The organism is Algibacter sp. Ld11, assembly GCF_045066735.1.
Classification (GTDB): domain Bacteria; phylum Bacteroidota; class Bacteroidia; order Flavobacteriales; family Flavobacteriaceae; genus Algibacter.
In genome coordinates, this window is the sequence record NZ_JBISHH010000007.1 from 1 (window position 1) to 115,343 (window position 115,343).

Genomic DNA, 115,343 nt, shown 5'->3' on the forward strand with positions numbered 1-115,343 from the left:
AGCCGATATTTCATCAAACGATACGTTAAGTGATGGTAGCCCAGTAGATACGACACCAGGAACAGGTAATGCCGTAATCAGTCTAGATCCAACGGATTCAGATGGCGATGGCGATCCATTAACGTTAATTGTACCAGGAGAGGGAACTTGGACTTACGATCCAGCAACGGATGATTTAACATTCACACCAGAAGCAGGATTCACGAATGATCCAACAGCAATAGAATATACCTTAACCGAAACACAAACTGGTTTAAGTGATACCGCAACTGTAACAGTAGATTACGTTATCGAATCACCAACAGCCGAGAATGATGAGAGCTTAGCAAATGTAGCAGGCGCAGTAACTATCGATCCATTAGTAGCTAATGGCGGCGGCGTAGATGCCGATCCAGATGGAGAATTAGACCCAACAACGGTAAGTTTAGTAGCACCAACAAATGCCACAAGTATTGTAACCGATGCCAATGGCGATGTTACTAGTTTTGCAGTACCAAACGAAGGAACATGGAGTGTAGATGAAACTACAGGCGCAATCACATTCACACCGTTATCAACGTTTACAGACGATCCAACGGTTATCAGTTATAATGTAGAAGATAATGATGGTAATGTATCTAATGATGCCACGGTAACGATTACTTATATTGTTGTAACGACGGATGCAATCAATGACGTTAATAATACATTTAAAGACGTAGCAGTAAATGGAAATGTGATTACTAATGATATCGATGCTGAAGGCGATACGCAAACAGTATCAGATTATAGTCCGTTAAGTACGGAAGGTGGAACTGTAGTTATGAGTCCAAATGGTGATTATGTTTACACACCAGCTGAAGGGTTTACCGGAACAGATACCTTCACTTACACTGTATGTGATGATGGTTTCCCACAAGCTTGTGATACGGCTACGGTGACTATTAAAGTTTTGGCCGATCCAAATACAGCGGAGAACGAAATAATTGCTAATAGTGATACTGCTACAACGGAAGCAGGAAGTCCTGTAGATGTTGTTGTTTTAGCAAATGACGTTGATCCAGAAGGTGATCCATTAAGTATAACTCCAGGATCGATTACCGACCCAGTAAACGGAACGATAGTAGAAAATACAGATGGAACTATTACTTATATACCAGATGCCGGTTTTGTAGGTGAAGATACATTCACATACGAGGTTTGTGATACAGGTAGCCCACAAGCTTGTGATACAGCTACGGTAACTGTAACTGTGGATCCATCAAACGGAACAGATAATGATACCTATGCAAATGATGATGCTTATAATGGTAACCCAAATATGGACATCGCAGGTAGCGTATTAGATAATGATACCGATCCAGAAGGAGATACACCAACGGTGAACACAATACCAGTTACTGGTGTTGATAATGGTACATTAGTATTAAATTCTGATGGTACGTTTGTTTACACTCCAAATCCAGACTTTAGCGGAACAGATAGTTTTGTATATGAAGTTTGTGATAGTGGAGTACCGGAAGCTTGTGATCAATCAACTGTTTATATTACAGTAAACCCTATTGTTTATCCAATGATTGAGTTATTGAAAACTGCAATTGTAGATAGAGGAACAGATGGACTTATCAATGAAGGTGACATTATTACTTATACATTTACTGTTGAAAATGTAGGAGATGTTACTGTGAGTGATATTACAATTACTGATAATATGTTGGGTGTATCTAACTTAGCGGTAATTTCAGGAACGCTAGATCCTACAGAAACAGGAACAGTTGAGTTCGATTATTCTATAACTGCTGCAGATATTGTAGCAGGAAGAATTGAAAATACAGCAACTGCAAATGGAACAGATCCATATGGAGATTTAGTAAGCGATATATCAGATGATCCTAATGATACAGATACAACAGATATAGAAGGTGATGGTGAAGCAGATGCTCCAACAGTCACATTGTTAAAAAGTCCTTATTTAGAATTAACTAAGGATGGAGTATATGCCGATGCAGATGGAGATAATGTTGTAGAAGTAGGAGAAATTATTACCTATACATTTACTGTTAGAAACACAGGAAATATAGATGTAACAGGATTAACTGTTGATGATGCAAAATTAGGAGTTACAGGTTTACCTGTTTCACCAGCAGATTTAACACCTGGATCTATAGGAACTGTAACTTATGAATATGCCCTTACTCAAGCAGATTTAGATGCGGGAGTTGTATACAACGTAGCAGTAGCAAATGGAACAACAAGTGAAGGTCCTGTTAGCGATGAGTCGGAAGATCCAACACCAGTTGGTCCGTCGCATCCAGCATACGATCCTACATGTCCAGACTGTACAGTAACACCATTAACAAGTCCACAAATGGAATTGAGAAAAACCGCAACTATTGATATAGGTAGAGATGGGGTTGTAGAAGAAGGTGATACCATTACTTATACATTCACAGTAGTGAATACTGGAAATGCAATCATAGAAGGAATTACAGTTACAGATACTATGCTAGGAGTAATAGATCAACCAATAGTGTCACCATTATTAATTCCTGGTCAAGTAGGCGTTTATACATTTGATTACAAAATTACTGATGCAGATATTGCAGCAGGAAGTATTGTAAACACAGCAACAGCGAATGGATTGGATCCTTACGGAAACCCAGTAAGCGATATATCAGATGATCCTAACGATACAGATACAACAGATGTTGATGGCGATGGAGAACCAGATGGTCCAACAGTAACAGTATTACCAATTCCAATGGCAGATATTGTAACTGTAAAAGACGATGGTGAAGTTACTTATATAGCAGGTACAGACGTAGTTTATACAATTACTGTAACTAATAATGGCCCAAGTGATGCCGCTAATGTAATAGTTAGCGATCCATTACCAGTAGGTATCATTGATGCCGTATGGGTTGGCGATAACGGAACAAGTGGAACGGGTGCATTGACTGATACAATAGATTTATTTTTAGATGGAGATTCAGTGACTTATACAGTAACACTAAGTGTACCATTTGAGTTTACGGGAGATTTAATCAATGCAGTAACTGTAACAAGCGACACTATGGACCCTGATCCAACTTGTGCAGATTGTATAGATGTAAATACACTTGAGCCTGCATCCGATATTGGTGTAACAAAAGAGGCAAGTGTAGAATCTGCTCTTGTAAATGATGAAGTGACTTTCACAATCACTGCTCAAAACTTTGGTCCTCAAGATGGAACTAACATTGTAATTGAAGATATATTACCTAGTGGTTACGAATATATTTCTCACTTAACAACATCCGGAGTTTATGATGAAACCTCTGGTATATGGTCAATAGATGCTTTAGAGTATAATGGTGTAGAATTATTAGAAATCACGGTTAGAGTCTTAAACGCTACAGATTATACAAACGTAGCTTCAGTGTTAAGTGTCGATCAGGTAGATCTATATAATGATAATGATACAGATGAAGTTACTTTAGGAGTTGTGCTTTCAACAACATGTATAGAAGTATATAGTACATTCACTCCGCATAATGTTGATGGAATAAATGATTATTTCACTATTGATTGTATTGAGAACTATCCAAAAAACACCTTAAAAATTTATAACAGATGGGGGTATGAAGTGTATACTGCCAGCGGATATAATAACACTTGGGATGGTGTGTCAAACGGACCTAGAACAGTAAATGAAGAAGATAAAGTACCAGTAGGAACTTATTACTACGTTTTAGATTTAGGACAAGGAGATGAGCCAAGAATAGGATGGTTATATGTAAACTAATACGAGCTGAATACGTAAATTATAAAAAAATAAAAATGGAAATACAACGTAATATATTAAAACTCTTAGTTCTGTTTTGCTTCTTCTCCTTTATAGTAGAAGAAGTGGAAGCACAGCAAGACCCGCAGTATACGCAATACATGTACAATACCATGAGTGTAAATGCAGCTTATGCTGGTACGGGTGGAGATTTTACTGCCACAGGGTTATATCGGACACAATGGGTAGGTGTCGATGGAGCTCCCAAAACAATAACATTTGGGTTGGAAACTCAGGCAGGTGAACGTGTAGGTTTAGGTCTAAATATTATTCAAGATGAATTAGGCCCATCTAACGAAGTTTATTTAGATGGTAATTTTTCATACACCATACCAGTTGGTTTAGAAACTAATTTATCATTTGGTATTAAAGCTGGTGTTAGATTTTTAGATGTCGATTTTTCTAAAGGAACGGCTGAGCAAATGAATGATCCTAATTTGGAAAATATAGATTCGAAATTTTTACCCTCTATAGGTGGTGGTATTTTTTATCATCATGATACAAAATGGTATTTAGGTCTTTCCGTTCCTAATATTATTAGCTCACAGCATTATGATGAGTTTATCCAAAGTGTTGCAGAAGAGCGCTTGCATGTATTTTTAATTGGTGGATATATATTCGATTTAAGTGAAAATTTAAAATTCAAACCAGCCTTTTTAGGAAAAGGTGTTTCTGGTGCTCCAATATCTGTAGATCTTTCTGCTAACTTTTTGTTTAATGAAAAGTTGACTTTAGGTTTGGCATACCGATGGAATGGATCTGTTAGTGGTTTAGCTGGCTTTCAAATATCTCCCGAGTTATTTGTTGGATATGCTTATGATTATGCAACAACTCCAATAAATGAATATACAAGCGGATCGCACGAAATTATGTTAAGATTCAATATCTTAAGACAAGGAAAAATTAAATCTCCAAGATTCTTCTAAAAAATATATTATGAATAAAATTAAGATACTATTAATTATAGGTTTTTGCTTTACTTTTTCCGGCATGTCTGGTCAAAGTAAAATTGTAGCAGAGCGTTATTTTAATGAATATGCCTATGTTAAATCTGCCCAATTATATGGTGATATAGTAAAAAAAGGTGACTCTTCACAAGTTACGCTGCAGCGCTTAGCAGATTCTTATTACAACAACGCAGATGTAACGGAAGCCCAAGTTTGGTACGAGCTACTATTTGATAAGTATAAAGTACAGTTAGATAGCGAATACTATTATAAATATGGATTAACGCTTAATGCTTTAGGAGAAAAGGATTTAGCTAAAGAAATGTTTGCTCAATATGCCGTTTTGGAGAAAGATGATGTTAGAGCAAAACAGGTATTATTAGGATTAGTAGAAGATGAGAGTAATATTACCTATAACAACATCACGAACTTAGATATAAATACGAGCTATTCCGATTTTAATGGTTTTGTGAATGATAGTTTACTTTTCATTTTTTCAACTCAACCATTTTCAGGGAAAAGTCAAAAAATATATAAGTGGAACCGTCAGCCTTTTTTAAATGTTTATAAAGGTAGTGTTGGAGAAGATGCACAATTAGGTGAGTTGGATTATCTAAATGGTGATGTGAATACAAAATATCATGAGGCGACCTTAGTGATAAGTAAAGATGGAAATACCATGTATTTTACTAGAGATAATTATCATGGTAAAAAATTGAGAAAAGCAAAAGATAAAACTACAAACTTAAAATTATATAGAGCCGACTTAGAAAATGGCAAATGGGTTAATGAAAAAGAATTACCTTTTAACAGTGACGAGTATTCTGTTGGGCATCCTACATTAAGTTTAGATGAAAAGGAGCTGTATTTTGTATCTGATATGCCTGGAGCAATTGGTGGAACTGACCTTTTTAAAGTAGCTTTAGATATAGATAAAAACCTTTATGGAACACCAAAGAATTTGGGTCCTCAAATAAATACGGAAGGCATGGAAATGTTTCCGTTTATAAGCCAAGATAATACATTGTATTTTTCTTCGAACGGACGTTTTGGTTTTGGGCTTTTAGATATTTATAAAACCGATTTAAGTAATAAAGAAGAAACGAATGTATATAATTTAGGAGCATCTATTAATAGTAATATGGACGATTTTGCCTTTACTTTAAAAGATGAAAATTCTGGTTATTTCTCATCAAATAGAGTAACAGGTAAAGGTGATGATGATGTTTATAGTTTTAGTTCTTCGTCTCCATGTTTACAGACCATAGTAGGCGTTGTTACGGATAGTTTAAGTAAGTCAATTTTACCAGAAGCAACAGTTAAGTTAATCGATAAAAGCGGTAAGGTTTTAAAAGAAGTGTTAAGTGATGCTGAAGGAAATTACACTTTTACAAAAGTGGCTTGCGATAATGAGTATACCATAATCGGGTCTAAATTAGATTATGTTTCGGATCAAGAAAGTGTTATCACCAATTTAGAACGAGGTAAGGTAAATCAGGCCGATTTAGTACTGAAAGCATTAATTGTTGGAAATGAAATTATTATTAATCCAATTTTCTTTGATTTTGATAAATACATTGTTAGAGATGATGCCGAATATGAATTAGAGAAAATTGTTACGGTGATGAATAATCATCCTGATATGGTTATTAAAATAGAGTCGCATACAGATAGTCGCGGATCTAAAGGTTATAACAGGGAATTATCAGATAAAAGAGCTAAGTTCACACAATACTACTTATTTACTAGAGGTATTTCTAAATTTAGAATACAAAGCGCAATAGGTTATGGTGAAGATCAATTATTAAACAACTGTGATGATGCAAATACAAATAATTGTACAGAAGAAGAGCACCAACGTAATCGTCGATCAAAGTTTATTATTGTTAGTGGAGGAACCAATGTAAAAGCAACCGATCCAACCGTTGCACCATTACATAAAGTAGATAAAAAGCCAGGTAGAAATTAAGTTTAATTTATTATTTCGCCCAGCCAAACGAGCTATATTTCTTTTAGAAATGTAGCTCGTTTTTGTTTTTGACATTAATATATTTTCTGAAGTTTTACTGTGTTAAATATAGGTTAAATCGCATGGTGTAAGTAAATTACGATATTATTTAGTAAAATCTTTTTATAATTAAAAAAAAACGTTTAACTTTTCTCCTTGTATAAATTAGCGAGCATTGTATGGCGATCAGTTTTTCACGACATAAATTATTCGAGAATATTTTTAATTATGCCATGGGTGGTCTGGCCATTGTTGGTATGCGTGGCGAGTGGATAAAAGTTAATGATAGTATCGTTAAATATCTAGGCTATCCAAAGGAAGAGCTTTACGAAAAGACATTTCAGGATATTACACATAAAGACGATCTTAATAAAGATTTGGGAGCCATGCGGGCTTTACTGCGTGGCGATATTTCTAATTATACAATAGAGAAGCGTTACTTTCATAAAAACGGATCTATAGTTTGGGTAAGACTATCTGTATCTTTAGTTAGAGATGATGCTGGTAATCCAGAATATTTTATTTCTGAAATACACGATATATCTCAGCAAAAATTGGATCGTGAGGAGTTAAAAGTGTTATTAGATTTAAGTAAAGAACAGAACAATAGATTGTCTAATTTCGCCGATATAGTGACGCATAACTTAAGAACACATTCTTCGAATTTAGAAACGCTCGTTGGGTTTATTTCTGAGGAGGAAGCCACCTCTAAAGCTTATAAAAGCGAGAATTTTGAATTTTTAAAGAAATCTATTCAAAATTTAAATGATACTGTATCTCACTTAAGTGAAGTTGCTAAAATAAAGTCAATGAATAAGGAGGAAGTACAGTCTTTAAACCTCCACGAGTACTGCAATAGAGCTATTTATAATGTAAGTGGGTTGGCTAAAAATATAAAATGTAAAATAGAGAATAATGTAGATCCTAAACATTCGGTATTAGCTATTCCTGCTTTTTTAGATAGTATAATTTTGAATTTTTTAACCAACGCTTTAAAGTATAGTGCCAAAGATAGAATTGCTGAAGTATTTTTGCTAAGTGAAATAAATGATGATTTTGTTGTAATTACTTTTAGGGATAATGGTTTAGGAATTGACATGGACACCCACGGAGATCAAATTTTTAAAATGTATAAAACATTTCATAAGCATAAAGACGCGCGAGGTGTTGGCTTATTTATAACCAAAAACCACATAGAATCCCTGGGAGGAAAGATTGAAGTGAAAAGTGAATTAGGCAAAGGAACGGAGTTTACAGTATCTCTTAAGAAAGCTGTTTAATAAGGTTTTTTCTAGCTTAAAGTAATATTAAAAGCTAGAGTAGCATAAATAAAAAAGCGAGCCATATGGCTCGCTTTTTTATTTATGCTCTTAGTGGTTGATTGGTGATTAAATCTACATATAGATTAACCTTATCCTTTAAATCTTTTCTTAATGTTATAAAATCTAAGAAACCATGTTCTAGTAAAAATTCTGAAGTTTGAAAACCTTCTGGCAATTCTTTACCAGTAGTATCTCTAACAATTCTAGGTCCTGCAAAACCAATTAACGCACCAGGCTCGGCTATATTAATATCACCTAGCATAGCGAAAGATGCTGTTGTACCTCCCGTAGTTGGGTCTGTACATAGAGATATGTATGGCAAACCTGCATCAGCTAATTGCGCAAGCTTAACAGATGTTTTTGCTAATTGCATTAATGACAATGCAGCTTCCATCATTCTAGCTCCTCCAGATTTAGAAATAACCATTAATGGTAATTTGTTTTTTAAGGCGTAATCGGCTGCACGTGCAATTTTTTCACCTACAACACTACCCATAGAGCCTCCAATAAAAGCGAAATCCATACAAGCTACTACTAAATCTTTTCCTTTAGATTTACCTACAGCACAACGTACGGCATCTTTTAGTTTGGTTTTTTCTTGAGCGGCTTTTAAGCGGTCAGGATATTTTTTTGTATCCTCGAATTTTAATGGATCTTTAGAGTCTAGGTTTTTATCTAGTTCTTTAAAATTGTTATCATCAAAAAGGATTTCAAAATATTCTTTACTTCCTATTCTAACGTGATATCCATCTTCTGGACTTACGTAAAAGTTTTTTTCTAATTCTTCGGCATCTACAATTTTACCTGTTGGAGATTTATACCACAGTCCTTTTGGAGTGTCTTTTTTCTCTTCCGTAGTAGTTGTAATACCTTTTGTTTTTCTTTTAAACCAAGACATAGTTATGTGTGTTTTAAAGTTTAAAGCTTTAATATTAAGCCGTTAACTGCGTTAAGGATTGATGCGGCATCCTTTTTGTTTTTGGTTAAAATGCGTAGTGATTTTAACTAAAAGCACAAAGATACAGCGGAAAGCCTGACGGCAAAATTAAACCTTTTTTTAATTTTGCGGTAACGCCTAAGTGAATTTATTGGTTTTTATCCTTTAATTTTCTGATTTAGAGTATAATATACAAAAAAGGCTCCGCTTTATGCAGAGCCTAATTATATTATATAAAAACATCTATAGTTATAGCGTGTTCACGTTGTTTAAATCTTCAAAAGCTTTCTTTAAACGAGCTACAAAGGTTTTTTCACCTTCACGTAACCAAACTCTTGGATCGTAATATTTCTTGTTTGGCGAATCAGATCCATCAGGGTTTCCTATTTGCGCTTTTAAATATTCAGATTTTTCACCCATATAGTTACGAATACCTTCCATGAATGCATATTGTAAATCTGTATCAATGTTCATTTTAATTACACCGTAGCTAATACCTTCTCTAATTTCTTCTACTGTAGATCCAGATCCACCGTGGAATACAAAATCGATATGATTTTCTTCAACACCATATTTTTTTGTGATAAACTCTTGAGAATTTTTAAGGATTTTCGGAGTTAATTTAACGTTACCTGGCTTGTAAACACCGTGTACATTTCCAAAAGCTGCTGCAATTGTAAATTGTGGACTTACTTTACTTAATTCTTCGTAAGCGTAAGCTACTTCTTCTGGTTGTGTGTATAATTTAGAATCGTCTACATCAGAGTTGTCTACACCATCTTCTTCACCACCTGTAATACCTAATTCTATTTCTAAAGTCATGCCCATTTTAGACATTCTTTCTAAATACGTTTTACATATTTCAATGTTTTCTTCGATTGGTTCTTCAGAAAGGTCAATCATATGTGAACTGAATAATGATTTTCCAGTTTCTTTGAAGTGTACTTCACTAGCATCTAATAAACCGTCGATCCAAGGTAATAATTTCTTAGCACAGTGATCGGTATGTAAAATTACTGGAACACCGTAAGCTTCAGCTAAAGTGTGTACATGTTTTGCACCTGCAACAGCTCCTGCTATAGCAGCTTTTTGACCATCGTTGCTTAAACCTTTTCCAGCGTTAAATTGCGCACCACCATTAGAAAATTGAATAATCACTGGAGCATTTAATTCTGCTGCAGTTTCTAAAACACCATTAATAGTGTCCGATCCAATAACATTTACTGCAGGTAAAGCATAACCGTTTGCTTTTGCATGGTTAAAAATTGCTTGTACTTCTAGGCCTGTAGCTACACCTGGTTTTATATTGTGTCCCATTTTAATTTATTTATTATTAATTACTAAGTTACCAAAAGTAATCATTTTTTAAATAAAAAACTTGGGTTTTTAGAATTGAAAGTGCTAAAATAACACTAAAACGTTATAGTGAAATAGTAAACTAAAATTAGGTCTAAAAAGGATAGTTTATACCAATATTATATACGGCATTGGTGAAATTATATTCGTTAAACCAACGGTTTTGTGTTTCGTTAGCAGGGTTGTAGGTTTTGAAACCTACATCGAACCTAAAAACAAAAAAGCTAAAGTCGTAACGTAAACCTGCACCCGAACCTACTGCAATATTTTTTAAGGAACTAAAATTATCGAAGGTGGCTCCTTCGGTTTCAACATCGTCAAAAACATTCCAAATGTTACCTGCATCAACAAAAAAGGCACCATTTAAGTTTCCAAATAAATTAAAACGGTGTTCAAGGTTTACGGCCAATTTTAGGTTAGCTTCGTTAAATTCGTTTGTGGTTTGTGAACTTCCTGGGCCTAAACTATAAGCTGTCCAGGCTCTATTGTCGTTTGGTCCTCCTGCAAAGAAACTTTTAGAGAATGGTATACTAGAGGAATTTCCATATGGAACCGCAATACCCAAAAAGCTTCGCATTGCAAGTACGTTTTTGTCTCCTAAATCCCAGTGTTTTGTATAATCGAACTCTGTTTTTACGTATTGAGAAAAGGCAACGCCTAAAAGTTCATATCTGTCTTGAGAGTCTTTCTTAAGGCCAATAAAATCAGATGCACTTGCCAATAAGTTACCGGCTAGTTCAATTTTAAATTTAAAAATTGAAAAGTTTTCATCAAAAATATTAGTTCTACCATCTTTTGTGAAACTGAAACTTGACGATAGTATTAAGTTGTTTTCTGTTAAACGTGTTTTACGCTCGTCTATAGCTTGTATGGTTGATACTTGGTCGGTAGATAGTTCGGAAGGTGTAATGTCTCCCAAAGCATAAGCTATAAACTCATCGGCCTGATTATTTGGGTTATCGGAATTGGGAATATTTAATTCGTCATCTGGGCCAACATAACCAACATCCTGGGCAATATTATTTAGCGTGTTAAAAGATGTTGTATAAACTCTAAAATAATTTTTTATGTTTAGATTATTGATATATTGAATATTGAAAATGTCTAGCCTATTCGTTACATTATTATTAGGGTGCCAGTTGTAATTAAAAGCGCCGCTAAAGGTTTCTTTGTCTAACCCAATATTAGTTTGGCTAGTGGATGATAGGCTAATGTTGGTACTTGGAGACATGTATTTCGGAATAATACGCTCAGTATAAAATGGAGAAAACAACCTAGGAATGGTTAATTTTAAATCGATACCATATTCGTTAATATCAAAAAAAGGATCGTCTATATTATTTTTATCTTTAGAAGAACCAATAGAAGCTATTCCAGATATTTGAAAGGTTTCCGCACCTCTAAATATATTCCTTATCTGCAAACTAGGACTTAATGAAAAACCAAAGTTTTGAATATTACTTTGAGAAATATCTGCACTAAAACCAAAATTAAACTTTTTCAATGGTGTAAGCCTAATGGTGTCGGTTAAGGTATTGTCTTCATGTTCGTAATACTCAATGTTGGGGTATTTAAAGGTTTTTAACTCATTAAGATGTCTATAAGTTCTGGTTCTATCCAGATCTTTAAAAATAGTACCAGCATTCGTGAACATGGCATCGGTAAGTGCTCGTGGTCTATATTTTATTTTATCATAAGCGTAAATATTATAACCGTTATATTTTATCGAATCTAGAAATGGTTTACCTCTGTTCTCAAAAGAATAATCGGTAATTATATTTACATCTCTAATGGTATATATTTTGAAAGGAACACGAGCTACAGAATCTTGATTTCTAATGGCTCGGTTTAAGATGTTAATGCCAACATTCATTTTTTTATTTGTACCAATGGTGTCAATGTCCATGGTAATATAATCTTGCGAGAAGTGGTAAACACCCGAATTCCTAATTATGGTAGCGAGGCGCTCACGTTCTTTTTCAAAATTAACTGTTTTATACTGTTCGCTGCTTTTTATTAACGCATCCTTTTTTATTTTTTGATAGATAGTATCAATAATAGGCGATTTTATATTCTCGGTAATCGTATCGATTAAAAAAGGTTTACCTGTTTCAACTTTATACTCAACCTTAGCACGTTTATCGTCGGTTTTAGTAATCTTGTAATCGGTTTTCACATCGAGCCAACCATTATTGATATAGTAGCTGTTAAGTCGTGTAGTAGATTTTTGTGTTTTTAATTCGTTAACTAACACGGGTGCTTCACCTGTTTTCTTTAGCCACGCATTAAAATCTCTTTTAGACTCAAGATATTTATCCAATTGTTTTTTTGAAAGAAAATTTTCGAGATGCTTTTTTTTATTGGGTCTCTTATTGAGGTTAGCGTTTATAATAGAATCGATATTAGGTCGTGCTAAATTATAAATATGCAATCGCAAAGGTGTCCCTAAAAACGGAATTTTAGTATTCGGTTTTTGGTAAAGCAAATTGTTTAAGGTTTCGTTGCTTTCCTTTTTACCATTAATAAGAATGGTGTTTTCAGAAAGTACATGCTCATCATTAGAGACACGCTTTAAGCTATTGCATGCAGTAATACATACAAAGCCGCCTAGTAAAATTAATATGGTTTTGAATTGAAGTTTCAAATGTACTAGTCCTTAGTTTTGGTTAAATTTGTTTTTAATTTGTTTCAATTTAATAAAATGCTGAAAATATGCGTTACGCGTTCAAAAATACTGTTTTTTCAACTGAAAAATTAATGTCTAGGCTATTGTTACTAATATTTTCTTTTTCTTTATCAAAAAATTATAATAGGCATGCTTAGTAAAAGCCAGATAAAATTAATAACGAGTTTAAAGCAAAAAAAATATAGACAAGACCTTGGTTTTTTTGTTGTTGAAGGTGTTAAAACAATAAAAGAATTATTAGAGTCTAATTTAAAGCTTTACGCATTATATACGACAGAATCGTTCAATATTGATGCCAAAGATGAAGTTTTAATTTCTGAAACCGATTTAAAGCGTATTAGTTTCCTAAAAACGCCTAATACAGCTTTAGCAGTCTTTAAAATCCCTGAACAAACCCCTGTTGAAACCAAAGGACTTATTGTAGCTTTAGATGATGTTCGCGACCCGGGAAACTTAGGAACAATAATTAGACTTTGCGACTGGTTTGGTATAAAACAATTGGTTTGTAGTAAAGCTACCGTAGATTGTTTTAACCCAAAAGTGATACAAGCTACTATGGGCTCAATTACAAGAGTAAATATTAGTTATGTGGATTTAGAAACTTTTTTAAAAGACACTGATGTCCCTGTTTTTGGTGCTTTTATGGATGGCGAAAATGTTTATAAAAAGCAATTACCACAACATGGCGTTTTAGTAATGGGTAATGAGGCTAATGGTGTATCGAAAGCCGTAGAGGCTTTAATTACTGAAAAAATTAGTATCCCAAGATTTGGCGATTTACAAGCTACAGAGAGTTTGAATGTGGCTACAGCAACCGCAATTTTAATAAGTGAATTTAGACGTGGTTAGTTTTTAGCAAATCGTTAAAACATTTTGTTTGCTTTTTTTTTAACTCGTAACTTTCTAAATTCAGTCAGAATTTTTTCTTTTTCTATTTTGGTTAAACCAAAATCTGGTAATTTTTCAGGTATTGGAATTTCGTGGTCAATCAATAAAACGTTTTGCACAATATATTCGCCAATGTTTACATTCATTACACACCGGGATTGATTGTCTATAATGTAGGCTGTGTCATTAATTGCTCTTAATATTAATTCAGTTTTTTGTGCAAACTCTTTTTTTCTTAAAAGACCTTCGTAAGCGATTGCTTTTACTATTCCGTTTGGATATTTCGTCAGTTTAAGAAGTTCGGATTCCGTTGCGTTTTTCCTTACCCACCTACTTGTAGTACCATTTAATTCGGAAACTTTTATAGAATCTTTTATTTTATTTCTTATGCCATCTAAACTATAATTATTATTCGTTTCAGATGTTGTAAATATAGCGGCAGTAATTCCAAATCCGAATATTGTCAGAATTAGGAATATAATCAAAAACCGATTTCGTTTGCTGTTATCTTTGGGTTTTGTCATATTGTTGCCAGCAATAGAATATACTCAATCCGTCGTCCTATTGAAAAGTGAAATTAATAAAAACACCACGGCTTTTCATGCTGTTTATATTGCTAGTCCATGGACTTTCTGGATCCTCATCTCTTACCAACTCATCATTTAAACCAAATACACCACGTATAGATGGCGTAAATTTAAAGTTATAAAGGTAAAAATCGATACCGAAACCCAACTCGTAAAATACCGAGTTTTTAGTTGTACGGAACTGTCCGTTTTTATTATCGTTGGGGTTATCTTGGTTGCTTGAGAGGTTTAAAGCTGTCGAGAATCCGCCAACAACAAATGGTTTAAAATTGTTAATACGTTTGGTAGAAACCTTTAAAAGTAATGGGATGTGAATATAGGTCGATTTTACTTCGCGAATTAAATCGATAGCCCGAGGTTCTTCATCCAAAAAATAAGTTGAACTGTAATTTAATTCTCTAGTAGTAATTAATAAACCTGGTTCAATACGTAAATCTATAAACTTGTTAATTCTTAAGTTTCCTATTAAACCAACATTAAAACCGGTAGTGCTTTTTACATAAACATCTTGTAAATCTTGGTTGTAATCAAAGTTGAAATCGTAGTTATTAAAACCTAAAAAATAACCCCAACGTAATAGTTTGTATTCCGTAGAGCCGCGTCCTTGGTTGGCATCGTAGGTTATCTTTTCTTTTTTGAAAAGCTGTGCACTCGATGTTTGGATTACAAATAAAAATGCTAATAATGCAAAAACCTGCTTCATATTATTACTTACTCGATTTATAAATTGTGGCCACACCTAAAGTTTGTGGCAAATCTTCAACATCTATAAACCCAATTTTACGCAAAATATTGTTCAAAGCTTCTCCATAAGGAAAAACAGATGCCGATTCGCATAAATATTTATACGCACTTCTATCTTTAGAAAACATTTTTCCGATAAGCGGTAAAATGTTTTTAGTGTAAAAATTATAACCTTGTTTATAAGGTGTTTTGTCTGGCATAGAGGTTTCTAAAATAACAAAGGTACCTTTAGGTTTTAAAACTCTATAGATTTCTTTTAAACCATTTTCAAGCGATTCAAAATTACGAACTCCAAATGCTACAGTTATGGCATCAAAACTATTATCTTCAAAAGGCATATTTTCACTATCGCCCAAAATCATTTCAATTTTAGAATCTAAAGCCTTTTTAGTCACTTTGGTTTTTCCAATTTCAAGCATGCCGCTACTAATATCAAAACCAACAATTCTGCTAGCATTGGTTTCTGCTAAATTAATAGCTAAATCTCCCGTACCTGTAGCAACATCTAAAATACTGTCTGGGTTACTGTCTTTAACTATTTTAACAACTTTTTTACGCCATTTAATATCAATTCCAAAAGAAATTACACGGTTTAAGCCGTCGTAATCTCCAGAAATGGTATCAAACATTTGGGTAACTTGTTCTTTTTTACCTAAATCGCTGTCTTTGTATGGTTTAATTTTCGACAAATCTTTATTTTTTTGGCAAACCTACATAATTTATTTCTACTTTATAATGTGTACTCAAAAGTGAAAAGAAGGTTATACTGTTTTACAGTGTCAAATTTATTAAATTTATAGGTATAATTAAGCTACATTTAGGTTTATAATGCAGATTTTAAATAGGTTTGTATTCTGTTATAAAGTTTCATTTTAAATAACTAATATTAATTTTGCACTATCTTTGCACCACTTTATCATGAAGAATTACAAATGAAAATAATTATAGCAGGAGCTGGCGAAGTTGGATTTCATCTAGCAAAACTCCTATCATACGAGTCTCAAGAAATTACTTTAATCGATACCCAAAAGGATAGTTTGGCCTACGCAGACACACATTTGGATATTAGAGTTATTAAAGGAGACGCTACTTCTATTGCTATTCTAAAAGAAGCTAGAGTAGAGGCGAGCGATTTATTAATAGCGGTAACAGCAAGCGAGACTACTAATATTACTATTTGTGTTTTGGCTAAGCAGTTAGGTTCTAAACGTACTATTGCAAGAATTACAAATACGGAGTTTATACACCATAAGGACGAAGTTGGGTTTACCAAATTTGGTATCGATGAATTAATTTCTCCTGAAGCATTAGCGGCTTCAGAAATTGAATTATCTCTTAAACAATCGTCTTTTAATGATACTTACGAGTTTGAAAGTGGAGCATTAACCATGATTGGTTTAACCTTAAGAAGCTCTGCATCTTTTGTTGGTAAAACAGTAAAAGAAGCAGCTAGAATATTTCCAGAACTTCACTTTGTGCCTATTGCCATTCAGCGTTTTGGTACACAATTCACTATTATTCCACGCGGAGATACCAAATTTAAACGTGGCGATCATGTGGTTTTTATAACCTCTAAAGGAGGAAACGAAGAATTATGTAGACTTACGGGGAAACCGAATAGGGTTATTAAAAATGTAATGATTTTAGGCGGAAGTCAAATCGGTTTTAAAACGGCGAGATCACTTTCCGAAAAAGGCTTTAATGTGAAGCTTTTAGAAGAAAATAAGGAACGTGCATTTGATATTGCCGACGAGTTACCAAATGTTTTAGTATTGCATAGTGATGGTCGAAAAGTAGATTTGTTAGAAGAGGAAAATATTAGTGATATGGATGCTTTTATTGCTGTTGGGAAAAACTCTGAAACTAATATCATGACTTGTTTAGTAGCTAAATCTAAAGGTGTTAAAAAAACGGTTGCGTTAGTAGAGAATATGGATTATTTTGAGCTATCGCACTCCATTGGTATAGAAACCTTAATTAACAAAAAATTACTAGCGGCTAATAATATTTTTAGATACATTAGAAAAGGCGAAGTGGTTGCCATGACGAAGCTTAGTAACATGAACGCAGAGCTTCTTGAGTTTGAAGTAAAGCCTACATCGGCCATTTGTAATAAAGTCATTAAAAACGTAGATTTTCCTCGTTCTGCCATTATTGGAGGTGTTATACGCGACGGTTTGGGAGTAATAGCTTTAGGCGATTTTAAAATTCAAGCAGGCGATCGTGTAGTAGTTTGCAGTTTACTTCAATCAATAAAAGGCGTAGAAAAATTATTTCGTTAAAAAGTGTAATAGCTGCTAAGGTTTAGTATTACATAATCAACATAAATTTCCAAATGAAATTAAATTACAAAATCATTTTTCATTTCTTAGGTCTGTTACTTTTGTTTAACGGTGGCTTCATGCTACTGTCTGCATTAGTAAGTCTACTTTATAAAGACGGTGTAACTTTTGAACTGTTTTTAGCAGGTATAGCAACTTTAATTGTTGGCGTTGTTGCTATGGTTTTAACCAAAAACCATAACAAAGAAATGAACAAGCGGGAAGGTTATATAGTAGTAACTTTTGGCTGGGTAATTATGTCGCTTTGTGGTGCTTTACCTTATGTTTTTACAGGAGCAATACCAAGTTTTACCGATGCGTTTTTTGAAACTATGTCTGGTTATACAACCACGGGAGCATCTATTTTAAATGATATTGAAGCCGTACCAAAAGGTGTGCTGTTTTGGAGAAGTCTAACGCACTGGATTGGTGGTATGGGTATTATTGTACTCGCCATTGCTATTCTGCCATTACTAGGTATTGGTGGTATGCAACTTTTTGCAGCCGAAGCACCTGGCCCAAGTGCCGATAAGTTACACCCCAGAATTACAGATACAGCAAAGCGACTTTGGCTTATTTATTTTGGTTACACAGCAGCCGAAACATTACTGTTAAACTTAGCAGGAATGTCGTTTTTTGATGCTATAAATCACGCCATGTGTACCTTGTCTACAGGAGGGTTTTCAACTAAAAATGCAAGTGTGGCTTATTGGAATGATCAGCCTATAATACAATACATTATTATTCTATTCATGTTCTTGGCAGGTGTAAACTTTGTATTGAGTTACTTTGCATTTAAAGGAAAAGTACAGAAAATTATAGCCGATGAAGAGTTTAAACTCTACAGTAAATTTATTATCATATTTACTTTAATAGCGGCACTTATTATATATTTTCAAGCCGATCCTTCAATCTCTACTATAGAACATCCCATGGTGTGGGGAAAAGCAGAAAGTGCTTTTAGGCATGCGCTTTTTCAAGTACTGTCTGTAATAACAACTACAGGTTTTGTTTCGGCAGATTACACACTGTGGTCGCCATTTTTAGTGGTGTTTTTCTTCGGTCTCATGTTCCTTGGTGGATCTGCAGGAAGTACTTCTGGAGGTGTAAAAGTAGTACGCCATTTAATACTAATAAAAAACGGATTTTTAGAGTTTAAGCGCACCTTGCATCCAAATGCCATTCTACCGGTTCGTTATAATAAACGTGCCGTTTCTGGAGACATTGTGTTTAATGTTCTAGGCTTTTTTATTCTCTATATGTTGTCCTTTATTATTGGAGCGCTCGTGTTTTCTATGTTTGGTATTCAGTTCGACGCGGCAATCGGTCTGGCTGCATCTAGCCTCGGAAATGTTGGTCCTGCACTGGGCGATTTTGGACCGGTGAATAACTATTCGGCATTACCGCCATTAGCAAAATGGTGGTCGGCATTTTTAATGCTTATTGGGCGTTTAGAACTTTTTACGGTGCTTATTTTATTCACGCCATTTTTCTGGAGAAATAGATAAATAAAGTGTTTTTTTAAATAATTTTGGCGTTACCCGAAAAGGGTCGGGCTTTCACTACTCAATCTTTTTGCTATTAGTTTTCGTGAATTTCTAATAACCAAAATCAATTAAAGTAAGGTATGGTTTATTGCTGAGGTCTTTCTGCTACAAAAAGGATTTCAAACATGCCGTTCAATCCCTAACGCAATACTTGTTAATGTATTTTTTATCGCGTAATTTTTTAAAATCTTTTAATGAGAAACAAATTTTAAACCCACTATAGAAATAATTAACGTTGAAATAAAAAAGAGCCTCCAAAAAGTAGCGGGCTCTTTAAAAATAAAAATTCCAACCAAAACGGTTCCAACAGCTCCAATTCCAGTCCAAACAGCATAAGCCGTGCCTATTGGGAGCTCTTGAGTTGCTTTTACTAACAGAAGCATACTACACGTTAAGCACACAAGAAATGCCATATACCAATAAGTTGTCTCTATTCCAGATGCTTCTTTGGCCTTACCTAAACATGCCGCAAAGGCTACTTCAAAAAGTCCAGCAATAATTAATAAAATCCAATTCATTTTTGTGTGTATTGAAAAAAGTACTTTACGAAAGTATTGTTTTTTATTTAAAGTTTTGTGCCTGTCAAAGGTGTTATTTAAGTAAATACCTCAATAAAATAATCAAACAATTTTCCTTAACAACACTTCAACAATTCATCTCAAAAAAGTATCTTTGAAACATTCAAAATCAGCACATGAACGTACATTTTATAGCCATTGGCGGCTCGGCCATGCACAATTTAGCCTTAGCGCTTCATAACAAAGGATACAAAGTAACAGGTAGCGACGATACTATTTTTGAACCTTCTAAATCTAGATTGCAAGCAAAAGGTTTGTTGCCAGAAGCTTTTGGTTGGTTTCCAGAAAAAATATCATCACAATTAGATGCAATCGTTTTAGGAATGCACGCTAAAGCCGACAACCCTGAGTTGCTTAAAGCTCAAGAATTAGGCTTAAAAATTTATAGTTATCCAGAGTTTTTGTACGAGCAATCTAAACATAAAACTCGTGTAGTTATTGGTGGAAGCCATGGTAAAACAACTATTACTTCTATGATTTTGCATGTTATGCATTATCATGATCGGGACGTAGATTATATGGTTGGTGCCCAATTGGAAGGTTTTGATGTTATGGTAAAACTTACGGAAGATAATGACTTTATAGTTTTAGAAGGTGACGAGTATTTAAGTTCACCCATAGATAGACGACCAAAATTTCATTTGTATAAACCTAATATTGCTTTGTTAAGTGGTATTGCCTGGGATCATATTAATGTGTTTCCTACTTACGAAAATTATGTAGAACAATTCAGTATTTTTATAGATTCTATTGTTAGTGGTGGAAGCATAAATTATAATGAAGAAGATCCAGAAGTAAAACGTGTTGTAGAAGCTAGCGAAAATACAATTAGAAAAATAGCTTACCAAACACCAGAATACACAGTAGAAGATGGTGAAACGTTTTTAGAAACACCAGAAGGGGCTTTACCAATAGAGGTTTTTGGAAAACATAACCTGAATAACTTGGCAGGTGCCAAATGGATTTGCCAACACATGGGTATTGATGAAGATGATTTTTACGAAGCTATAGCAACTTTCAAAGGAGCCAGTAAGCGTTTAGAAAAAATAGCCGAAAGTAAAACTAGTGTTGCGTTTAAAGATTTTGCACATTCGCCTAGTAAAGTAGAAGCAACAACAAACGCAGTAAAAGAGCAATATGCTAATCGTACGGTAGTGGCTTGTTTAGAATTACATACCTATAGTAGTTTAAATGCTGAGTTTTTAAAAGAATATAAAGGGGCTCTAGATGCGGCCGATGTTGCCGTAGTGTTTTATTCACCGCATGCTGTAGAGATTAAAAAACTGGCAGCAGTAACCCATGAACAAATAGCAACAGCTTTTGAGCGAGACGATTTGATTATTTACACCAACCCAGATGATTTTAAAACCTTTTTATTCAAACAAAATTTTGATAATAAAGCGTTGCTTTTAATGAGTTCTGGTAATTATGGCGGTTTGGATTTTGAAGAATTAAAAAATTTAATAGAATAATTCTGTAGTTAGAATATCGTTTTTAATAAAAAAAGACACTGTCTGTTTATAGCTAAACGGGCAGTGTCTTTTTTTACACAGTGACTAACCTTGTAATTATAATTACGATTAAAATGCTTTGGGAGCTGCAATTTAAGATTAAGTGTTGTGTTTTGTTAGAGTGCATCTACGCTTTCTGTAAATCAAGGGATTATGCTTTTATGTTAGAAGAAAGTTTTTTTTAAGATGAAAACTTCGATGAAATATTAGTTTTTAGTGTTTTCAAGACTCAAGAGAAATAATTGTTAAAAAAAAGTTTTGTATTACAAAATTTAGGATTAATTTAAAGGCTATCTTTTTCTTTTATAAAAGAAATTTTGTTCGTTTGGTTTTATTTTTAATAACTATATATGAAGGTTAATCAGATTTCTTTGAGTGAAAATAATTGGAAACAAGGCTTAGATTCAATAGTTATAAATCCAAATTTGATTATGCTTTTTGTTTCACCAGACTTTGGAATAATCGATGAGGTTTTATCTAGAATAAATCGAGTTTTTCCTAAAGCAACAATATTTGGATGCTCTACAGCAGGAGAAATTTCAGATGTAGCGGTAAAAGACAAAACCATTTCCTTAACGGCTATTCAATTCGATAACACCTGCTTAAAACTAGTTGCGGTAGAATTAAACGAGACCGTAGATAGCGGTAAGGCTGGTGAACGTATTGGTAACATGCTATACATGGATAGTTTAAAGCATGTAATGATTTTAAGTGATGGATTAAATATTAATGGTGCCGATTTAGTTCTAGGATTAAAATATACGCTACCAAACATTAGTGTTACTGGTGGTTTGGCTGCAGATGGCGAAGATTTTCAGAAAACGTTTGTTATTAGAAATAATGAGAGGTTAGAAAATGTAGTTTTAGGTTTAGGTTTTTATGGAGATAATTTACGCGTAAGTTATAGTTCAAAAGGTGGATGGGATGGTTTTGGTATAGAGCGTTTGGTTACAAAATCAAACAAAAATATATTGTACGAACTAGACGGAAAGCCAGTGTTAAAACTTTATAAAGAGCTATTAGGGGAAGATGCTCAAAAATTACCGAGTTCAGGTCTTTTATTTCCTGTAAGTATTAGACCTGATAAATATGCTAGAGCTGTTGTTCGTGGTCTTTCAGGTATAAATGAAGCGGAGCAAAGTTTAATTTTTGGAGCCAATATTGAAGAAGGAAGTTATTTGCGCCTTATGAAAGGCAATATTGATAGATTGATTGTAGGAGCAGAGGAATCGGCTATTTCAGTTAGTCAAGATTTAAAAGAAACATTAGAATTGGTTATTTTAATTAGTTGCGTAGGGCGCCGTTTGGTTTTAAAGCAATTAGTTGAAGAAGAAATTGATGCAGTACGAGGTGTAATAGGTAGTGAACCGAAAATAACAGGTTTTTATTCCTATGGAGAAATAGCACCTTTGGATGAATCGTTGTGCGAACTCCATCATCAAACCATGACCATTACAACACTGTCTGAATGCTGAAAAACGATTACCATAGATTATTAAAGCGACAGCTTTTAAAAGCTGGTTTAAGCGAAACGGATAGCCCCGAGTTTGCTGGTTTTATAAAATCGGTTAACGACGCATACAATAGTTTTGATAAAGATGTTTATCACCTAGAAAATGTTCTTGAACTTAGCTCTAAAGAACTTTTTGCTTTAAATGAAGAATTAACTAAAAACTACGATAACACTAAGTCTAAACTAGAGCATATTGTAGGCCATATTGGAGGTGTCATTTTTGAAACCGATTTAGAAGGTAACTTTACTTATCTAAACCCTGCATGGGAAAAATATATTGGGGTTTCCGTAAAAGATACTTTAGGAAGAAATTATAAAGAGTTTATTCCAAAGAAAAATGTAGAGGAAAATAAGAAACAGTACAATTTCTTTAATAAAAAGAAAACAGTATTTGTGTTCAAGTTTAAAAAAGGTTCTCATGTTATGTGGTTTGAATTAAAAGCGCAGCTTTTTAAAAATACAGATAATGAAGCCTATGGTTTTATTGGTACCATAACCGATATTACTAATTTTAAAGAAATAGAACTAGCGTTGCATAAGGCTAGCATTTCTAAAGATGAATTTCTATCAACTATGTCGCACGAAATTAGAACGCCATTAAACGCTGTTACAGGGCTGTCTAATATTTTACTTATGGAAGATTATTTGCCAGAACAAGTAGATACGCTAAAAGCTTTAAAATATTCTAGTGAGCATTTACTTGGGTTAATAAATGATTTATTAGATTTTAATAAAATTAAATCGGGCAAGCTTGATGTTATCGAGAAAGAATTTTGCTTAACCTCATTTTTAGACCATATTAGAGATCAATTTACCTTACAAGCCGTTAAGAAAGATGTTCGATTTAAATTAGTTGAAGAAAATGATTTACCAGAAAGTATCATTGGTGATAAACTAGTACTTAGCCAAATAATACAAAACTTATTGAGCAATTCATTCAAATTTACAGAAAAAGGATGTATTACACTTAGTGTAAAAAATCGTGGTATTCTTGGTGATAGAGCAACATTGAGGTTTAAAGTTATAGATACCGGTATTGGAATATCAAAAAACAGGCAAGAAACTATTTTTGAAAGTTTTGTTCAAGCGAGCTCAGAAACAGCTATAAAATATGGAGGTACTGGCTTAGGGCTTTCAATTTGTAGGCGGTTGTTGAGGTTTAAAAATAGCGATTTACATGTGGTTAGTAAATTGGGTAAAGGGTCTACCTTTTTCTTTACGTTAGATTTTAAAATAAATAGTACAAGTGAGGTATTAACGAGTAAAAATGCATATTTAAAATCTTCTTATAAACCTTTGGATATTAATGTTTTGGTTGCCGAGGATAATAAAATGAATGTTCTTATTTTAAAGAAGTTTTTTTCGAAGTGGAGTGTAACTTTCACGGTGGTCGAAAATGGGGAAGAAGCACTTAAGCATTTTGAAAAAGAAGTATGTGAGTTCGATTTAGTTTTAATGGATTTGCAGATGCCAGTAGTTAATGGTTATCAAGCTACAAAAAGAATTCGAAAGTTGGCTGACCCCAAAAAGGCTAATATTCCTATCGTAGCTTTAACAGCATTGGCACAAATTGATGTTAAAGAAAAAACAGAATTGCATAAAATGAATGGTTTTATGGGAAAGCCATTTGAGCCAAATAAATTATATACGCTTTTAGAGGCTTATAGTCATTCTTCTTAAATTAAATTGAAGTCCAAAACTATTTAATAACATTAGATTTTTTGAAATTCCAAAAAGGAAGTATTAAAAAAATATGTAGATTTATCGAATGGAGAATAAACAAAAAGCATTTTCTATTAAAAACTGGAGTCAGGACGATCGGCCACGCGAAAAACTATTATACAAAGGTAAAGCAGCGCTAAGCGATGCAGAATTGGTGGCTATTTTAATTGGTTCTGGTAATCGTGAAGAAAGTGCTGTAGCTTTATGTAAACGAATTTTATCGAGTACAGATAATAATTTGAGTGCCTTAGGGAAAATGTCCATCAAGCAACTTACAGACTTTAAGGGTATAGGTGAAGCTAAAGCTATAACTATTATTGCTGCACTAGAATTAGGTAGAAGGCGCCGTGGAGAAGAAGCGCTCGAGAAAAAGAAAATTACATCGAGTAAATCGGTTTTCGAGCTTATGCAGCCTATAATTGGTGAGTTAGAGCATGAGGAGTTCTGGATTATTTATTTAAATAATTCTAATAAAGTTATTCATAAAAATCAATTAAGTAAAGGCGGCATTACAGGTACTTTGGTCGATGTGAGGTTAGTGCTTAAAAATGCATTAGAAGTTGGAGCATTAGGCTTAATTTTGGCGCATAATCATCCTTCAGGAACTTTAAGGCCTAGTGAAGCAGATAAAAATATTACCCAAAAATTAAAAACGGCAGCACAAAGTTTAGATATAAAAGTACTAGACCACCTTATTATTACCGAAAAGGCATACTTTAGTTTTGCAGACGAAAATGTGTTGTAAAGAGCCATGTTGAAAGCGTAATGCAAATCAAAAATTAGAACCGATTTTAAAAAGTTATGTTATTAGTATATACTCATAAAATTTCACCAAGATTAAACTATGTTTTTAAGCATATTTGTACACGTGTATTAGGCATAGACGTTACATTTACAACTAAGGTCGAAAATTTTATTGCTCACGATAGTATAAAAATGTCCTACACTAAACAAGCGCTAGGTAACGAGTTCTTTGTAAAAAGTAACGAGCTATTATTTGAGCAGGGCTTAAACGATATTGAAATAAATATTATGGATTGGGGCCATAGCAAAGGCTTTTTTTTTAATGGTGATAAAAGCGCTATTCCTTTTGATATTTTTGCTGCATCTTTTTATTTATTATCTAGATATGAGGAGTATTTGCCACATGTAAAAGATGAGTTTGGCAGGTTTACAGCATCAGAAAGTATTGCTTATAAGCATAAATTTTTGCACCAACCTGTTGTCGATATTTGGGCTTATAAATTTAAGGAAGCATTAGAGAAGCAGTTTCCCGATTTTGAATTTCCTGTAAAAACATATAGAATTAAACCAATAATAGATGTGCCTAATCCATACCGTTACAAATTAAGTGGTATTATGCGTACGGTTGGAGGAACTTTAAAAGATGTTTTTAGATTTAAATTTAAAAGTCTGTATACCCGATTTACGGTGCTCATGCATTTTAGTCATGATCCTTACGATACGTTTAAATATATTATTAACAAGCAAAAACAAACCAAGTTTAAATTTATTTTTTTCTTTTTATTGGCTGAATATTCTACTTACGACAAAGGGGCAAATGTGAATAATAAATCGTTTATATCCCTGATAAAACACGTTGGCGATTATAGTAATGTGGGATTGAAAATATCATATTTTGCTATTGATGAAGCTGAAATTTTAAAGAAAGAAAAAGCTAAAATTGAAGAAATAATCAATAAACCATTGAGAGCTTCTCGCCAATCATTTTCGAAATTAAATTTACCAGAAACATACAGAAATTTAATAGAGCTAAACATAAAGGAAGATTACACTATGGGATATGTAAACGAAATAGGTTTTAGAGCTGGCTCGTGTACACCATTTTTATTTTACGATTTAGATTACGAAATACAAACGCCTCTTAAAATTTGTCCCTATCATGTTATGGATTTTGCACTATTAAAAAATAAATCTTTACTAGATAAAAAGCGCGTGTTAAACAATATTATAAATGAAGTAAAACAAGTTAACGGCGAGTTTGTGCCCGTTTTTCATAACTATACTTTAAGTTACAGCGATAGATGGGAAGGCTTTAAAGAATTGTTTAATATTATTTTGGAATCAGGAAATAATGAAAATTAAAAATATAACCGATGTGTTTTTCGATTTAGATCATACGCTTTGGGATTTCGATAAAAACTCGGCGCTAACATTCGAAAGAATATTCGAAATTAACAACTTAGAAGTTGAAATAAATAAATTTCTAGATATATATCTTCCTATAAATTTGAAATATTGGAAACTATATAGAGAAGATAAAGTTTCTAAGGAAACCTTGCGTTTTGGTAGATTAAATGAAGCCTTTTTAGCTTTAGAAGTAGAGGTTGGTCGGGATGTCATTGATAAATTATCAGATGATTATATCGACCATTTATCAAGCTTTAATCATTTGTTTGATAACACTTTTGAAATTCTAGATTATTTAAATAAAAACTATAATTTACATATAATAACCAATGGTTTCGATGAGGTTCAGCATAAAAAAATGGCAAAATCAAATATTTTACACTATTTTAAGACCGTTACAAATTCTGAAATGGTTGGTGTTAAAAAGCCAAACCCTGAAATTTTTAATTATGCTCTAGAATTGGCTAATGCTAAAGCGGCAACTAGTATCATGATTGGTGATAGTTTTGAAGCCGATATTCTTGGTGCAAAAAATATAGGTATGGATGTTATTTTCTTCGATGTAAATAATTTAATTTTAGAAGATGATACAAAACAAATAGATAACCTATTAAGCTTAAAAGAGTATTTATAATAGCTCGATATACTAAGTCGTGTTTTAAAATCGTTGTGAATTGATATGATTAAAAGTATAACCAGTAAAATAATTTTATTACTCTGCATTGGTTTAATGGCTAGTTCTTGTACCGAAGCTATAGATTTCAATCAGGCCGATGATATTATATTGGCGCCAGCATTGGAAGCAAGCCTTGTTTATTTTGATGAACCTGCAAGTCGTTTTGTTGATAATGGAGCAACTACTTCAAGCATTCAAGATTTTATTTCTGTCGAGTTTTTTAACGATCAATTTATTGTTGATAATTTAGAAAAGGCTGAGTTTGTTTTCGAAACTCAAAATACAATAAATAGAACTTTTGAGTTGCAAGTAGACTTTTTAGATAGAGCTGGTAATTTACAACATAGCCTAACGGTAACAGAAGATGCAGCTCTAGATAATACAGATACTGCAACCGTCTATACCGAAGTTTTTGAAGGTAATACGCTAATAGCTTTAAAGCGTACAGTAGCTATAGTTTTTACATTGCGTCTTTTACCCGGTGAAGCTATTGATGAAAATACGGCAGGTAGAATTCAATACAAATCGTACGCTGCATTTTATATTAATTTAAACAATTAGAGAAATGCGGAAACTATTTTTAGTGTTTACATTACAATTATGTTTGTTTTCGTTTTCTCAAAACAAGCAATTACTCTATGGGTTTTCCGAAATTCCACAATCTTTATTACAGAATCCAGGAGGTCATGTAAAAAACGATTGGTATGTAGGTATTCCATTGTTATCTCATTTTCATTTTAATTTTGGTGTATCAGGAAGTACGGTTTATGATGTTTTTGCCGACAATGATGTTGATTTTAATGTGAAGTTAAGAAATGCTGTAGATAGCATGGATCCAACCGATTTTTATGGATTTAATCAGCAATTAGAAATTTTTTCGGGTGGTTTTGCTTTTGGTAGTAGTTTTAATAAAAATGAATACATCAGCTTCGGAATGTATCAAGAATTAGATTTTCTACTTTATTTTCCAAAAGATTTTGCTGTTTTAGCTTTAGAAGGAAACCAAAGCAATATTAATAGATTATTTGATGCTAGTGATTTAAGTGTTGCTGCAGATGTGGTTTCGGTACTTCATGTAGGATATAATAAAAAGGTTGATGATAAATTTACCTATGGTGTTAGAGGGAAAATTTACTCAAGTATAGCAAACGTTAGTTCCACTAAAAATAAAGGAAGCTTTGTTACTGTTCCCGGTGAAAATAATGTTTACAATCATATTTTTGATTTAGACTTAGCGCTTCAAACTTCGGGGATTTCCAGTTTAATTGATGATGAAAATTCAGATGTATCGAATGATGTAAATACATTAAAAAAACGTGTGCTATTTGGAGGAAATTTAGGTTTAGGTGTAGATGTAGGTTTTACATATCAATTAACCGACCAATGGAGTGTAGATGCTAGTTTACTCGATTTAGGGTTTATTAGTCATACAAAAGATGTTGAAAATTACGCTATAAACGGAACGTATACTTACAATGGTATTAACCCACTTTTTTCTGCTGCTGATGATGGACAGACGGCCGATGATTATTGGAGTGAAATTGAAGAAGATTTTGAAGACATTTTTACAGTAGATACTACTGCGACTAAATATACCAAATGGCGACCAGTAAAGTTTAATGCATCTATAAATTATGCTTTTGGAAAAAAGCAAAGTGAAGATTGTAACTGTGCTGTAGATGAAGGTGATTATCTCAATGCGGTTGGGCTACAACTCTATGGTATTAGTAGGCCAAAACGACCTCAAATGGCTTTAACTGCTTATTATTACAGACGCATCTTTAATGGTTTACGATTTAAAGCTGCATATACCCTAGATTCTTACTCGTTTAATAATTTAGGGCTTGGTATGTCGGCTCATATTTGGGGCGCCAACTTTTATGTTATGGCCGATAATTTATTGCAATATAAAAATGTATATGATGCGCAAAGTGTATCTTTACAATTAGGATTTAATTATATATTTAATAAAAAATGAAAACTAAATTTTTAACAACAATTTTTGCATGCATATTTATAGCAAGCGCATTCTCTCAAACTGAATTGAATAACTATAAATACGTTATCGTTTCTAAAAAGTTTGATTTTTTAAAATCGGCAAATCAATATCAATTGAATGAGTTGTCAAAGTTTTTATTAAATAAGTATGGTTTTGAGGCATTAATAGAAGGAGAGTCATATCCTGAAGATTTAGCTAGGAATAGATGTTTAGCTTTAGATGCTGATGTTTTAAAAGAACCTGGCATGTTTAAAACTAAGTTGAAAGTAGAACTTACAGATTGTAATGATAAACTTGTGTACACTTCGGGTATAGGCGAGAGTCGTGAAAAGGAATATCAAAAATCTTATACAGAGGCTGTTCGTGCAGCTTTTTCTTCATTCGAAAACTTAGGATATAAGTATGAGCCAAAGTCGGGAAGTATGGTTACTTCAACATCTCAGGTTGCTGCTGCTACACCAAGTACATCAAAAGAAATAGAAAAGTTAAAGGAAGAAATTAAATCTCTTAAAGAAGAAAAAGTTGTTGCTGTTGTAAAAGAGAAAGAAACTCCAGTAGAAGTACCAGTGGCTATAACAGAGCAGGTAACTATAAAAGAAGTAGGAGTGGCAGGTATTTTATATGCGCAACCCATTAAAAACGGTTTTCAACTAGTAGATAGCTCTCCAAAAGTGCTTTACCGTATGCACAGTACGCAAATGAGCAATGTGTTTTTAGTAGAAAACAAATCGGCTATTATCTTTAAAAAAGATAATAAATGGTATTTAGAACAATATGAGAATGGAACTTTAAAATTAGAAACTTTAAATATTAAGTTTTAAAAACTCTAGTATATTTATTTTCTATAATAGGTTAGCATTAACCCATGAAAATAAAAACAGGAATAATATTTTATAAAATATTATTCCTGTTTTTATTTAGTAATATTTTTTAATTTCAAAGTTCAATTTTATTTAAAAAATTAAACAAAAACAATGAAAACTTTATTTACCGCATTTCTTTTTCTCTGTTGTTTTAATGCTATTTCTCAAGAGGATAAACCAAGAGAGGTTAGCTTTGCTATAAAAGAAGAGAAGGCTATATTTCCTGGTTGTGAAAAAATGGGAACAAGTTATAAACGAGAGGAGTGTACAAATCGAAAAATTTATGAATTTATCGGTAAACACATTGATCCTGAGATTGCTGTAAAGTTAGGGTTGAAAGGAAAACACCGTGTTAAAGTCGCTATTACTATTGATAGAAAAGGAGAGATTTCTAAATTAGAATCAAATTCTGACAACAAGAAAATAACCAAAGCCATCAAAAAAACATTTAAAAAATTCCCTACCATGATCCCTTATAAAACTAGAGGTATGCCCTCATCGACGCGGTTAATTCTTCCAATAACCTTCATGGGGATATCGTAAGATTTCAGAACAACATCGAGATAAAAGTCTTGTTTTGGTGCTATTAAATTTAATGAGGCTTAGCCGAAAAAAAACAAGTAAACTTTACTAATAATATATAGTCCTGCTGGCTTTTATAATCTGGCAGGATTTTTTCTTTAGAACCGTTTTTAATAACCGTATTTATCCTTCCAGCGTTGCTTTAAAAAGTCGCGATGTGCGTTTTCTCTAGCATTATTTCCAGGTTCGTAAAGCTTTGTGTTTTCAATTTCCTTAGGTAGAAATTCTTGCTCAGCAAAGTTGTTTTTGTAGTTGTGTGCATATTTGTAATTATCACCATAACCAAGCTCTTTCATAAGTTTTGTAGGTGCATTTCTAAGTTCTATCGGTACACCTAAATCGCCGGTTTGTTTTACTAATTGTTGTGCATTTCCAATAGCCATATAAGCCGCATTACTCTTTGGAGAACACGCTAAATAAGTAGCGCACTGGCTAAGTATAATTCTAGATTCCGGATGCCCAATAGTACTCACAGCTTGGAAGGTATTGTTAGCAATAACCAATGCCGTAGGGTTTGCATTTCCAATATCTTCAGATGCCGAAATCAACAAACGTCTCGCAATAAATTTAACATCTTCACCACCTTCAATCATGCGCGCCAACCAGTATACAGCGCCATTTGGATCGCTGCCTCTAATGGATTTTATAAAAGCCGAAATAATATCGTAATGCTGTTCGCCTGTTTTGTCATAGCGCGCCGTATTGTTTTGTACACGTTCCAATACAGCCTCGTCGGTTATTACTATTTTATCTTCACCAAAGCTATTCACCAGCAATTCAAAAACGTTTAATAATTTACGACCATCACCCCCCGAAATTCTTAATAAGGCATTTGTTTCTTTTAAAGTGATCTTTTTTTGAGATAGAACTTCGTCATTTTCAATAGCACGCTTCAGCAACGTTTCTAAATCTATTTTATCAAAAGCATTCAGAATATAAACTTGGCAACGTGATAAAAGAGCAGGAATTACCTCAAAGCTTGGATTTTCTGTAGTAGCACCAATCAGCGTAATCCAACCCTTTTCAACAGCTTGTAAAAGCGAATCCTGTTGCGATTTGCTAAACCTATGTATTTCATCAATAAATAAAATAGGGTTTTTGGTGGTAAACAATCCACCGCTTTGTTTGGCTTTATCAATAACATCACGAATATCTTTAACGCCAGAATTTATTGCACTCAATGTGTAAAATGGTCGCCCAGATTCCGATGCAATAATGTTTGCCAACGTAGTTTTTCCAGTTCCCGGAGGTCCCCAAAATAACATAGACGGAATTAATCCTTGTTTTATATGCTGCGTAAGTGCTCCATTTTTGCCCACCAAATGTGTCTGACTAACGTAGTCTTCTAAAGTTCTTGGGCGTAATCGTTCTGCTAAAGGTGCGTTCATAAATGTAAAATTAAAGTAAATTCTTGTCAAATTAGAATACTTCAACATCCAATTTCTAGTTATTTTGGGCGTGCCCTCTAAAGGGTCGGGCTATCACTACTCGCTCCTCCTAAGGTCGGGAGCTCAAACAGGCCGTTCTATCCCTCAAGCGGGCTAATCTGCCAATTTAGCACATTTTATAAACTTGGATAACTATTTGTTATATTCATGCTAATGAAAGAGCACGAACATTTTAAATTCTCACCAGGAGTCATTGTATACCCCGTATTTTTTGTGCTTACTATTTGGTTGGTTTTTTGGTTCGAGGTTCGTTTCGGGTATAATTTAAGTAAGTATGGTATTTATCCACAAACTTTAAACGGACTTAGAGGTATTATTTTTAGTCCGTTTTTACATGGTAACATCGATCATATTTATCACAATACTATTCCTCTGTTTGTATTATCTACTGCGCTCTTTTATTTTTATAGACCAATAGCGTGGCGTGTTATTGTCTTTGGGATTTTAATCTCGGGGTTTTTAACATGGTGTATTGGGCGTCCATCTTACCATATTGGAGCTAGCGGGCTCATTTATGTTTTAGTAAGTTTTACTTTTTTTAAAGGCGTTTTTGCAAAACATTACCGGCTTATTGCCTTATCGCTTTTAGTTATTTTTCTGTACGGTAGCATGATTTGGTATACATTCCCGATAGAAGAAGGAATTTCTTGGGAAGGTCACCTTTCGGGGTTAATAACAGGGTTAGTTTTTGCACTTTTCTTTAGAAAAGAAATAGCAAAACCTAAAAAATATGCATGGGAACAAGACAATTTCAATGAAGAGAATGATCCGTTTTTACAACATTTTGATGAAAACGGAAATTTTATAGAAACTCAAGAAGACCCAGAAGTAGAAGAGGAGCTAGAGCCACTTTCCATTAAGTACATTTTTAAAGAAAATAAGGAGTAATGGACAGTCTTAATATTAATACTAAGCGTTTTTTTCAGCGGCACTAATAAGTTTTAGTGCAGTCTTGGCTAGTCCACTCTCTGGAAATTCTATTAGTGTTTTTTCGTAATAAAGTTTAGATTGTTTTCCATTTCCAATTTGTCCATAGCAAAAACCAATATTTGCTAGAGCCATTTCTCTGTAAGCTATTCTGGAAGGACTTAATAGAGTGATAATACGATATTTATCAAGCCACTCATGTTTTTTAAAGAAGGCATAACTTTTTTCAAAATAAGGTATAGCATCTTCAAATTTTTCTAATTTGGTTTTTTTAACACCTTTTCGATGATCTCTAGGAATAAGGTTTTTTAAAGAATATGAAATAAGAAAATAGGTTAGGGCACCATAGAAAATGGCGTTTTCAGAATGGAATACATACCAAATAAGCATAAATACGCCTATTATTAATAAATGAATTGCAGATGAAACCCAGTTCGTCTGTTTAATTATCGGTGTTTTAGAGCTCATTAAAATAAAATAGTTCTATTTTACCATTCTTTGCCTCACAGCTTCATATAAAAAAGCACCACACGCAACAGAAACGTTCAACGATTCAATTTCACCTAATAAGGGTAATTTAGCCTTTGCATCTACAACTTTTAAAGTCGATGGATTAATTCCTCTGCCTTCCGATCCCATGATAATAGCACAAGGTTCTACAAAAGACACATCGTAAAGCGTATCATTTGTTTTTTCGGTTGCAGCTATCACTTTTATGTCTGACGCTTGCATATAAAATACAGCATCTTTAATGTGATCTACTTTACAAATTGGAATTTTAAAAACAGCGCCAGCACTGGTTTTTATGGTATCGCCATTTACTGGAGCTCCACCTTTTTTCTGAATAATAATACCATTAACACCAGTACATTCTGCAGTACGGATAATAGCTCCAAAATTACGAACATCACTTATTTGATCTAGTAGCAGGAAAAGCGGGGTTTTCCCCGATTCTATAACCTCGGTAATTAAAGTTTCCATATCCTGAAACTCTATTGGAGATATTTGAGCAACAGCTCCTTGGTGATTACCTTTGGTTAATCTATTCAGTTTTTCTACAGGAACATAAGATTTGTTAACCGATTTTTTACTTAATAAAGATTCTAACTCATTAAATAAATCGCCATCCAACCCTTTTTGAAGAAATACTTTATCAATCGTTTCGCCAGCATTTATAGCTTCTATAATGGCTCTAATACCAAAAATTTGTGTTTGTTCTTGCATGCTGCAAAGGTATAAAAAAAGCAGTCTTAAATAGTACGAGTTTTATAAATCATTCTTTTAAAATAGAAAAGAGTGAAAGTAAATGTTAAAGAAAGTGAAAAAGGTAATTTCAACTTTAGTTTTTTGTAATTTTGTATCGTGATAATAACAGTTTTACATAAAGGCTTCGCTGTACTAATGACTTTTTTAGTATTGTTTTCAACAGTATCTTTTACTATTGAAAAGCATTTTTGTGGAGATGTTTTAATTGATGTTTCTGTGTTTTCTGAAGCTCAAAAATGCGGTATGGATACCGATAATGCAATGCTTAAAAGTAAAAGTTGCTGTAAAGATGAGGTTGATGTTGTAAAAGGACAGAGTGAACTTAAATTTTCATCTTTTGATGATTTGGATTTTATTCATCAGCAAATTATCACGGCTTTTACTTATACTTTTATTAATCTTTTTGAAGGCTTAGAACAGCGAGTTATTCCGCATAAAGATTATTCTCCACCTAATTTGGTTGCTGATATTTTGGTGCTAGACCAAGTTTTTATTATTTGATAAAGTAGTTTATTGTTTTTTCCGCGAAAGCGTAAATTTCAACATGTTCTAATTTTACTCAAATAAATTTCTAAAAATGATACATACATATAATGTTGCAGGTATGACTTGCAATGGCTGCCGTACCTCGGTAGAAGAGAAGCTTAATGCTATGCCTTTGGTTAAAAAGGCTGCGGTTACACTAGAAAATTCTGAAGCCGTAATTGAAATGCATAGCCATATTCCTTTAGAAAACTTCCAAAACGTATTATCTAATAAATATACCATTGTTAAAAGTGAGGCAAATAATGCTGGCATAGTGGCTACGGAACAATCTGAGCTAAAACAACTGTTTCCGTTGTTTTTAATTTTCGGATACATTTCTGTTGCAGCCTTATTATTGAATACTTCGCCATGGAATGTTACCGGTTTTATGCTCGATTTTATGGGCTTGTTTTATGTGGTATTTAGCTTTTTTAAATTACTGGATTTAAAAGGCTTTCCGGAGAGTTTTAAAATGTACGATCCGCTTGCAAAGGCGATACCTAGTTATGGTTGGATATATCCATTTATTGAAGTTGTTTTAGGTATTATGTTTTTAATGCGAATAGAGGTTATGTTGGCATTAGTTGCAACATTGGTAATTTTAGGCATCACTACAATTGGCGTTGTAAAAACGCTTTTAGATAAAAAATCTATTCAATGTGCGTGTTTGGGAACAGCTTTAAAATTGCCCATGACCAAAGCCACTTTTATTGAAAATAGTATCATGATTATTATGGCAATTACTATGCTAGTTATGTCTTGGTAAAGTTGCGCTATTTTCTAAATTCTTATAAAAATAATATGAAAAATATAATATATATATTGTTATGCTTTCCCGTATTTCTGTTTTCTCAAGAAAAATTAACAGGAACTATTTTGGAAGCTAATGATAATAACACACCAATGAGATTAGCGGGAGCTAATGTTTATTGGATTAATACATCTATTGGTGCAGTTACCGATATTGATGGTAAATTTAGTTTGCCTTATGAAACGAGTTATAAAAAACTGGTGATAAGTTATGTTGGTTTTAAAACCGATACGCTTACTGTTAATTCTTTAAAGCCCATTAAGCATTGGTTAAATCCAACTAGCGATTTGGATGAGGTGACATTAACCTCTAGAAAACAGGCTACATCAAAATCTTATATGCAGGCACAAAACGTGTTTACTGTAAGTAGCGATGAACTTTTAAAGGCGGCGTGCTGTAATTTATCTGAAAGTTTTGAAACCAACCCATCTATAGATGTTAATTTTGCTGATGCTGTTTCTGGAACTCGACAAATAAAAATGCTAGGACTTACAAGTCCATATATTTTAATTGCAACCGAAAATATTCCCTCTATTCGCGGTGCATCTCAAGCTTTCGGACTTAGTTTTATTCCTGGTACTTGGGTAGAGAGTATTCAAATTACTAAAGGTGCTGGTTCGGTGGTTAACGGTTATGAGAGCATTGCTGGGCAAATTAATGCGGAATTGGTTAAACCTAATAGTGATAACAAGTTATTTGTTAATTTGTTTGGAAACATTGCAGGGCGTTTTGAGTTAAATACGCATGTAAACACAAAAGTATCCGATAAATGGAGTACAGGTCTATATTTACATGGTAATGTGCATAATCAAAGACATGATGTAAACAACGACGGTTTTTTGGATATGCCGTTATATAGCCAGATAAATGTAATGAACCGCTGGCAGTATACCGACCTAGAAAAAGGCTTTGTTAGTTTTATTAATTTGAAGGTTTTAAATGATGAAAAGCAAATGGGTGAATTGGATTTTAATCCACAAACCGACAAATTAACAACCAATGCTTGGGGTAGTGAAATAAACACGAAACGTTATGAGGTTTCGAGTAAATTGGGCTATGTTAATCCTGAAATTCCATATCAAAGTATTGGTGTCCAAACAGCATTTAGCCATCACGTTCAAGAATCTTATTTTGGTTTAAATCAATATGATATTACTCATAATAGTTTATATGCTAATGCCATTTATAACACTATAATTAGTGATTCTAGGCATAAGGTAAAAACAGGAGTGAGTTATACTTATGATGATTATGATGAAGTTGTTAATTTGGAAGATTATGGACGTACGGAGCATTCGGTTGGTGCTTTTTTTGAATATAATTTTGATAATTTAGATAAGCTTAATATTACCGCTGGCTTGCGAGTTGATCATCATAATTTATTGGGGAATTTTGTAACACCCCGATTACATGCTCGTTATACACCATGGGAGAAATCTGCTATTCGAGCTTCTTTTGGTCGTGGTAAGCGAAGTGCTAATATTTTTACCGAAAATCAACAAATGTTTGCCACGTCTCGAAATATAAATATTTTGAGTTCTGGAGGTAATATTTATGGTTTGAATCCAGAAATTGCTTGGAATTACGGACTCTCTTATCTTCAGGGTTTTAATCTATTTGGACGAAAGGCTGATGTTACTCTAGATTATTATAAAACAGATTTTAAAAACCAAGTGGTTGTAGATTATGAAAATCCTCAGGAAATTAATTTTTATAATTTAGAAGGTAAAAGTTACGCTAATAGTTTTCAAGCGGAATTAAATTATAATATGTTTAAAAATTTTGATTTACGTTTGGCTTATAAATTTTATGATGTCAAAACCGATTATAAGTCTGGCGAATTAGAGAAAGCTTTGGTACCTAAAAACAGGTTTTTTGCAAATGCATCATACGAAACAGCTAAACAAGGTGTGAATAATTCTCATTGGAGATTCGATACGACGTTTAATTGGATAAGTCAGCAACGTTTTACTTCTACAGTTACAAACCCTTTACAGTATCAATTACCAGAATACTCACCAACGGTAGGAACTTTAAATGCGCAAATTACACATGTGTTTTCTCCTAAATTTGAGATATATTTAGGTGGCGAAAATATTACGAATATAAGGCAAGACAATCCTATACTTGGGGCAGACGATCCGTTTGGTTCTAATTTTGATTCTACTTTTGTTTATGGTCCAATTTTTGGTTCTAATTACTATATGGGATTACGATTTAAAATTATTTAATGCTAACAACTTAAAAAAAAATATTATGAAAAAACTATTAATTATTACCTTGTTACTTGCGGTAACAACATCATTTTCACAGAGTAAAAACGAAAGAGCATCTATAGAAGTAGATGGCGTTTGTATGATGTGTAAAGCTAGAATAGAAAAAGCGGCGATTAGAACAAAGGGAGTTAAATCAGCGGTATGGAGTGTGAAAACTCATGAATTGAAATTAATTTATGATGGAAGAAAAACAAATTTAGACTCTATTAAATCTAGTGTTTTAAAAGTTGGGCACGACACGATGGATCTTAAAGCAACAGAGGAAGCTTATAATACAGTACATCCATGTTGCCGATACAGAGATAATGAGGTTATAGATGATCATATTGACGAAAAAAAAGAGGGTAATCATGATGAACGTGCTCATTAAATATTAAATTTGTAATACTTATTTAAAAGTTCACCTGAAGTTTGGGTGAACTTTTTTAGTTTTATAATATATTATTATGCTTAAATCTTGATTGGATGCCTTATAGAATTTATGTTATTGAATTATCGAAACGGTGTTATACCGAAAATGTAAAGTTTAGAGCAGCGAATCCGCAATTTAATGGGGTGTTGCAATGTTTGTACGTTGGCATGACCAGTAAAACACCTAGAGAGCGTTTTGTGCAGCATAAAACAGGCTATAGAAATAAAAAGGGGTATAAGCTGTCTGCAAATATTGTAGAGAAATACGGCGCTTATTTAAGACCAAGTTTATACAACCATATTGATCCAATTACAACACGAAGCGATGCTTTAAAAATGGAGCGCATTTTAGCTTTAGAATTGCGTCGTCAAGGTTATGCCGTTTGGTTTAATTAGGAAGGTAAGACAAAAGTGTTAGAGTTAAAAGCATAAAAAAAACCTATGAATTTAATTCATAGGTTTTTTTTATGCTTTTAAAAAAAGAAATTAGATCCCTAAGTCTTTCTTTACATCGTTTAATAAATCTTTACCGTCAGCAAGAATAGTTACACCAACTCCTGAGTCTAAAACATAATCATACCCTTGTGCTCTTGATACTTTTAAGATAGCTGCTTTAGCTTTTTCTGTAATAGGTTGTAACAAAGCAATTTCTTTAGATTGTAAATCTTTTTGAGCATCTTGTTGAAATTGTTGTAAACGTTGTTGTTTTTCTTGTAACTCTAAAATACGTTTTTGATTCTCTTCGTCTGTTTTGTTTTTAGCTTCAGCTTCGTATTGTTTTTGAAGATTTTGAAATTCAGTAACAGAACCTTGCATATCTGTTTGGTATGTTTTGCTTAAAGCTTCTAATTCTGCTTGAGCCGTTTTCATTTCAGGCATCGCTTTAATTAATTCTTGTGTATTTATATGGGCAACTTTAGTTTGAGCTTGTGTGAAACTAATTGTTCCAATACATAATGCAGTTGCTAATAAAAGTGTTTTAAAGTGTTTCATTTGTAAATAGTATTTGTGTGTTATAAATTATTAATTTTTGTTTAAGCTGTCTTTTGCTTTTTGGCGATCTTCTAATATTTTTTGTCTTTTCGCTTCCAATGCTTTTTTACGTTCTTCTCGTTCTTTTAATTTTTTTAATCTGTTTTCTTCAATAAGTTCAGCTCTTGTTTTTGTTTCTCCTTCTGTTTTTGTAGCTGTACTTTTGGCTGCGGATTCTGTACTTTCTGGTTCCGCGCCCGATCGTTCTTGTTTTGCTTTTTCTCGATCGTCTAATATTTTTTGTCTTCTATCTGCTGCTGCTTTTACTTTAGCTTCACGAGCAGCTAATTTCTTTTGTCTCGCTGTTTCAATAGCACTTTCTCTTTCGGCCTTTTTTTCTTCTAAAACTTTTTGTCTAGCTTCTAATTCTAAATTTACCTCAGGAACGATATCTTCTTTTTCAGCAGCTTTACGTTCCGATTTAGATTGTGCTTGCGTTCTTTTAGATGTTCTGGTTATGCTTCTTAAAACTTGGTCGCTAATATCTAAAGAATTTGCGACATACAGCATGCCTCCATTAGCTTTATCTAATACTAACTGATATTTTCTTGCGGCAACAATAGTTTGTACGGCTGCAAATATTTGATCTTGAACGGGCTGCATTAATTGCCTTTTCTGAATAAACAAATCGCCATTTGGGCCGAATCTTTTTTGTTGATAGTCTAATATTTCATTTTCTTCAAACGTAATATCTTCTTCACGTTCTTTAATTAATTCTGCTGTTAAAAGCGCTTTCTCGTTACTTAAGTCTTTTCGCTTTTGTTCTACAGTTAATAATTGTGCTTGAATTTCGTTTTTCCACTTATCAGCTTTTTCATTTAATTGGGCTGTAGCTTCTTGATACTCTGGTACGTTTTCTAAAATATATTCGCTATCAATATAGGCTAGGCTTACGCCACGTTGTGCACTTACCGATAGGGTTAACATAAAAACTAGGGTCAATAAAAAAAGAACGTTGTTTTTCATCTGTTTAAATATTTTTATCATTTATGTTTTATAAATTCTAAAAACGACAGACGATTAATATTGTTGCTGTCACTTCTATGAATTGTTTTTATTCGATTGAATTTATTAATTTTTTTATGGTTCCTGTCGGAACTCGCAAAATAAACATTTTCGTTGGTATGGAAAATTTTTAATTGCTCATTTCAAAATTAACGAAATTTAATCTTAAAAATTTCAATTCATATTCAAATCATCATAGTGTTAATAGAAAATATCGTGCCAAAATAATTTACAGGTTAAAATTGTTGACCAATAATGAAGTGTGTTTCCCATCCGTTTTTAACTGTTTCTCCAGGTAAAGCGTCGAAACCATGACCAAAATCAATACCTAATAATCCAAATGCTGGCATGAAAATACGGATACCTAAACCTGCAGAACGTTTTAAATCGAATGGATTGTAATCTCTAAAGTTATCAAATGATGCTCCTCCTTCTACAAATCCTAAAGCATAAATTTTAGCAGATGCAGCCAAGGTAATTGGGTAACGTAATTCTAATGAGAATTTATTGTAGATAGATCCTCCATCTTCACTAGAAAGTGATTGGTTAGGGTAACCACGCAGTTGTACAACCTCACGACCATCTAAGCTATAGTTAGCTAAACCATCACCACCTAAAAAGTATCTTTCGAAAGGAATTACACCACGATCTTGGTTGTATGCTCCTAAGAATCCGAATTCAACATTAGGTCTTAATACTAAATTTTTAGAGACTTGTGTATACCAAGTTCCTTTAAAGTTTACCTTGTAAAATTCTAACCAGTTGTAACGTTCTTGATCTATTTCACCTGCTCTTTCATAATCATCAGCATCAGAAAGGTCTAAAGCATCATAGTCTTCTTTTAATTGTGCATAATCTGTACCGTTGAATAAAGAGTATGGTAAAGATGCTTTTGCTGTTACAGAGAAGCTAGAACCTTCTATTGGATAAACAGGGTCTACACTTGTATTGTTTCTACTTAAGCCAATAGTGTAAGATAAGTTGTTTGAAAAACCATCTCCAAAAGTAAATAAGCCTGTGTTGTAATTATTTAAATCGTAACGTTGGTATGATACTGATTGAGATAATACGAAGAAATCATCTGGAACAGTTAAGCGTTTTGCTAAACCAAAAGTAATACCTGTAATATTGAAACTTCTACTTTTATCTGCTTCGTAGTTTGTGTAATCGTATAAAAATTGCTTAGTATGCGATAAAGATGTCGAGAATTGTACCGGTCGTTTTCCTCCTAACCATGGCTCGGAGAATGAAAAACTATACGTTTGGTAAAATTGACTGGCTTGTAAACGTAAAGCTAATTTTTGACCATCACCCATTGGTATTGGCTTATAAGCATCTTTCTTGAAAATATCTTTAATAGAAAAGTTATTGAATGATAAACCTAAGGTACCAATAAAACCACCGCCACCGTAACCACCTTGCAATTCAATTTGGCTGGATCCAGTTTCCTTAACCACATATTCCATATCGATAGTTCCTTCGTTTGGATTTGGGTTATTAAAGTTAGGAGTTATTTCTTGAGCATCAAAGAAACCCAGTTGACCAAGTTCTCTAACTGTACGTACTACATTGGCTTTACTATATAGTTGGCCGGGACGCGTACGGATTTCACGATATACAACGTGATCGTTTGTTTTATCATTACCTACTACAGAAACACTATTGAAATATGCAGGTTTTCCTTCTGTTATTCTAATTTCCATGTCGATAATGTTGTTATCGGCACTTACCTCTACGGCATTGATGTTTGAGAATAAATAACCATTGTTTTGATATAAGTTGGTAATATCTGCTGCGTCTGGTTTTGTATCGTCTGCTATACGTTTTGCTAGTGTAACACCATCGTAAGTGTCCCCTTTGTCAATACGCAACAAACGGCTTAGTTGTTGGTTGGTGTAAACCGTATTTCCGATAAAAGTAATATCTCCAAATGTATATTTCTCACCTTCTTCTAAATTAATTTTAAGAGATATAGTTTTATCGTCGTTAACAATAATACTATCTGACAATACACGTGCATCTCTATAACCATTTTCTTTATAGGTGTCGATTAAGCTAACTAAATCTTCTTTGTAATCAGCTTCGATATATTTAGAACGTTTAAGCAGACGAATCGGGTTTTTCTTCTTCGTGTTCTTCATACTTTTTCTAAGCTGCTTTTCGCTCAAAACAGAATCTCCGCTAAAGATAATATCGTCTATTTTTACTTTTTCACCTTTATCGATATTTAATACCATATTTACTCTACTTGTTTGAATAGAATCTTTTACATCAATGGTATTAATATGTACTTTGGTGTTTAAAAAACCATCCTTTTTGTATTTACTAGTAAGGTAGTTTTTTGTTGTAGTTAAAAGGTTTTCGGTAACTTTTACACCTTTTTTTAATTTGTTATCTTCTATAATGCCTTCTTTTTTACCGTTTTTAACGCCATTAATCTTTAGGTCGTTAAGTTGTGGTAAATCGGATAAGTGGATTTCTAGAGTAGCAACATCCCCCTCAATGTTGGTTACAAATACTTCAATATCACTAAAAAGATTGGATTTCCAAAGCTTTTTAATGGCATCTCTAATGTCTTCACCAGGAATTTTTATTTCTTTTCCTTTGCTTAAACCGGAGTAAGCAACAATAGTTTGCTCACTAAAACTGGTGTTTCCGGAAACGGTAATTTGTCCTAATGTATACGTTTTACCGTTTTTGTAATCTAAATCTTGAGCCTGAATATTAAAACAACTTATAAAAAGTAAAAATGCTAAATAGCATTTTGAGTATGTTTTAAAAGCTAATAAATTAACTAAGTTGTTCACTTGTTTTCCCAAATCGTCGTTCTCTTTTTTGATATTCAATAATAGCTTCATACAAATGTTGCTTTGTAAAATCGGGCCAAAGTATATCTGTAAAATATAATTCGGCATAAGCAATTTGCCAAAGCAAGAAATTACTTATACGCTGCTCCCCACTGGTTCTTATTAGCAAATCTACGTCGGGTAAATTTTGCGTGTAAAGATGCTCATTAATAATTGATTCTTCAATATTTTCGGGCGAAATTATATTATTTTTAACTTTAATACTAATCTCCTTAACAGTATTTATGATTTCTTCGCGGGAACCGTAGCTAAGTGCCAAGGTTAACGTCATGCGTGAGTTACTCTTGGTTTTATCTATAACCTCATGTAGTTCCTTGTAAGCTTTTTTAGGTAATGTTGTTAAATTACCAATGGCCATGAGTTTAATATTATTGTCTTGTAATGTTTTTATTTCTTTTCTTAATGCTGAAACCAATAGTTTCATTAAGGTTTGTACTTCTAGTTTTGGGCGGTTCCAGTTCTCGGTTGAAAAGGCATATAATGTTAAGTTTTCTACACCAAGTTCTGCACAAGCCTCAACAGTTGTTCTTACAGATTTAGTGCCGTTTTCGTGTCCAAAAGCACGAAGCATACCTTGTTTTTTGGCCCAACGTCCATTACCATCCATAATTATGGCAATGTGTTTGGGTAATTTTTCGAGTTGTATGTTTTCTTTTAAGTCCATTTTAATCGTAACAATAACAGGGTTTAATTCCGAAGGTGTAAGTTAGTGTAATTCCTGTAAAGGTGTACCAATCGTTATTATTTATATTGCCGAATTGATATTGTTGGTTGGCACTACTTTCCGGAAAGTTACCATCTATATTATCTGTAAAGGTATAACGGGCTCCAACTTCAAAGCCAAGTATAAAATTACCTAGTATATTAGTTTTATAGCCAATTGCCATTGGTATGCCTATGGTCCAGTCTTTTCCATTGTCTGGAATTTGCAAGCCTCGTTCAAAATGATTGGTGCTATATTGCGTAGCAGTTATACCACTATACAAATATGGTGTTCCAATAGTTTCACCTGAATGAAGATTAAAATCAACAAAGGTTAGTTCCATTCCAAGAGCAATTTCTAGCAGATTAGAATCTAATGAATAATCACGTTCTATACGGCGCGGATCTTTAGATTTACTATCTTCTGCTTGAATGTCTGCATAAATTAAGGATATTCTATACGAATGTCTAGAACTTCGATTCCATTTATATAGTAGACCGATTGCTGGAGTATTAGGAGCAATAAAAGTGGTTTCCCCAACATCGCCAATTAAATTACTGCCACCTAGGTATACACCAATTTCATTTATTTGAGCATGGTTTATTTGGGTGCTTAATAGGCTTAATGCCAATATGATTAAATATCTCATAGATGTTTAAAAGTTTGCAAATATAATAAATAAGAATGGACTGTTGCAATTTGAGGTTAACAGTATGAGTTTAAAACTGTTTTTATTTAAAATTATTGTTTTGTAATTAGATGAAGAGTTTATTTCTTGAACAAATTTGTTTTATTTTTTGGGGAACTTTGGTTTGTCTAAAAACATAGCAAGTACCCGCGTTAGGGATTGATGCGGCATCCTTTTTTGTGCGCGCCTTATTTTTACAAATGAAGACGCGCCTTATGTTTTAAGACTGTTTTATCGTTTTGGACGAGGCGTATTGTGCACAATAAAAGATATAGCGGAAAGCCCGACCCTTGTGGTAACGCCCAAAAAGGGAATTATTGATTACGTTTATCTTCGCCCCAAAGTAGTTTTTTTCTAAGGGTTACTAGGAAGCTTTCGCTAGGTAAATCGATCATTTTTATTCTGAAATCCGCCTTTTTTATGGTGATTAATGTGCCATTATCTAAAGTTGCAATTCTTGAATCTAGAGAGACTAAATGTTGCTCTTCACGACCATTTACTTTAAGTTGTATTTCTGTAGAATCTGGTATTATCAATGGGCGTGCACTTAAATTGTGCGGTGCTATTGGTGTTAATGCAAAACTGTTAGCGCCGGGTGTTATTACTGGTCCGCCGCAACTTAATGAGTAACCTGTTGAGCCGGTTGGTGTTGATACAATGAGGCCGTCGCTCCAATAGGAGGTTAGTAGTTCGCCGTCTAAATAGGTTTCTACGGTTATCATTGAGGTGGTGTTTTTTCTGCTTACTGCAATTTCGTTTAAGGCGAAATTCATAGATAATATATCGTCGTTTTCTGGCGATGTTTCTACAGAAAGTAAAGTGCGTTCGGATATTTTATAATTGCCATCTATAATGTTTTGCATGGCATTTTCTATCTGGTTTACTTGTATGGTTGCTAAAAAACCAAGGCGACCTGTGTTGATACCAATTATTGGAATGTCTAGGTTTTTTACATAGGTTATGGCACGTAAAATTGTACCATCGCCACCAATACTTACTAGTAAATCGAAGGAGTTATCGAGTTTGTCGAAGGTTTTAAATGATGAATAGTCGCTTTCGTTTTGCGATTCACTTTTTATAAGATTCGAGAATTCGGTTTCAATATAGGCATCGAATTCTTTTTTGAGTAAATAGTTTAGAAGCGTTTCTACAGAGGTGGTAGTTGTTTTGTTGTAAAAACGTCCAAAAATTGCAACTTTCATAAAATTATATATCTAAGTACTTGTTTAAATAATCCGATCGTTCTTTTAGGCTTTCAATATAGCTGTCCTCTTCGTGACCAGAAATAATATTATAACTGTAACGCCTGAAGGTTTGTATAATTTCGTTTAGGCCTGTATTGCCTATTTTTAGGGTGATTTGTACTAAGTCGCTATTCATTTTAGATATAAATGCGCCAAGCAGTTTACCATCGTTAGATTCTACAATTTGGCTAATTTCACTAAAAGAATAATCGTTAACTCCCTTTTCTATAACCAATATACCTCCAGCTTCGGAGAAAAAAGGCGATTCGTTAAAAAGGCTAATAATGTCGTTTAGTTCGTAATATCCTAAATACTTGTTTTGTTCACTTAAAACAGGCATAATATTGGTTGAGTTTTTTGCGAATGCCTCTAAAACATCGAGCCAAACGGTATCGTTACGAACAAAAAAATCTTCGAATGCATATTGATATTCAGATAAAGGCTTACCACTATCAAAGCAATGCGCATCTGTTTCTGAAAAACTACCTAAATAAGTGCCAATATCATCAGAAACTGGAATATGTGAAAACGTTAACTGATTAAACAGTAGTTGTACTTCACTAATTTTACTGGTGTTTTTTAGTGGTTTTATATCGTTTATAATGTATTCAGAAAGTTTCATAACGCCTTTTAATAGGTATGCAAATTAATCAAAAAAATAGCAATTATGCTTGTTCTACTTTGTATTTTTGTGTTTTAAAATGTATTTATGACAAAGTTAAGTGTTAATATAAATAAAATTGCCACGTTGAGGAACTCTAGAGGTGGTGATGTGCCTAATGTTGTTGGGTTTGCGAAAGACGTACAACGTTTTGGTGCAGAGGGTGTTACTATACATCCAAGACCAGATGAACGTCACATTAGATATCAGGACGCACGTGATTTAAAACCAGAAGTTTATACTGAATATAATATAGAGGGTAATCCTGTAGAATCATTTTTAAAACTTGTTTTAGAAGTCAAGCCTACACAAGTTACCTTAGTTCCAGATGCGGTTGATGCTATTACAAGTAATGCCGGTTGGGATACTATAAAACACAAAGGTTTTTTAATTGATGTGATTAAGGAATTTCAAAATAACGGGATTCGAACTTCTATTTTTGTAGATCCTGTATTAGAGCAAATTGAAGGTGCTAAAGCTACCGGAACCGACCGCATTGAATTATACACCGAGGCCTTTGCACATCAATATAGTTTGGGTAACAAGTCTGCAATAAAGCCTTATATTGAAAGTGCCGAATTAGCAAACAGTTTAGGTTTGGGGATAAATGCAGGTCACGATTTATCGTTAGATAACACTGCGTTTTTTAAACAAAATATACCAGGGTTATTAGAGGTTTCTATTGGGCATGCCTTAATTGCCGAAAGTTTATATTTAGGCGTAGAGAATGTAATACAAATGTATTTACGTAAATTGAAATAAAAAGTAATTACAACCAAATAAAGCAGGGAAAAATAAGTTCTAAGAAGGGTTAATGGAGAATTATGGAAGAAAAGAAGTTGTTATATTCAAATATTTTAGGTGAAGGAAAACCGTTTGTAATTTTACATGGTTTTTTAGGAATGAGCGATAATTGGAAAACACATGGAAAACATCTTTCTGAGCAAGGTTTTGAGGTTCATTTGGTCGATCAAAGAAATCACGGTAGAAGTTTTTGGGATGCTAATTTTAGTTATGAAGTACTTGCGGAAGATTTAAAAGGCTATTGTGAAGCACATAACTTAAAAGAGATTACCTTACTTGGCCATTCAATGGGAGGTAAAACTGCAATGCTCTTTGCTTGCGAATATCCAGAGTTGGTTTCAAAATTAATAATTGCCGATATTTCTCCACGTTTTTACCCTGTACATCACGACGGAATTTTGACAGGGTTAAGTGCTTTAAATTTTGATGTTATAAAAACCAGAGATGAAGCAGATAGTGCATTAAGTGGGTATGTGGACGATGTTGGAACGCGCCAATTTTTATTAAAAAACCTGTATTGGATTGAAAAAGGAAAATTAGCATTGAGAATAAATCTTGATATCTTAAAAGAAGAAGTGTCAGAAGTTGGAGAGGCTTTGCCAAGTTATCTAAATTTTGACAAACCCACGCTGTTTATGCGTGGCGATCGTTCGGAATATATAGGTGTTGGTGATGAAGCTATAATTAAAAACCATTTTTCCGATTTTAAAATCGTTACTATTGCAAACGCGGGGCATTGGTTACATGCAGAAAACCCGAAGGACTTTTTTGCAGCCTTACTTAATTTTATTTAATTTTAAAATAAAAATATCATGAACACAATAATAAAAGTTTTAGTAAATGCTATAGCTGTATTTGTTTTGGCAAACGTGCTTTCGGGCGTTCAGGTAGACGGTTATTTGTCTGCCATAATAGTTGCGATCGTACTTTCAATTTTAAATCTTTTGGTAAAACCTATTTTGGTTATTTTTACATTACCGGTAACAGTAATAACTTTAGGATTATTTTTGCTAGTCATTAATGGTTTAATTATTCTTTTAGCCGATGAATTTATCAATGGTTTTTCTGTTGATAATATTTGGTGGGCTATACTCTTTAGTATACTGTTATCCATTCTGCAATCTATTTTACAGTCCTTTTTTACCACCGATAAAAAGAGTTAACTAGAAATCTAGAATAGTTTAATAAACTTTATACGAATATAAATGCTTGTGGTGCGGTAGTGCCTGTGGAGAAAACCCCGGAAACTCGGCAAATTAAAAACTTTGTTAGGATGTAAAAATATTGTACTTTTGCATCCCGATTTTAGTTGCTAAAAAATCTAATCTTAGATTCAGATTAATTTTTTACTAAAATTTAGTTTTCCTGCTAAGTAAGGTAAACTCAAAGAAATATAAGGTTTTAAACCTAATTGTTAAATGCCTTTTCAGGCTTATATCATTAAAAATGAATATTACAAGAGAAAACGTTGATGCATTAAATGCTGTGGTAAAAGTAGATATCGCTAAAGAAGATTATAGCGATAAAGTTGAGAAAATATTGTTAGATTACCGCAAAACAGCAAATATTCCTGGATTTAGAAAAGGGCATGTGCCAATGGGCATGGTGAAAAAACAATACGGAAAAGCAGTTTTGGTTGATGAAGTAAACAAACTTTTACAAGATGCTTTAAATAAGTATTTAACCGAAGAAAAACTAGATGTTCTTGGGCAACCGTTACCAAAAACGCAAGACGAAATTAATTGGGATGCCGATCAATTCTCATTTGAATTTGAATTAGGTTTAGCTCCTCAATTTGATGTTGAATTAAAAAGTAAAAAAGCCATCACTCAATATAATATTGTTGCTGATGATAAAATGATTGATGAACAAATTGAACGTATTCAAAAACAATACGGAAAATTAATTCCTCAAGATGTTGTAGAAGCAGATAGCGAAATTACTGGTGCTTATACAAACGAAGAAAAAGAAATTGATAACACGGTAACTTTAACTTTAGATAAGTTTAAAGGAAAAGCAACAGCAAAACAATTTATTGGAGCTAAAGCAGGAGATGTTATTGTTTTAAAAACTAAAGGGCTTTTCGAAGACGATCACGATTTAATGCATGCGTTAAAATTAGGTCACGATGAAGTTCATGGTTTAGATATTGAAGTATCTTTTACTATTACTGAGGTTAACAAAAGAGAGTTGGCCGATTTAGACCAAGAGTTGTTTGATAAGCTTTTTGGCGAAGGTACAGTGAAATCTGTTTCCGAAGTAAGAGAAAAAATTAAAGAAGATGCTGAAAAGCAATTCGTGCAACAAGCGGATCAAAAGTTATTAAACGATGTGACTGAGCATTTAGTTGAAAATACTAAATTCGATTTACCAGCCGAGTTTTTAACGAAGTGGATGCAAACTGCAGGTGAAAAAGAAATGGATGCTGACCAAGCTAAAGAAGAGTATGAGAAGTCTGAAAAAAGCTTACGTTACCAATTAATAGAAGGTAAGTTAATCGAGGCTAATAACGTGCAAGTAACTATGGACGATATTAAAAATCATGCTAGAGAAATGATTAAAGGGCAAATGGCTCAATTTGGTCAATTAAACCCTTCGGATAAAGAGTTAGATGATATTGCTGCACGTGTGTTATCAAACCAAGAAGAGGCGCGTCGTATTTCAGAACAATTAGTAAGTCAGAAATTATTATCTGTTTACAAAGAAAAAGCAAATCTTAAAGTTAAAGAATTAAGTTACGAAAACTTTGTTAAAGAAGTTTACGGCGATAAATAAAATAAATAATAAATGTTTATCTTTAGGCGCTTAAATCTATTAGATTTAAGCGCTTTTTTATTCAAAACAAATTATATAAATAGTTTTATTTAGCACAAATACTTTTAATTCAATGTGTTAAATAGAATTTAATATCAAAATAATATTATGGATTACGCAAAAGAATTTGAAAAATTCGCGATAAAAGATCAAGGTATTAGCAGTACATACTACAATAAAATTATTAGTAGCATGTATCCAACTAATTTAACGCCAAACATTATTGAAGAACGCCAAATGAATATTGCCGTTTTTGATGTGTTTTCGCGCTTAATGATGGATCGTATTATTTTTCTAGGAACCGGAATTAATGATCAAGTTGCAAACATTGTACAAGCACAACTTTTATTTTTAGAAAGTACAGATGCTAATAAAGATATCCAAATTTACATTAACTCTCCAGGAGGAAGTGTATATGCTGGACTAGGTATTTACGATACCATGCAGTTTATAAAGCCAGATGTAGCAACTATTTGTACGGGTATGGCTGCTTCTATGGGTGCTGTTTTGTTATGTGCAGGCGCAAAAGGAAAACGAAGTGGGTTAACACATTCTCGTGTTATGATTCACCAACCTTTAGGAGGAGCTCAAGGACAAGCAAGCGATATTGAAATTACAGCTAGAGAGATTTTAATTTTGAAAGAAGAACTTTACAATATTATTAGTAAGCATTCTGGGCAAGATTACGACAAAGTATATGAAGATAGTGATAGAGATTACTGGATGAAAGCTGATAAAGCTAAGGAATACGGTATGATCGATGAAATTTTAGCTCGTAATTAATAAAAATTCACTAACTTTAAAGTGTTGGTATAAAGGGGTTTGAAATTTATATGCCTCAAAACAAGTAAGATTAATGGCAAAAGAAGAATTAGAATGTTCGTTTTGTGGTCGTAAAAAGCCTGAAACAAATTTGTTAATAGCAGGATTAGATGCACACATCTGCGATAGATGTATTGAGCAGGCTCATGGTATTGTTATAGAGGAATCTAAGCAAAACGATAGTAGCGATCTATCAGCGGAATTAAAACTACGCAAGCCTTTACAAATTAAAGAATTTTTAGATGAATATATTATTGGTCAAGACATGACTAAAAAAGTAATGTCTGTGGCTGTATATAATCACTATAAGCGTTTATTACAACCACCAACTGGCGATGATATTGAAATTCAAAAATCAAATATCGTTATGGTTGGGCAAACCGGTACAGGTAAGACTTTAATGGCCAAAACTATTGCTAAAATGCTTAATGTACCTTTAGCTATTGTAGATGCAACGGTTTTAACCGAGGCTGGTTATGTTGGTGAAGATGTTGAAAGTATTTTAACGCGTTTATTGCAAGCTGCAGATTATAATTTAGAGAAAGCAGAAAAAGGTATTGTTTTTATTGATGAAATTGATAAAATAGCACGTAAAAGTGATAACCCTTCGATTACTAGAGATGTCTCTGGTGAAGGTGTGCAGCAAGCTTTATTAAAATTATTAGAAGGTACAGTTGTGAATGTGCCACCTAAAGGCGGACGTAAACATCCAGATCAAAAATTTATAGAGGTTAATACTGAAAATATTTTGTTTATTGCTGGTGGAGCTTTTGATGGTATTGAAAGACATATTTCAAAGCGACTAAATATGCAAGCAGTAGGGTATAGTGCTTCTATGTCTGACGAGAATGTAGATCAAAGTAATTTGTTACAATACATAATCCCAAAGGATTTAAAAGATTTCGGTTTAATTCCTGAAATTATTGGAAGACTTCCTGTGTTAACGTATATGGATCCTTTAGATGCTAAAACTTTAAGAGCAATTTTGACAGAACCTAAAAACGCTATAATTAAACAGTATAAAAAACTGTTTACTATGGATGAAGTAGATTTTTCTATTAGCGATGGTGCACTAGATTTTATCGTCGGTAAAGCTATTGAATATAAATTAGGAGCTAGGGGATTACGTTCTTTATGTGAAGAAATTTTAACTGATGCTATGTTTGAATTACCAAGTAGTGAGGATAAGGTCTTGAATGTGACTAAAACTTACGCCGAAAGAAAATTGACTAAAACAACTATTAAAAAGCTAAAAGCGGTTTCTTAAAGTTGAGCTGTATTATAATTTAAAAAGCCATTTGTAAAATTATTTACAAATGGCTTTTTGTTTTACTGTTATTTTGAAATTGCTTAAAAAAATAGTACTTAGTATATATGTTTTTTTTGAGTAATTGATTAATTCTTGTTTTTTTGTCTATCAAAAAAAAAGCCGACCTAACAAGGAGTTAGAGCCGGCTTTTAAATTAACTAGTTTTAGGGAATAAGTTAATATTAGTTATTAATCATTACTTTATTAATTGCGTGTATTACTCCGTTTTCAGCTTGTACATCTACAGCTACAATTCCTATATCGGTAGCTCCCGATCCGTCAGTTATGTTAGCGATATTGTTTCCTGTGCCCGGAAGTGAAATAGTAATATCGTCTCCTTCAATGGTTGCTGCTGTTGTATCGCCAGGGTTGGTTAGCATACTAGAAGTTATGTTAGCTTCTTTTATAACGTGATGTAACAATATCTGTGTTAAGGCAGCTTCTTCAGGTACAGCGGTTAAGGCTGCAAAGGCATCGTTTGTAGGAGCGAAAACAGTAAAGTTTGGATCCAACATATCAGAGTTACCTGTTTCAGTTCTAGATAATATAGTTGCAAAATCTGTTGCAGGTGTTAATGTTGTTAAAGCATCTACTAAGGTTGAAAAGTTTGGGTCTGCAACGGCAAATGTAACTACTGTTGGAATATCAATAACCGTATCTATCGCATGAATTATACCGTTAGTACCAACGATATCTGCTTTTGTTACAGTAGAGATTCCATTAAACATAACGCCATTTGTTGTATTGAAATATAAACTAAGAGCATTACTACTTGGTCCAGTGGCTCCTGTATTGGTGTATCCTGCACCTAAATCTAACAGAGCTGTAGAGGTTATTGTTGAACCTATTATTACATGATTAAGTAGTATTTGAGAAAGAGCGCCGGTATCAACATCTCCTAAGGCAGCACCGTCTAAAAAAGTACTAAAAGCCGCATCGCTAGGTGCTAATACTGTAAATGGACCATCTCCACTTAGAACGCTAACCAGATCTCCGTCTGCCGCTCCTAGTGCTGCTACCAGATTTGAAAAATCAGAATTTGATATTGCTAAATCTACAACACTTGGTAATCCTAAAACAGCATCTATTATGTGTACTGTTCCATTAGAAGCATTAACGTCCGCTGTTGTAACTGTTGCAATGTTATTGAAAGTAACTCCATTTGTAGCGTCAAAATAAATACTAATATTTTCGTCTCCAGCTCCAGTTGCGCTTCCTGAAGTATAGCCAGATCCCATAGATATTAAATCACTAGCTGATACATCTGCCATAATTACATGGTTTAATAAAACTTGTGATAGAACGTCTGTTGGTAGCTCTTCTAATGAATTGAATCCGTTATCGGATAAAAAAGTAGCAAAAGCATCGTTGGTAGGAGCTAAAACTGTAAATGGACCATTACCGGCTAGTACAGTGGCTAAGTCGCCGTCTGCTCGCAGTAATGCTGCTACTAAAGAGCTTAAACTCGGAGTTTGTTGTGCTAGTTCCACAATGTTTGGTGTTGGTTCTGGTGTTTTAGTGCCATCGTCATCATTGCTACATGATGTGGTTATTAATGATAGACTAAAAAGTGCGATAATAAAATGTTTCGTTTTCATACTGTCTAATTTATTTTGTTAATTGTTAGACAAATATATATAAAATTTTATTTATGTCCAACATTTAAAAATTAAACATAGACAAAATTGTTTTCAAAAATGATTTGGATTATTTTTTTTTGTTTAAGTTTGTTTAGTAAACAATTAGACATGAGTAAGTATACAATGGCACAGATTGTGGCTTTAACAGGAATTAAAGCGCATACTTTACGCAAGTGGGAAACACGATATAATTTTTTGGATCCTGAGCGTACGGACACTAATATCAGGTATTATTCAGGTGAACAATTAAAGAAATTATTGAATATTGCCGTTCTAACTAGAAATGGATATCGTATTTCTAAAATCGATAAAATGACAGATGATGAAATTCATGAAACCATTTCTGATGGTATTACAGAAGGACATTATGAAGGTGAAATTAGTGCACTAATTGTTAGTATGCTTAATATGGATGAGGTTGGTTTTAATGATGTTTTAAGAACGCAAATAGTAAAAAAAGGCTTATTAGCAACGGTAACAGAACTTATTTACCCTTTTCTTAATCAGGTAGGAGTGTTATGGGGAATTAATAAAGTTATGCCTGCTCAAGAACATTTTATTTCCAATTTAATTAAAAGGAAAATGTATGCTTCTATTGATTTGTTGGCCTATCCTCAAAAAAATGCACCAAGTATATTGATGTTTTTAACGGAAGACGAATATCATGAAATAGCGCTCTTACTGGCGTATTACATAGCACGAGAGATGGGGTGGTGCGTTTATTATTTAGGGCAAGATGTGCCGACAGAAAATATTAAACAAGTTATACAAGAAGTAAATCCAGATTTGATGCTTTCTATGTTTGTAACACCTACTGAGCATCCAGCGAAAGTTAAAGTTGAAGCGATACTCGAGCAAGGAAATGTGCCTTTACTTATTTCTGGTAACCCCATAAATTTAGAAGGTATCATGGATGATGAAAGAATTATATATTTATCTCATCCTGATGATTTAATTAAAAATTTAAGGACAATAAAACCGGCTTAGTTTACTATAAGTTTAATAGAAATCAATTTATTAGCTTTTCGATAAAAGATGTAAATCTTATTTTTATAATTACGTTATTTAAAACTACTTAAGCGTAACACACATTTAATTCAAGCAGTTCATCGATGTAATCTCTGGTGTTTGAAAGTCGAGGTACTTTGTGTTGTCCGCCTAGTTTGTTATTTTGTTTAAGCCAATCGTGAAAAAGGTTTTTTCGAGCTATTGTAATTTTAGGTTTGTTTAATGTAATGCTGTTATACCGTTTCGCTTCATAATCAGAATTTAAAGCTTTCAGGGCATTGTCAAAAAGTTCATTAAAATAATCTATGTCTTTTGGAGGGGTTTTAAATTCAATAAGCCATTGGTGAGCACCTTTTTCTTTCCCAACCATAAAAATAGGGGCAGCTGTATAATCTACTATTTCTGCTTCAGTTTTGGAGCAAACGTTTTTTAGAGCTTCTTCAGCATTTTCAATAATAAGTTCTTCACCAAAAACATTAATATGGTGTTTTGTACGTCCAGAAACTTTTATTCTATAGGGGCTTAACGAGGTGAACCTAATGGTGTCTCCAATTTTGTAACGCCATAATCCAGCGTTAGTGGTTATTATAACGGCGTAATTTGTGTGCAATTGAACATCACTTAAAGGGATAGCTTGTTCTTCAGATGTTGCATAAATATTCATAGGTATAAACTCATAGAAAATACCATAGTCTAGCATTAGTAATAATTCATTTGAGTCATTTTGGTCCTGAATGGCGAAAAAACCTTCCGAAGCATTATAAATTTCATAGTACTTAAAATCTTTTTGCGGTAGTATTTTTTGGTATTGATCTTTATAAGGCGTAAAACTAACACCACCATGAAAGTATACTTCTAGGTTTGGCCAAACTTCGTGTAAGCTTTGTTTTCCTGTGGTTTCAAGAACGTTGTTTAAAAGTACAAGCATCCAAGAAGGTACGCCGGCTAGACTGGTAACGTTTTCATTTATAGTTTCGTTTACTATGGCTTGCATTTTGTGTTCCCAATCACTCATTAAGGACACTTTGTTGCTTGGGGTGCTGCTGTATTCTGCCCAAAAGGGCATATTATCAATTAAAATAGCCGATAGATCACCAAATACAGTGCCTTTTTGTCTAGAGAGTTCTTTACTTCCGCCTAAGCGTAAACTCTTTCCTGTAAATAATTGCGAATCTTCGTTGTTGTTTAAGTACATGCATAGTAAATCTTTACTTGCTGCATAGTGGCAGTTCTCCAGAGATTCTTGGCTTACCGGGATAAATTTACTTTTAGCACGGGTCGTGCCACTAGATTTTGCAAACCATTTTATGGGTGTAGGCCAAAACAAGTTGTTTTCACCATTGCGAGAGCGATCTATAATATCTTGCCAGCCGTCATAATTTTTTATGGGGACACGCTCTGCAAATGTTTTGTAATTTTTTATAGACTTGAAATCGTATTGTTTACCTAATTCAGTGTCTTTAGCCATATGTATAAGGCTTTGTAGCAATTCATTTTGAACTTCATTTGGGTATTTTAGGAACAATTCTATTTGATGAAATCGTTTTTTTAAAAACCAAGAAGCAATTGAATTTACTATAGGGATTGGCATAATTATTTTTATCTTTAATTTTTTAAAAATAAGACTTTTTTTTATGACTTACCAAGGTGTTTTAACAAAAATGGAAACCGAATTTTCTAACCCAATTCAGTATTACTTGGTTTTTGATTCGGATTTTATAAGTATGAATCAGTTAATAGGGAAAGAGATTTCTATTGAATTTGTAAAATATCAATGTTTAAATTGCGGATTAGATAAACCAATTTACAGGCAAGGGTATGATAAGCAATGCTTTTTTGAAACGGCGCAGGCGGGAGATTGGATTATGCGCCCCGAATTAAGTACAGCACATTTAGGTAAAGAGGATCGTGATCTAGAGTATGAAAAACGTGTGCAATTACAACCGCACATTGTGTATTTGGCGAACTCTAGTAATGTAAAGGTTGGGGTCACTAGAAAAACACAAGTTCCAACGCGTTGGATAGATCAGGGAGCACACGAAGCTCTAGAAATTGTAGAGGTGCCTAATAGGTATTTAGCGGGCGTTACAGAGGTCGCTTTGAAGTCTTATGTAGCAGATAAGACTAACTGGCGTAAAATGCTTAAAAATGATAATGAAGATGAAAATTTAGTGGAATGGCGAGATCGTTTAAAGCAACATATACCAGATGAAGCTGCAGAGTATTTTATTGAGAATAATTCGGAAACACATTTGGAGTTTCCGGTTAATAAATACCCGCTTAAGCCAAAGAGTCTAAATATTAAAAAGGCATTAAAATACACAGGGAAAGTCGTTGGGATAAAAGGACAATATCTCATTTTTGAAGATGAGACGGTATTCAATATTCGGTCTAACGAAGGGCTTGTGGTAAAAATATCAGTATAATAAATTAAAAAATCCCATTACGATAGAATCGAATGGGATTTTTTATAAGCTTAAAACAAGTAAAGGCTATACTTCTTCTTGGTCTCTTAAGTTTTGAATGTAAGCTGCTTTTTTTACTTGACGACGTCTTTTTACAGATGGTTTAGTGAAAAACTGCCCTTCACGTAAATTTTGCATTACTTTGATGTTACGGTGTTTTCTTTTGTAGCGTTTTAAGGCACGCTCTATATTTTCACCATCTTTTACAATAATCTTTAACATAGATACTCTTTTAATTAATTGATTTTAAGTTTTAGGCTTATCCTAAATACGTTTTTAATACTTTACTTTTTGAGGTTTGTCGTAATCTACGAATACCTTTTTCTTTTATTTGTCTTACACGTTCCCGTGTTAAACCAAAAGAGTCACCAATTTCTTGGAGGCTCATAGGTTGTTTTTTACTAATACCATAATAATGACGAATAACCTCTGCTTCTTTGTCCGAAAGGGAATTTAAAGCACGGTTAACTTCTATATTCAAAGCGTCCTGCATTAAACCAGAATCTGGTCTAGGCGATTCGCTAGAATTCATTACATCATACAAGTTTGATGTCTCACCTTCTTGAAAAGGAGCATCCATAGAAACATGGCGCCCAGAAATTTTCATAGACTGTTTAACATCGGTTAATGAAAGATCTAATTTGCTCGCAATTTCTTGCGCACTTGGTGGTCTTTCATTCTCTTGTTCTAAAAATGAATAGGCTTTATTAATTTTATTAATCGAGCCAATTTTGTTCAAAGGTAATCTAACTATTCGAGATTGTTCAGCTAAAGCTTGAAGAATTGCTTGACGAATCCACCAAACGGCATAAGAAATAAATTTAAACCCTCTAGTTTCGTCAAAGCGTTTTGCCGCTTTCACTAGGCCAGCATTGCCCTCGTTGATTAAATCGGGTAGAGTTAGACCCTGATTTTGATATTGTTTTGAGACTGAAACTACGAACCTTAAATTAGCAGTTGTGAGCGTATCTAGAGCTTTTTGGTCGCCATTTTTAATTAATTGGGCTAGTTCGACCTCTTCTTCAGCTGTGATAAGGGGTATTCTACTAATGTCTTGAAGGTATTTGTCTAGGGATTTTGACTCGCGGTTGGTAACTTGTTTCGTAATTTTTAATTGCCTCATGTAGTGTTTTTAAAGTTATACTAAAGGATAATATAACTAATTCAACGAGAAAACCTAATTATTAAGGAGTTATCTTTAGTTATGACGAAAATTGTAACGTTTTCATTTATTTTAACTTCGGTACTGCTCAAAAAAATTAATAGCAGATTGGAAGTTGATTTTTTTATTAAAAGAAATCGTTACTCTAGAAACTGTTTTATAAATAGATGAATTTTAAGTTGAGATTATAGATTTACATTGAGCTTTAATGATTATTTTTAATTATAATTAGTAGACCAAACGTTGTATCATATTTACATAATGATATAAATAGAAAAATCCCCAAGAGCATGAAACTCTTGGAGATTTTTAAATTAAACCATTATCTGTTATTTATAGCAATGTGGTATAAATAATTAGTTGATAAATGGATTGTTTTGTACTTCTAATAAAGGAATTTCCAAAGTAAGACGATCGTCATTATAGGGAATTACTTCGCCTGCTAAGTATAAATGGTTAGTTCCTCTTACAACATTCGCTTTGTTTCTTTTAAGAGCGAATAAACTTTTTCCTTCAGCAAAAAACTCAATACGTGTTTGTAAATATATTTCATCTATTAATGCTTGTCCGGTTAAGGTGTCAACATAAGCATAGTCAGCTGCAGAGTCAAAACGTTCTGCTAAAATTTGCTTTAAACGAGTTTTAGCATCTTCTTCAGCTCCTATTTTTGCATTCATTTCAGCAGATAACATGTATAATTCATCAATACGCATGTAAATATAATCATCTTCAATAACTCTTTGACCACCTCTAACTCTTCCAGCGTTGTAAAACTTCTTGAAAGGGATTAATAGATCTGAATCTTGTAATTGGTTTACTTCATCGTCAATATCTGCTTGAGTAGCAAATTGAATTTTACGTTGATCTGTATCTTTAATTTGGTCGTATAATCCTTGATCAATTGCTTTTTTATCACCAGCCCATTGGTAGCTATATGTATAGATATCCATTTGGCCCCACCATGATATCAAATCTAAGCCAGTATCTGTTGTAATATCTGCACCCCATAACCAACTTGGAGTTTCTACAGAGTTGAATCCTCCAATAGTTTCTGCCTTTGTTGTAATAGGAAGACCTGAATTTGCTATAACTTTTTCAGCTAAATCTCTAGCTAAAATATCTGTAGCGTTAGTATCCATAGATCCATAAACATAAGCTAATAATGTGTTTGCAACATCTTCATTAACTTCAAATAATTCAGCTCTGCTGTAACCTTCTAAAAGTGTTGCTGCTTGCTCTAAATCATCAATCATTTGTGCGTAAACCACTTGAGTTTCACTTTGTTCTAAAGCATCTCCATTTGTGTTTATGTATAATGGCAATACTTTAGAAGTCGGAGTGTATTCTGGAATATAAAGTTGAGTTAAGTAAAAGTACGCATATGCACGCATAGCTTTAGCTTGTCCCATTGTTGTTTTATTAGAGTCTGTAATAGTAGCATCGTTACCTCCTAATGCATCAATAATTTTGTTTGCAGATCCAATAATTCTGTAGTAATATCTCCAAGCTGAATAATTTGCTCTTGTAAACGTGTTATCTACAGTAACTAATAATGCCGCAAAATTGCTATATCTGTTATAGTTATTTGCTGTTAGAGCTAAATCTCCTGAAAGGAAATCTGAATAAATGTCATTACCTTTTTGTCCAAAATCGGCATGGTCAGTTGTTCCTCCAGTTCCAGTTGTGTACATAGAATTAAAAAGACCACTAAGTGTACCAGCTAGTATGCCTGGGTATATTTCTCCAGTTTCACCAACATCCGAAATGGAAACGTATTGTGTAGGAGTTTCTTCAAGAAAATCTTCTCCACAACTAAAGGTAAGCGTAGCAACCGCTACTACCAAAAGTGATTTTATATATTGTGTTTTCATATTATTTTTTTTAAAATTAGAATTTAATTCTCGCTCCTACTGTAATTGTAGATAATGGTGCGTAAGTATATGATGTTGTTGCTCCAGTCTCAGAAGTATTAGGATTAAAACCTGCTCTTGCACTGTTAATAAATAAGTTATCACCAGAAACCCATAAATTGATAGATTTGATTGTGTTATTTACTAGGAAACGAGATGGTAAGTTATACCCAATTCTAGCATTGTTTAAAGATATGTAATCTGTTGAAGTAATGAAACGAGAAGATGTTGAGTTTACTTGAGTATTTACATCACTTATTAATTTAGGAACGTCAGTAACATCACCAGGAGCTTTCCAACTGTTTCTAATATCTGTAGACCAGTTGTTAGAACCTGCTTGATCATTACTTACTAATCTAGCATAAGCAGCATCATAACCATAGCCACCTAAGCTATATGCAAATTGCGTGCTAATTGTGAAATCTTTGATTCTTGCATTAAGTCTAAAAGCACCTCGGATATCTGGAATTGCAGAGTGTCCTGTGTATTTTTGAGTAGCATCAGCATAAACATTTGTTGTTGTTTTCTTGATGTCCGTGTTGTTCGGGTTATCATTTTGGTATTGAGATAAACTTGCGATAGATTCACCTGAATCTACAGCGTCATTACCATTAGCATCAAAATAATATTGATTCCAAAGTGGGTCACCATTAGCAGTATCTACACCTGCCCATTCTCTAATGTAAAAATCATATAAGCTATGTCCTTTTGAACGACCATAATTTCCACTTTGATCTAGAGTTTTTTCAAGTCCAGTTGCTGTTTCAATTGGCATTTGTGTTAATTCATTATTTAATATCTCACCGTTAAAAGCAAAGTCTAAACTGTAGTCAGTTTTGTTAATAATATGCGTAGTGATATCAAATTCTAATCCTCTATTTACTAAAGAACCGTCATTAACTGTAATTAAAGATTCCGAAGAAGAAGGTGCTAATCGCTTATCAAATACTAAATCGTCAGTATTCTTAACATAGTAATCAATGTTAACATCAACGACATTGTTGAAAGCTGTAAATTCAATACCTGTTTGGAACATTTTTGATGTTTCCCAGGTTAAATTAGGATCTTGAATAGAGTTAGGCACTAAAGAAATACCACCTAATAAGTTGTTTATTTCATAAGTGTTTTGTCCACTGTAGTAATCAGCTCCAGCTTCATCACCAACTAAACCATAACTCGCTTTTACTTTTAAAAAGTTTATTGCGTTAGAACCTTTTAAGAATTGCTCATTACTCATAACCCATGAAGCTCCTACTGAACCAAATGTGCCCCATTTATCTTGAAAGAATCTTGAAGAACCATCTCTTCTAATAGACCCCGTTAAGTAGTAAGTGTTGGCGAAGTTGTAGTTTGCTTGCGCGAAGTAACTTTCAATAGATCTTTGTAATCTGTATCCTGTAGGAGGAGAAGAACTTACAACATAGTTGTTTGCTTGATCAAGTCCGTTTTGAAGGTTTACAACATTAGATTTACTTACTGTAGCATATTCGTATTTGTTTTTGTTTGTTTCGTGTGCAGCTAAAATGCTTATGCTGTGAGATCCAAAAGTATTAGAATATCTAAGTAAGTTCAATAAGTTTTGTGTAATATCTGTTGTGTTAACTTTAAATAAACTACCGCTTTGTCCGGCTGCAGATCCATAAAAAGGATTGTTAATTACATTTCTAACTCTATTGTAATATTGAACACCATAACGTGTTTCATAAGTAAGGTTCTTAGTAATATCAAATTTCATTGAGAAACTACCATTTACCGAATGACGATTGTTACCATCTTGGTCATATTGAGAATCTGCAATAGCATTGGTTAATCCACCAAAACCTCTATTTACACCGTAATCATACTGGTTTCCACCATATTTTGTATCTGGTATTGTATTACCATTAGCATCTCTTGTGAATAATGGGTAGATTGAAGGAATATTATCTGAAAACCAAAACACACTACCTGAATCTTCAGATTGTCCGTTTGCTAAAGTTTCGCCATAAGTATAACCTAAGTTAGCTGTAGCTGTTAACCATTCTTTAGGTTTATGTGTTACGTTTAATCTAGAAGAGTAACGTTTGTAAGATGAGTTTTTTAAGAAACCTTTTTGGTCTAAGTAACCAAAAGATGAAAAGTACTTAGTTTTCTCAGTACCACCACTCATTTTTAAGTTAGCTTCAGTTAAGAAAGATGCTTGGAAACCATAATCAGCCCAGTCTTCTGGAGTGTATTTTGTTGTTACACCAGCACGAACTTTTCCCGTTGCAGGATCAATTAATTCTGAAACGTTATTTACATTATAGTTGTTATATTCTGAGTTAATACCTCTAGAAGAGTATAAAAATTCATTAGCATAAGCAACAGCATCACTAGTTGGGTCTAAGCTTAACGATCTGTTTCCCATAGCCATCCATGATAATTCTACATATTCGTTAGCGCTATCGATAACGTCGTATCTAGGAATTAATTGGATGTTTACACCAGTTTTTACATCAACTTCTACTGAAGAAGTTCCTTTTTTTCCTGATTTTGTAGTTATCAAAATAACTCCATTTGCACCTCTAGCTCCGTAAATAGCTGTAGCTGTAGCATCTTTTAAAACTGTTGTAGTTTCAATATCCGATGGGTTTATTGAATTTAAACTCCCGTTATCAAAACGATCTCCATCAGAATCAAAAGATGATGTTGTCATTGGAACACCATCAACTACATATAAAGGATCTCTGTTTCCGTTAACAGAACCAAAACCTCTAATACGTATTGTTGCAACAGTACCTGGTTGGCCTGAAGTGTTAATTACATTTACACCAGCAACCTCACCTGCAAGGGCTTGCGATACATTTGAGAAGGTTTTAGCTTCTAAAACACCTGCTTTGATTTCTTTAATAGAACCAGAAAATGCTTGTTTTGTACTTGTACCGTAACCAACAATGACAACTTCGTCTAAAGCTGCTGCATCTGGTTGCATTGTTACATTAACTGTGTTGGATTGTCCAACCTTTACTTCTGTGCTAGCATATCCAACAAAACTAATTACAAGAACAGCTCCTTGATTGGCCTTAATAGCATATGCTCCATCGAAATCTGTTGAAGTACCTGTTGAAGTACCTTTTACTAAGACTGTAGCTCCTGGTAACGGTAAACCAGAATCATCTGATACTGTTCCTGAAATTGTCTTTTCTTGTGCAAACGTAAGTTGCACAACAAACGCTAATAATAGCGTTAGTATTCCACTAAACTTTTTTTTCATTTTATAATTATTTGAATTAGTCGGCGCCAAAAATCACTATAAAAAGTTAATAAAACAATAAATAATTGTTAAAAATCCTTTTTTTGTGTTACAAATTTTGAGTAATACAATGTAAATGGTTTAAATATGTAGTTTGAATGAAGTTGATGTTTAAGAGATTTCTGTGGTAATTCGTTAGTAACTAATTATTTGAGTAATTTTTTTTCAAATTCAAATTTGAATATGGAAGGTTTCAGTATTTTACTGTTTGTTATTGAATAAATAGTGAATGGTTGTAAAATATCAGTAAATATTAGTTGTAGTTGTTTTTAATAACGAATAATAATGTTCAATTTTCTTTAATGATTCTAATAAATCTCCTTTTTTAGATGGATTAAGTTTACTTAATTGAAAGCTTGAAATGAAGTTGAATCTGAATTTACAAGATTATCTCATCTTGAAGTTTAGTCTGTGTTTTTGAGAGTTAGATTAAATACTCATGTACTGGCTAAACCATCTCTGTATGTAACTATAATTAAGTTTTAGTATCTACCGCCGCATAGAGTTATAGTGATACTAGTTGAGGTAGTTCAATTTAGAGAACCTGTACTTGGATCGAGAACAACTATAAACTTCAAGATGAATAATCTCATAAGATATTTTACTTGCATAGCTATCAAAAGTAAAGTCTAGAGTACCATTTACTTCTAAATCGTAAGTGTTGCTTGGGTTTCGATAATAAGTTAAAACGGATGTGTTAGTTGGATTTGCGCTACGAGTCGGGATTAATTTGGAATCCATACCATTAAAGCTGTTTAGGGTAATATCTGCTATGGGTATAGTAAATATTTATTACTGTTTGTAGTTATAGTAGCCGATGTAGGGGTGTTGTAAATAAATTATTGTTGAGGGGTTATTTTTATAAAATATAGGGAATAAAATGAAACGGTCGGTAAACATTATGTTTACCGACCGTTTATTTACTAAGTATAACTTTATAAAAATAATTAGTTTTGTCTAATTAGTTTTTCTAAAAATTCTCTTGTTGCACCTGTTCCTCTATCATATCCTGTAGTTAATTCTACAATATGACTTCCATCAGACATAAGTGTTTGCTTATTTGTAGTATCATCACAAGTAATCATTTCAAATACACTTTTCTTGCAAGTCATTATTGGAGATCCGTTTAATAATGTTGGTTCTCCAGCAAGATCAACATCTAAAACAGTAATAACATTAGTGTCAGGATCTACTGTAAAGTAGAAATCGTTGTCATCTGGCCAAAATGCAATACCAACGTGCTTATAAAGATCTGGTGAAACAGCTGCAATAGATACAGTACCTGAGTAGTTCGCAATGAAAGAACCAGAGTTATAATACTCACCAACTTCTACATCATAAGTTCCAGCTAATGTAGTCTCAGGAAGCGCTTTTAATGTTAAAGCTATTGAGTTAACATCTGATACAGCTTCAGAAGATTCCACAATTTCTAGAACAATGTCCTTAAAATCAAAAGGAACTAAGTTACCTGTTAATACAATAATTGCTGCATTAGCAGTTTTTTCACCTGCAGGAATTGTAAAAGTAGTTTCACCTAATTCAAACTCAACACCTTCTTTTGCTGGAGAATCTGGACTTGCTGCAATGGTTACAGTTACATCTCTATCTAAAGGAACATTTTTTCCTCCAAAGAACGTAATTGGAATTTCATAATCTATTGATGTCACAGCTGGGTCTAAAATAATATTTAGTTCGTCAGTTGTATTTTCAAATTGAGCTAATATTGGACCTTGTCCAAAATCAGTTTTTGTGTCGTCTAATAACGCATCACAAGAACTTAGGGTGATAAGACTCCCTAAAGCTAGAACAAAAAATGTCCTGATAAATTTAATTTTTTTCATTTTCATATTTTTTTATTTCCAAAATGGAGCGTTAGTAAATACATCTCCTGCAGCTTGTGTAGGTACGTTGTTCACGTTTCTAGAATATTCTGAAGATGGGTATAATAATCTTACTGGTCTAACACCATCAGATTCAGCAGGAATAGGTAAGCCAGCTGGGTAACCTGTTCTTGTTAAATCAATCCAAGATTCTATAGAAGATGTTCCGTTTAATGCTATCCATTTTTGAGTCATGATAGCTTGGATTTTATTAGTAGAATTGTCCCAACCAACATTTATAATGTCTTGGTTGTAGTAAGTAGCAGCTTCTGTAGCAGCATCTTCTACGCCTAATTGTACAAATGATGCTTCAATTGCAGCTTCATATAAAGCTTGAGCAGCAGCATCTCCACCTGGTAAGTATCCTCTAACAGTAGCTTCTGCTTGAACGAATAAAGCTTCAGCTTCAGACATTACGATTTGATCTTGATCTGCACTTACTAAAAGTCCAGGTCCTACTTTAGATAAATCATCAGATGTAAATCCTGTTCCTGGCAGAATAGTAGACTGTTCTGCACCTTTGTAACCGCCATTAGCAGCTTCTTCGTAAAGTCTTTCTAACCTTGGGTCGTTTGCATTCGTTAAAAATGAAATAGTATATTCTGAAGCAACAGTAAAATCTTTTCTGTTTTGTTGTGCTCCGTTTGGTTGTACAAAATAATCGTAGAAAGGACTTTGTTGATTTTCATTTGCTGTGTAGCCAGGATTAACACCCGCAGTAGCATGTATAAAACCACCACCATTAGCAGTAATATCTGCTATTTGAGAAGCGATGTATGCATCTTGACCGGTATTGCTCATTCTTACAAGCATCCTTAATCTAATGCTATTAGCAAATTCAACCCAGTAATCCATGTGACCTTCAAATAAAACATCTTGTGTTCCAGGATCTTCTGCTGTGTCAGTGCTGTTAATTAAAGTTACAGCTGCTCCTAAATCTTCAATAACACTTTTGTAAATAGTTTCAGCATCATCATACGCAGGAGTTGCATTGTCTCCTCTTAAGTTAGCTTCTGTATAAGGAATATCTCCATATAAGTCAACTAATAATTGATACTGAAAACCTTTTACAATTTTAGAAATTGCTTTATAGTTAGAATAATCAACTGCACCGGTAGGATCTTCGTAATTTTCAATATATGTAAGGTTTTTGAAAATTGTTGCGTAAGACGTTTCAAAGATATTTGAAAAATCATCAGCACTGAAGTTGTATCTGCTATATATAGCGTTTGCAGACCAGTTAGATGGTGTTGCCCAGTTAACTACTAATTCGTTACCTAAGTAAGTCATAGTACGACCGTTTAATTCGCCAAAGTCTTCAAGAGCGACAGGTAAAGTTAAACTCGGTGTCGATATTGCCGGGTCATTAGGGTTTTCGTTGACATCTAAAAAGTCATCGCAACTTACACTAACTATGGCTAGTGCAAAAAGGGATAAAATTGCTTTTTTCATTTTTATATTTTTCATTTTTATTTTTTTAGAATGTTAAGTTTACACTCATACCAAACTGTCTTGTAGGAGCTGTTTGATTTTGGTCACCTACACCAACTGCGTTTCCAGTAGTAAAGTTGAATTCAGGATCGGTTGTAACATTCTCTGCTGGTCTCCAAGTCACTAAGTTTCTTCCGAAAAGTCCAATAGATAAATCGTCAACACCAATAGTTTTTAAAACATCACCATCAAACGTGTAAGATAATAAAACCTCTCTAAGTTTTAACGTAGTTGCATCAGAAACGTAGTTTTCTTTAATTTCTCCGTACTCATCCCAGAAAGCGTTACCACCACCACTTGTTAATCTATTGTCGTTAGCTACATAACCTCCATTACCATCAGAGTAAGAAGAGTTAGGGAAAACGAAAGCTTGTCTTCCAGCAGTTGCACTGTGTTGAGATAAACCTGTAAATTCAATAGCATCTACAATAGCGTTATAAAATACGTGACCAGTTCTATAATCCATAACTGCATATAAATTCCAGTTTTTGTAGCTAATGTTAGTGTTCATCCCTAAGATATAATCAGGAGTTGTTTTACCTTGAATTTGGTTAGTTGGATCTTGAATTGGATCTCCGTCGTCACCAACAATAACTCTTCCTTCATCATCTCTTAAGTAAGCAGTTGTTCTTAATTGTGGGTAAGGTTCTCCTACCTTAGCGATAACTTGAGCAGAATCAAAACCACCAAGCCCTAACTCATCAACACCATCAGCTAAAGAAAGCACTTCCGATTTAATTGCTGTCCAACTTAAACCAACATCCCATTTAAAGTTATCAGATTTTAAAATGGTTCCGTTTAAATCAACTTCAATACCTAAGTTTTCAATTTCACCAACGTTTACAACAGCTGATGAAGCACCAGATGCATAAGATACATCAGCAGCTACAATTTGATCTGTTGAGTTTGTTTTATACCCTGTAAAGTTAGCAGTAAGTCTGTTTTTGAAAAAACCAGTTTCTAAACCAACTTCTAAAGATGTAGTAAACTCTGGATTTAAACTAGGACTTGGAACTTGGGAACTTTGAGATAAACCAACTGTTGTTCCGTAAGGAAAACCTGTTGGAGCAAAGAATGTACCTTGCGTTCTATAAATGGTTGGGTCATTACCAGTTTTTGTTAAGTTAACTGCAGCTTTTAAATAGCTTAATCCTTTATCAGATGTAATATCAAATGCATCGGTAGCAGCAAAAGATAAACCTACACCATAGTAAAAGAATGAGTTACCATCTTTTGGTAAAGCTGAAGACCAATCATTTCTACCAGTACCAGTTAAAAATAAATAGTCTTTATAGCCTAAAGTTAAATCACCATAAACACTCATTCTTCTGTATTTTTGAGTTCTTTGATTGCCTTCTGCAAAACTTCTACCTACTCCTATAGTTGGAAAGTCTGCTGATAAAATATTACCTGTAATGGTTGAGATATTGTAGAAATCAGGAATAATTAAATCGTTTCCAGCAACAGCTATTGCACTGTTATCTTGAATTCTTGTGTTTTGACCTGTTGTTAATTGAACATTAAAGTCTTCTGAAAGATCTTTATTAAATTTTAATAAGAAATCTGTGTTTAATCTAGAAGAGTTTTCCATAGCATCTGCAGTACGAGCACCGTATTCATCCATTCTAGCATACGTGTTTTCTAATTCGAAAGCGTATGTAAATGCTCCGTATTCTCTTTTAGTAGTGGTAGTAGATCCTGTGTAACCAACATTTAAAGATGCTGTTAACCAATCTGTAATTTCGTAATCAGCAAAGGCAATAACATTAAATTCATTGATATCTCTTTTCAGTCTTTGTGTATCTACAATAAAGTAAGGATTTTCATAAAAAGCGAAGTAAGAGGTTTCGTTTCTAGTAAATTCACCAGTTCTCCAATTTTTTAATTGCTCCATTGGTAAGTGTAATGGTGTGTTTATGATATTCCAGTATAATGGTCTATCTTGACGTCCACCTGCACCAACAACATTTGAATGAGATCTAAAGAATGATAAGTTACCACCAACACTAAGTTTGTTGTATGTTTTACTTCCTTTTAATCTAAAGTTTGTTCTGTTGTAAGCGTCGTTTGGCACAATACCAGTTGTGTTTGTTTGATCAATAGACATTAAAAAAGTTCCGGCGTCATCTCCACCACTTACTGTTACACCATGTCTAGTAGTGCTACCTTGTCTAAAAAAATCTTTATGGTTGTCTTCAATAGGAGTAAAAGGTACTTGCCATACATCACCATTGTCTAAAGTTTCACTAGCATCAACTAAACGACCATCAAAACGAGGTCCCCAAGCAACATTTTCTAACGGGTATAGTGTTCCATCAGGGAAACCACCAACACCAAATTCATTTTGAAATTCTGGTAAGTAAGCCGCGTTCTCTACTTGGAAAGATCCATTATAACTCACTTTTAGTTTTCCTTTACCTTGCTTAGTTGTAACTAAAACAACACCATTTGTTGCTTCAGAACCATAAAGTGCAGCAGAGTTAGCACCTTTTAAAACACTAATGTTTTCAATGTCATTCGGGTTAATGCGGTCTAAGGTTCCTCTGTCTGATGGAAAACCATCAATAACCACAAGCGCTTCGTTGTCATTTAATAGAGATCTGTTACCCCTTAGTACAACTCTCGTACTTGGGTTAACACCATTATTGGTAGTGTTAATTTGCAAACCTGCAACTTTACCAACCATAGCGGTAGCAACGTTGACAGCTTTTGTTTTTGTAATGTCTTCATTTTTTAAAGTTGATACAGAATAGGAAAGTTCTTTTGCATTTCTTTTAATTCCTAATGCTGTAATAACAACTTCATCTAAAGCAGCGGCATCTTCTGCCATTGTTACATTAATTGTATTGGACGATCCAAGAGCAATTTCTTTCGTTGCATACCCAACAAAGCTAAATACCAAAGTAGAACCTTGGGTTGCTTTAATTGCATATTTTCCATCGAAATCTGTTGAAGTACCTGTTGAAGTACCTTTAACTAAGACTGTAGCTCCGGGTAACGGTAAACCAGAGTCATCTGATACTGTTCCTGAAATTGTCTTTTCTTGTGCAAACGTTAGTTGCACAACAAACGCTAATAGTAGCGTTAGCATTCCACTAAACTTTGTTTTCATTTTATAATTATTTGAATTAGTCAATGTCAAAAATCATAATAAAAAGTTAATAAAACAATAAATAATGGTTAAAATTTGCTTTTTAGGTGTCAGTTTTACTGAAAATTGTGGTCTTTGTTAGGAAATTGTAGTTAGATTTAATGAAATGATAAAAATATACATGCTAAATTTAGTATTCTGTAATTTGTTTAATGTGGAGATTAAAAGATATTAATAAGAGTTTCTTCAAAACGCAGTCTTTGCGTAAGATTTTAACTATGTAACAGTTGGTGTTATGGTGGTTAGCTATCAGTTTTTATTGAAAAGTTTTGATTATTGAAATTTTAATCATGTTTAATTTGATAAGAATGACCTATTTATAAAATAGTTTGGTAACTTTTAAAAGGTATTAATTTTGATAAGTCCTGAACAAAAAAAAGAGACTATCTTCTCAGATAATCTCTTTTTAACATTTTGCAATTAAATTGTACTATTTTATTTCGGCTTCACCAAATTCAATATTAATTTCAGTTAGGCTTGTTCCTCCGTTCGTTGAAACAACATCTCCTATTTTTATCATACCGTACTCTGTAACATCACGTGTAATTTTGTAGATGTACAAATCGCCATTTGTAGCAGCGGTAACTTCTGTTTCTTTCGTTCCGGCGTCATAAAGTCTTTGGGCTATTAGTAAATCTTTTTCTGCAAAAAGTTTGTCTATAGTATTATAGTATTCACTTTCACCAGATAAATCTCCAACTTTTACAAAATTTATATCAGTTGTTCCTTCTTTTTCAAAACCAGTTGGGCTTTTAAATTTAATTTCCGCATCTTCATTATTAGTGTCTGTGTAAAAAGTAGCAGTGTCCAAGTTTAATTTGTTTTTGGTAAGATCTGAACTTAATATAACTTTTGAACTTGTATCAAAAGTTTGACTTATTATGGGTATATAGGTTTCTAGTGAATCTGTAAGTGTTCCACTGGTAGCTATAAATCTATAATACAATGTGTCTTTTACAGCAAGATTGTATCCGTATGATGCATCTGTGAAATTGGTGAAAATAATAGTATCACCATCTACATTTAAAGGAGAGCCAAGTGGAGTAGTAGCAGCATAAGTTCCTTCTTTTCCTTTTTTCCACTCTAAAGATATGTTATCAATTACTGCAGATTTTGTAGATGCTTCAAATATTAAAGTATCTTCCACTGCCGTGTCATAAATAATGGCGTCTAAACCTTTTTCTAAAGAAAGCGCTTTAGTGATTGCTATATTAAAGTCTTTTGAATAAGGCTTTCCATTAGAAAGTGTAGAAACAGCGCTAATATCAATTCCGTCTTCTTCATTACCACTTAATGTACCAAGAAGAGACGAGTTGAAGGTAGCTGTTTCTGCAGAAACATTTGCATTAACAGTATTTATTCCTTTTGTCACCGCTATATCTGTAACAATAACGTCATCTGCTGTGATAATCGAAAATTCCATAGTGTGATTTTCGTCTAGATTACTTATGCTAGACGTGTTTAATACTATGTTAGCGCCTAAATCTGCGTAGTCAATTTCTCCTTCGTCTTCGTTACAAGAAATTAGTACACATATAGGTAAAATAAAAAATATTTTAAGTTTTTTCATAATTTATATTTTTATGACTGTTTTAATTAAAGTTTATCAAAAAATAGTTTCGTTTCTAATTCATCTCCACCAATACTTGTACTAGCGGCGTTTAAATTAGCTCCGTTTAAAGAAAGTTCAACCGTTGGATATGTAAATCTATAAGGGGGTTGATCGTTATTTGTTTCTGCATCTGCAGGTGCTGTTAATACAGGGAAATCTAGACGTCTCCATTCAGTCCAAGATTCAAAACCTCTATTATAGAGTGCTAACCATTTTTGAGTTCCAATTTTCTGTTTATAATTACCTGCAGCGCTACTGTATGCTACGCTTCCTTGACCTAAGTAAGTGTCAACTTCTGCATCAGTTCCTCCCCAATATTTAATAGAGGCAGCGATTGCGTTATTGTAATTTGTTTCTGCAGTTCCTGTAATAAAGCCTCTTTCAATTGCTTCTGCTAATAAAAATTCAACTTCAAAATAAGTCATTAGTGGTGCTTCTAATGTTGGATCTTTTCCAATTTTGTCTGACACATGAGAGTATTGGCTGAATGAGTTTAATTCTCCAGAAACACCACCTTTATAAATGCCATTGTATAGTGTGAAATAGTCATCTCTACGAGGGTCGTTTAATGTTGTCATCATATCCACAATAGTATTTGTAGGAACATAATCATCACGACCAGATAGTACTAATGCTGCATAAACAGGGTTTGTATATGGTGCGGCAGTTTCAAAAGCTATTTTCATGTTATCATCAGCAGAAGTGAAAACACCCGCAGTAACTGCAGCGCTAACAACTGTTTCTGCTTTTGCAGGATCTGAATCGGCTATTAACATACCCATTTGAAGTTTCAATGAGTTCGCGAATTTTAGCCATTTTTCAATATCTCCGTTGTAGACAATATCTTCTGATGCTGAAAAACCAACTTCATCAGTTATAAATTTAGAGATTACGTTTGTATCTAGTCTATCTAATAAATCATTGAAAACAGTTTCTTGATTATCAAAAACAGGATTTAAAATATCGATGTCTAATGCCTCTGTGTATGGAATGTCCCCAAAAGAAGTGACTAAAACGTAGTAAGTATAAATCTCATAAAGTTCTATAGTTGCTATTTTATTTGTTTGCACATCTGGAAGACCTGAAACTAAACTTTTAGATTCTTTAAAGTTTTTTAAAACATCACGATATAAAGTTTCCCAATGAAACTCATCAATATTCCTTGTTTTTAAATCATAATTAGCTTCATCAGTATATGTAGTTTCTGTCCAATTTTGAACAATGAGACGAAAAATGTTCTCATTAACACTTGTTTCCGTCATTTGATTAAATAACTTGTACTGTGCGCTTGTAAAAAGAGATGCATCAGTGGTTACTGCAAAATCTTTTTTGTTTACGTTAAGCTCTTCTAAATCTTTAGTACAAGAAAGTGCGACTAAAGCCAAAAGTGCTATTATTATATTTTTTTTCATTTTTCTATGTATTAAAATTGAAGTTTAACATTAAGTGCGTAGTTCTTCGTTGTAGGCAAAGAACCAGATGAAAGACCTTGAATATTACCAGCCCCAAAACCTGTCTCAGGGTCTGCATCAGGAATGTTTTTGTGGATAATCCATAAGTTAGAACCTACAAGAGTTATAGATAGATTATCTAATGATAACTTAGATGTAATATCTTTTGGGAAGTTATAAGATAAACTAGCCTCACGTAATTTTACAAAAGAGGCATCGTAAACAAACTCACTTAAAGGAAGTGTTTGGTAACCTGTACTACCAAAACCACTAGCATCTAATCTTGTAGTATTTGGTGTTCCATCTTCTAAAACACCTTGGTAGATAAACCCACCACCATTAGCTAATGTGTTTCTTACTGGGTTACCTAAATCGTTAATAAAATCTGAACTAGCTAAAACTCCTGTAGCTTGCCCGTAACGTTGATCTAAAGAGAACATATCTCCGCCGCTTCTAATATCTATAAAGAAGCTAAATGTTAAGTTTTTATAAGAAAGCGTGTTTCTTATACCTCCTAACCAATCAGGATTACCATTACCGATAATTTGATCTGAAGCGGTAGCTAATGGCACACCATCTGCATCTATTACTTTTTGACCATTTTCATTATATGTATAATCACTTCCTTTTAAAGCTCCGTAAGATTCACCTATTCTTGCTACAACCTGAGCGTTAAAAGAACCTAATAATAATTCGTCTAATCCTTCAGCTAAAGACACAACAGTGTTTTCGTTCTTAGACCAGTTTACGTTAACTTTCCATTTAAAATTGTCTGTTATATCAAATTCGGTAAAAGCAGATAGTTCAATACCTTTGTTTTCTAATTCTCCGGCGTTTATAATTTTACTTAAGTAACCCGTAGTTTCACTTACTGAAACAGGTACAATTTGATCTGTTGTATTTGTTTTATAATAAGCAATATCAAAACCAAGATTTGCTTTTTCTAAAAACTTCATTTCTAGACCTATTTCATAAGATCTTGAAATTTCTGGTTTTAAATCTGGGTTTTTCTTTGAATTACTTACGGCAGCAGCAGCATTTCCTTGGAAAGATGTTAAACTTGTGTAAGTATCATTAATTTGATCAAAACCTGTAGCGTTTCCAATTTGTGCCCAGTTAGCTCTTAGTTTACCGAACTTGATTGCTGGTACATCGATGTTTTGAGAAAATATATACGATCCAGAAACTGCAGGGTAGTAGTATGAGTTGTTAGCAGCAGGTAGTGTGGATGTTTTGTCTCTACGCAATGTACCTTCTATAAATAAGAAATTTTTATAACCAAGGGTTGCTCCAGCATAAAAACTTTGAACTTCTATTGTTTCATCTCTTTCTTTAGGGTTAGGTAATGCATCAGTTGAGTTTTGAAGTGAATATACGCCAGGTACTTTAAGTCCACCGTTTGTAGCGGCAGTAACCATATTTAAAGTGTTATTTCTAATATTTCCACCTAAAAATGCGCTAAAATCTAAATCATCAGTAATGTCTTTAGAGTAGTTTAAAATCACATCTAAATTTGTTTCTCTCGAATTAATGTTTCTTCTTAAATATCCTGAAGTTTGGTCATTTCTGTTGTAACTACCATCACTTCCTTCATTAATACCAAAAGCAGTAGGTACAGATCCAACAGCTCTTCGTTCTTCTTGTATTTCACTATATTGATCTACAGACGCTTTTCCTGTTATACTAAGGTCTTCTATAATGTCATATTTTAATTGAGCGTATCCTGTAAATCTATTTCTACCATCACTTTGGTAGTTTTCGTAACGTGTCCAATATGGATTATCCCAATATATAGGTGTTAAGTCTGTTGGAGATTTTGGGTTCCATGTAATGTTTTCACCTGTTTGAAAATACGCTTCTCTTTGTCTTTGGTAATCAACATTATTTTGTCCCCATTGGCGCATAAAACCAACAATATTATCATTGTATCCTGTTGAGTTTCTACCTACAGTTTCAGTGTTAATGTATGTAGCATATCCCGTTGCTTCAAGTTTATCTGTTAATTGGGCAGTTGTAGCTAAAGAGAATGTGTTTTTGTTTTGAGAACTATTAGGAAGTAATCCGCTAGCGTCATAATTAGAGTATGATAGTCTAAATGACCCGGCATCGAATCTTTTAGATACAGAAACAGAATTTGTAAAAGACGTAGGAGTTTGAAAGAAGGTTAATGGTCCGTTCTTAGCAGCTTCCCATGGTCTTGCAACTCCGTAGGTGTCTGTTAATTGAGGGTATAATGCATCCCATTGAGTTAAGTATAAACTAGAGTCAAATTTAGGTCCAAAAGAAGCATCATCGTTTACGTTAGCGTAATTATCAATAATTCCATCTCCATTAAAGTCTGATGATTCGAAATTATAATCGTTTCCGCCATAACCAGCTCCATAACCGGTTTGGAATTCAGGAAAAGTACTTCTGTCTATACTTCCAGTACTAACATTAGAAGATATTGTCACAGAGTAATCTTTAGTATTAGATCCTTTACCTTTTTTAGTATTAATAACTATAACACCATTTGATGCTCTAGAACCGTATAATGCCGTTGCAGCAGAACCTTTTAAAACATTCATAGATTCGATGTCGTCAGGGTTTAAATCCGAAACAGGGTTACCATAATCGTAACCAGTAGCTCCCTGAGATTGAGTTCCTGTGTTTGTGTTTCTATTAGAAATAGGTACACCATCAATAACGAATAAAGCTTGGTTTGATCCTGTTAATGAAGTTTGACCTCTAATAACAACATTGGTAGAACCACCAAGGTTATTAGTTCTTTGTATAGAAAGACCAGCAACCTTACCAGAAAGTTGATTAAGAACATTGGCTTCTTTTACAGTAGAGATTTCTTCGTTTCCAATTTCCTGAGTTGCATACCCTAAAGATTTTTTACTTCTTTTAATACCTAATGCGGTTACAACAACTTCATCTAAAGTTGCCGCATCTTCGTCCATTGTTACATTAATAATTTTGGATGCTCCAACCGTTATTTCTGTTGTAGTATATCCAACAAAACTAAAAACAAGGGTTGTTCCTTGGTTAGCTGTTATTGAATAATTACCATCGAAATCACTTGAAGTTCCTGAAGAAGTTCCTTTTACTAAGACAGTAGCTCCGGGTAAGGGTAAACCTGCGTTGTCTGAGATTACTCCCGAAATTGTCTTTTCTTGTGCAAATGTTAGATGCACAACAAACGCTAGTAATAGCGTTAGCATTCCACTAAGCTTTGTTTTCATTTTATGATTATTTGAATTAATTAATGTCAAAAATGACTACAATATGTAGGAAAAACAATAAAAAATAGTTAAAATCTAGTATTTAGGTAACAGTTTTATGTATAAATCAAAATAAGACTAAAAAACTGTAGTTAAACTTATGTGAATCTTAGAATTTGATAGTTTAAATTTCTGATTCTGCAATTTGCCGTTGGCATAATTTAATTTAAAAACCCCAGCTTTAGTTAAAATTCCAAATCCGAAGCCGTATCCAAAGAGTTTTTCTTGGGTATTTAAAATGTTGTTTTCGAAATATGCTGCATCTATTATAGAGTGAACATAAATAGAGTTACTAATTTGGTATCTATATTCTGTGTTTAGTAGTCCATAGATTGAAGCATAAAGGCTATTTTCTTCAAATCCTCTTATTGAGTTTATGCCTCCAAATCTTGCAAGTTCATTTTCAAGATAGTTGTCTGAAGATAGTAGGGAGCCATTTATTCGTGTGTAAAAACTGTTGGAAGAATTTAAATTGAAAATTTTAGAAGCATCAAAATAAAGTTGAGTTTGTTTTTGCGTTGAATTACTTTGTTTTCGATTACCAAAATTGGTTTCAAAATAAAAATTACTATTAATAGGAAAAAGCAAATTATAAGATTGTAGTTTTATATACTCGTAAGCTAGCGTGTAGTAAGATGTGTTATAGTCAATAATATTATATGTTGTGTTCGGAGATAATAAATTGTTAGATTCTAAATTTGTTAGCCCTGTGTATATTTTATGTTTAGAGTTTATTTGATAATGCAGCTTTAGGGATTGGTTTACAGTTGTGAACGAGGAGTCGCGTTTAAAAATTTGTAATTCAAAATCAATTCCAATTGGGGTTTTAAATATATAGGGAAGGGTAGTGGTGATATTAAATGTTTTTTGATCGTTTTCATCACTTTTGTAAAGTAAGCGAAATGACTCTCCAAAATTTAAGTTGTTATTCAGGTTTAAGTTTAAGTAGCCATCGAATTCAATGTTGTTGGTGTTCTCGTTAGTTCCAAACCCTAAGAAGCCGTCAAAATTATTGCTTTGTGATTTTTCTAGATAAAGGTATAAAGACGTTGAGTCTTTTGAAAATAATACTTCTGGTGATTTTATTTGACTAGCAAAGCGTAAATCATTTAATTGCTCTGTTTTTGTTTTTATGGTTGCTAAATCAAAGATTTGGTTTTTCTTAATTTTTAAATAATGCTTTAAGTAGGAGCGGGGGAATTTTTCGTAACCTTTTATTATAATTTCATCTACTATGCGTTTTTCTTCAGGGTAGTCAATATTTAAATTTGCTTTTAAATGTGTTTTATTTTCAATCGAAATATGGCTAAGTTTCAATTTTGAAAAAGGAAAGCCATCTTGTGTTATTTTAGAATTAAGAAATATTAGAGCGGTTTCTGTTTCCTTTAAAGGTAATTCAAAATAAGTATCAAATACAAGAGATGAAATTTGATATAAGATGTTTTTGCTAATTAAATTATTATCGTAATAAATACGAATTGTTGAATATTTATTATTTAAATTAATGAAAGTTGAAAAAATAGAATCGTTTACTTTATGAATAGCGGAAGCGTTATTTTCAATATATCCATTTTTTGAAAGCTCTTTTTGGATATTTAGAACTTCCGATTTAATCGAAAAATAATCTTTATGGGTTTTTGTGTAGTTGAGAGCGTCTATAATTTTAGTCTCAGTGTCATTCGATCCGTTAATTTTTAAAAGTAAAGTTTGACAAAACACCTCAGTTGAAAAGAATAAAATTATTAATATAAAGGTAAAGAGTGTTTTTTGCAAAATGTAGTTTCTATTTGAAATCTTGTTTTTAGTCAGATTTTGTATTGGTTTAACTTTTTAATTCAGAGTGTTTTTAGAATTTTCAACTGGTTTTTCTTTTTTATGGAAGTACCTATTCTTAATGTAAATCTAACGGAAAAAGTGTAAAATTAATATCTGGAAGCATTCTTTTTTCTAAAACTCTTAAAAATTAACGAATTACGATTTGAATAATTAATTTTAATTACTACATTTGCACCCCTCTAAGAAGAGGATTAACAAAAATTATATAGAAATATATGCCAACAATTTCACAATTAGTACGAAAAGGAAGAGCCAAAATAACCAAGAAGAGTAAATCGGCTGCTTTAAATTCGTGTCCACAAAGACGTGGTGTGTGTACTCGTGTTTACACAACGACACCTAAAAAACCTAACTCAGCAATGCGTAAGGTAGCAAGGGTTCGTTTAACAAACGGTAACGAGGTTAATGCATACATCGGTGGTGAAGGACACAATTTACAAGAGCACTCGATAGTATTGGTTAGAGGTGGAAGGGTAAAAGATTTGCCAGGAGTTAGATATCACATCGTTCGTGGTGCCTTAGACACAGCAGGTGTTGCAGGTAGAACACAACGTAGATCTAAGTATGGTGCAAAACGCCCTAAGAAGTAATTAAAACTTTAAGAAGAAGACATGAGAAAAAGAGCAGCGAAAAAAAGACCGCTTTTACCAGACCCTAAGTTTAACGACCAGTTAGTAACTCGTTTCGTTAATATGATGATGTGGGATGGAAAAAAGTCGGTAGCTTTTAAAGTATTTTACGATGCAATTGCAATTGTAGAAGAAAAGAAAACAGACGAAGAAAAAACAGCTTTAGAAATCTGGAAAGATGCCTTATCTAACGTTATGCCTCACGTAGAAGTACGTAGTCGTCGTGTTGGTGGAGCAACATTCCAAATTCCAATGCAAATTCGTCCAGACCGTAAAGTATCTACGGCTATGAAATGGCTAATTAGCTATTCAAGAAAAAGAAATGAAAAATCTATGGCTTTACGTTTGGCTTCAGAGGTTTTAGCAGCAGCTAAAGAAGAAGGGTCAGCAGTTAAGAAAAGAGTAGATACTCACAAAATGGCAGAGGCAAACAAAGCATTCTCTCACTTTAGATTCTAAGACATGGCAAGAGATTTAAAATTAACAAGAAATATAGGTATTGCTGCACATATTGATGCAGGAAAAACTACAACTACAGAACGTATACTTTATTATACAGGAGTTTCTCATAAAATTGGTGAAGTACACGATGGTGCTGCAACAATGGACTGGATGGAGCAAGAGCAAGAACGTGGTATTACAATTACGTCTGCTGCTACAACTTGTGAGTGGAAATTCCCAATAGAAAATGGTGAGCCAACTGCTGATGCTAAAGATTACCATTTTAATATTATTGATACTCCTGGTCACGTAGATTTTACTGTAGAGGTAAATAGATCTTTACGTGTATTAGATGGTTTAGTGTTTCTATTTAGTGCGGTTGATGGTGTTGAGCCACAATCTGAAACTAACTGGAGACTTGCAGATAACTATAAAGTGCCAAGAATAGGTTTCGTTAATAAAATGGACCGTCAAGGATCTGACTTTTTAGGTGTTTGTCAACAAGTAAAAGATATGTTAAAATCTAACGCGGTGCCAATCGTTTTAAACATTGGTGACGAAGATGATTTTAAAGGTATTATAGATTTAGTAAAAAATCGTGCTATTGTATGGCATGATGAAACTCAAGGAGCAACTTTTGATGTTATTGAGATTCCTGAAGATTTAAAAGAAGAAGCTCGTAAATACCGTGCCTTACTTATTGAAGAAGTAGCTGGTTATGACGAGAACTTATTAGAAAAATTCATGGAAGATGAAGATTCTATTACTGAAGATGAAGTGCATGCTGCACTTAGAGCTGCTGTAATGGATATGGCTATCATTCCAATGATTTGTGGATCTGCTTTCAAAAATAAAGGTGTACAGTTCTTATTAGATGCAGTTTGTCGTTACTTACCTTCTCCAATGGATAAGGAAGGTATCAAAGGAATGAATCCTGATACTGAAAAAGAAGAATTACGTAAGCCAAGTGTAGAGGAACCTTTCGCTGCATTAGCATTTAAAATTGCTACTGATCCTTTCGTAGGTCGTTTAGCATTCTTTAGAGCATATTCTGGTCGTTTAGATGCAGGTTCATATGTGTTAAATAACCGTTCTGGTAAAAAAGAACGTATTTCACGTATCTACCAAATGCATGCTAACAAGCAAAATGCAATTGATTTTATTGAAGCTGGTGATATTGGAGCTGCTGTTGGATTTAAATCTATCAAAACAGGAGATACACTTTCAGATCAAGCACATCCTATTGTTTTAGAGTCTATGGATTTCCCTGATCCTGTAATCGGTATCGCAGTGGAGCCTAAAACTAAAGCAGATGTTGATAAATTAGGTATGGGTCTTGCTAAATTAGCAGAAGAAGATCCTACTTTTACTGTACGTTCAGATGAAGCTTCAGGACAGACTATTATTTCTGGAATGGGTGAGTTACACTTAGATGTAATTGTAGATCGTTTACGTCGTGAGTTTAAAGTTGAAGTAAATCAAGGTCAACCACAAGTTGAATATAAAGAAGCTATTACACAATCTGCTGATCATAGAGAAGTTTATAAGAAACAATCTGGTGGTCGTGGTAAATTTGCTGATATCGTGTTTACGGTTGAACCAGCTGATGAAGGTGTAGTAGGTCTTCAATTTGAATCTGTAATTAAAGGTGGTAACGTTCCAAAGGAATTTATCCCTTCAATTGAAAAAGGATTTAAAATGGCAATGGTTAACGGACCTTTAGCAGGTTACGAAATAGACGCTATGAAAGTAACGTTAAGAGATGGGTCTTACCACGATGTGGATTCTGATCAACTTTCTTTCGAATTAGCTGCTAAATTAGGATTTAAAAACTGTGCTAAGGCTGCAAAAGCTGTAATCATGGAGCCAATAATGAAACTTGAGGTTATTACTCCTGAAGAAAACATGGGTGACATTGTTGGAGATTTAAATAGAAGACGTGGTATGATGGAAGGTATGGGTGACCGTGCAGGTGCAAAGACAATAAAAGCTACTGTGCCTCTTTCTGAAATGTTTGGTTATGTAACTACTCTAAGAACATTGTCTTCAGGTAGAGCAACATCAACTATGGAATTTTCACATTATGCAGAGACACCTTCTAATGTATCAGAAGAAGTTATCAAAGCAGCTAAAGGAGAACAATCTTAAAAAGTTAAGAAAATGAGTCAAAAAATTAGAATAAAATTAAAGTCTTACGATCATAACTTAGTAGACAAGTCTGCTGATAAGATTGTAAAAACCGTAAAAAGTACAGGTGCTGTGGTAACTGGTCCAATTCCATTACCAACACACAAGAAAATTTTCACTGTTTTACGTTCACCTCACGTTAACAAGAAGTCTAGAGAACAATTTCAATTAAGCTCTTACAAGAGATTATTAGATATTTACTCTTCATCTTCTAAAACCATTGATGCTTTAATGAAATTAGAGCTACCAAGTGGTGTTGAAGTAGAGATTAAAGTATAATTATATTACAAGTTTTAACTTGTAATACATGATAAATTAAGCATCAAAATAAGAAATTATTTTGATGCTTTTTTGTTTTTGATACTGCTAGCGATTACATTGTATGAATTGATAAATTAAAAAAAGCAGATGTAGCGGCGGGTATTATGGCGTGCAGCATAAGAATTAGTTGTCTTCTCCAGTATTAAAAACTTTAAAGCCAAGGGGATATACCAGAACTTCAATAGTAAACCAACAAAGCGCCGAGGTAACAATTCATTTAATTCCTTTTTTTAGGACTATTTTTTATTTGCTTTATAAAAAAGTAAGTGCGAACATTCCTAATATTTGTATTAATTTTTATGTAATAGTATCATTTTTTTGTGCTTATTTATGCAATTTGTTTTTTGCTCTCATTGATTTATCAAAAGATAATATGTCTTTTTGATTTAAAATCAATTAATTAAACTTAAATAGTTTTGTTAAACAGAAATTAAACACTACATTTGCACTCCTAAAATGTGGAGTGTTGCTTCATATTTACATGTCCCACCAATGCGGTTGCGGGAAAAACGGCAAAAATACACTTCAAGGCTGAAACGTATTTTTCAGCCTTAAATGTTTTTAATAAATAGTAAATAATTAATAAATAATTAAATATGTCTGGGTTAATTGGAAAAAAAATCGGTATGACCAGCATCTTCGATGAAAACGGGAAAAATATTCCTTGTACAGTAATCGAAGCTGGACCATGTATCGTTACCCAAGTCAGAACTGAAGAGGTTGACGGCTATGAAGCTATTCAACTTGGTTTCGATGACGCGACAGAAAAAAGCGCTACTAAAGCAGACTTAGGTCATGCTAAAAAAGCGGGTACTTCTGTGAAACGCAAAATCGTTGAATTCAAAAGTTTTGACTCGGAGTACAAATTAGGTGATGCAATCACTGTTGATCATTTCGCCGAAGGTGAATTTGTTGACGTAGCTGGTACATCAAAAGGTAAAGGATTTCAGGGTGTTGTAAAACGTCATGGTTTCGGTGGTGTAGGTCAAGCTACTCACGGTCAACATAACCGTTTACGTGCGCCAGGATCTATTGGAGCTGCATCTTATCCTGCTCGTGTTTTTAAAGGCATGAAAATGGCAGGTAGAATGGGTGGCGACACAGTTAAAGTTCAAAATTTAAAAGTTTTAAAAGTAGTTGCTGAAAAGAATCTACTTGTGGTAAAAGGATGTGTTCCTGGCCATAAAAACTCTTATGTAATTATTAGAAAATAATGAAAGTAGCAGTTTTAGATATAAACGGAAAAGACACAGGTAGAAAGGCAGACCTTTCTAGCGATGTGTTTGCTATTGAGCCTAATAATCACGCGGTATACTTGGATGTTAAACAATATTTAGCAAACCAACGTCAAGGAACTCACAAAGCTAAAGAAAGAGCTGAGATTTCTGGATCTACTCGTAAGATTAAAAAGCAAAAAGGTACTGGTACAGCTCGTGCGGGTTCTATTAAGTCTGGTGTATTCAAAGGTGGTGGTCGTATGTTCGGTCCAAGACCAAGAAACTATAGCTTTAAACTTAATAAAAGTCTTAAAAGACTAGCTCGTAAATCAGCATTTAGTATCAAAGCAGGAGAGAAGTCTATCGTAGTTTTGGAAGATTTTAGTTTTGAATCTCCAAAAACAAAAAACTTTACAGCGGTTTTAAAAGCTCTAGGTTTAGAGAACAAAAAGTCACTGTTTGTGTTGGGTGAGGCTAATAAAAACGTATATTTGTCGTCACGTAATTTAAAAGGCTCTGAGGTTGTAACTTCTTCAGAAATAAGCACTTATAAAATACTAAACGCAAATCAAGTGATTCTTTTAGAAGGCGCTTTAGCAGGAATTGAAACAAACTTAAGTAAATAGAAACAATGAGTATCTTAATTAAACCTATAATCACAGAAAAGGCGACAGCTAATAGCGAGTTGAGAAACTGCTATACGTTCTCAGTGAAGACTAAGGCGAACAAGGTAGAAATCAAAAAAGCGGTGGAAGCTGCTTATGGTGTTTCTGTTGAAAAAGTTCGTACTATAAATGTCCGTCCAGATCGTAGTACCAAGTTTACTAAAACTGGTATTCAACATGGTAAAACAAATGCAGTTAAAAAAGCAATTGTACAACTGGCGGAAGGTGAAATGATTGATTTATACAGTAACATGTAATTAAAGACAAATGTCAGTAAGAAAATTAAAACCAATCACCCCAGGACAGCGATTTAGAGTAGTAAATGGATATGATGCCATTACTACTGATAAGCCGGAAAAGAGTTTACTCGTTCCGAACAAAAGATCTGGTGGTAGAAACAGTGAAGGAAAAATGACTATGCGCTACATTGGTGGTGGTCATAAAAGAAAGTATCGTATTATCGATTTTAAAAGAGACAAAGCTGGGATTCCTGGTGAAGTTGCTTCAATTCAATACGATCCAAACAGAACAGCTTTTATTGCATTATTGAACTATCAAGATGGCGAGAAGAGATATATTATTGCACAAAATGGACTTCAAGTTGGGCAAAATGTAGTATCTGGTAAAGAAGGTATCGCTCCAGAAATTGGAAACGCAATGCCATTAAGTGAAATTCCATTAGGAACTATAATTTCGTGTTTAGAGTTACGTCCTGGTCAAGGTGCTGTTATGGCGCGTAGTGCAGGAGCTTTTGCTCAATTAATGGCAAGAGATGGTAAATTTGCTACGGTAAAATTACCTTCTGGTGAGACAAGATTAATTCTTGTTAACTGTATGGCAACTATCGGTGTTGTATCTAACTCTGATCACCAATTATTAGTAGGTGGTAAAGCAGGTAGAACAAGATGGTTAGGTAGAAGACCACGTACTAGACCAGTAGTAATGAATCCAGTTGATCACCCAATGGGTGGTGGTGAAGGTAAATCTTCAGGTGGACATCCTCGTTCTAGAAATGGTATACCAGCTAAAGGTTACAGAACTCGTTCTAAGACTAAAGCAAGTAATAAATATATTGTAGAACGTAGAAAGAAATAAGACATGGCAAGATCACTAAAAAAAGGACCTTACGTTCATTATAAGTTAGAAAAGAAAGTAGCTGTTAATGTTGAGTCTAACAAGAAAACTGTTATCAAAACTTGGTCTAGAGCAAGTATGATAACTCCAGATTTCGTTGGACAAACTATCGCAGTACACAATGGCCGTCAATTTGTTCCAGTATACGTTACTGAAAACATGGTAGGTCATAAATTAGGAGAATTTTCACCAACGCGTTCATTCCGTGGACATGCAGGTGCTAAAAATAAAGGTAAAAAGTAGTAAGCTATGGGAAGTCGTAAAAAACAAATGGCAGACGCTATTAAGGAAGCAAAAAAACACGTTGCTTTTGCTAAACTTAATAACTGTCCTACATCACCGAGAAAAATGCGCTTAGTAGCCGATTTAGTAAGAGGCGAAAAGGTAGAACATGCACTTAATATTTTAAAATTCAACCAAAAGGAAGCTTCTGGACGTTTAGAGAAATTGTTACTGTCTGCAATTGCAAACTGGCAAGCTAAAAACGAAGAAGCTAATTTAGAAGAGGCTGAATTGATTGTAAAGGAAATAACTGTTGACAGCGGATCTATGTTAAAAAGATTACGTCCAGCACCTCAAGGTCGTGCACACAGAATTAGAAAACGTTCAAACCACGTAACAATCGTTGTTGGAGCAAAAAATAACACACAAAGCTAAGATAGAAGTATGGGACAAAAAACAAATCCAATCGGAAATCGCTTAGGTATTATCAGAGGATGGGAATCTAACTGGTACGGAGGTAATGACTATGGAGATAAGCTTGCCGAAGACGATAAAATTAGAAAATACGTTCACGCGCGTTTATCTAAAGCTAGTGTTAGTAGAGTAATTATCGAAAGAACTCTTAAACTTGTAACCGTTACTATCACAACGGCTCGCCCAGGTATCATTATTGGTAAAGGTGGTCAAGAGGTAGACAAGTTAAAAGAAGAACTTAAGAAGATTACTGAAAAAGAAGTTCAGATCAATATTTTTGAGATTAAAAGACCTGAACTTGATGCATTTTTAGTGGGATCAAGTATCGCTCGTCAAATTGAAAATAGAATTTCATATAGACGTGCAATTAAGATGGCTATTGCTGCTACAATGCGTATGAATGCTGAAGGGATTAAAATCCAGATTAGTGGTCGTTTAAACGGGGCAGAGATGGCACGTTCAGAACACTACAAAGAAGGACGTATTCCTTTATCAACCTTTAGAGCCGATATTGATTATGCTTTAGTTGAGGCACACACTACTTATGGTAGATTGGGTGTAAAAGTATGGATCATGAAAGGTGAAGTATATGGTAAAAGAGAACTTTCTCCGCTTGTTGGATTATCTAAGAAGCAAGGAAAAGGTGGAGCCGGAGGACGTGGCGGAAACAGAGATAACAAACCTCGTCGTAGAAAGTAATTTTTTATAAATAAAGAAAAATGTTACAGCCTAAAAGAACAAAATTTCGTAAGCAACAAAAGGGACGTATGAAAGGAAATGCCGGAAGAGGGCACCAACTTTCAAGTGGAACTTTTGGAATAAAATCGTTAGACTCGAATTTTTTAACATCACGTCAAATTGAAGCAGCACGTATCGCAGCTACACGTTACATGAAAAGAGAAGGGCAACTTTGGATTAAGATATTTCCAGATAAGCCTATTACAAAGAAACCTCTTGAAGTACGTATGGGTAAAGGTAAAGGTGCCGTTGAATATTGGGTAGCTGTTGTTAAGCCAGGAAGAGTATTATTTGAAATAGGTGGTGTGCCTTTAGACGTTGCAAAAGAAGCATTACGTTTAGCAGCACAGAAACTACCTGTAAAAACTAAGTTTTTAATCGCTAGAGATTACGAAGCATAATTTATTTGATATTATGAAACAATCAGAAATTAAAGAATTATCTGTAGCTGAGTTACAAGAGAAACTTGGTGAAACAAAAAAGAGTTATTCAGACCTAAAATTGGCTCATGCAATATCTCCTTTAGAAAATCCAATTCAATTACGTTCGGTAAGAAGAACTGTAGCTAGAATTGCGACCGAATTAACTAAAAGAGAATTACAATAATTCTGCTGAAAGATGGAAACAAGAAATTTAAGAAAAGAACGTATAGGAGTTGTTACTAGTAACAAAATGCAAAAATCAATAGTTGTTGCAGAGGTTAAAAAAGTAAAACATCCTATGTATGGAAAATTCGTATTAAAAACGAAAAAGTACGTAGCACACGACGAAACAAACGACTGTAATATTGGTGATAAAGTAAAGATCATGGAAACAAGACCTTTATCTAAATCTAAATGTTGGAGATTAGTAGAAATCCTAGAAAGAGCTAAATAATTATGTTACAACAAGAATCAAGATTAAAAGTAGCAGATAACACCGGAGCAAAAGAAGTTTTAGTTATCCGTGTTTTAGGAGGAACTAAAAGAAGATATGCTTCTGTAGGAGATAAAATAGTTGTTTCTGTAAAAGATGCAACTCCTAATGGAAACATTAAGAAGAAAGCTGTTTCTACAGCGGTTGTTGTGCGTACTAAGAAGGAAGTAAGAAGACCAGACGGATCTTATATAAGATTTGATGATAATGCTTGTGTTTTATTGAACCCAACGGGTGAAATGAGAGGAACTCGTGTTTTTGGTCCTGTTGCTAGAGAGCTTCGTGATAAATCATTCATGAAGATTGTATCATTAGCACCAGAGGTGCTTTAATACAGAAAATATTAAGATGGGAAAGCTTAAAATAAAAACTGGAGATACTGTAAGAGTAATTGCTGGAGATCACAAAGGATCTGAAGGTACTGTTCAAAAAGTATTAATAGAAAAGAATAAAGCGATTGTTGAGGGTGTAAACATGGTGAAGAAACACACTAAACCAAGTGCACAAAATCCTCAAGGAGGAATCGTAGAAAAAGAAGCCGCTATTCATATTTCTAACTTATCTTTGCTTACTTCAAAAGGAGAAGCAACTAGAGTTGGATTCAGAGTAGAAGGCGATAAAAAAGTAAGATTTTCATTAAAATCTAATGAAGTAATATAGTTATGGCATATTCACCAAGACTTAAAGAAGAGTATAAAAGCAAAGTAATTGCAGCTCTTACAGACGAATTTGGATATAAAAATGTAATGCAAGTTCCTAAACTTACTAAGATAGTAATATCTAAAGGTGTGGGTGCTGCTGTTGCAGATAAAAAACTTATCGACTACGCTGTAGAAGAATTAAGTACTATATCCGGACAAAAAGCTATTTCAACATTATCTAAAAAGGATGTTGCAACGTTTAAATTACGTAAAGGTATGCCAATTGGGGCAAAAGTTACCTTACGTGGAGAACGTATGTACGAGTTTTTAGATCGTTTAGTTACTTCTGCACTTCCACGTGTTAGAGATTTCAATGGAATTAGAGCTACAGGATTTGATGGACGTGGTAATTACAATTTAGGAATTACTGAACAAATTATATTTCCAGAGATAAATATTGATAAAGTTAATAAAATCTCGGGTATGGATATTACATTTGTAACGACTGCAGAAACTGACAAAGAAGCAAAATCATTATTAACCGAATTAGGATTACCTTTTCAAAAGAACTAAGATATGGCTAAAGAATCAATGAAAGCCCGTGAGGTAAAAAGATCAAAAACAGTAGCTAAGTATGCTGAAAAACGTAAAGCTTTAAAGGAAGCTGGAGATTACGAAGCACTACAAAAGTTACCTAAAAATGCATCTCCTATTCGTCAACATAATAGATGTAAATTAACAGGAAGACCAAAAGGATACATGAGAACTTTTGGAATTTCACGTGTAACATTCAGAGAGATGGCCAATCAAGGTCTTATCCCTGGTGTAAGAAAAGCTAGTTGGTAATATTATTTAAATAATCAGATTTAAGGTTCAACACCAACGTTGAAAACCAAAATCACAAAATCAATTCATTATGTACTCAGATCCAATTGCGGATTATTTGACAAGAATTAGAAATGCGGTGCGTGCTAACCACAGAGTGGTAGAGATTCCAGCATCTAATTTAAAGAAAGACATTACTAAAATATTATTCGAACAAGGATATATTTTAAGTTACAAGTTTGATGACTCTTCAGTACAAGGTTCTATTAAAATAGCACTTAAGTATAATAAAGAGACAAAAGAGCCAGTAATCAAAAAACTTCAACGTATTAGTACTCCAGGTTTACGTAAGTATGCTAGTTCTAATGATATGCCTAGAATCTTAAATGGACTTGGTGTTGCTATTGTTTCTACTTCTCACGGAGTAATGACAGGTAAACAAGCTAAAAGAGATAACGTAGGTGGCGAAGTATTATGTTACGTTCACTAATTTTTAAACCAGAAAGAAATGTCAAGAATAGGAAATAATCCAGTAGCCATTCCAGAAGGTGTAACAGTAGACGTTAAAGATAACGTAGTTACTGTAAAAGGAAAATTAGGTGAATTAACGCAAAATTACGATTCTATTGAAATTAAAGTAGAAGATGGTAATGTGATGGTAGCACGTTCTTCAGATTCTAAAGATCAAAAAGCTAAACATGGTTTATATAGATCTTTAATGAATAACATGGTAGAAGGTGTATCTAAAGGATGGTCTAAAGAATTAGAATTGGTTGGTGTAGGTTATAGAGCCTCAAACCAAGGACAAAAATTAGATTTAGCTTTAGGATTTTCTCATAATATTGTTTTAGATATTGCTCCAGAAGTAAAGGTAGAAACAGTTTCAGAAAAAGGGAAAAACCCAATTATAAAATTAACATCATTCGATAAACAATTAGTTGGTCAAGTAGCTGCAAAAATCCGCGGATTTAGACCACCAGAGCCTTATAAAGGAAAAGGTGTGAAGTTTGTTGGTGAAGTATTAAGAAGAAAAGCTGGTAAATCAGCATAATAATTTAGTTATGGCATTGACAAAGAACGAAAGACGACTAAGAATAAAAAACAGAATTCGCAAGGTAGTTTCTGGAACAGAAGCTAGACCTAGATTGGCTGTTTATAGAAGTAATAAAGAAATTTATGCTCAGGTAGTTGATGATGTAAACGGTAAAACGATAGCATCTTCTTCTTCTAGGGATAAAGACATAAGTGCTGCAAAAGGTAATAAATCTGAAATCGCTGAACTAGTTGGTAAGGCATTAGGAGCAAAAGCTTTAAAAGCGGGTGTTGAAACTATTGCTTTTGATAGAGGTGGATATTTATACCACGGAAGAATTAAATCATTAGCTGATGGCGCTAGAGCCGCAGGACTTAAATTTTAAGAAATTATGTTCAAAAAATATAAAAGCGCAGAATTAGTAAAACCAGGTGGATTAGATCTTAAGGATCGTTTAGTTGGTGTGCAAAGAGTTACTAAAGTAACTAAAGGTGGTAGAGCATTTGGTTTCTCGGCAATCGTTGTGGTTGGTGATGAAGCAGGTGTTGTAGGACAAGGTTTAGGTAAATCTAAAGATGTTGCTAGTGCAATTGCAAAGGCTGTCGAAGATGCTAAGAAAAACCTAGTTAGAATTCCTATCATTAAAGGAACTTTACCTCACGAACAAAAAGGTAAATTTGGTGGAGCAAGAGTAAATATTATTCCTGCTGCTCCTGGTACAGGTGTAATTGCTGGTGGTGCTGTACGTACAGTATTAGAGGCCGTTGGTATTCACGATGTATTATCTAAATCTCAAGGATCTTCAAACCCTCACAACGTAGTAAAAGCAACTTTTGATGCTTTATTACAGTTAAGAGATGCGAATGCCATTGCAAGAGATAGAGGTATTTCACTTCAACAAGTTTTTAACGCTTAATAACGACAGAGATGGCAAAAATTAAAGTAACAAAGGTTAAAAGCGCAATCAATCGTACGCTAAGACAAAAAAGAACTTTAGAAGCTCTTGGTCTTAAAAAGATTGGTCAGGTAAAAGAGCATGAGGCTACACCAAATATTCTTGGTATGGTTGCTAAAGTTTCACATTTAGTTTCTGTTGAAGAAACAAAATAATATAACTGAAAATGGATTTAAGTAATTTAAAACCTGCAGAAGGTTCAGTAAAAAATCAAGGAAAAAGAATAGGTCGTGGACAAGGTTCTGGTAAAGGTGGGACTGCTACACGTGGTCACAAAGGTGCTAAATCTCGTTCTGGATATTCTAAGAAATTAGGTTTTGAAGGTGGTCAAATGCCTCTTCAAAGACGTGTTCCTAAGTTTGGTTTTACAAATATTAACCGTATTGAGCACCAAGGTATCAATTTAGATACTTTGCAACAATTGGTTGATGACAAGAAAATTGAAGGTACAGTTGATTTTGAAACATTATTCACAAACCGTTTAGTAGATAAGAACGATTTAGTTAAGATCTTAGGACGTGGAGAATTGAAAGCAAAATTAAAAGTAACTGCTCATAAGTTTACTGCTTCAGCAAAAGCTGCTATTGAAGCTGCTGGAGGAGAAGCTGTAACTTTATAAGACTTATTTTAAGTATGAAATTTATAGAATCGTTAAAAAATGTTTGGAAAATAGAGGAACTAAGAAACAGAATTCTTATTACATTAAGTCTGTTATTAGTTTATCGTTTTGGAGCTCAAATAGTTTTACCTGGAATTGATGCTACACTATTAGGTAGTTTAGCTGATAAAACAGATAGTGGAATATTAGGGATTCTTAATGCCTTTACTGGTGGTGCTTTTGCTAATGCTTCGGTATTTGCTTTAGGTATCATGCCTTACATTTCGGCTTCTATTGTTGTTCAGTTAATGGGGATTGCAATTCCTTATTTGCAAAAGCTTCAAAAGGAAGGCGCAAGTGGTCAAAAGAAAATAACTCAAATTACGCGTTGGTTAACAATAGCAATTTGTTTGTTACAAGCCCCTGGATATTTAGCTAGTTTACCAGCTTTAGGTATTCCTGAAAGTGCATTCTTATTAGGGCAAGGTCCATTATTTTATTTTTCATCTGTATCAATTTTAGTTACTGGTTGTATATTCGCTATGTGGCTAGGAGAGAAAATTACAGATAAAGGTATTGGTAATGGTATATCTCTTTTAATTATGGTTGGTATTATCGCAAGATTACCACAAGTGTTTTTACAAAATGCTGCTACTAGATTAGAAGGTAATAATGTAATGCTTATTCTTTTTGAATTAGTAATCTGGTTTGTTATTATCCTTGGTTCTATTATGTTGGTTATGGGAGTTAGAAAAATTGCCGTACAATATGCTAGAAGAACAGCAACAGGAGGTTATGAAAAAGCTGCAATGGCTGGATCAAGACAATACATTCCGTTAAAGCTGAATGCATCTGGTGTAATGCCAATTATATTTGCTCAAGCGATAATGTTTGTTCCTAGTTTAATTGGTGGTTCTTCATTCTTAAAAGAAACTGCAACGGGAATATGGATGCAAACTAATTATTCTGATATATTTGGTTTTTGGTACAATGTTACATTTGCTTTATTAATTATTGTGTTTACATATTTTTATACTGCAATTACGGTTCCAACAAACAAGATGGCAGACGATTTAAAACGTAGTGGAGGATTTATCCCAGGTATACGTCCAGGATCTGAAACATCAGAATACTTAGATAAAATAATGTCTCAAATTACCTTACCAGGTTCTATATTTTTAGCACTATTAGCTGTATTTCCAGCATTTATTGTTAAATTGATGGGAGTACAACAAGGTTGGGCTTTATTTTTTGGAGGAACATCATTATTAATTATGGTTGGTGTTGCTATTGATACTATGCAACAAATAAATTCTTATTTGTTAAATAGACATTATGATGGTTTGATGAAGACAGGTAAAAATAGAAAAGCAGTAGCTTTAATATATACTATGGCAAAACAAGCAGCAATAGAGCAAGACGGAACAATTATAGAAGCATTATCAAATGCGATGTTCCGAGTGGAATTAGAAAACGGTCACATTGTGACAGCACACATCTCTGGTAAAATGCGTATGCATTACATTAAGTTATTACCAGGTGATAAAGTGAAATTAGAAATGAGTCCTTACGATTTAACTAAGGCTCGAATAACTTATAGATACTAATACGAATACGATGAAAGTAAGAGCATCAGTTAAAAAGAGAAGTGCAGATTGCAAAATCGTGCGCAGAAAAGGCAGACTTTACGTGATAAACAAAAAGAATCCTAGATTTAAACAAAGACAAGGGTAATTATGGCAAGAATTGCAGGTGTAGACATACCGAAAAACAAAAGAGGAGTAATTTCCTTAACTTATATCTACGGAGTAGGTAGAAGTAGATCAAAAGAGATTTTAGCTGTCGCTAAAGTTGATGAAAGTATTAAAGTTCAAGATTGGAATGATGATCAAATAGCAGCCATTCGTGATGCTGTGGGAACATTTACAATTGAAGGTGAATTACGTTCTGAAACTCAATTAAACATTAAGCGATTAATGGATATTGGATGTTACAGAGGTATTCGTCATAGATCTGGTCTTCCTTTAAGAGGACAACGTACTAAGAACAACTCTAGAACCAGAAAAGGTAGAAGAAAAACTGTTGCTAACAAGAAAAAGGCAACTAAATAATAATTAGTCTTTGGTATTTAGACGTTGGAAGGAATCTGTTTGAAATTATAATAGTTTAGGATTCTAGCGACTATCACTAAAACTAAAAGCTAAAAGAAAATGGCAAAAACAAGCACAAAAAAACGTAAAGTTATTGTTGATGCAGTTGGAGAAGCACACGTTACAGCTTCTTTCAATAACATCATTATTTCACTTACCAACAAAAAAGGAGACGTAATTTCTTGGTCTTCTGCTGGTAAAATGGGATTTAGAGGGTCGAAAAAAAACACTCCTTATGCAGCTCAATTAGCTGCTGAAGATGCTGCGGGAGTAGCAACTGAAGCTGGCTTAAAGAAAGTAAAGGTTTATGTTAAAGGACCAGGAAATGGTAGAGAATCTGCTATTCGTTCTATTCACAATGCAGGTATTGAAGTAACAGAAATTATTGATGTTACACCATTACCACATAATGGATGTCGTCCTCCAAAAAGAAGAAGAGTTTAATCACGTTTTAAATAGCGTGCTTTAGATGAAGCAAGTATAGAAAAATTAATATCACCTCGTATGTAGGTGGTATTAATTTTTTGTGTAAATTTGCAAACTGAAATTATTAACAAGTATCAATACGAGAGATCAACGATTATCGAAGGATAAGATTAAGACCTTAATTCATAATCACTCTCAAAATCAATTTATTATGGCAAGATATACTGGTCCTAAAACTAAAATAGCTCGTAAATTTGGCGAGGCAATTTTTGGAGAAGATAAATCTTTTGAAAAAAGAAATTATCCTCCAGGACAACACGGAAACGCTAGACGTCGTGGAAAAAAATCTGAATACGCAATCCAATTAATGGAAAAACAAAAAGCTAAATATACTTATGGTATTTTAGAGCGTCAATTTAGAGGTTTATTTAAGAAAGCAAGAGCTGCTCAAGGTATTACGGGTGAGGTTTTATTACAACTTTGCGAGTCTAGATTAGACAATGTAGTATTTAGAATGGGAATTGCTCCAACAAGAAGTGGTGCTAGACAATTAGTATCTCACAGACACATTACAGTTAATGGTGAATTGGTAAACATTCCATCTTACTCATTAAAAGCTGGTGATGTAGTTGCTGTTAGAGAAAAGTCTAAATCTTTAGAAGCTATCGATAGATCACTTTCAAATTCAAGTCAAGTATTCGAATGGATTACTTGGAATACTGCTACGATGCAAGGGACTTATGTTTCTGTTCCTGCTAGAATTCAGATTCCAGAAAATATCAACGAGCAATTCATCGTCGAATTATACTCTAAATAATAATTAATTATATTGGTATTTAGCCAAAGGATTTATTAGTCTTCTTCATACTTTTAAATCGCGCAACTAAATAACAATTAAAACGAAGAACAATATGGCAGTATTTAATTTTCAGAAACCTGATAAAGTAATCATGATTGATTCTACTGATTTCGAAGGTAAATTCGAATTCAGACCATTAGAGCCAGGTTACGGTCTAACAGTAGGTAATGCGCTAAGAAGAGTTTTATTATCTTCTTTAGAAGGTTTTGCTATCACATCTGTTAGAATAGAAGGTGTAGATCATGAGTTTTCAGCAATTGCTGGAGTAGTGGAAGATGTAACAGAAATCATCTTAAACTTAAAACAAGCTCGTTTTAAGAGACAAATTGAAGATATTGATAACGAGTCTATCTCTATTTCAATTTCTGGTCAAGATAAAATTACAGCTGGTGATTTTCAGAAGTTTATTTCTGGTTTCCAAGTATTGAATACAGAATTAGTAATCTGTAACTTAGATCCAAAAGTTAATTTCAATATGGAGATTACAATTGAAAAAGGTAGAGGATATGTTCCTGCTGAAGAAAATAAGAAAGCTTCTGCACCAATTGGAACTATTTTTACTGATTCAATTTACACGCCAATAAAGAATGTTAAGTATAGTATTGAGAACTATCGTGTTGAACAAAAAACTGATTATGAAAAATTAGTTTTTGAAATCATTACCGATGGATCAATTACTCCACAAGACGCTTTAACGGAAGGCGCTAAAACATTAATTCACCACTTCATGTTATTCTCTGATGAGCGTATTACGTTAGAAGCTGATGAAATTGCACAAACTGAAACTTATGATGAGGAATCTCTTCACATGCGTCAGTTACTTAAAACTAAGTTAATCGATATGGATTTATCGGTTCGTGCTCTTAACTGTTTAAAAGCTGCTGAAGTAGATACTTTAGGTGATTTAGTATCTTTCAATAAAAATGACTTAATGAAATTTAGAAACTTCGGTAAGAAGTCTTTAACTGAGCTTGAAGAGCTTGTAAATGTTAAAGGTTTAAACTTCGGAATGGACTTAAGTAAATATAAATTAGATAAAGATTAATTAATCATATTTTGCTCCTCGATGTCGAGTTTAGTAGCAAGATGATAACACAAATGTCATGAGACACGGAAAAAAAATAAACCACTTAGGTAGAAAAACTGCCCACAGAAAATCAATGTTAGCTAATATGGCTTGTTCTTTAATAGAGCACAAACGTATTAACACAACAGTTGCAAAAGCAAAAGCTTTAAAACAATTTGTTGAGCCAATGATTACTAAGTCTAAAGAAGATACAACACATAACAGACGTATTGTGATGTCTCGATTAAGACAAAAAGATGCTGTAGCAGAATTATTTAGAGACGTTGCTGCAAAGGTAGCTGATAGACCAGGTGGATATACAAGAATTATTAAACTTGGAAATCGTTTAGGTGATAACGCTGATATGGCAATGATAGAACTTGTTGATTACAACGAGATTTATAACGCTGATAAAGCTAAGAAGAAAACAACAAGAAGAAGTAGAAGAGGTGGTTCTAAACCAGCAGCTGCTCCAGTTGAAAATCAAGCATCAAACGAAGAAGAATAAATGTTAATAAGCATTTAATATATTAAGGATAAACTATTTTAGTTTATCCTTTTTTTTGCGCAAATTTGTAAAACTTTTGTTCCTTATGCAAGGAATTTTATCTCAACTATATGAAATATCAAAAAAGACAAAAAGCCATCATCTTATTAGCCGATGGTACCATTTTTTACGGAAAAGCAGTAGCTAACAAGCAAGGTACTGCGTTTGGAGAAGTATGTTTTAATACTGGAATGACTGGTTATCAAGAAATTTTTACTGATCCATCATATTATGGTCAATTAATGGTTGCCACCAATGCACATATTGGAAATTATGGAACTAATGAAAATGAGGTGGAGTCAGATTCTATTAAAATAGCAGGGCTTATCGTTAAAAACTTTAGCTACGAGTATTCCAGAGATGATTCTGATGGCTCATTGGAAGAGTTTTTAGAAAAGAATAATCTTTTAGCTATTTCTGATGTAGATACACGTGCTTTAGTAAGCTATATTCGTGATAACGGAGCTATGAATGCGGTTATTTCTACAGAAGTTGATAATGTAGAAGGGTTAAAGAAACAATTAGCACAGCAGCCTAATATGGAAGGTCTGGAGCTAGCCTCTAAAGTTTCTACAAAAGAACCTTATTTTTTCGGAGATGAAAATGCTACATACAAGGTAGCAGCTTTAGATATTGGAATAAAAAAGAACATTCTTAGAAACATTGCTAAAAGAGATGCTTATATTAAAGTGTTTCCTTATAATGCTAAATTCGAAGACTTAGAAGGTTTTAACCCAGATGGGTATTTCTTATCTAACGGACCTGGAGATCCAGAACCCTTATTAGAAGCGCAAGAAGTGGCTAAAGAAATAATAAAAAGAGACTTACCTTTATTTGGTATTTGTCTTGGGCACCAAGTTATTGCTTTAGCAAACGGTGTGTCTACCTATAAAATGCATAACGGACATAGAGGTATTAACCATCCTGTAAAGAATTTAAAAACAGGAAAAGGTGAAGTTACATCTCAAAATCATGGTTTTGCTGTAAATAGAAAAGAAGCTGAAGCCAATGCTGATTTAGAAATTACTCATGTGCATTTAAATGATGACACTGTGGCTGGTTTGGCAATGAAAAGTAAAAACTGTTTTTCTGTACAATACCACCCTGAAGCGAGTCCTGGACCACACGATTCAGATTATCTTTTTGATCAATTCATCGAGAACATTAAGAATAAATAATTAAAGAAAACCTCAAATAGTCAACCGATTATTTGGGGTTTTCTTTTACTAAAACGTTGTAGATATGTTTTTAGAAATTTCTTCTAAAACATATAAAAAATAACAAGATTTAACCGTAAATTTGAAATAATAAAAGTTAAAAAACACAAAATTATGAGCATAATAATTAATATCCATGCTAGACAAATTTTTGATTCTAGAGGAAATCCTACTGTTGAAGTAGACGTTGTAACAGAAAATGATGTTTTAGGAAGAGCTGCTGTACCATCTGGTGCATCAACAGGAGAGCATGAAGCCGTTGAGTTAAGAGATGGCGGAGATGCATACATGGGAAAAGGTGTTTTAAAGGCCGTTGATAATGTAAATTCAATTATAGCTCAAGAATTATTAGGTGTTTCTGTATTTGAACAAAATCTAATCGACAAGATGATGATTGAGTTAGACGGAACTCCAAATAAATCTAAATTAGGAGCAAACGCTATTTTAGGAGTGTCTTTAGCTGTTGCTAAAGCTGCTGCAGGTGAGTTAGGCTTACCTTTATACCGTTACGTAGGAGGTGTTTCTGCAAACACGTTACCATTACCAATGATGAACATTATCAATGGTGGTTCTCATAGTGATGCGCCAATCGCATTTCAAGAATTTATGATCATGCCTGTAAAAGCTAAAAGCTTTACTCATGCTATGCAAATGGGATCTGAAATTTTCCATAATCTTAAGAAAGTATTACACGATAGAGATTTAAGTACAGCTGTTGGTGATGAAGGTGGTTTTGCACCAAACTTAGCAGGTGGAACAGAAGATGCTTTAGAGACTATAGCAAAAGCCGTTGAAAATGCAGGTTATAAATTTGGTGACGAAGTTAAAATTGCTTTAGATTGTGCTTCTGCTGAATTTTTTGTAGATGGAAAATACGATTATACTAAATTCGAAGGAGATAAGGGTATGATTAGAACGTCAAAAGAGCAAGCTGAATATTTAGCTGAATTGGCAACTAAATATCCTATCATCTCTATTGAAGATGGAATGGATGAAAACGACTGGGAAGGAACTAAATATCTTACCGAATTAATTGGCGATAGAGTACAATTAGTGGGTGACGATTTATTTGTAACTAACGTAGAACGTTTAGCACGTGGTATCAAAGAAGGCATTGCAAATTCAATTTTGATTAAAGTAAACCAAATTGGTTCTTTAACTGAAACTATTGCTGCTGTAAATATGGCTAAAAATGCTGGTTATACAACTGTAATGTCTCACCGATCTGGGGAAACAGAAGATAATACTATTGCAGATTTAGCAGTAGCATTAAATTGCGGTCAAATAAAAACTGGTTCTGCATCACGTAGTGACCGTATGGCAAAATACAACCAATTGCTTCGTATTGAAGAAGAGTTAGGGGAAGTAGCTTATTTTCCGCAGGGAAATGCGTTCAATGTAAAGTAAACTAGATTTTTAAGTTTATATCAAAAAAGCGATTATTTTTTAATAATCGCTTTTTTATTTCCTATACATGTTAATAATTCTTAAATCGACTAAATCGTTTGCGTAATTCTGAAATAAATAAATAGATATTTCGTAAATTAGCAGAACTTAAATTAAAACTTTTTATAAAAATTATGTCAGACAAAGCTATACTAGAAATAAACGGCAAAAAACACGAGTTTCCATTAGTTACGGGAACAGAAAATGAAGTAGCCATGGATATTAAAACGCTTAGAAGCGTTACTGGTGGTGTAACAACAATAGATCCAGGTTACAAAAATACAGGGTCGTGTGAAAGTGCTATTACTTTTTTAGATGGTGAAAAGGGTATTCTTAGATATAGAGGGTATTCTATTGAGGAGCTAGCTGAAAAGGCAGACTTTTTAGAGGTTGCTTTTCTTTTAATTTTTGGTGATCTTCCAAACAAAGAGCAACTTGACAAGTTTCATAATGATATTAAGAAAAACTCTATAGTTGATGAAGACGTTCATAAAATTTTAGACGCTTTTCCAAAGGCAGCTCATCCAATGGGAGTTTTATCTTCTTTAACAAGTGCTCTAACAGCATTTAACCCAGGATCTGTTAATGTAGATTCGGAAGAAGATATGTATCATTCAGTAGTAAAAATATTAGGCAAGTTTCCGGTATTAGTAGCTTGGACTATGCGTAAAAAGAGCGGTTTACCACTTGACTATGGTGATAAAAATTTAGGTTATGTAGAAAACATCTTAAAAATGATGTTTAAAGAGCCTAATGAAGAGTATAAGCAAAACCCAATATTAGTAAATGCTTTAGATAAATTATTAATTCTTCATGCAGATCATGAGCAAAATTGTTCAACATCTACTGTAAGAATTGTTGGTTCATCTCATGCTGGATTATTTGCTTCAATTTCTGCTGGTATTTCTGCACTTTGGGGACCACTTCATGGTGGAGCAAACCAAGCCGTTTTAGAAATGCTTGAAGCTATTAAAGACGATGGTGGAGATACTAAAAAATACATGGGTAAAGCTAAAGATAAAGAAGATCCTTTCCGTTTAATGGGATTTGGACACCGTGTTTATAAAAATTTCGATCCACGCGCAAAAATAATTAAAGTTGCTGCCGATGAAGTTTTAGGAGATTTAGGTGTGGAAGATCCTATTTTGGATATTGCAAAAGGTCTTGAAAAAGAAGCTTTAGAAGATCCGTATTTCGTGGATAGAAAATTATATCCAAACGTAGATTTCTATTCAGGAATTATATACAGAGGTATGGGAATTCCAACAGATATGTTTACTGTAATGTTCGCTCTAGGCCGTTTACCAGGTTGGATTGCTCAATGGCGTGAAATGCGTTTAAAGAAAGAACCAATTGGTCGTCCGAGACAATTATATGTGGGTGAAACTTTAAGAAGTTTTGTTCCTGTAGAAAAAAGATAAAATTACATCTATCAAAAAATAAAGAAAGCTTCATAACTTAATTGTTATGAAGCTTTTTTATATTTACACCATGATTAAACTTAATATTAAAAACGAGACATCAAGGCTTCGTGCTGTTGTTTTAGGAACTGCTCAAAGCAATGGCCCTGTTCCGTCGGTGAAAGATTGTTATGATCCAAAAAGCGTAGAGCATGTGTTATCTGGCACGTACCCAACTGAAGATGATATGATTTCTGAAATGAATGCTGTTTTGGATATTTTTAAAAAGTACGATGTTAAGGTTTATAGACCTGAGGTTATAGAAAATTGCAATCAAATATTTTCAAGAGATATTGCATTTGTAATTGAAGATAAAATAATACGAGCTAATATTTTACCTAATAGAGAAGAAGAGGTAGAAGCCATACAATACATTTGTGATCAAATAGATGATAGTAAAAGAATTGTACTTCCAGAAGATTGCCACGTGGAAGGAGGTGATGTAATGCCATGGAACGATTATATTTTTATTGGCACCTATTCTGGTGAAGACTATGCAGATCTAATTACAGCGCGTACCAATATGGATGCCGTTATTGCTATACAAGAATTATTTCCTGAAAAAACAGTCAAATCTTTCGAACTTAGAAAATCTAATACAAATGCTAAAGAAAATGCACTGCATTTAGATTGTTGTTTTCAACCTATTGGTAAAGGAAAAGCTATTATTCATAAAAATGGTTTTTTAGTTGAAAAAGAGTATCAATGGTTAGTAGATTTCTTTGGAAGTGATAATGTTTTTGAAATTACAAAAGAAGAAATGTATCAAATGAATAGTAATGTGTTTTCACTTTCCGAAGATGTTATTATTTCAGAAAAAAACTTTACACGTCTAAACACATGGTTAAGGGCTGAAGGTTTCACAGTTGAAGAAGTACCATATGCGGAAATAAGCAAACAAGAAGGTTTATTGCGCTGTACAACAATGCCTTTAATTCGAGATTAAAGTATATCGATCAATTAATTCACTTTTGTAATATAATTATATTAAGTTATGCAACAAACTACAAATACTATTTTAATGATTCGTCCTGTTAGTTTCAGAATGAATGAGCAAACTGCTGTAAACAATTATTATCAAAAAGATTTAGATAATGTATTACCAGATACTATAAATGCAAAAGCTCAACAAGAATTTGATGTTTATGTAGAAAAGCTTAAAGCTGTAGGCGTAAATGTAATTGTTGTTAATGACACTAAAGATACCGATACGCCAGATTCTATTTTTCCTAATAATTGGGTGTCGTTTCATGAAAACGGGAATGTTGGTTTATACCCTATGTTTGCTATAAACCGCAGAGTTGAACGCCGTGAAGATATTTTGGAAACTCTTGAAGAAAATGGTTTTGTTATAAATAATGTTATCGACTATACAAGTGCAGAAGAGGAAGGTGTGTTTTTAGAAGGCACTGGGAGTGTTATTTTAGATCGAGAAAATCGCAAGGCATATTGTGCTTTATCTCCTCGAGCCGACGAAGATTTGTTTATAGAATTTTGTGAAGATTTTGAGTTCTTTCCTGTTGTTTTCACAGCTAACCAAACTGTCGAAGATAAACGAAAAGCTATTTACCATACCAACGTAATGATGTGTGTAGGTGAAACCTTTGCTGTAATTTGTTTGAGTAGTATTGATGATAAAAAGGAACGAAAAAATGTAATTAAGCATTTAAAAGAGGATGGGAAAACCATTATAGATATTACCGAAGATCAGGTTAATAATTTTGCTGGCAATATGCTTCAGGTAAAAGGAAGTAATGATACATCGTATTTAATAATGAGTCAGTCGGCTTTCGATAGCTTAACAAAGCAACAAATACAAACTATAGAGCAGCACACTAAAATATTATCGAGTTCTTTGAGTACTATTGAGTTTTGCGGTGGTGGAAGTGCACGCTGTATGATGGCCGAAGTATTTTTACCAAAAGATTAAAAACTTATTCTTCGGGCTTCGATTTAGGTAATTGAATATAAAAGGTACTACCAACGTTTACCATACTTTCTACCCATATTCTACCATTGTTTAACTCAACAAGTTCTTTACAAATGGGTAAACCTAAGCCTGTGCCTTTTTCGTTATTAGTACCCGATGTAGTAAATGGGGTGCTTTTAAAGAGTTTGTTAATGTTTTCTTCGGCAATACCAATACCTGTATCAGCGATACTTACTATACAGCTACCATTATTTATATGATTTGTAATGCTTATTACATCGCCTTTTTTACAGAATTTAAGCGCATTGGCTAAAAGATTTTGTATTACTATTTCAAACATACTTCTATCCGCGTAAGCAAAGTCGCGAAGCGAATTGTTCATTAAAGTTATACCTTTCTTTTCCATTCTTTGCTCAATAAGCTGCACTTTGTCCTTAAAGACTTCCTGCACATCAAACAGTGTTGGTTTAGGCTCTAAGGATTGCATTTGTGATTTAGACCAATTTAATAGGTTGAAAAGGAGTAATGATGCGTTGTTAGCGTTTTCACTTAACTCAGGGATTAAGGCATCGAACTCGTCTTTAGTTAAAGAACCGTCTTTAAGTAAATTAATAAAACCGGTTATTGATGACAGTGAATCTTTTAAATCATGAGAGATAATTGAGAATAGTTTATCCTTTACATTTATTACATTTTCAAGATTTTGTGTTTCCTCTAAAAATGCAGCGTTTTCTAACTGAATTAAAGTATTCTTTTCTTTTAATTCTGTTACTTTTTGAGTCTTTTTTCTGTTCTTAATGTATAGAATTGTTAGAATTAGAACGGCTACACATAATGAGAATATTAAAAAGTAAACATAGAAATTATAATGGTTAAATTTTAAACGGCTACCGGATAAAGCTTCGTTAGTGTCTGATTTTTGGTCTATTAAACTTGAGATTGCTAATGTGTTATCTTCAATATTTAATGTTAAATCTTCAGTCGAATTAGCAATTGGGGCTTGTACAACTTCAAGAGGTGCTTTTAAATCAGCTTTTAATTCGTAATATTTACTTTGCCAAATATAGGCATTGTAGAAATTCCGTTGTGTGGAATCTACCGCTTTCATTAATTTATATTGCTTAAGCAGCTCAGGCTTGTTATTTAAGTCTTTAGCAATTTCCCCAGCTTCAAGAAGCTGGTTTTTTGCAGTCTTTAATCGGTTTTTCTGTAAATTTAAGTCACCAAGATTATTTAGTACCGTAAGTAAATTACGCTTGTTATTACTTGCTCTATTTAGATTATATCCTTTTATAAGGTAACTTGTTGCTCTATCGTAATTTCTAATTGCTAAATACTCGCCTCCCAATTTAGGGTAAATAGAGGCTCTTAGCGTGTCAGAATTTTCATTTGAATTTAATAGTTTCTCAAAGTAATAAATGGCCTTTTTATGGTTCTCTTTCTTATAGTAAAGATCAGAAAGTCGTTGGTAAGTGCTATTAATACCAATAGAATCTTTTAGCTGTTCTTGCAAAGCCAGGGCCTTTATGTTGTAGGTTGTTGCGAGTTCTTGGGTGTTAGTATGGTAATAGCTTTTAGCCAATGTATTATATGCTAAGCTAAGCTCCTCTTTTAAATCGCTATGTTCTAGTGATTTGGTTGCTTCCAAAGCATACTCTATACCTTTTGTATAGTTTCCGCGATTACTTTCTAATGTTCCAATACTATTATTTACTTTGGCAACAGCAATAGTATCTCGTTGTTCTCTAAATAAGTTTTTTGCTTTGGCAAAGCCACTTATGGCATTTATGTAATCATTTTTTTCTGCATAATACAACGCTTTGTAAAATGTAGTTTCTGCAATACCTTTTTGGTAATTGAAAGAATAAGATAGCTTTTCGCTGGCCTGAACATATTTCATTCCTCTATCGTATTCCTTTAAAGCATATAGAGATTTTATTAAATGTAAATAGGGCACTACCTTAGTTGAGTCTTGTTTTTGAAAGGCGAGTTCAATAAACAGACTATCTATTTCTTTAGTTTGAGAGAAACCAAGAAACATAGTAAAAAATAGAAAAGACGTGATTATTTTCCTCATAAAACGTCACAATCGCATCGAGCTAAACTAAAAAATAACCATGTAGTATTGAGAGTGGTTACAGTTGTTTTGACTGTTAGAGAACTGTTAGTTAGGTATTATAAAATATTAATTTTGGTTTTGTTGCAAATAGCATTACGTTGCTAATTTTATAAAAAGCGTGTTTATAATCTAATTTTTAAGGCTTATTACCGATATATTAGATGAAATACGGCTTTAGTTTTATCGAATATTCGACGAATAGTTTAAAAGCTATAAATTCTGATGAAATGCAATTTAATTAAGTAATTGACTCATTGAATTACTTTTGCTAATCCCGTTAATAACATAGGGTTATGGCTACAAATAGAGCTTTTTTTTATGTAAATCAATACAAGTTTACTTTTCTATATTAAGATAAGTTTTTATAATTAAGCATGAATAAAAATTTTATCTTTGCGCACTTAAAGTTATAATACATGAATCTTCAAGAAACCTTATCAAATCAAGTAAAGCAGGCTGTTTTATCTTCATATAAAGTAGAATTAGCAACTGTAGAATTTCAAGCAACAAGAAAAGAATTTGCTGGAGATATTACGGTAGTTGTTTTTCCTATGTTACGCGTGGTAAAAGGAAATCCAGTTCAAATTGGTGAAACTATCGGAAATTATTTGGTGGATAACGTGAGTAATGTTACAGGGTTTAATGTTGTTAAAGGTTTTTTAAATATAGAAATAAGCGATTCATATTTTATCGACTTCTTTAGAGGAATAAAAGATGAAAGCGCATATGGTTTGGTTAATCCAAAAGCAGGCGAGAAAGCTGTGATGGTAGAATACTCTTCACCTAATACTAATAAACCTTTACACCTAGGCCACGTTAGAAATAATCTTTTAGGTTACAGTGTTGCTGAAATTTTAAAAGGTTCTGGTAAAAAAGTATATAAAACCCAAATTATTAATGATCGTGGAATTCATATTTGTAAAAGTATGTTGGCTTGGCAGAAATTTGGAGAAGGCGAAACACCAAAAAGTACAGGCTTAAAAGGTGATAAATTGGTTGGGAATTATTACGTGAAGTTCGACCAAGAGTATAAAAAAGAAATCCAAGATTTAATTTCTAAAGGCAGTACAGAAGAGGAAGCTAAGAAAAATGCACCTATTTTATTGGAAGCACAAAGTATGCTTTTAAAATGGGAAGCTGGAGATGCCGATGTTGTTGCGCTTTGGAAGGAGATGAATAGTTGGGTTTACGATGGTTTTAACGTGACTTATAAAAATTTAGGAGTAGATTTTGATACTTTATACTATGAAAGTAACACCTATTTATTAGGAAAAGAATTTGTTGAGCAAGGTTTAAAATCGGGTGTTTTTGTAAAGGAAAGCGATGGGTCGGTTTGGTGTGATTTGACAGAAGATGGACTTGATAAGAAAATTGTGCAAAGATCTGACGGGACGGCAGTTTACATGACTCAAGATATCGGTACAGCTATACAACGTATTAAGGATTTTCCAGATGTAGGTGGTATGGTTTACACCGTAGGTAACGAGCAAGATTATCACTTTAAAGTGTTGTTTTTAATTCTGAAAAAACTAGGATTCGAATGGGCTAAAAACCTGTATCATTTAAGTTATGGTATGGTAGATTTACCTAGTGGAAAAATGAAAAGTAGAGAAGGAACGGTTGTTGATGCTGATGATTTAGTTGAAGAAATGGCAAAAACGGCTGGAGAGATTTCTGAAGAATTAGGAAAGCTTGATGGGTATTCTAAAGAAGAAAAGGAAGAACTATATAAAACCATTGGTTTAGGCGCATTAAAATATCATATTTTAAAGGTAGACCCAAAAAAACGTATTCTTTTTGATCCCAAAGAATCTATCGATTTTCAAGGGAATACAGGGCCGTTTATTCAATATACTTATGCTCGAATTCAGTCTATTTTAAGAAAGGCAGATATGGGTAATGCTGAAATAAAAAGTACTGAATTACATTCAAAAGAAAAAGAGTTAATAAAGCAATTGCAGTTATTTCCAGAAGTTATTCAAAATGCGGCAGACCAGCATAGTCCTGCTTTAATTGCAAATTACACTTACGATTTGGTTAAAGAGTTTAATTCTTTTTATCAAAATGTATCTATTTTAGGTGCTAATAACGATGTTGAAAAACAATTAAGAGTACAATTATCAAACACGGTTGCAAACACTATAAAAAATGCCTTTTCATTGTTAGGAATTCAAGTTCCTGAACGTATGTAGGACCATGGTTTTAATAATATAGATTAAAAAAAATCGGCTTTTCTTTAAAGGAAAGCCGATTTTTTTTTTTTTTTTGATAATTGCTTACTTGCTAAGCTTCTTCATTAAAAAACACTTTATAGTAGTGCATTTTCTTTTCCTCATCATAACCACGTTCTAAATATTCCTCCGAGGCATCGGGCGCATCTATATCTAACTTAATTTGGATGTTGGTGTCTAGTTTTATATCAGTTTTAATTTTCCTTTTTTCTTTGGTAACAACAGCTTCAGCAACATCAAATTGGTTTCTAATAATATAGCTTTGTTCGCCTTCAAATTCTTTTTTATAAGAGTCGAATTCCTTTTTATGCTTATCCTCTTCGAATAATTCGTCCTTAAAACGTTCAATATTTACGATTTCATTTTCTTTAAAAAAGTCTATCGATTTGGCTAAAAATGTATTCTGTTCTTTAGCACCATAATTGGGTTTTAAAACATCGGTAGAGAAATCTTTTAGAAGCTCAATATATTGCTGTGTGTGGTTGTTAGCATCATCGGCATATTTTATATTTAGAAAGTGATTTAACCAATAAGCCGCATCATAACTATTATTGTCTACACTTAGTATAATATTGCCTTCACCATCCGATTGATTTAAAATTAAACAACCCTTATCAACCTTTTTTGAGCTTATTCCATTTTGTACTAAAACATCGTAACTATTATTTTCTAAATAGGTTTGAAAGAAGTTAACCTTGCTTTCAATTTTAAAAATACCAATAGCATTTGTAGTAATATCTCTAAACTCAATACCTTCAAACATCACAATTAAAACATCACCTGTTTTTATTTGTGCAGAACTCGATTGCTCGTATAGGTGCGTAACAATGTGCTTAGAAACTTCGACAAAAGCTTCTTCATCATTAAACATTTGTGCTGAGTAGCTGTTAATTTCGTTTAGTGTAATATTGGCGTGGTGGTTAAAGCGATAACTCTGTACAACACTCCCAAAAGGACGAAGTAAAAAGGGGAGCATAAGCTCGTAACTAGCTTCATCGAATTCAACGGTTTTATCAGAAAACGCATTTTTTGTATCGTTAAATTTATTACCAACCTTATGGATGATGAACTTTGATATTTCGGCATTTTTTCTTGTAATCATTTGTGTTTTTTTAAGTGGAGCAGTTTTAGTTTTTAACCAAAGAATAAATTAATTAATTTGATAAAGTAAAACAGAATTCGTGTCTCCTTTTACGATAAATTCTAGATTTTGGTCTTTGTCGCTGTTTGATAAATCTATTTTAGAATTGGCGTACACCGGGAAATTTGGTAGTAAATTGGCTTGGCTATCAAATAAATAGGTTTTTTGAGACTGCAAGTCTGTTATGGATACATAGATTTTATTATTCAAATAAAATATTTCTGCATCATCATAATTTCCGTAATCTAAATTTATGGTTTTATTTCTAATGGTTAGTTTGTTTTCTGATTGATAAACTAGGGTTTTACTTGTTGTAGCGATGTTATTTTTACTCGATAAATTCAAGTTTTGGGTAGTAACATTACCTTTTGTATCAATACTTATTAAATCACCTTTATTGGTTGTAGTTGTAAATTTACTAAGGTAGATGTAAATGGGTTTGCTTGAATAGGAAAGGGATGTTTTTGGGGTGATACGTGTTTTTCCAATTCTATCTAATATTAAAAGTTGGTCTTCCGTTTTTATGGTAATGTAATCTTTATTACCAATTCTAAAATGTTGTGGTTGGGCAATAATTTTATTTTTAGCGGCTTTAAATGTAAATCCTTTTACAATTTTTCCTTGAACATTGTACATTAAAATGTTTTTACCCTGAGTAACTAGAAGACGATAATTTTTGTTTTTATCATAATCGAAAACAGAAAGTGGTTGTGTGATAGCATCATTAAACTTTAAAGGAAATGAAGATACATTTTTTCCTTTTCTATCTAATATATAAATAAGGTTTGGCGTTGCGAAAGCTAATTGTAGACGGCCATTTTTATAGATGTCAATTTGTTTAATTTCACCTAAAACAGGGCCTTGTAATTGTTTTTTCCATTGTATTTTTCCCGTATTCGAAATTAGATACAAGTTGTTCTCTATATCCTGAACTACAATGTCTTTTTGTTTTGTAATGTGGTTGGTCACAAATTGAGGTTTGTTCAGTAAATCGGCATCGAGTTTAATGTTAAACTCTTCGGAAATGGATTGTTCTATAGCCTTAGTTTTGTTCTTTTTAATAATGGCATTTACATGGGCAAAATTGGTGTCGTATATAAATTGAAGAGCAGATGTTTTATAAGGTTCTAGGTTTAGGTTAAAATCATCACTCATGTTATTTTTTATAATGCTCTCTAAACTATTTAAGTTAGTTACCATTAAAATCGAAGCGGCATCGCTTAATTCTTCTTGAACATCTTGAAAATAATTTCGAGAGCCTAAAGTTGTTTTGTTTTGGTAGCTCGAGATAATGTTTTGGAGCATTTCTATATCTTCAGCAAAAACAAAAAACTCATCCAAATTACAATATAATTTAACTTGATTATTAGAAATTAATGGAGAAAATGTTTTAGAAAATATCTCGGAATCACCAAAATTATAAATTGAAATATCTCTATAAGTTTCGGCTAGATTTTGCTCTGCAACCAAAGCATCTTTAGTAGCTATAATATCTCTGGAGTTTAAAACAATAGCTCGGTTTTGTGCTTCATAAATTATGCCAATTTCATTAACATCATCAAACAGGTTAGTTGCAATAGGGATGCTGCCTTTTTCTTTAAAAAAAGCCAAGTTGTTTTTTAAAATTTTGAAATTATTAAAGGTGAAACTCATAAATGCATCGCTATTGGCTGGTGTAATATTTTGAATAGTATTAACTTGTGCAATGGTATTTTTAAACGCGTTTATTAAGCTTTTGGTAGAATCCGTAGCTTTTGTAATTCCATTGAGAAGTATGGCGTTGTGGCTTGCGTCTATATCTAAAGCTAATTGCTTGGTAAATATACTTAGTGGAATAGAATCTTCAATAAATATAGATTTTAAAATATTGGTTTCACTATTAATTATTATTGAAAGGTTCTCCTTATCTGTACTTTTGTAAATCTTATGTTGTTCTTGATTTATTTTAACATCATTAAAAGCTAGTTCTATAATTTTTTTTGACGATGAGGCGATAAATACGCTATCTATAATTATACTAAAAAACACATTTTTATTAATTGTACTCTTTCTAATTGCATTGTTTTTTAAAAGAAGAGTTTCTTCTTTGTAGTTTTTTAAAGAGTCTGTAACAAATAAACTATCGTGATACTTAGTAATCAAGGTGTAATTTAAACTATCATTTTTATCTTTAGCAAAACAGAGCAGTATAGGGGTGTTTGATTTTATAATGTCTATATTTTCAAATTTACGTTCTAAGTTCTTGTAAATATTAGATTTTGAAAACTCTTGAATAAGCTCGTTGTTATTTATACTATTTTGTAAGCTTTCAATGTTTCTTGCTTTCAATATTACGGCACTATTTTCTGGAACAAAATCGATTAAGCTAGTCCGTTTCTTTTTAGTATTAGCACAGCTTAAGGTGATAAAAAGTAAAGTTAGTAATGAAAAAAATCGCATGAAAAAGTTAGTTTTTACAAACCTACGGTTTTTTCGGTTTTATAATATTAAAAAAGTCTTAATTAGTAACGGAAGATGCGTAGTTTTTATATTTCTTCAGGCAAAAGTCTAAATGATTTTCTATGGTATTTTGTAATTCCAAACTCTTTAATTGCTCGTCTGTGTTCTTTAGTCGGATAGCCTTTATTTTGTTTCCAGTTATACATAGGGAATTCTTCATGTATTTGGTTCATGTATAGATCACGATATGTTTTTGCTAAAATAGAGGCCGCAGCAATACTCAAGTATTTGCCATCACCTTTAATAATGGTTTCAAAAGGGATGTCTTTAAAAGGTTTGAATCTGTTACCATCCACAATAATAAATTCTGGCTGTGGTTCTAGTTGTTCAATAGATTTATGCATCGCTAAAATTGATGCGTTTAATATATTTATATCGTCAATTTCTTCTTGAAAAACATGAGCAACTCCAAAGGTTAATGCTTGTGCCTCGATAATCGGTTTTAAAATATCACGCTTTTTCTCACTAAGCTGTTTAGAATCGTTTAAGATGATGTTTTTAAAATTTTTAGGTAAGATAACTGCGGCAGCGGTAACTGGTCCGGCCAAACAGCCTCGTCCAGCTTCATCTGTGCCACATTCTAGAATTAGTTTTGAGTGTGTGTTTAAAAGCATGCCGAATTTTTTTTTCAAAAGTATAAAATTCAACTAATTTTATTGGAGTATACCCTTGTTTTGTGAAACTATCAAAATTAAGTGTTTATTGTTATCTATATTTCAATATTCAATAAATAATAGATATGTTATTTGTAAATCACATTAAATTCATTGTTTTTGTTAAATTTTTAACATATTTCTTTGTTTTTGTGAGATTATAATGTGATGTTTGTTGTTGACTAATTCAAATAATTATTTTATGAAATTAAAATTGACATGTTTGTTGATGCTGCTTGTGGTGTTTTCAAATCAGTTCTCTTATGCTCAACAAAAAACAATTTCGGGTAAAATTACTGATGCAAATAGTGTTCCCGTAGCGGGAGTAACTATTATTGTGGAAGGTAGTAGCCGCGGGGTTGTTTCAGATTTTGATGGGAACTATGCTATAATGGCTAAAACAGGAGAGGTATTAAAAATGAGTTTCGTGGGTTTAACAACACAACTTATTACAGTAGGTGCCTCAAGTACTATTGATGTTGTAATGAAAGAAGATGTTGAAAGTTTGGATGCTGTTGTTATTACAGGTTATCAAAATGTACAAAGAGAGCTTTTTACTGGAGCATCTCAAACTATAAAAGCAGCAGAAATTAAGCTTGATGGTGTTGCAGACATTTCTAGAGCGCTTGAAGGAAGAGCGGCAGGGGTAAGTGTGCAAAATGTAACAGGTACTTTTGGAGCTGCACCTCGAATTACTATTCGTGGATCGTCTTCTATTTTAGGAGACACCAAGCCTATTTGGATTATAGATGGAGTAATTCAAGAAGAGATTGTAAATTTATCTGTTTCCGATTTGGTTTCTGGGGATGCAAGTACCTTATTAAGTTCTGCAGTGGCGGGGCTAAACGCTTCAGATATTGAAAGTTTTGAAATTTTAAAAGATGCATCAGCGTCAGCCCAATATGGTGCTAGAGCTCTAAATGGGGTAGTTGTAATTACTACTAAATCTGGTAAAAAAAATCAAAAACCTACATTTAATTATAATTCAGAATATGCCGTTAGAGATATACCAAGATATACCAATTACGATTTATTAAACTCTCAAGAAACAGTTTCTGTTTACAGAGAAATGGAAACTAAAGGCTTTTTAGATTTACCATCATCTTTTCAGGGAAGATATGGAGGTATCTATAATATAATGTATAGAGCTATCGATAATTATGACTCCAATACCGGACAATATCAATTAGAAAACACTCCAGAGGCCAGAGCTAATTTTTTACGTAAATATGAATTAGCAAATACCAATTGGTTTAAAACCTTGTTTAATGCTGCTCCAACTCAAACACACGGTTTAAGTTTTTCTAGTGGTAGTGAGAACTCTACAACTTATGCATCTTTAGGGTATTACACAGATGGTGGTTGGACAATTGCCGATAGAGTAAGAAGAATTACAGGGAATTTGAGAAATTCCTTTTACTCAAACGATAATAAATTAAAAATAACTACACAATTACAAGGATCCATTAGGAATCAATTAGCTCCGGGAACATTTGCTAGAGAAGAAGATTTAGTTAGTGGTTCATACACGAGAGATTTCGATATCAATCCGTTCAGTTATGCACTTAACACTAGTAGAGCTTTGCGTCCAAGAGACGAAAATGGAGATTTGGAATATTCTAGATATAATTGGGCTCCTTTTAATATTATTGATGAATTGGAGAATAACGGAATTGAAATAAATGTTTCTGATATTAAGTTTCAGGGGCAAGCAGAGTATAAGATAAACGATAATTTAACCTATAACTTTTTAGGTTCTGCACGATACGCAATTTCTAATAACGAGCATTCTATTACCGAAAACTCAAATGTTTCTGCAGCTTATAGATCCAATGAAACAACTATTGTAAGAGATGCAAATAACTTTTTGTTTTCTGATCCAGATGATCCTAATGCTCCGCCAAGAGTTGTTTTGCCTGTTGGAGGTATATTAATAACGTCTAAAAATACTCTTACAACTTATACGTTCAGAAACTCTTTAGATTGGACAAAACGTTTCAAGGATGACGCTCATGGTCTTAGAATTTATGGTGGTCAAGAATACAGGTATTCTGACAGAAGCGAAAGTAGTAATACGGGATACGGTTACCAATTTGATAGAGGAGGTACAGTGTTTACGGACCCTGATATTTTAAAGAAAGCCATTTTGGATGGTAATCCATATTTTTCTTCATCTGAAACAAGACAAAGAGAAGTGTCGTTTTTTTCAAATATAACTTATGATTTTGAGAAGAAGTACGTTTTAAATATTACTGGAAATTACGAAGGATCTAACAGAGCTGGTAAATCTAGCGATACAAGATGGTTGCCAACATATTCTATTGGTGGTAAATGGAATGTAGATAAGGAGTCTTTTATTCAAAAATCTGATGTTATCTCTAGTTTAGCATTTAGACCGAGTTATGGTTTAGTTGCTTTATTGGCAGACAATGCTACTAATAACCTTGCTGTATTTAGAAATCAAATTACTGATAGATTGTATAATGATGATAGGGAGAACTTTATTGATATCGAAGATTTGCAAAATAGCGAATTAACCTGGGAGAAAACTCTAGAACTGAATTTAGGTTTAGATATTGGTTTTTTTAATAATAGAATCCGTATGAATTTTGATGCCTACTTTAGAAAAGGTAAAGATTTAATTGATTTAATTAGAACAACTGGTATTGGAGGCGAATCTATTAAGTTAGGTAATAACTCTGCAATGACTACTAATGGAGTAGAATTTCAATTAAATACAGTAAATATCGATTCGGATAATTTTAGATGGAGAACAGGTTTAAATTTATCTAAATTTAGTCAAGAAATTACGTCGTTAAAACAAGAATCAAATGTATTTGATTTGGTTACAGGAGTTGGAAGAGGTAATGCTATTGGGTACCCAAAAGGTGCTTTGTTTTCTTTTCAATTTGAAGGACTCAATGAGTTTGGTTTACCCGTTTTCTTAACTGAAGATCCAGATTATGATCCTACAAAACCTTACGATTTAATAGATTTTCAAGATACAGATAATGTAATTGATTATTTAAAGTATGAAGGGGCTACCGAGCCAAATGTTTCGGGAGGTTTATCTAATAATTTTAATTATAAAAATTGGGACTTTAGCTTCTTTATATCCTTTTCTGCAGGTAATAAAGTGAGGTTAGCACCTGTTTATGATTCTCAATATGATGATTTAGATGTATTTCCAAGAGAGTTTGTTAACAGGTGGATTTCACCAGGTGATGAAAACATAACTAATGTTCCTACAATTGCCTCTCAAAGTTTAATTCAATCTTACGGAAGTAACGAGTTAGAAAGAGCTTACAATGCCTATAATTATTCTAGCGAACGTGTTGCAGATGGTGGGTTTGTAAGAATGAAAAATATATCTTTAGGTTATAATTTAGATAAAGATGTTATAAAAAAACTTGGTTTGTCCAATGTTAGAATGAGTTTACAAAGTACTAATCCATTTTTGATTTATTCAGATTCAAAATTAGGTGGTCAAGATCCTGAATTTTTTAGATCTGGAGGTGTTGCTTACCCAATATCAAAAATGTACACTTTTTCACTTAATGTTGGATTTTAAAAACAGATACTATGAAAAACATAAAATATAATTTAATAAAAACAGTTGCTGTATTTTTAATGGTATCCTCATGTAGTGATATATTAGATGAAGCACCAGATAATAGAACAACCATCGATTCTGCTGAGAAAATAGGAGAATTATTGGTAGGTGCATACCCAGATGCGGCTTATGTTACCTTTCTAGAACCCATGTCCGATAATGCCGGAGATAAAGGGCCGAGTGCAGAAACAGGAATAGATATTGCAACAACCATTAATGAACGCATGTTCTTTTGGGATGATTTAAATGATACCGATTCAGACACGCCAACAAATTACTGGAATAGAGCATATAAAGCTATAGCGCAAGCAAATCAAGCTTTAGTATCTATTGAAGAATTAGGTGGAGGCTCAGAGCTAGACTACTTAAAGGGTGAGGCTCTTATCAGTCGTGCATATGCTCATTTCATGTTAGTAAGCATTTTTTCAAAAGCTTATAATTCGTCAACTGCGAGTTCAGATGTTGGGATACCTTATATTTCCGAACCAGAAA

The 115,343-nt window shown here is 33.3% G+C and carries 105 protein-coding genes and 1 pseudogene (1 of these 106 running past the window's edge); 71 read left to right on the forward strand and 35 right to left on the reverse strand.

The genetic code is table 11. From position 1 onward, the window contains the following. The 4 genes from ACJJV4_RS03015 to ACJJV4_RS03030 form a co-directional block, all read left to right on the forward strand. The coding region (locus tag ACJJV4_RS03015) for a tandem-95 repeat protein (RefSeq protein ID WP_405291991.1) at positions 1-3,763 on the forward strand (3,763 nt) is incomplete at its 5' end. Between the two features lie 35 nt (positions 3,764-3,798). After that, a complete protein-coding gene (locus ACJJV4_RS03020; protein WP_405291993.1) occupies positions 3,799-4,728 on the forward strand; it encodes a type IX secretion system membrane protein PorP/SprF in 930 nt (309 codons plus the stop codon). Between the two features lie 10 nt (positions 4,729-4,738). Further along, positions 4,739-6,718, forward strand: coding sequence for an OmpA family protein (locus ACJJV4_RS03025; RefSeq protein ID WP_405291995.1), 1,980 nt, complete (start codon positions 4,739-4,741; stop codon positions 6,716-6,718). Between the two features lie 218 nt (positions 6,719-6,936). Next, the gene (locus ACJJV4_RS03030) at positions 6,937-8,037 is read left to right on the forward strand and encodes a PAS domain S-box protein (protein WP_405291997.1); all 1,101 of its coding nucleotides are present in this window, start codon (positions 6,937-6,939) and stop codon (positions 8,035-8,037) included. Between the two features lie 82 nt (positions 8,038-8,119). Here ACJJV4_RS03030 and accD read toward each other — a convergent pair whose 3' ends face one another. The 3 genes from accD to ACJJV4_RS03045 form a co-directional block, all read right to left on the reverse strand. Next, entirely contained in the window at positions 8,120-8,977 is an 858-nt protein-coding gene (gene accD / locus ACJJV4_RS03035; protein WP_405291999.1) for an acetyl-CoA carboxylase, carboxyltransferase subunit beta, read from the reverse strand. 288 nt (positions 8,978-9,265) lie between these two features. Beyond that, positions 9,266-10,333, reverse strand: a complete 1,068-nt coding sequence (gene fbaA / locus ACJJV4_RS03040; RefSeq protein ID WP_405292001.1) for a class II fructose-bisphosphate aldolase — start codon at positions 10,331-10,333, stop codon at positions 9,266-9,268. Positions 10,334-10,466: 133 nt separating this feature from the next. Beyond that, on the reverse strand, positions 10,467-13,016 hold the full coding sequence (locus ACJJV4_RS03045) for a BamA/TamA family outer membrane protein (protein ID WP_405292003.1): 2,550 nt from the start codon (positions 13,014-13,016) through the stop codon (positions 10,467-10,469). Positions 13,017-13,187: 171 nt separating this feature from the next. On the opposite strand from ACJJV4_RS03045, the gene ACJJV4_RS03050 reads away from it, so the two are divergent. Further along, entirely contained in the window at positions 13,188-13,907 is a 720-nt protein-coding gene (locus ACJJV4_RS03050) for a TrmH family RNA methyltransferase (protein WP_405292005.1), read from the forward strand. Between the two features lie 14 nt (positions 13,908-13,921). Here the strand turns inward: ACJJV4_RS03050 and ACJJV4_RS03055 are convergent, their stop codons facing one another. Genes ACJJV4_RS03055 through ubiE form a run of 3 tightly spaced genes read right to left on the reverse strand, consistent with a single transcriptional unit; the run spans position 13,922 to position 15,966 of the window. After that, on the reverse strand, positions 13,922-14,470 hold the full coding sequence (locus tag ACJJV4_RS03055) for a hypothetical protein (RefSeq protein WP_405292007.1): 549 nt from the start codon (positions 14,468-14,470) through the stop codon (positions 13,922-13,924). Between the two features lie 37 nt (positions 14,471-14,507). Beyond that, on the reverse strand, positions 14,508-15,236 hold the full coding sequence (locus tag ACJJV4_RS03060) for a porin family protein (RefSeq protein ID WP_405292009.1): 729 nt from the start codon (positions 15,234-15,236) through the stop codon (positions 14,508-14,510). A 4-nt stretch (positions 15,237-15,240) separates the two neighbouring features. Further along, positions 15,241-15,966 (reverse strand): bifunctional demethylmenaquinone methyltransferase/2-methoxy-6-polyprenyl-1,4-benzoquinol methylase UbiE, encoded by a 726-nt coding sequence (gene ubiE / locus ACJJV4_RS03065; RefSeq protein WP_405292011.1) that lies wholly within the window; start codon positions 15,964-15,966, stop codon positions 15,241-15,243. A 243-nt stretch (positions 15,967-16,209) separates the two neighbouring features. On the opposite strand from ubiE, the gene trkA reads away from it, so the two are divergent. Together trkA and ACJJV4_RS03075 are read left to right on the forward strand one after the other, a co-directional pair. Beyond that, positions 16,210-17,559, forward strand: a complete 1,350-nt coding sequence (gene trkA / locus ACJJV4_RS03070) for a Trk system potassium transporter TrkA (RefSeq protein WP_405292013.1) — start codon at positions 16,210-16,212, stop codon at positions 17,557-17,559. Positions 17,560-17,612: 53 nt separating this feature from the next. Continuing rightward, positions 17,613-19,106 carry a TrkH family potassium uptake protein gene (locus ACJJV4_RS03075; protein WP_405292015.1) on the forward strand — a complete coding sequence of 498 codons (1,494 nt, stop codon included), beginning with the start codon at positions 17,613-17,615 and terminating at the stop codon, positions 19,104-19,106. Positions 19,107-19,336: 230 nt separating this feature from the next. Here ACJJV4_RS03075 and ACJJV4_RS03080 read toward each other — a convergent pair whose 3' ends face one another. Continuing rightward, entirely contained in the window at positions 19,337-19,663 is a 327-nt protein-coding gene (locus ACJJV4_RS03080; protein ID WP_405292017.1) for a DMT family transporter, read from the reverse strand. A gap of 176 nt (positions 19,664-19,839) precedes the next feature. On the opposite strand from ACJJV4_RS03080, the gene murC reads away from it, so the two are divergent. The 10 genes from murC to ACJJV4_RS03130 all read left to right on the forward strand — a co-directional run bounded on the left by murC (position 19,840) and on the right by ACJJV4_RS03130 (position 30,701). Next, positions 19,840-21,195 carry a UDP-N-acetylmuramate--L-alanine ligase gene (gene murC / locus ACJJV4_RS03085; protein WP_405292019.1) on the forward strand — a complete coding sequence of 452 codons (1,356 nt, stop codon included), beginning with the start codon at positions 19,840-19,842 and terminating at the stop codon, positions 21,193-21,195. Positions 21,196-21,584: 389 nt separating this feature from the next. Continuing rightward, positions 21,585-22,709: an FIST signal transduction protein gene (locus ACJJV4_RS03090; protein WP_405292021.1), complete on the forward strand. Its 1,125-nt coding sequence runs from the start codon at positions 21,585-21,587 to the stop codon at positions 22,707-22,709. Further along, a complete protein-coding gene (locus tag ACJJV4_RS03095; RefSeq protein ID WP_405292023.1) occupies positions 22,703-24,427 on the forward strand; it encodes an ATP-binding protein in 1,725 nt (574 codons plus the stop codon). Before ACJJV4_RS03090 ends, ACJJV4_RS03095 begins: the two co-directional genes overlap by 7 nt. A gap of 88 nt (positions 24,428-24,515) precedes the next feature. Next, positions 24,516-25,214, forward strand: a complete 699-nt coding sequence (radC, locus tag ACJJV4_RS03100; RefSeq protein WP_405292025.1) for a DNA repair protein RadC — start codon at positions 24,516-24,518, stop codon at positions 25,212-25,214. Between the two features lie 56 nt (positions 25,215-25,270). Further along, entirely contained in the window at positions 25,271-26,575 is a 1,305-nt protein-coding gene (locus ACJJV4_RS03105) for a polysaccharide deacetylase family protein (protein ID WP_405292027.1), read from the forward strand. Continuing rightward, on the forward strand, positions 26,565-27,254 hold the full coding sequence (locus ACJJV4_RS03110; protein WP_405292029.1) for a YjjG family noncanonical pyrimidine nucleotidase: 690 nt from the start codon (positions 26,565-26,567) through the stop codon (positions 27,252-27,254). Before ACJJV4_RS03105 ends, ACJJV4_RS03110 begins: the two co-directional genes overlap by 11 nt. Positions 27,255-27,299: 45 nt before the next feature. Further along, complete coding sequence (locus ACJJV4_RS03115) at positions 27,300-27,857, forward strand: hypothetical protein (RefSeq protein WP_405292031.1); 558 nt, start codon at positions 27,300-27,302, stop codon at positions 27,855-27,857. Positions 27,858-27,861: 4 nt separating this feature from the next. Then, a complete protein-coding gene (locus tag ACJJV4_RS03120) occupies positions 27,862-29,274 on the forward strand; it encodes a DUF5723 family protein (protein WP_405292033.1) in 1,413 nt (470 codons plus the stop codon). Further along, positions 29,271-30,116 (forward strand): hypothetical protein, encoded by an 846-nt coding sequence (locus ACJJV4_RS03125; RefSeq protein WP_405292035.1) that lies wholly within the window; start codon positions 29,271-29,273, stop codon positions 30,114-30,116. Before ACJJV4_RS03120 ends, ACJJV4_RS03125 begins: the two co-directional genes overlap by 4 nt. Positions 30,117-30,269: 153 nt before the next feature. Continuing rightward, complete coding sequence (locus ACJJV4_RS03130; RefSeq protein ID WP_405292037.1) at positions 30,270-30,701, forward strand: TonB C-terminal domain-containing protein; 432 nt, start codon at positions 30,270-30,272, stop codon at positions 30,699-30,701. A 149-nt stretch (positions 30,702-30,850) separates the two neighbouring features. On the opposite strand, the gene ACJJV4_RS03135 is transcribed toward ACJJV4_RS03130, so the two are convergent. Beyond that, positions 30,851-32,128: a replication-associated recombination protein A gene (locus tag ACJJV4_RS03135; RefSeq protein ID WP_405292039.1), complete on the reverse strand. Its 1,278-nt coding sequence runs from the start codon at positions 32,126-32,128 to the stop codon at positions 30,851-30,853. A gap of 213 nt (positions 32,129-32,341) precedes the next feature. Between ACJJV4_RS03135 and ACJJV4_RS03140 the strand changes: the two genes are divergently transcribed. Then, positions 32,342-33,076: a rhomboid family intramembrane serine protease gene (locus ACJJV4_RS03140; RefSeq protein ID WP_405292041.1), complete on the forward strand. Its 735-nt coding sequence runs from the start codon at positions 32,342-32,344 to the stop codon at positions 33,074-33,076. 21 nt (positions 33,077-33,097) lie between these two features. Here the strand turns inward: ACJJV4_RS03140 and ACJJV4_RS03145 are convergent, their stop codons facing one another. Both ACJJV4_RS03145 and rlmB read right to left on the reverse strand, forming a co-directional pair. Then, positions 33,098-33,583, reverse strand: a complete 486-nt coding sequence (locus tag ACJJV4_RS03145) for a tetratricopeptide repeat protein (protein ID WP_405292043.1) — start codon at positions 33,581-33,583, stop codon at positions 33,098-33,100. Between the two features lie 15 nt (positions 33,584-33,598). After that, a complete protein-coding gene (gene rlmB, locus ACJJV4_RS03150) occupies positions 33,599-34,339 on the reverse strand; it encodes a 23S rRNA (guanosine(2251)-2'-O)-methyltransferase RlmB (RefSeq protein ID WP_405292044.1) in 741 nt (246 codons plus the stop codon). A gap of 138 nt (positions 34,340-34,477) precedes the next feature. Here rlmB and ACJJV4_RS03155 point away from each other — a divergent pair, with 138 nt between their 5' ends. The 5 genes from ACJJV4_RS03155 (at position 34,478) to ACJJV4_RS03175 (ending at position 38,800) form a co-directional block, all read left to right on the forward strand. After that, complete coding sequence (locus ACJJV4_RS03155; RefSeq protein WP_405292045.1) at positions 34,478-34,882, forward strand: HYC_CC_PP family protein; 405 nt, start codon at positions 34,478-34,480, stop codon at positions 34,880-34,882. A 76-nt stretch (positions 34,883-34,958) separates the two neighbouring features. Continuing rightward, positions 34,959-35,672 carry a heavy-metal-associated domain-containing protein gene (locus ACJJV4_RS03160; RefSeq protein WP_405292046.1) on the forward strand — a complete coding sequence of 238 codons (714 nt, stop codon included), beginning with the start codon at positions 34,959-34,961 and terminating at the stop codon, positions 35,670-35,672. A 35-nt stretch (positions 35,673-35,707) separates the two neighbouring features. After that, positions 35,708-37,948 (forward strand): TonB-dependent receptor, encoded by a 2,241-nt coding sequence (locus ACJJV4_RS03165; protein ID WP_405292047.1) that lies wholly within the window; start codon positions 35,708-35,710, stop codon positions 37,946-37,948. Between the two features lie 25 nt (positions 37,949-37,973). Continuing rightward, positions 37,974-38,363, forward strand: coding sequence for a heavy-metal-associated domain-containing protein (locus tag ACJJV4_RS03170; protein WP_405292048.1), 390 nt, complete (start codon positions 37,974-37,976; stop codon positions 38,361-38,363). Positions 38,364-38,458: 95 nt separating this feature from the next. After that, complete coding sequence (locus ACJJV4_RS03175) at positions 38,459-38,800, forward strand: ribose-5-phosphate isomerase (protein WP_405292049.1); 342 nt, start codon at positions 38,459-38,461, stop codon at positions 38,798-38,800. 90 nt (positions 38,801-38,890) lie between these two features. Here ACJJV4_RS03175 and ACJJV4_RS03180 read toward each other — a convergent pair whose 3' ends face one another. The 7 genes from ACJJV4_RS03180 to ACJJV4_RS03210 all read right to left on the reverse strand — a co-directional run bounded on the left by ACJJV4_RS03180 (position 38,891) and on the right by ACJJV4_RS03210 (position 46,565). Continuing rightward, positions 38,891-39,397, reverse strand: coding sequence for an OmpH family outer membrane protein (locus ACJJV4_RS03180; RefSeq protein WP_405292050.1), 507 nt, complete (start codon positions 39,395-39,397; stop codon positions 38,891-38,893). Between the two features lie 30 nt (positions 39,398-39,427). Continuing rightward, complete coding sequence (locus ACJJV4_RS03185; RefSeq protein ID WP_405292051.1) at positions 39,428-40,363, reverse strand: OmpH family outer membrane protein; 936 nt, start codon at positions 40,361-40,363, stop codon at positions 39,428-39,430. Positions 40,364-40,677: 314 nt separating this feature from the next. Beyond that, positions 40,678-43,299 carry an outer membrane protein assembly factor gene (locus ACJJV4_RS03190; protein WP_405292052.1) on the reverse strand — a complete coding sequence of 874 codons (2,622 nt, stop codon included), beginning with the start codon at positions 43,297-43,299 and terminating at the stop codon, positions 40,678-40,680. Continuing rightward, positions 43,232-43,972 carry an isoprenyl transferase gene (locus ACJJV4_RS03195; RefSeq protein ID WP_405292053.1) on the reverse strand — a complete coding sequence of 247 codons (741 nt, stop codon included), beginning with the start codon at positions 43,970-43,972 and terminating at the stop codon, positions 43,232-43,234. The genes ACJJV4_RS03190 and ACJJV4_RS03195 overlap by 68 nt, the downstream gene beginning before the upstream one ends. Before the next feature lies 1 nt (position 43,973). After that, positions 43,974-44,660, reverse strand: coding sequence for a DUF6089 family protein (locus tag ACJJV4_RS03200; RefSeq protein ID WP_405292054.1), 687 nt, complete (start codon positions 44,658-44,660; stop codon positions 43,974-43,976). Between the two features lie 353 nt (positions 44,661-45,013). Then, on the reverse strand, positions 45,014-45,901 hold the full coding sequence (locus tag ACJJV4_RS03205) for an NAD kinase (protein WP_074938972.1): 888 nt from the start codon (positions 45,899-45,901) through the stop codon (positions 45,014-45,016). Between the two features lie 4 nt (positions 45,902-45,905). Further along, on the reverse strand, positions 45,906-46,565 hold the full coding sequence (locus tag ACJJV4_RS03210) for an acetoin utilization protein acuB (protein WP_405292055.1): 660 nt from the start codon (positions 46,563-46,565) through the stop codon (positions 45,906-45,908). 87 nt (positions 46,566-46,652) lie between these two features. Between ACJJV4_RS03210 and ACJJV4_RS03215 the strand changes: the two genes are divergently transcribed. The 6 genes from ACJJV4_RS03215 to clpX all read left to right on the forward strand — a co-directional run bounded on the left by ACJJV4_RS03215 (position 46,653) and on the right by clpX (position 52,311). Beyond that, the gene (locus ACJJV4_RS03215) at positions 46,653-47,366 is read left to right on the forward strand and encodes a pyridoxine 5'-phosphate synthase (RefSeq protein ID WP_405292056.1); all 714 of its coding nucleotides are present in this window, start codon (positions 46,653-46,655) and stop codon (positions 47,364-47,366) included. A 62-nt stretch (positions 47,367-47,428) separates the two neighbouring features. After that, positions 47,429-48,202: an alpha/beta fold hydrolase gene (locus ACJJV4_RS03220; protein WP_405292057.1), complete on the forward strand. Its 774-nt coding sequence runs from the start codon at positions 47,429-47,431 to the stop codon at positions 48,200-48,202. A gap of 18 nt (positions 48,203-48,220) precedes the next feature. After that, positions 48,221-48,571, forward strand: a complete 351-nt coding sequence (locus tag ACJJV4_RS03225) for a phage holin family protein (protein WP_405292058.1) — start codon at positions 48,221-48,223, stop codon at positions 48,569-48,571. A 283-nt stretch (positions 48,572-48,854) separates the two neighbouring features. Further along, complete coding sequence (tig, locus tag ACJJV4_RS03230; RefSeq protein WP_405292059.1) at positions 48,855-50,183, forward strand: trigger factor; 1,329 nt, start codon at positions 48,855-48,857, stop codon at positions 50,181-50,183. A gap of 147 nt (positions 50,184-50,330) precedes the next feature. Further along, positions 50,331-51,005 carry an ATP-dependent Clp endopeptidase proteolytic subunit ClpP gene (clpP, locus tag ACJJV4_RS03235; RefSeq protein ID WP_042499093.1) on the forward strand — a complete coding sequence of 225 codons (675 nt, stop codon included), beginning with the start codon at positions 50,331-50,333 and terminating at the stop codon, positions 51,003-51,005. 73 nt (positions 51,006-51,078) lie between these two features. After that, on the forward strand, positions 51,079-52,311 hold the full coding sequence (clpX, locus tag ACJJV4_RS03240; protein WP_405292060.1) for an ATP-dependent Clp protease ATP-binding subunit ClpX: 1,233 nt from the start codon (positions 51,079-51,081) through the stop codon (positions 52,309-52,311). Between the two features lie 224 nt (positions 52,312-52,535). Here the strand turns inward: clpX and ACJJV4_RS03245 are convergent, their stop codons facing one another. Further along, positions 52,536-53,951 carry a fasciclin domain-containing protein gene (locus ACJJV4_RS03245; protein WP_405292061.1) on the reverse strand — a complete coding sequence of 472 codons (1,416 nt, stop codon included), beginning with the start codon at positions 53,949-53,951 and terminating at the stop codon, positions 52,536-52,538. Positions 53,952-54,101: 150 nt separating this feature from the next. Between ACJJV4_RS03245 and ACJJV4_RS03250 the strand changes: the two genes are divergently transcribed. Then, positions 54,102-54,980, forward strand: coding sequence for a MerR family transcriptional regulator (locus ACJJV4_RS03250; protein ID WP_405292062.1), 879 nt, complete (start codon positions 54,102-54,104; stop codon positions 54,978-54,980). Positions 54,981-55,068: 88 nt separating this feature from the next. Here the strand turns inward: ACJJV4_RS03250 and ACJJV4_RS03255 are convergent, their stop codons facing one another. Beyond that, entirely contained in the window at positions 55,069-56,592 is a 1,524-nt protein-coding gene (locus ACJJV4_RS03255) for a GH3 auxin-responsive promoter family protein (RefSeq protein WP_405292063.1), read from the reverse strand. A 43-nt stretch (positions 56,593-56,635) separates the two neighbouring features. Between ACJJV4_RS03255 and ACJJV4_RS03260 the strand changes: the two genes are divergently transcribed. Next, on the forward strand, positions 56,636-57,427 hold the full coding sequence (locus ACJJV4_RS03260) for a DUF2797 domain-containing protein (RefSeq protein WP_405292064.1): 792 nt from the start codon (positions 56,636-56,638) through the stop codon (positions 57,425-57,427). Positions 57,428-57,493: 66 nt separating this feature from the next. On the opposite strand, the gene rpsU is transcribed toward ACJJV4_RS03260, so the two are convergent. The 12 genes from rpsU to ACJJV4_RS03320 all read right to left on the reverse strand — a co-directional run bounded on the left by rpsU (position 57,494) and on the right by ACJJV4_RS03320 (position 78,436). Beyond that, positions 57,494-57,688: a 30S ribosomal protein S21 gene (gene rpsU / locus ACJJV4_RS03265; RefSeq protein WP_158844967.1), complete on the reverse strand. Its 195-nt coding sequence runs from the start codon at positions 57,686-57,688 to the stop codon at positions 57,494-57,496. Positions 57,689-57,725: 37 nt separating this feature from the next. Beyond that, a complete protein-coding gene (locus ACJJV4_RS03270) occupies positions 57,726-58,589 on the reverse strand; it encodes an RNA polymerase sigma factor RpoD/SigA (protein WP_405292065.1) in 864 nt (287 codons plus the stop codon). A gap of 395 nt (positions 58,590-58,984) precedes the next feature. After that, a complete protein-coding gene (locus tag ACJJV4_RS03275; protein WP_405292066.1) occupies positions 58,985-60,499 on the reverse strand; it encodes a RagB/SusD family nutrient uptake outer membrane protein in 1,515 nt (504 codons plus the stop codon). Between the two features lie 16 nt (positions 60,500-60,515). Then, positions 60,516-63,773: a SusC/RagA family TonB-linked outer membrane protein gene (locus ACJJV4_RS03280; RefSeq protein ID WP_405292067.1), complete on the reverse strand. Its 3,258-nt coding sequence runs from the start codon at positions 63,771-63,773 to the stop codon at positions 60,516-60,518. A 555-nt stretch (positions 63,774-64,328) separates the two neighbouring features. After that, a complete protein-coding gene (locus ACJJV4_RS03285; RefSeq protein ID WP_405292068.1) occupies positions 64,329-64,553 on the reverse strand; it encodes a hypothetical protein in 225 nt (74 codons plus the stop codon). A 206-nt stretch (positions 64,554-64,759) separates the two neighbouring features. Further along, entirely contained in the window at positions 64,760-65,653 is an 894-nt protein-coding gene (locus ACJJV4_RS03290; protein ID WP_405292069.1) for a hypothetical protein, read from the reverse strand. 12 nt (positions 65,654-65,665) lie between these two features. Further along, positions 65,666-67,159: a SusD/RagB family nutrient-binding outer membrane lipoprotein gene (locus ACJJV4_RS03295; RefSeq protein WP_405292070.1), complete on the reverse strand. Its 1,494-nt coding sequence runs from the start codon at positions 67,157-67,159 to the stop codon at positions 65,666-65,668. A 10-nt stretch (positions 67,160-67,169) separates the two neighbouring features. Beyond that, positions 67,170-70,295 carry a SusC/RagA family TonB-linked outer membrane protein gene (locus ACJJV4_RS03300; RefSeq protein ID WP_405292071.1) on the reverse strand — a complete coding sequence of 1,042 codons (3,126 nt, stop codon included), beginning with the start codon at positions 70,293-70,295 and terminating at the stop codon, positions 67,170-67,172. 469 nt (positions 70,296-70,764) lie between these two features. Further along, positions 70,765-71,904: a hypothetical protein gene (locus tag ACJJV4_RS03305; RefSeq protein ID WP_405292072.1), complete on the reverse strand. Its 1,140-nt coding sequence runs from the start codon at positions 71,902-71,904 to the stop codon at positions 70,765-70,767. Between the two features lie 26 nt (positions 71,905-71,930). Beyond that, positions 71,931-73,358, reverse strand: a complete 1,428-nt coding sequence (locus ACJJV4_RS03310) for a SusD/RagB family nutrient-binding outer membrane lipoprotein (protein WP_405292073.1) — start codon at positions 73,356-73,358, stop codon at positions 71,931-71,933. 11 nt (positions 73,359-73,369) lie between these two features. Further along, positions 73,370-76,624 carry a SusC/RagA family TonB-linked outer membrane protein gene (locus tag ACJJV4_RS03315; protein WP_405292074.1) on the reverse strand — a complete coding sequence of 1,085 codons (3,255 nt, stop codon included), beginning with the start codon at positions 76,622-76,624 and terminating at the stop codon, positions 73,370-73,372. 117 nt (positions 76,625-76,741) lie between these two features. Then, the gene (locus ACJJV4_RS03320) at positions 76,742-78,436 is read right to left on the reverse strand and encodes a POTRA domain-containing protein (RefSeq protein WP_405292075.1); all 1,695 of its coding nucleotides are present in this window, start codon (positions 78,434-78,436) and stop codon (positions 76,742-76,744) included. Positions 78,437-78,714: 278 nt separating this feature from the next. Here ACJJV4_RS03320 and rpsL point away from each other — a divergent pair, with 278 nt between their 5' ends. The 37 genes and pseudogenes from rpsL (at position 78,715) to ctlX (ending at position 102,595) form a co-directional block, all read left to right on the forward strand. Continuing rightward, positions 78,715-79,089: a 30S ribosomal protein S12 gene (gene rpsL / locus ACJJV4_RS03325; protein ID WP_042499114.1), complete on the forward strand. Its 375-nt coding sequence runs from the start codon at positions 78,715-78,717 to the stop codon at positions 79,087-79,089. 21 nt (positions 79,090-79,110) lie between these two features. After that, a complete protein-coding gene (rpsG, locus tag ACJJV4_RS03330) occupies positions 79,111-79,587 on the forward strand; it encodes a 30S ribosomal protein S7 (protein WP_042499115.1) in 477 nt (158 codons plus the stop codon). 3 nt (positions 79,588-79,590) lie between these two features. After that, a complete protein-coding gene (gene fusA / locus ACJJV4_RS03335) occupies positions 79,591-81,717 on the forward strand; it encodes an elongation factor G (protein ID WP_405292076.1) in 2,127 nt (708 codons plus the stop codon). Positions 81,718-81,729: 12 nt separating this feature from the next. Further along, positions 81,730-82,035 carry a 30S ribosomal protein S10 gene (gene rpsJ / locus ACJJV4_RS03340; RefSeq protein ID WP_007650482.1) on the forward strand — a complete coding sequence of 102 codons (306 nt, stop codon included), beginning with the start codon at positions 81,730-81,732 and terminating at the stop codon, positions 82,033-82,035. 638 nt (positions 82,036-82,673) lie between these two features. Then, complete coding sequence (rplC, locus tag ACJJV4_RS03345; RefSeq protein WP_042499120.1) at positions 82,674-83,291, forward strand: 50S ribosomal protein L3; 618 nt, start codon at positions 82,674-82,676, stop codon at positions 83,289-83,291. Continuing rightward, positions 83,291-83,920, forward strand: a complete 630-nt coding sequence (gene rplD, locus ACJJV4_RS03350; RefSeq protein WP_405292077.1) for a 50S ribosomal protein L4 — start codon at positions 83,291-83,293, stop codon at positions 83,918-83,920. The genes rplC and rplD overlap by 1 nt, the downstream gene beginning before the upstream one ends. A gap of 5 nt (positions 83,921-83,925) precedes the next feature. After that, complete coding sequence (gene rplW, locus ACJJV4_RS03355) at positions 83,926-84,216, forward strand: 50S ribosomal protein L23 (protein ID WP_042499124.1); 291 nt, start codon at positions 83,926-83,928, stop codon at positions 84,214-84,216. Positions 84,217-84,226: 10 nt separating this feature from the next. Beyond that, a complete protein-coding gene (gene rplB / locus ACJJV4_RS03360; protein ID WP_042505216.1) occupies positions 84,227-85,054 on the forward strand; it encodes a 50S ribosomal protein L2 in 828 nt (275 codons plus the stop codon). A 3-nt stretch (positions 85,055-85,057) separates the two neighbouring features. Beyond that, on the forward strand, positions 85,058-85,336 hold the full coding sequence (gene rpsS, locus ACJJV4_RS03365; RefSeq protein WP_042499126.1) for a 30S ribosomal protein S19: 279 nt from the start codon (positions 85,058-85,060) through the stop codon (positions 85,334-85,336). Positions 85,337-85,342: 6 nt separating this feature from the next. After that, positions 85,343-85,750, forward strand: a complete 408-nt coding sequence (rplV, locus tag ACJJV4_RS03370; protein WP_042499128.1) for a 50S ribosomal protein L22 — start codon at positions 85,343-85,345, stop codon at positions 85,748-85,750. A gap of 9 nt (positions 85,751-85,759) precedes the next feature. Continuing rightward, on the forward strand, positions 85,760-86,488 hold the full coding sequence (gene rpsC, locus ACJJV4_RS03375) for a 30S ribosomal protein S3 (RefSeq protein ID WP_042499130.1): 729 nt from the start codon (positions 85,760-85,762) through the stop codon (positions 86,486-86,488). A gap of 20 nt (positions 86,489-86,508) precedes the next feature. Next, complete coding sequence (rplP, locus tag ACJJV4_RS03380; protein ID WP_042499131.1) at positions 86,509-86,928, forward strand: 50S ribosomal protein L16; 420 nt, start codon at positions 86,509-86,511, stop codon at positions 86,926-86,928. A gap of 13 nt (positions 86,929-86,941) precedes the next feature. Beyond that, positions 86,942-87,133: a 50S ribosomal protein L29 gene (gene rpmC / locus ACJJV4_RS03385; RefSeq protein WP_298532135.1), complete on the forward strand. Its 192-nt coding sequence runs from the start codon at positions 86,942-86,944 to the stop codon at positions 87,131-87,133. Between the two features lie 12 nt (positions 87,134-87,145). Next, complete coding sequence (rpsQ, locus tag ACJJV4_RS03390) at positions 87,146-87,403, forward strand: 30S ribosomal protein S17 (protein WP_034043311.1); 258 nt, start codon at positions 87,146-87,148, stop codon at positions 87,401-87,403. 2 nt (positions 87,404-87,405) lie between these two features. Further along, a complete protein-coding gene (rplN, locus tag ACJJV4_RS03395) occupies positions 87,406-87,774 on the forward strand; it encodes a 50S ribosomal protein L14 (RefSeq protein WP_042499135.1) in 369 nt (122 codons plus the stop codon). 16 nt (positions 87,775-87,790) lie between these two features. Further along, entirely contained in the window at positions 87,791-88,102 is a 312-nt protein-coding gene (gene rplX / locus ACJJV4_RS03400; RefSeq protein ID WP_405292078.1) for a 50S ribosomal protein L24, read from the forward strand. Between the two features lie 2 nt (positions 88,103-88,104). Beyond that, a complete protein-coding gene (gene rplE, locus ACJJV4_RS03405) occupies positions 88,105-88,656 on the forward strand; it encodes a 50S ribosomal protein L5 (protein ID WP_405292079.1) in 552 nt (183 codons plus the stop codon). A 3-nt stretch (positions 88,657-88,659) separates the two neighbouring features. Next, a complete protein-coding gene (gene rpsN, locus ACJJV4_RS03410) occupies positions 88,660-88,929 on the forward strand; it encodes a 30S ribosomal protein S14 (RefSeq protein ID WP_042499141.1) in 270 nt (89 codons plus the stop codon). Positions 88,930-88,999: 70 nt separating this feature from the next. Next, complete coding sequence (rpsH, locus tag ACJJV4_RS03415) at positions 89,000-89,398, forward strand: 30S ribosomal protein S8 (protein ID WP_042499143.1); 399 nt, start codon at positions 89,000-89,002, stop codon at positions 89,396-89,398. Positions 89,399-89,416: 18 nt separating this feature from the next. Further along, positions 89,417-89,959 (forward strand): 50S ribosomal protein L6, encoded by a 543-nt coding sequence (gene rplF, locus ACJJV4_RS03420; protein WP_405292080.1) that lies wholly within the window; start codon positions 89,417-89,419, stop codon positions 89,957-89,959. A gap of 10 nt (positions 89,960-89,969) precedes the next feature. After that, entirely contained in the window at positions 89,970-90,326 is a 357-nt protein-coding gene (gene rplR, locus ACJJV4_RS03425) for a 50S ribosomal protein L18 (protein WP_405292081.1), read from the forward strand. Between the two features lie 6 nt (positions 90,327-90,332). Further along, on the forward strand, positions 90,333-90,857 hold the full coding sequence (gene rpsE / locus ACJJV4_RS03430; protein ID WP_042499149.1) for a 30S ribosomal protein S5: 525 nt from the start codon (positions 90,333-90,335) through the stop codon (positions 90,855-90,857). A gap of 11 nt (positions 90,858-90,868) precedes the next feature. Continuing rightward, entirely contained in the window at positions 90,869-91,051 is a 183-nt protein-coding gene (rpmD, locus tag ACJJV4_RS03435) for a 50S ribosomal protein L30 (RefSeq protein WP_042499151.1), read from the forward strand. Between the two features lie 11 nt (positions 91,052-91,062). After that, positions 91,063-91,515, forward strand: coding sequence for a 50S ribosomal protein L15 (gene rplO / locus ACJJV4_RS03440; protein WP_042499153.1), 453 nt, complete (start codon positions 91,063-91,065; stop codon positions 91,513-91,515). A 14-nt stretch (positions 91,516-91,529) separates the two neighbouring features. Further along, positions 91,530-92,873 (forward strand): annotated as a pseudogene (gene secY / locus ACJJV4_RS03445) (preprotein translocase subunit SecY); the annotation flags it as partial. 12 nt (positions 92,874-92,885) lie between these two features. Next, positions 92,886-93,101 (forward strand): translation initiation factor IF-1, encoded by a 216-nt coding sequence (gene infA, locus ACJJV4_RS03450; protein ID WP_007094967.1) that lies wholly within the window; start codon positions 92,886-92,888, stop codon positions 93,099-93,101. A 10-nt stretch (positions 93,102-93,111) separates the two neighbouring features. Then, entirely contained in the window at positions 93,112-93,228 is a 117-nt protein-coding gene (gene ykgO, locus ACJJV4_RS03455; protein ID WP_013305171.1) for a type B 50S ribosomal protein L36, read from the forward strand. A gap of 2 nt (positions 93,229-93,230) precedes the next feature. Continuing rightward, positions 93,231-93,605, forward strand: coding sequence for a 30S ribosomal protein S13 (gene rpsM, locus ACJJV4_RS03460; RefSeq protein WP_405292082.1), 375 nt, complete (start codon positions 93,231-93,233; stop codon positions 93,603-93,605). 99 nt (positions 93,606-93,704) lie between these two features. Then, positions 93,705-94,088, forward strand: a complete 384-nt coding sequence (gene rpsK, locus ACJJV4_RS03465; RefSeq protein WP_042499157.1) for a 30S ribosomal protein S11 — start codon at positions 93,705-93,707, stop codon at positions 94,086-94,088. Positions 94,089-94,281: 193 nt separating this feature from the next. Further along, entirely contained in the window at positions 94,282-94,887 is a 606-nt protein-coding gene (gene rpsD / locus ACJJV4_RS03470; RefSeq protein ID WP_159019326.1) for a 30S ribosomal protein S4, read from the forward strand. Between the two features lie 94 nt (positions 94,888-94,981). Beyond that, positions 94,982-95,974 carry a DNA-directed RNA polymerase subunit alpha gene (locus ACJJV4_RS03475; protein ID WP_042505212.1) on the forward strand — a complete coding sequence of 331 codons (993 nt, stop codon included), beginning with the start codon at positions 94,982-94,984 and terminating at the stop codon, positions 95,972-95,974. 58 nt (positions 95,975-96,032) lie between these two features. Continuing rightward, positions 96,033-96,503, forward strand: a complete 471-nt coding sequence (gene rplQ / locus ACJJV4_RS03480; RefSeq protein ID WP_405292083.1) for a 50S ribosomal protein L17 — start codon at positions 96,033-96,035, stop codon at positions 96,501-96,503. Between the two features lie 110 nt (positions 96,504-96,613). Next, on the forward strand, positions 96,614-97,720 hold the full coding sequence (carA, locus tag ACJJV4_RS03485; protein WP_405292084.1) for a glutamine-hydrolyzing carbamoyl-phosphate synthase small subunit: 1,107 nt from the start codon (positions 96,614-96,616) through the stop codon (positions 97,718-97,720). 153 nt (positions 97,721-97,873) lie between these two features. After that, entirely contained in the window at positions 97,874-99,166 is a 1,293-nt protein-coding gene (gene eno / locus ACJJV4_RS03490; RefSeq protein WP_405292085.1) for a phosphopyruvate hydratase, read from the forward strand. A gap of 173 nt (positions 99,167-99,339) precedes the next feature. After that, positions 99,340-100,626, forward strand: a complete 1,287-nt coding sequence (locus ACJJV4_RS03495; protein ID WP_405292086.1) for a citrate synthase — start codon at positions 99,340-99,342, stop codon at positions 100,624-100,626. Between the two features lie 70 nt (positions 100,627-100,696). Next, the gene (locus ACJJV4_RS03500) at positions 100,697-101,611 is read left to right on the forward strand and encodes a dimethylarginine dimethylaminohydrolase family protein (RefSeq protein WP_405292288.1); all 915 of its coding nucleotides are present in this window, start codon (positions 100,697-100,699) and stop codon (positions 101,609-101,611) included. A gap of 48 nt (positions 101,612-101,659) precedes the next feature. Continuing rightward, on the forward strand, positions 101,660-102,595 hold the full coding sequence (ctlX, locus tag ACJJV4_RS03505) for a citrulline utilization hydrolase CtlX (RefSeq protein ID WP_405292087.1): 936 nt from the start codon (positions 101,660-101,662) through the stop codon (positions 102,593-102,595). 4 nt (positions 102,596-102,599) lie between these two features. On the opposite strand, the gene ACJJV4_RS03510 is transcribed toward ctlX, so the two are convergent. Next, positions 102,600-104,672, reverse strand: a complete 2,073-nt coding sequence (locus ACJJV4_RS03510; protein ID WP_405292088.1) for an ATP-binding protein — start codon at positions 104,670-104,672, stop codon at positions 102,600-102,602. Positions 104,673-105,130: 458 nt separating this feature from the next. Between ACJJV4_RS03510 and argS the strand changes: the two genes are divergently transcribed. After that, complete coding sequence (gene argS / locus ACJJV4_RS03515) at positions 105,131-106,906, forward strand: arginine--tRNA ligase (protein ID WP_405292089.1); 1,776 nt, start codon at positions 105,131-105,133, stop codon at positions 106,904-106,906. 91 nt (positions 106,907-106,997) lie between these two features. Here argS and ACJJV4_RS03520 read toward each other — a convergent pair whose 3' ends face one another. The 3 genes from ACJJV4_RS03520 to ACJJV4_RS03530 all read right to left on the reverse strand — a co-directional run bounded on the left by ACJJV4_RS03520 (position 106,998) and on the right by ACJJV4_RS03530 (position 111,199). After that, entirely contained in the window at positions 106,998-108,047 is a 1,050-nt protein-coding gene (locus ACJJV4_RS03520; RefSeq protein ID WP_405292090.1) for a nucleoid-associated protein, read from the reverse strand. 48 nt (positions 108,048-108,095) lie between these two features. After that, positions 108,096-110,525: a ribonuclease HII gene (locus tag ACJJV4_RS03525; RefSeq protein ID WP_405292091.1), complete on the reverse strand. Its 2,430-nt coding sequence runs from the start codon at positions 110,523-110,525 to the stop codon at positions 108,096-108,098. An 86-nt stretch (positions 110,526-110,611) separates the two neighbouring features. Beyond that, complete coding sequence (locus ACJJV4_RS03530) at positions 110,612-111,199, reverse strand: ribonuclease HII (protein WP_405292289.1); 588 nt, start codon at positions 111,197-111,199, stop codon at positions 110,612-110,614. Positions 111,200-111,440: 241 nt separating this feature from the next. Here ACJJV4_RS03530 and ACJJV4_RS03535 point away from each other — a divergent pair, with 241 nt between their 5' ends. Both ACJJV4_RS03535 and ACJJV4_RS03540 read left to right on the forward strand, forming a co-directional pair. After that, positions 111,441-114,809, forward strand: coding sequence for a SusC/RagA family TonB-linked outer membrane protein (locus ACJJV4_RS03535; protein ID WP_405292092.1), 3,369 nt, complete (start codon positions 111,441-111,443; stop codon positions 114,807-114,809). A gap of 11 nt (positions 114,810-114,820) precedes the next feature. After that, positions 114,821-115,343, forward strand: the start of a protein-coding gene (locus ACJJV4_RS03540; RefSeq protein WP_405292093.1) for a RagB/SusD family nutrient uptake outer membrane protein. The gene runs 983 nt beyond the window's last position; only the first 523 of its 1,506 coding nucleotides appear in the window; its start codon is at positions 114,821-114,823; its stop codon lies beyond the right edge, outside the window.

Bases quoted from the DNA above. Each gene is read 5' to 3' on its own strand.
- ACJJV4_RS03020 (WP_405291993.1), top strand. From the start codon at position 3,799: ATGGAAATACAACGTAATATATTAAAACTCTTAGTTCTGTTTTGCTTC.
- ACJJV4_RS03025 (WP_405291995.1), top strand. From the start codon at position 4,739: ATGAATAAAATTAAGATACTATTAATTATAGGTTTTTGCTTTACTTTT.
- ACJJV4_RS03030 (WP_405291997.1), top strand. From the start codon at position 6,937: ATGGCGATCAGTTTTTCACGACATAAATTATTCGAGAATATTTTTAAT.
- accD (WP_405291999.1), bottom strand. From the start codon at position 8,977: ATGTCTTGGTTTAAAAGAAAAACAAAAGGTATTACAACTACTACGGAA.
- fbaA (WP_405292001.1), bottom strand. From the start codon at position 10,333: ATGGGACACAATATAAAACCAGGTGTAGCTACAGGCCTAGAAGTACAA.
- ACJJV4_RS03050 (WP_405292005.1), top strand. From the start codon at position 13,188: ATGCTTAGTAAAAGCCAGATAAAATTAATAACGAGTTTAAAGCAAAAA.
- ACJJV4_RS03055 (WP_405292007.1), bottom strand. From the start codon at position 14,470: ATGACAAAACCCAAAGATAACAGCAAACGAAATCGGTTTTTGATTATA.
- ACJJV4_RS03060 (WP_405292009.1), bottom strand. From the start codon at position 15,236: ATGAAGCAGGTTTTTGCATTATTAGCATTTTTATTTGTAATCCAAACA.
- trkA (WP_405292013.1), top strand. From the start codon at position 16,210: ATGAAAATAATTATAGCAGGAGCTGGCGAAGTTGGATTTCATCTAGCA.
- ACJJV4_RS03075 (WP_405292015.1), top strand. From the start codon at position 17,613: ATGAAATTAAATTACAAAATCATTTTTCATTTCTTAGGTCTGTTACTT.
- ACJJV4_RS03080 (WP_405292017.1), bottom strand. From the start codon at position 19,663: ATGAATTGGATTTTATTAATTATTGCTGGACTTTTTGAAGTAGCCTTT.
- murC (WP_405292019.1), top strand. From the start codon at position 19,840: ATGAACGTACATTTTATAGCCATTGGCGGCTCGGCCATGCACAATTTA.
- ACJJV4_RS03090 (WP_405292021.1), top strand. From the start codon at position 21,585: ATGAAGGTTAATCAGATTTCTTTGAGTGAAAATAATTGGAAACAAGGC.
- ACJJV4_RS03095 (WP_405292023.1), top strand. From the start codon at position 22,703: ATGCTGAAAAACGATTACCATAGATTATTAAAGCGACAGCTTTTAAAA.
- radC (WP_405292025.1), top strand. From the start codon at position 24,516: ATGGAGAATAAACAAAAAGCATTTTCTATTAAAAACTGGAGTCAGGAC.
- ACJJV4_RS03105 (WP_405292027.1), top strand. From the start codon at position 25,271: ATGTTATTAGTATATACTCATAAAATTTCACCAAGATTAAACTATGTT.
- ACJJV4_RS03110 (WP_405292029.1), top strand. From the start codon at position 26,565: ATGAAAATTAAAAATATAACCGATGTGTTTTTCGATTTAGATCATACG.
- ACJJV4_RS03115 (WP_405292031.1), top strand. From the start codon at position 27,300: ATGATTAAAAGTATAACCAGTAAAATAATTTTATTACTCTGCATTGGT.
- ACJJV4_RS03120 (WP_405292033.1), top strand. From the start codon at position 27,862: ATGCGGAAACTATTTTTAGTGTTTACATTACAATTATGTTTGTTTTCG.
- ACJJV4_RS03125 (WP_405292035.1), top strand. From the start codon at position 29,271: ATGAAAACTAAATTTTTAACAACAATTTTTGCATGCATATTTATAGCA.
- ACJJV4_RS03130 (WP_405292037.1), top strand. From the start codon at position 30,270: ATGAAAACTTTATTTACCGCATTTCTTTTTCTCTGTTGTTTTAATGCT.
- ACJJV4_RS03135 (WP_405292039.1), bottom strand. From the start codon at position 32,128: ATGAACGCACCTTTAGCAGAACGATTACGCCCAAGAACTTTAGAAGAC.
- ACJJV4_RS03140 (WP_405292041.1), top strand. From the start codon at position 32,342: ATGAAAGAGCACGAACATTTTAAATTCTCACCAGGAGTCATTGTATAC.
- ACJJV4_RS03145 (WP_405292043.1), bottom strand. From the start codon at position 33,583: ATGAGCTCTAAAACACCGATAATTAAACAGACGAACTGGGTTTCATCT.
- rlmB (WP_405292044.1), bottom strand. From the start codon at position 34,339: ATGCAAGAACAAACACAAATTTTTGGTATTAGAGCCATTATAGAAGCT.
- ACJJV4_RS03160 (WP_405292046.1), top strand. From the start codon at position 34,959: ATGATACATACATATAATGTTGCAGGTATGACTTGCAATGGCTGCCGT.
- ACJJV4_RS03165 (WP_405292047.1), top strand. From the start codon at position 35,708: ATGAAAAATATAATATATATATTGTTATGCTTTCCCGTATTTCTGTTT.
- ACJJV4_RS03170 (WP_405292048.1), top strand. From the start codon at position 37,974: ATGAAAAAACTATTAATTATTACCTTGTTACTTGCGGTAACAACATCA.
- ACJJV4_RS03175 (WP_405292049.1), top strand. From the start codon at position 38,459: ATGCCTTATAGAATTTATGTTATTGAATTATCGAAACGGTGTTATACC.
- ACJJV4_RS03180 (WP_405292050.1), bottom strand. From the start codon at position 39,397: ATGAAACACTTTAAAACACTTTTATTAGCAACTGCATTATGTATTGGA.
- ACJJV4_RS03185 (WP_405292051.1), bottom strand. From the start codon at position 40,363: ATGTTAACCCTATCGGTAAGTGCACAACGTGGCGTAAGCCTAGCCTAT.
- ACJJV4_RS03190 (WP_405292052.1), bottom strand. From the start codon at position 43,299: ATGAAGCTATTATTGAATATCAAAAAAGAGAACGACGATTTGGGAAAA.
- ACJJV4_RS03195 (WP_405292053.1), bottom strand. From the start codon at position 43,972: ATGGACTTAAAAGAAAACATACAACTCGAAAAATTACCCAAACACATT.
- ACJJV4_RS03200 (WP_405292054.1), bottom strand. From the start codon at position 44,660: ATGAGATATTTAATCATATTGGCATTAAGCCTATTAAGCACCCAAATA.
- ACJJV4_RS03205 (WP_074938972.1), bottom strand. From the start codon at position 45,901: ATGAAAGTTGCAATTTTTGGACGTTTTTACAACAAAACAACTACCACC.
- ACJJV4_RS03210 (WP_405292055.1), bottom strand. From the start codon at position 46,565: ATGAAACTTTCTGAATACATTATAAACGATATAAAACCACTAAAAAAC.
- ACJJV4_RS03215 (WP_405292056.1), top strand. From the start codon at position 46,653: ATGACAAAGTTAAGTGTTAATATAAATAAAATTGCCACGTTGAGGAAC.
- ACJJV4_RS03220 (WP_405292057.1), top strand. From the start codon at position 47,429: ATGGAAGAAAAGAAGTTGTTATATTCAAATATTTTAGGTGAAGGAAAA.
- ACJJV4_RS03225 (WP_405292058.1), top strand. From the start codon at position 48,221: ATGAACACAATAATAAAAGTTTTAGTAAATGCTATAGCTGTATTTGTT.
- tig (WP_405292059.1), top strand. From the start codon at position 48,855: ATGAATATTACAAGAGAAAACGTTGATGCATTAAATGCTGTGGTAAAA.
- clpP (WP_042499093.1), top strand. From the start codon at position 50,331: ATGGATTACGCAAAAGAATTTGAAAAATTCGCGATAAAAGATCAAGGT.
- clpX (WP_405292060.1), top strand. From the start codon at position 51,079: ATGGCAAAAGAAGAATTAGAATGTTCGTTTTGTGGTCGTAAAAAGCCT.
- ACJJV4_RS03245 (WP_405292061.1), bottom strand. From the start codon at position 53,951: ATGAAAACGAAACATTTTATTATCGCACTTTTTAGTCTATCATTAATA.
- ACJJV4_RS03250 (WP_405292062.1), top strand. From the start codon at position 54,102: ATGAGTAAGTATACAATGGCACAGATTGTGGCTTTAACAGGAATTAAA.
- ACJJV4_RS03255 (WP_405292063.1), bottom strand. From the start codon at position 56,592: ATGCCAATCCCTATAGTAAATTCAATTGCTTCTTGGTTTTTAAAAAAA.
- ACJJV4_RS03260 (WP_405292064.1), top strand. From the start codon at position 56,636: ATGACTTACCAAGGTGTTTTAACAAAAATGGAAACCGAATTTTCTAAC.
- rpsU (WP_158844967.1), bottom strand. From the start codon at position 57,688: ATGTTAAAGATTATTGTAAAAGATGGTGAAAATATAGAGCGTGCCTTA.
- ACJJV4_RS03270 (WP_405292065.1), bottom strand. From the start codon at position 58,589: ATGAGGCAATTAAAAATTACGAAACAAGTTACCAACCGCGAGTCAAAA.
- ACJJV4_RS03275 (WP_405292066.1), bottom strand. From the start codon at position 60,499: ATGAAAACACAATATATAAAATCACTTTTGGTAGTAGCGGTTGCTACG.
- ACJJV4_RS03280 (WP_405292067.1), bottom strand. From the start codon at position 63,773: ATGAAAAAAAAGTTTAGTGGAATACTAACGCTATTATTAGCGTTTGTT.
- ACJJV4_RS03285 (WP_405292068.1), bottom strand. From the start codon at position 64,553: ATGGATTCCAAATTAATCCCGACTCGTAGCGCAAATCCAACTAACACA.
- ACJJV4_RS03290 (WP_405292069.1), bottom strand. From the start codon at position 65,653: ATGAAAAAAATTAAATTTATCAGGACATTTTTTGTTCTAGCTTTAGGG.
- ACJJV4_RS03295 (WP_405292070.1), bottom strand. From the start codon at position 67,159: ATGAAAAATATAAAAATGAAAAAAGCAATTTTATCCCTTTTTGCACTA.
- ACJJV4_RS03300 (WP_405292071.1), bottom strand. From the start codon at position 70,295: ATGAAAACAAAGTTTAGTGGAATGCTAACGCTACTATTAGCGTTTGTT.
- ACJJV4_RS03305 (WP_405292072.1), bottom strand. From the start codon at position 71,904: ATGAAAAAACTTAAAATATTTTTTATTTTACCTATATGTGTACTAATT.
- ACJJV4_RS03310 (WP_405292073.1), bottom strand. From the start codon at position 73,358: ATGAAAAAAAATATAATAATAGCACTTTTGGCTTTAGTCGCACTTTCT.
- ACJJV4_RS03315 (WP_405292074.1), bottom strand. From the start codon at position 76,624: ATGAAAACAAAGCTTAGTGGAATGCTAACGCTATTACTAGCGTTTGTT.
- rpsL (WP_042499114.1), top strand. From the start codon at position 78,715: ATGCCAACAATTTCACAATTAGTACGAAAAGGAAGAGCCAAAATAACC.
- rpsG (WP_042499115.1), top strand. From the start codon at position 79,111: ATGAGAAAAAGAGCAGCGAAAAAAAGACCGCTTTTACCAGACCCTAAG.
- fusA (WP_405292076.1), top strand. From the start codon at position 79,591: ATGGCAAGAGATTTAAAATTAACAAGAAATATAGGTATTGCTGCACAT.
- rpsJ (WP_007650482.1), top strand. From the start codon at position 81,730: ATGAGTCAAAAAATTAGAATAAAATTAAAGTCTTACGATCATAACTTA.
- rplC (WP_042499120.1), top strand. From the start codon at position 82,674: ATGTCTGGGTTAATTGGAAAAAAAATCGGTATGACCAGCATCTTCGAT.
- rplD (WP_405292077.1), top strand. From the start codon at position 83,291: ATGAAAGTAGCAGTTTTAGATATAAACGGAAAAGACACAGGTAGAAAG.
- rplW (WP_042499124.1), top strand. From the start codon at position 83,926: ATGAGTATCTTAATTAAACCTATAATCACAGAAAAGGCGACAGCTAAT.
- rplB (WP_042505216.1), top strand. From the start codon at position 84,227: ATGTCAGTAAGAAAATTAAAACCAATCACCCCAGGACAGCGATTTAGA.
- rpsS (WP_042499126.1), top strand. From the start codon at position 85,058: ATGGCAAGATCACTAAAAAAAGGACCTTACGTTCATTATAAGTTAGAA.
- rplV (WP_042499128.1), top strand. From the start codon at position 85,343: ATGGGAAGTCGTAAAAAACAAATGGCAGACGCTATTAAGGAAGCAAAA.
- rpsC (WP_042499130.1), top strand. From the start codon at position 85,760: ATGGGACAAAAAACAAATCCAATCGGAAATCGCTTAGGTATTATCAGA.
- rplP (WP_042499131.1), top strand. From the start codon at position 86,509: ATGTTACAGCCTAAAAGAACAAAATTTCGTAAGCAACAAAAGGGACGT.
- rpmC (WP_298532135.1), top strand. From the start codon at position 86,942: ATGAAACAATCAGAAATTAAAGAATTATCTGTAGCTGAGTTACAAGAG.
- rpsQ (WP_034043311.1), top strand. From the start codon at position 87,146: ATGGAAACAAGAAATTTAAGAAAAGAACGTATAGGAGTTGTTACTAGT.
- rplN (WP_042499135.1), top strand. From the start codon at position 87,406: ATGTTACAACAAGAATCAAGATTAAAAGTAGCAGATAACACCGGAGCA.
- rplX (WP_405292078.1), top strand. From the start codon at position 87,791: ATGGGAAAGCTTAAAATAAAAACTGGAGATACTGTAAGAGTAATTGCT.
- rplE (WP_405292079.1), top strand. From the start codon at position 88,105: ATGGCATATTCACCAAGACTTAAAGAAGAGTATAAAAGCAAAGTAATT.
- rpsN (WP_042499141.1), top strand. From the start codon at position 88,660: ATGGCTAAAGAATCAATGAAAGCCCGTGAGGTAAAAAGATCAAAAACA.
- rpsH (WP_042499143.1), top strand. From the start codon at position 89,000: ATGTACTCAGATCCAATTGCGGATTATTTGACAAGAATTAGAAATGCG.
- rplF (WP_405292080.1), top strand. From the start codon at position 89,417: ATGTCAAGAATAGGAAATAATCCAGTAGCCATTCCAGAAGGTGTAACA.
- rplR (WP_405292081.1), top strand. From the start codon at position 89,970: ATGGCATTGACAAAGAACGAAAGACGACTAAGAATAAAAAACAGAATT.
- rpsE (WP_042499149.1), top strand. From the start codon at position 90,333: ATGTTCAAAAAATATAAAAGCGCAGAATTAGTAAAACCAGGTGGATTA.
- rpmD (WP_042499151.1), top strand. From the start codon at position 90,869: ATGGCAAAAATTAAAGTAACAAAGGTTAAAAGCGCAATCAATCGTACG.
- rplO (WP_042499153.1), top strand. From the start codon at position 91,063: ATGGATTTAAGTAATTTAAAACCTGCAGAAGGTTCAGTAAAAAATCAA.
- infA (WP_007094967.1), top strand. From the start codon at position 92,886: ATGGCAAAACAAGCAGCAATAGAGCAAGACGGAACAATTATAGAAGCA.
- ykgO (WP_013305171.1), top strand. From the start codon at position 93,112: ATGAAAGTAAGAGCATCAGTTAAAAAGAGAAGTGCAGATTGCAAAATC.
- rpsM (WP_405292082.1), top strand. From the start codon at position 93,231: ATGGCAAGAATTGCAGGTGTAGACATACCGAAAAACAAAAGAGGAGTA.
- rpsK (WP_042499157.1), top strand. From the start codon at position 93,705: ATGGCAAAAACAAGCACAAAAAAACGTAAAGTTATTGTTGATGCAGTT.
- rpsD (WP_159019326.1), top strand. From the start codon at position 94,282: ATGGCAAGATATACTGGTCCTAAAACTAAAATAGCTCGTAAATTTGGC.
- ACJJV4_RS03475 (WP_042505212.1), top strand. From the start codon at position 94,982: ATGGCAGTATTTAATTTTCAGAAACCTGATAAAGTAATCATGATTGAT.
- rplQ (WP_405292083.1), top strand. From the start codon at position 96,033: ATGAGACACGGAAAAAAAATAAACCACTTAGGTAGAAAAACTGCCCAC.
- carA (WP_405292084.1), top strand. From the start codon at position 96,614: ATGAAATATCAAAAAAGACAAAAAGCCATCATCTTATTAGCCGATGGT.
- eno (WP_405292085.1), top strand. From the start codon at position 97,874: ATGAGCATAATAATTAATATCCATGCTAGACAAATTTTTGATTCTAGA.
- ACJJV4_RS03495 (WP_405292086.1), top strand. From the start codon at position 99,340: ATGTCAGACAAAGCTATACTAGAAATAAACGGCAAAAAACACGAGTTT.
- ACJJV4_RS03500 (WP_405292288.1), top strand. From the start codon at position 100,697: ATGATTAAACTTAATATTAAAAACGAGACATCAAGGCTTCGTGCTGTT.
- ctlX (WP_405292087.1), top strand. From the start codon at position 101,660: ATGCAACAAACTACAAATACTATTTTAATGATTCGTCCTGTTAGTTTC.
- ACJJV4_RS03510 (WP_405292088.1), bottom strand. From the start codon at position 104,672: ATGAGGAAAATAATCACGTCTTTTCTATTTTTTACTATGTTTCTTGGT.
- argS (WP_405292089.1), top strand. From the start codon at position 105,131: ATGAATCTTCAAGAAACCTTATCAAATCAAGTAAAGCAGGCTGTTTTA.
- ACJJV4_RS03520 (WP_405292090.1), bottom strand. From the start codon at position 108,047: ATGATTACAAGAAAAAATGCCGAAATATCAAAGTTCATCATCCATAAG.
- ACJJV4_RS03525 (WP_405292091.1), bottom strand. From the start codon at position 110,525: ATGCGATTTTTTTCATTACTAACTTTACTTTTTATCACCTTAAGCTGT.
- ACJJV4_RS03530 (WP_405292289.1), bottom strand. From the start codon at position 111,199: ATGCTTTTAAACACACACTCAAAACTAATTCTAGAATGTGGCACAGAT.
- ACJJV4_RS03535 (WP_405292092.1), top strand. From the start codon at position 111,441: ATGAAATTAAAATTGACATGTTTGTTGATGCTGCTTGTGGTGTTTTCA.